Annotated in this window: 117 protein-coding genes and 2 pseudogenes (1 of these 119 only partly in view); 53 read left to right on the plus strand and 66 right to left on the minus strand. The window is 63.4% G+C overall.

Going from position 1 to position 110,958, the window contains the following annotated elements; all coding sequences use genetic code 11:
* Positions 1–116: 116 nt before the first annotated feature.
* Positions 117–653: a L,D-transpeptidase family protein gene (locus NKJ76_RS25555; protein ID WP_352538701.1), complete on the minus strand. Its 537-nt coding sequence runs from the start codon at positions 651–653 to the stop codon at positions 117–119.
* A 145-nt stretch (positions 654–798) separates the two neighbouring features.
* Between NKJ76_RS25555 and NKJ76_RS25560 the strand changes: the two genes are divergently transcribed.
* Together NKJ76_RS25560 and NKJ76_RS25565 are read left to right on the plus strand one after the other, a co-directional pair.
* Complete coding sequence (locus NKJ76_RS25560) at positions 799–1,482, plus strand: response regulator transcription factor (RefSeq protein ID WP_023670493.1); 684 nt, start codon at positions 799–801, stop codon at positions 1,480–1,482.
* Between the two features lie 177 nt (positions 1,483–1,659).
* A complete protein-coding gene (locus tag NKJ76_RS25565; protein WP_023670494.1) occupies positions 1,660–2,115 on the plus strand; it encodes a cyclic nucleotide-binding domain-containing protein in 456 nt (151 codons plus the stop codon).
* Positions 2,116–2,274: 159 nt separating this feature from the next.
* Here the strand turns inward: NKJ76_RS25565 and xth are convergent, their stop codons facing one another.
* The 6 genes from xth to tesB form a co-directional block, all read right to left on the minus strand.
* The gene (gene xth, locus NKJ76_RS25570) at positions 2,275–3,081 is read right to left on the minus strand and encodes an exodeoxyribonuclease III (protein ID WP_023747366.1); all 807 of its coding nucleotides are present in this window, start codon (positions 3,079–3,081) and stop codon (positions 2,275–2,277) included.
* A 194-nt stretch (positions 3,082–3,275) separates the two neighbouring features.
* On the minus strand, positions 3,276–3,956 hold the full coding sequence (locus NKJ76_RS25575) for an outer-membrane lipoprotein carrier protein LolA (RefSeq protein WP_352538656.1): 681 nt from the start codon (positions 3,954–3,956) through the stop codon (positions 3,276–3,278).
* A 138-nt stretch (positions 3,957–4,094) separates the two neighbouring features.
* Positions 4,095–6,764 carry an FtsK/SpoIIIE family DNA translocase gene (locus NKJ76_RS25580; protein WP_352538657.1) on the minus strand — a complete coding sequence of 890 codons (2,670 nt, stop codon included), beginning with the start codon at positions 6,762–6,764 and terminating at the stop codon, positions 4,095–4,097.
* 345 nt (positions 6,765–7,109) lie between these two features.
* A complete protein-coding gene (locus NKJ76_RS25585; protein WP_023670498.1) occupies positions 7,110–8,540 on the minus strand; it encodes an ammonium transporter in 1,431 nt (476 codons plus the stop codon).
* Positions 8,541–8,571: 31 nt separating this feature from the next.
* Entirely contained in the window at positions 8,572–8,910 is a 339-nt protein-coding gene (locus tag NKJ76_RS25590; protein WP_023670499.1) for a P-II family nitrogen regulator, read from the minus strand.
* A gap of 218 nt (positions 8,911–9,128) precedes the next feature.
* A complete protein-coding gene (gene tesB / locus NKJ76_RS25595) occupies positions 9,129–10,004 on the minus strand; it encodes an acyl-CoA thioesterase II (protein ID WP_023687727.1) in 876 nt (291 codons plus the stop codon).
* 112 nt (positions 10,005–10,116) lie between these two features.
* Here tesB and NKJ76_RS25600 point away from each other — a divergent pair, with 112 nt between their 5' ends.
* Positions 10,117–11,373, plus strand: a complete 1,257-nt coding sequence (locus NKJ76_RS25600; protein WP_352538658.1) for a ubiquinone biosynthesis hydroxylase — start codon at positions 10,117–10,119, stop codon at positions 11,371–11,373.
* 22 nt (positions 11,374–11,395) lie between these two features.
* Here NKJ76_RS25600 and plsY read toward each other — a convergent pair whose 3' ends face one another.
* Positions 11,396–12,034: a glycerol-3-phosphate 1-O-acyltransferase PlsY gene (gene plsY / locus NKJ76_RS25605; protein ID WP_023670502.1), complete on the minus strand. Its 639-nt coding sequence runs from the start codon at positions 12,032–12,034 to the stop codon at positions 11,396–11,398.
* A 16-nt stretch (positions 12,035–12,050) separates the two neighbouring features.
* Entirely contained in the window at positions 12,051–12,581 is a 531-nt protein-coding gene (locus tag NKJ76_RS25610; protein ID WP_023698376.1) for a hypothetical protein, read from the minus strand.
* Positions 12,582–12,985: 404 nt separating this feature from the next.
* Here NKJ76_RS25610 and NKJ76_RS25615 point away from each other — a divergent pair, with 404 nt between their 5' ends.
* The 9 genes from NKJ76_RS25615 (at position 12,986) to NKJ76_RS25655 (ending at position 24,298) form a co-directional block, all read left to right on the plus strand.
* Positions 12,986–13,957, plus strand: a complete 972-nt coding sequence (locus tag NKJ76_RS25615; RefSeq protein WP_352538702.1) for a substrate-binding domain-containing protein — start codon at positions 12,986–12,988, stop codon at positions 13,955–13,957.
* Positions 13,958–14,025: 68 nt separating this feature from the next.
* Positions 14,026–15,552 (plus strand): sugar ABC transporter ATP-binding protein, encoded by a 1,527-nt coding sequence (locus NKJ76_RS25620; RefSeq protein ID WP_352538659.1) that lies wholly within the window; start codon positions 14,026–14,028, stop codon positions 15,550–15,552.
* A gap of 17 nt (positions 15,553–15,569) precedes the next feature.
* Positions 15,570–16,556 (plus strand): ABC transporter permease, encoded by a 987-nt coding sequence (locus tag NKJ76_RS25625; RefSeq protein ID WP_031249380.1) that lies wholly within the window; start codon positions 15,570–15,572, stop codon positions 16,554–16,556.
* 1 nt (position 16,557) lies between these two features.
* Positions 16,558–17,538 carry a sugar-binding transcriptional regulator gene (locus NKJ76_RS25630; RefSeq protein ID WP_023742132.1) on the plus strand — a complete coding sequence of 327 codons (981 nt, stop codon included), beginning with the start codon at positions 16,558–16,560 and terminating at the stop codon, positions 17,536–17,538.
* Positions 17,528–18,523 (plus strand): aldo/keto reductase, encoded by a 996-nt coding sequence (locus NKJ76_RS25635; protein ID WP_352538660.1) that lies wholly within the window; start codon positions 17,528–17,530, stop codon positions 18,521–18,523. The genes NKJ76_RS25630 and NKJ76_RS25635 overlap by 11 nt, the downstream gene beginning before the upstream one ends.
* A 77-nt stretch (positions 18,524–18,600) precedes the next feature.
* Positions 18,601–20,409, plus strand: coding sequence for a glycerol-3-phosphate dehydrogenase/oxidase (locus NKJ76_RS25640; protein ID WP_352538661.1), 1,809 nt, complete (start codon positions 18,601–18,603; stop codon positions 20,407–20,409).
* The gene (locus NKJ76_RS25645; protein ID WP_352515135.1) at positions 20,321–21,163 is read left to right on the plus strand and encodes a class I fructose-bisphosphate aldolase; all 843 of its coding nucleotides are present in this window, start codon (positions 20,321–20,323) and stop codon (positions 21,161–21,163) included. Before NKJ76_RS25640 ends, NKJ76_RS25645 begins: the two co-directional genes overlap by 89 nt.
* Positions 21,156–22,694, plus strand: coding sequence for an FGGY-family carbohydrate kinase (locus NKJ76_RS25650; RefSeq protein ID WP_352538662.1), 1,539 nt, complete (start codon positions 21,156–21,158; stop codon positions 22,692–22,694). Before NKJ76_RS25645 ends, NKJ76_RS25650 begins: the two co-directional genes overlap by 8 nt.
* Entirely contained in the window at positions 22,691–24,298 is a 1,608-nt protein-coding gene (locus tag NKJ76_RS25655; RefSeq protein WP_352538663.1) for a GMC family oxidoreductase, read from the plus strand. The genes NKJ76_RS25650 and NKJ76_RS25655 overlap by 4 nt, the downstream gene beginning before the upstream one ends.
* Positions 24,299–24,310: 12 nt before the next feature.
* Here NKJ76_RS25655 and NKJ76_RS25660 read toward each other — a convergent pair whose 3' ends face one another.
* A complete protein-coding gene (locus NKJ76_RS25660; protein ID WP_023698373.1) occupies positions 24,311–24,667 on the minus strand; it encodes a YciI family protein in 357 nt (118 codons plus the stop codon).
* The gene (locus NKJ76_RS25665; RefSeq protein ID WP_023698372.1) at positions 24,664–24,879 is read right to left on the minus strand and encodes a hypothetical protein; all 216 of its coding nucleotides are present in this window, start codon (positions 24,877–24,879) and stop codon (positions 24,664–24,666) included. The genes NKJ76_RS25660 and NKJ76_RS25665 overlap by 4 nt, the downstream gene beginning before the upstream one ends.
* Before the next feature lie 219 nt (positions 24,880–25,098).
* Between NKJ76_RS25665 and NKJ76_RS25670 the strand changes: the two genes are divergently transcribed.
* On the plus strand, positions 25,099–25,524 hold the full coding sequence (locus tag NKJ76_RS25670; protein WP_023670508.1) for an OsmC family protein: 426 nt from the start codon (positions 25,099–25,101) through the stop codon (positions 25,522–25,524).
* Positions 25,525–25,617: 93 nt separating this feature from the next.
* On the opposite strand, the gene NKJ76_RS25675 is transcribed toward NKJ76_RS25670, so the two are convergent.
* The 6 genes from NKJ76_RS25675 to NKJ76_RS25700 form a co-directional block, all read right to left on the minus strand.
* Positions 25,618–26,247, minus strand: a complete 630-nt coding sequence (locus tag NKJ76_RS25675; protein WP_352538664.1) for a YceH family protein — start codon at positions 26,245–26,247, stop codon at positions 25,618–25,620.
* Positions 26,248–26,327: 80 nt separating this feature from the next.
* Positions 26,328–27,107 carry a succinate dehydrogenase iron-sulfur subunit gene (locus NKJ76_RS25680; RefSeq protein WP_352538665.1) on the minus strand — a complete coding sequence of 260 codons (780 nt, stop codon included), beginning with the start codon at positions 27,105–27,107 and terminating at the stop codon, positions 26,328–26,330.
* A gap of 40 nt (positions 27,108–27,147) precedes the next feature.
* On the minus strand, positions 27,148–28,977 hold the full coding sequence (sdhA, locus tag NKJ76_RS25685; protein WP_352538666.1) for a succinate dehydrogenase flavoprotein subunit: 1,830 nt from the start codon (positions 28,975–28,977) through the stop codon (positions 27,148–27,150).
* 1 nt (position 28,978) lies between these two features.
* Positions 28,979–29,377 carry a succinate dehydrogenase, hydrophobic membrane anchor protein gene (gene sdhD, locus NKJ76_RS25690; RefSeq protein WP_023683885.1) on the minus strand — a complete coding sequence of 133 codons (399 nt, stop codon included), beginning with the start codon at positions 29,375–29,377 and terminating at the stop codon, positions 28,979–28,981.
* On the minus strand, positions 29,377–29,796 hold the full coding sequence (gene sdhC, locus NKJ76_RS25695) for a succinate dehydrogenase, cytochrome b556 subunit (protein WP_023683884.1): 420 nt from the start codon (positions 29,794–29,796) through the stop codon (positions 29,377–29,379). The genes sdhD and sdhC overlap by 1 nt, the downstream gene beginning before the upstream one ends.
* 240 nt (positions 29,797–30,036) lie before the next feature.
* Complete coding sequence (locus tag NKJ76_RS25700) at positions 30,037–30,507, minus strand: hypothetical protein (RefSeq protein ID WP_023709350.1); 471 nt, start codon at positions 30,505–30,507, stop codon at positions 30,037–30,039.
* A 252-nt stretch (positions 30,508–30,759) separates the two neighbouring features.
* Between NKJ76_RS25700 and NKJ76_RS25705 the strand changes: the two genes are divergently transcribed.
* Positions 30,760–31,131, plus strand: a complete 372-nt coding sequence (locus NKJ76_RS25705) for a hypothetical protein (RefSeq protein WP_023687709.1) — start codon at positions 30,760–30,762, stop codon at positions 31,129–31,131.
* A 37-nt stretch (positions 31,132–31,168) separates the two neighbouring features.
* Here NKJ76_RS25705 and NKJ76_RS25710 read toward each other — a convergent pair whose 3' ends face one another.
* Positions 31,169–32,365, minus strand: a complete 1,197-nt coding sequence (locus NKJ76_RS25710; protein WP_352538667.1) for a GGDEF domain-containing protein — start codon at positions 32,363–32,365, stop codon at positions 31,169–31,171.
* 163 nt (positions 32,366–32,528) lie between these two features.
* On the opposite strand from NKJ76_RS25710, the gene NKJ76_RS25715 reads away from it, so the two are divergent.
* Entirely contained in the window at positions 32,529–32,840 is a 312-nt protein-coding gene (locus NKJ76_RS25715) for a hypothetical protein (RefSeq protein ID WP_352538668.1), read from the plus strand.
* 105 nt (positions 32,841–32,945) lie between these two features.
* Here the strand turns inward: NKJ76_RS25715 and leuC are convergent, their stop codons facing one another.
* From leuC to rplS, 7 genes are all read right to left on the minus strand, one after another.
* Positions 32,946–34,355: a 3-isopropylmalate dehydratase large subunit gene (gene leuC, locus NKJ76_RS25720; RefSeq protein WP_352538669.1), complete on the minus strand. Its 1,410-nt coding sequence runs from the start codon at positions 34,353–34,355 to the stop codon at positions 32,946–32,948.
* Between the two features lie 277 nt (positions 34,356–34,632).
* Positions 34,633–35,268: a class I SAM-dependent DNA methyltransferase gene (locus NKJ76_RS25725; RefSeq protein WP_352538670.1), complete on the minus strand. Its 636-nt coding sequence runs from the start codon at positions 35,266–35,268 to the stop codon at positions 34,633–34,635.
* 58 nt (positions 35,269–35,326) lie between these two features.
* On the minus strand, positions 35,327–36,133 hold the full coding sequence (locus NKJ76_RS25730; protein ID WP_352538671.1) for an amino acid ABC transporter permease: 807 nt from the start codon (positions 36,131–36,133) through the stop codon (positions 35,327–35,329).
* Positions 36,134–36,387: 254 nt separating this feature from the next.
* Positions 36,388–37,188, minus strand: a complete 801-nt coding sequence (locus NKJ76_RS25735) for a transporter substrate-binding domain-containing protein (RefSeq protein ID WP_023687705.1) — start codon at positions 37,186–37,188, stop codon at positions 36,388–36,390.
* Positions 37,189–37,425: 237 nt separating this feature from the next.
* Complete coding sequence (locus tag NKJ76_RS25740; RefSeq protein ID WP_352538672.1) at positions 37,426–37,923, minus strand: MarR family winged helix-turn-helix transcriptional regulator; 498 nt, start codon at positions 37,921–37,923, stop codon at positions 37,426–37,428.
* A complete protein-coding gene (locus tag NKJ76_RS25745) occupies positions 37,920–38,348 on the minus strand; it encodes an organic hydroperoxide resistance protein (RefSeq protein ID WP_023670524.1) in 429 nt (142 codons plus the stop codon). The genes NKJ76_RS25740 and NKJ76_RS25745 overlap by 4 nt, the downstream gene beginning before the upstream one ends.
* Before the next feature lie 153 nt (positions 38,349–38,501).
* Positions 38,502–39,062, minus strand: coding sequence for a 50S ribosomal protein L19 (rplS, locus tag NKJ76_RS25750; RefSeq protein ID WP_023687704.1), 561 nt, complete (start codon positions 39,060–39,062; stop codon positions 38,502–38,504).
* Positions 39,063–39,388: 326 nt separating this feature from the next.
* On the opposite strand from rplS, the gene NKJ76_RS25755 reads away from it, so the two are divergent.
* Positions 39,389–40,141: a sulfite exporter TauE/SafE family protein gene (locus tag NKJ76_RS25755; RefSeq protein WP_023745412.1), complete on the plus strand. Its 753-nt coding sequence runs from the start codon at positions 39,389–39,391 to the stop codon at positions 40,139–40,141.
* Here the strand turns inward: NKJ76_RS25755 and trmD are convergent.
* Together trmD and rimM are read right to left on the minus strand one after the other, a co-directional pair.
* Positions 40,123–40,821, minus strand: coding sequence for a tRNA (guanosine(37)-N1)-methyltransferase TrmD (gene trmD, locus NKJ76_RS25760; RefSeq protein WP_352538673.1), 699 nt, complete (start codon positions 40,819–40,821; stop codon positions 40,123–40,125). The genes NKJ76_RS25755 and trmD overlap by 19 nt on opposite strands.
* Positions 40,818–41,417: a ribosome maturation factor RimM gene (gene rimM, locus NKJ76_RS25765; RefSeq protein WP_023715860.1), complete on the minus strand. Its 600-nt coding sequence runs from the start codon at positions 41,415–41,417 to the stop codon at positions 40,818–40,820. The genes trmD and rimM overlap by 4 nt, the downstream gene beginning before the upstream one ends.
* 96 nt (positions 41,418–41,513) lie before the next feature.
* Here rimM and NKJ76_RS25770 point away from each other — a divergent pair, with 96 nt between their 5' ends.
* Both NKJ76_RS25770 and NKJ76_RS25775 read left to right on the plus strand, forming a co-directional pair.
* Positions 41,514–42,452 (plus strand): tyrosine recombinase XerC, encoded by a 939-nt coding sequence (locus NKJ76_RS25770; RefSeq protein ID WP_352538674.1) that lies wholly within the window; start codon positions 41,514–41,516, stop codon positions 42,450–42,452.
* Between the two features lie 74 nt (positions 42,453–42,526).
* A complete protein-coding gene (locus tag NKJ76_RS25775) occupies positions 42,527–43,588 on the plus strand; it encodes a TraB/GumN family protein (protein WP_352538675.1) in 1,062 nt (353 codons plus the stop codon).
* Between the two features lie 855 nt (positions 43,589–44,443).
* Here NKJ76_RS25775 and lpdA read toward each other — a convergent pair.
* From lpdA to mdh, 13 genes are all read right to left on the minus strand, one after another.
* The gene (gene lpdA / locus NKJ76_RS25780) at positions 44,444–45,850 is read right to left on the minus strand and encodes a dihydrolipoyl dehydrogenase (RefSeq protein WP_352512796.1); all 1,407 of its coding nucleotides are present in this window, start codon (positions 45,848–45,850) and stop codon (positions 44,444–44,446) included.
* Between the two features lie 23 nt (positions 45,851–45,873).
* A complete protein-coding gene (locus NKJ76_RS25785; RefSeq protein WP_352538676.1) occupies positions 45,874–46,629 on the minus strand; it encodes an SDR family oxidoreductase in 756 nt (251 codons plus the stop codon).
* Positions 46,626–46,850, minus strand: a complete 225-nt coding sequence (locus NKJ76_RS32455) for a hypothetical protein (RefSeq protein ID WP_023826882.1) — start codon at positions 46,848–46,850, stop codon at positions 46,626–46,628. Before NKJ76_RS32455 ends, NKJ76_RS25785 begins: the two co-directional genes overlap by 4 nt.
* Positions 46,840–46,980: a hypothetical protein gene (locus NKJ76_RS32460; protein ID WP_502902344.1), complete on the minus strand. Its 141-nt coding sequence runs from the start codon at positions 46,978–46,980 to the stop codon at positions 46,840–46,842. Before NKJ76_RS32460 ends, NKJ76_RS32455 begins: the two co-directional genes overlap by 11 nt.
* Complete coding sequence (locus NKJ76_RS25795) at positions 46,977–47,714, minus strand: DUF4241 domain-containing protein (RefSeq protein ID WP_050485860.1); 738 nt, start codon at positions 47,712–47,714, stop codon at positions 46,977–46,979. Before NKJ76_RS25795 ends, NKJ76_RS32460 begins: the two co-directional genes overlap by 4 nt.
* A 16-nt stretch (positions 47,715–47,730) precedes the next feature.
* Positions 47,731–49,023 carry a 2-oxoglutarate dehydrogenase complex dihydrolipoyllysine-residue succinyltransferase gene (odhB, locus tag NKJ76_RS25800; RefSeq protein ID WP_023670535.1) on the minus strand — a complete coding sequence of 431 codons (1,293 nt, stop codon included), beginning with the start codon at positions 49,021–49,023 and terminating at the stop codon, positions 47,731–47,733.
* Between the two features lie 48 nt (positions 49,024–49,071).
* Positions 49,072–52,059 carry a 2-oxoglutarate dehydrogenase E1 component gene (locus tag NKJ76_RS25805; RefSeq protein ID WP_352538677.1) on the minus strand — a complete coding sequence of 996 codons (2,988 nt, stop codon included), beginning with the start codon at positions 52,057–52,059 and terminating at the stop codon, positions 49,072–49,074.
* A 139-nt stretch (positions 52,060–52,198) separates the two neighbouring features.
* The gene (gene sucD, locus NKJ76_RS25810; protein WP_023730253.1) at positions 52,199–53,101 is read right to left on the minus strand and encodes a succinate--CoA ligase subunit alpha; all 903 of its coding nucleotides are present in this window, start codon (positions 53,099–53,101) and stop codon (positions 52,199–52,201) included.
* A gap of 12 nt (positions 53,102–53,113) precedes the next feature.
* Positions 53,114–53,602, minus strand: coding sequence for a DUF1579 family protein (locus tag NKJ76_RS25815; RefSeq protein WP_023710227.1), 489 nt, complete (start codon positions 53,600–53,602; stop codon positions 53,114–53,116).
* A gap of 2 nt (positions 53,603–53,604) precedes the next feature.
* Positions 53,605–53,976, minus strand: coding sequence for a cupin domain-containing protein (locus NKJ76_RS25820; protein WP_023730254.1), 372 nt, complete (start codon positions 53,974–53,976; stop codon positions 53,605–53,607).
* Between the two features lie 18 nt (positions 53,977–53,994).
* Complete coding sequence (locus NKJ76_RS25825; RefSeq protein WP_155923990.1) at positions 53,995–54,378, minus strand: hypothetical protein; 384 nt, start codon at positions 54,376–54,378, stop codon at positions 53,995–53,997.
* Positions 54,379–54,397: 19 nt separating this feature from the next.
* On the minus strand, positions 54,398–55,591 hold the full coding sequence (gene sucC / locus NKJ76_RS25830) for an ADP-forming succinate--CoA ligase subunit beta (RefSeq protein WP_352538678.1): 1,194 nt from the start codon (positions 55,589–55,591) through the stop codon (positions 54,398–54,400).
* 33 nt (positions 55,592–55,624) lie between these two features.
* Positions 55,625–56,593 carry a malate dehydrogenase gene (mdh, locus tag NKJ76_RS25835; protein WP_023670541.1) on the minus strand — a complete coding sequence of 323 codons (969 nt, stop codon included), beginning with the start codon at positions 56,591–56,593 and terminating at the stop codon, positions 55,625–55,627.
* Between the two features lie 234 nt (positions 56,594–56,827).
* On the opposite strand from mdh, the gene NKJ76_RS25840 reads away from it, so the two are divergent.
* The gene (locus tag NKJ76_RS25840; protein ID WP_352538679.1) at positions 56,828–57,196 is read left to right on the plus strand and encodes a GNAT family N-acetyltransferase; all 369 of its coding nucleotides are present in this window, start codon (positions 56,828–56,830) and stop codon (positions 57,194–57,196) included.
* Positions 57,197–57,464: 268 nt separating this feature from the next.
* On the opposite strand, the gene zapE is transcribed toward NKJ76_RS25840, so the two are convergent.
* Together zapE and NKJ76_RS25850 are read right to left on the minus strand one after the other, a co-directional pair.
* On the minus strand, positions 57,465–58,649 hold the full coding sequence (zapE, locus tag NKJ76_RS25845; protein WP_352538680.1) for a cell division protein ZapE: 1,185 nt from the start codon (positions 58,647–58,649) through the stop codon (positions 57,465–57,467).
* Positions 58,650–58,679: 30 nt separating this feature from the next.
* A complete protein-coding gene (locus NKJ76_RS25850) occupies positions 58,680–59,219 on the minus strand; it encodes a protease inhibitor Inh/omp19 family protein (RefSeq protein WP_023687689.1) in 540 nt (179 codons plus the stop codon).
* 445 nt (positions 59,220–59,664) lie between these two features.
* On the opposite strand from NKJ76_RS25850, the gene NKJ76_RS25855 reads away from it, so the two are divergent.
* From NKJ76_RS25855 to NKJ76_RS25890, 8 genes are all read left to right on the plus strand, one after another.
* Complete coding sequence (locus tag NKJ76_RS25855) at positions 59,665–60,219, plus strand: hypothetical protein (protein WP_245262864.1); 555 nt, start codon at positions 59,665–59,667, stop codon at positions 60,217–60,219.
* 94 nt (positions 60,220–60,313) lie between these two features.
* Positions 60,314–60,475, plus strand: a complete 162-nt coding sequence (locus NKJ76_RS25860) for a DUF1328 family protein (protein ID WP_023683859.1) — start codon at positions 60,314–60,316, stop codon at positions 60,473–60,475.
* 73 nt (positions 60,476–60,548) lie between these two features.
* Complete coding sequence (dapF, locus tag NKJ76_RS25865; protein WP_023687687.1) at positions 60,549–61,433, plus strand: diaminopimelate epimerase; 885 nt, start codon at positions 60,549–60,551, stop codon at positions 61,431–61,433.
* The gene (gene mtaB / locus NKJ76_RS25870; protein ID WP_031204470.1) at positions 61,433–62,752 is read left to right on the plus strand and encodes a tRNA (N(6)-L-threonylcarbamoyladenosine(37)-C(2))-methylthiotransferase MtaB; all 1,320 of its coding nucleotides are present in this window, start codon (positions 61,433–61,435) and stop codon (positions 62,750–62,752) included. Before dapF ends, mtaB begins: the two co-directional genes overlap by 1 nt.
* Before the next feature lie 12 nt (positions 62,753–62,764).
* Positions 62,765–64,738: a signal recognition particle-docking protein FtsY gene (ftsY, locus tag NKJ76_RS25875; RefSeq protein ID WP_352538681.1), complete on the plus strand. Its 1,974-nt coding sequence runs from the start codon at positions 62,765–62,767 to the stop codon at positions 64,736–64,738.
* A gap of 61 nt (positions 64,739–64,799) precedes the next feature.
* A complete protein-coding gene (locus NKJ76_RS25880) occupies positions 64,800–65,471 on the plus strand; it encodes a septation protein A (protein WP_023745428.1) in 672 nt (223 codons plus the stop codon).
* A 60-nt stretch (positions 65,472–65,531) separates the two neighbouring features.
* Complete coding sequence (locus NKJ76_RS25885) at positions 65,532–66,152, plus strand: pyridoxamine 5'-phosphate oxidase family protein (protein WP_023683854.1); 621 nt, start codon at positions 65,532–65,534, stop codon at positions 66,150–66,152.
* Between the two features lie 58 nt (positions 66,153–66,210).
* Positions 66,211–66,759 (plus strand): NADPH-dependent FMN reductase, encoded by a 549-nt coding sequence (locus NKJ76_RS25890; protein ID WP_023683853.1) that lies wholly within the window; start codon positions 66,211–66,213, stop codon positions 66,757–66,759.
* An 80-nt stretch (positions 66,760–66,839) separates the two neighbouring features.
* Here the strand turns inward: NKJ76_RS25890 and NKJ76_RS25895 are convergent, their stop codons facing one another.
* Both NKJ76_RS25895 and NKJ76_RS25900 read right to left on the minus strand, forming a co-directional pair.
* Positions 66,840–67,046, minus strand: a complete 207-nt coding sequence (locus NKJ76_RS25895) for a tautomerase family protein (RefSeq protein WP_352538682.1) — start codon at positions 67,044–67,046, stop codon at positions 66,840–66,842.
* Positions 67,047–67,209: 163 nt separating this feature from the next.
* Entirely contained in the window at positions 67,210–68,130 is a 921-nt protein-coding gene (locus NKJ76_RS25900) for an SMP-30/gluconolactonase/LRE family protein (protein WP_023671738.1), read from the minus strand.
* Between the two features lie 286 nt (positions 68,131–68,416).
* On the opposite strand from NKJ76_RS25900, the gene NKJ76_RS25905 reads away from it, so the two are divergent.
* A complete protein-coding gene (locus NKJ76_RS25905; protein ID WP_023687680.1) occupies positions 68,417–68,584 on the plus strand; it encodes a hypothetical protein in 168 nt (55 codons plus the stop codon).
* 169 nt (positions 68,585–68,753) lie between these two features.
* On the opposite strand, the gene NKJ76_RS25910 is transcribed toward NKJ76_RS25905, so the two are convergent.
* From NKJ76_RS25910 to ccmA, 4 genes are all read right to left on the minus strand, one after another.
* The gene (locus NKJ76_RS25910) at positions 68,754–69,335 is read right to left on the minus strand and encodes a DsbE family thiol:disulfide interchange protein (RefSeq protein WP_023687679.1); all 582 of its coding nucleotides are present in this window, start codon (positions 69,333–69,335) and stop codon (positions 68,754–68,756) included.
* On the minus strand, positions 69,332–69,523 hold the full coding sequence (gene ccmD, locus NKJ76_RS25915; protein WP_352538683.1) for a heme exporter protein CcmD: 192 nt from the start codon (positions 69,521–69,523) through the stop codon (positions 69,332–69,334). The genes NKJ76_RS25910 and ccmD overlap by 4 nt, the downstream gene beginning before the upstream one ends.
* A 122-nt stretch (positions 69,524–69,645) precedes the next feature.
* On the minus strand, positions 69,646–70,311 hold the full coding sequence (gene ccmB / locus NKJ76_RS25920; protein ID WP_023824364.1) for a heme exporter protein CcmB: 666 nt from the start codon (positions 70,309–70,311) through the stop codon (positions 69,646–69,648).
* Between the two features lie 229 nt (positions 70,312–70,540).
* Positions 70,541–71,146, minus strand: coding sequence for a heme ABC exporter ATP-binding protein CcmA (gene ccmA / locus NKJ76_RS25925; protein ID WP_352538684.1), 606 nt, complete (start codon positions 71,144–71,146; stop codon positions 70,541–70,543).
* Positions 71,147–71,431: 285 nt separating this feature from the next.
* On the opposite strand from ccmA, the gene acnA reads away from it, so the two are divergent.
* The 3 genes from acnA (at position 71,432) to NKJ76_RS25940 (ending at position 76,261) form a co-directional block, all read left to right on the plus strand.
* On the plus strand, positions 71,432–74,122 hold the full coding sequence (acnA, locus tag NKJ76_RS25930; protein ID WP_027050492.1) for an aconitate hydratase AcnA: 2,691 nt from the start codon (positions 71,432–71,434) through the stop codon (positions 74,120–74,122).
* Positions 74,123–74,484: 362 nt separating this feature from the next.
* The gene (locus NKJ76_RS25935) at positions 74,485–75,264 is read left to right on the plus strand and encodes a DUF1223 domain-containing protein (RefSeq protein ID WP_023683845.1); all 780 of its coding nucleotides are present in this window, start codon (positions 74,485–74,487) and stop codon (positions 75,262–75,264) included.
* Between the two features lie 610 nt (positions 75,265–75,874).
* Positions 75,875–76,261 (plus strand): DUF2794 domain-containing protein, encoded by a 387-nt coding sequence (locus tag NKJ76_RS25940; RefSeq protein ID WP_352497732.1) that lies wholly within the window; start codon positions 75,875–75,877, stop codon positions 76,259–76,261.
* A 110-nt stretch (positions 76,262–76,371) separates the two neighbouring features.
* Here the strand turns inward: NKJ76_RS25940 and NKJ76_RS25945 are convergent, their stop codons facing one another.
* The 4 genes from NKJ76_RS25945 to NKJ76_RS25960 form a co-directional block, all read right to left on the minus strand.
* Positions 76,372–76,962 carry a GNAT family N-acetyltransferase gene (locus NKJ76_RS25945; RefSeq protein ID WP_352538685.1) on the minus strand — a complete coding sequence of 197 codons (591 nt, stop codon included), beginning with the start codon at positions 76,960–76,962 and terminating at the stop codon, positions 76,372–76,374.
* Between the two features lie 118 nt (positions 76,963–77,080).
* Entirely contained in the window at positions 77,081–77,821 is a 741-nt protein-coding gene (locus NKJ76_RS25950; protein WP_023671726.1) for a Bax inhibitor-1/YccA family protein, read from the minus strand.
* A 239-nt stretch (positions 77,822–78,060) separates the two neighbouring features.
* Positions 78,061–80,610, minus strand: coding sequence for an ABC transporter permease (locus NKJ76_RS25955; RefSeq protein WP_352538686.1), 2,550 nt, complete (start codon positions 80,608–80,610; stop codon positions 78,061–78,063).
* Positions 80,610–81,311, minus strand: a complete 702-nt coding sequence (locus NKJ76_RS25960; protein WP_023805925.1) for an ABC transporter ATP-binding protein — start codon at positions 81,309–81,311, stop codon at positions 80,610–80,612. The genes NKJ76_RS25955 and NKJ76_RS25960 overlap by 1 nt, the downstream gene beginning before the upstream one ends.
* Before the next feature lie 86 nt (positions 81,312–81,397).
* Here NKJ76_RS25960 and NKJ76_RS25965 point away from each other — a divergent pair, with 86 nt between their 5' ends.
* Both NKJ76_RS25965 and thpR read left to right on the plus strand, forming a co-directional pair.
* On the plus strand, positions 81,398–82,042 hold the full coding sequence (locus NKJ76_RS25965; RefSeq protein WP_352538687.1) for an arylesterase: 645 nt from the start codon (positions 81,398–81,400) through the stop codon (positions 82,040–82,042).
* Between the two features lie 273 nt (positions 82,043–82,315).
* Complete coding sequence (gene thpR / locus NKJ76_RS25970; protein WP_023671722.1) at positions 82,316–82,912, plus strand: RNA 2',3'-cyclic phosphodiesterase; 597 nt, start codon at positions 82,316–82,318, stop codon at positions 82,910–82,912.
* Here the strand turns inward: thpR and NKJ76_RS25975 are convergent.
* Positions 82,816–83,344: pseudogene (locus NKJ76_RS25975) on the minus strand (low molecular weight protein-tyrosine-phosphatase). The gene thpR and the pseudogene NKJ76_RS25975 sit on opposite strands and share 97 nt — an antisense overlap.
* 104 nt (positions 83,345–83,448) lie before the next feature.
* Between NKJ76_RS25975 and NKJ76_RS25980 the strand changes: the two are divergent.
* The 5 genes from NKJ76_RS25980 (at position 83,449) to NKJ76_RS26000 (ending at position 86,851) form a co-directional block, all read left to right on the plus strand.
* Positions 83,449–83,745 carry a 4a-hydroxytetrahydrobiopterin dehydratase gene (locus NKJ76_RS25980; protein ID WP_023671720.1) on the plus strand — a complete coding sequence of 99 codons (297 nt, stop codon included), beginning with the start codon at positions 83,449–83,451 and terminating at the stop codon, positions 83,743–83,745.
* Between the two features lie 117 nt (positions 83,746–83,862).
* Complete coding sequence (locus NKJ76_RS25985) at positions 83,863–84,225, plus strand: YkvA family protein (RefSeq protein ID WP_352538688.1); 363 nt, start codon at positions 83,863–83,865, stop codon at positions 84,223–84,225.
* Positions 84,226–84,540: 315 nt separating this feature from the next.
* Positions 84,541–85,044: an invasion associated locus B family protein gene (locus NKJ76_RS25990; RefSeq protein WP_023671718.1), complete on the plus strand. Its 504-nt coding sequence runs from the start codon at positions 84,541–84,543 to the stop codon at positions 85,042–85,044.
* A gap of 110 nt (positions 85,045–85,154) precedes the next feature.
* Positions 85,155–86,387 (plus strand): dual-specificity RNA methyltransferase RlmN, encoded by a 1,233-nt coding sequence (gene rlmN, locus NKJ76_RS25995; RefSeq protein WP_352538689.1) that lies wholly within the window; start codon positions 85,155–85,157, stop codon positions 86,385–86,387.
* Complete coding sequence (locus NKJ76_RS26000) at positions 86,384–86,851, plus strand: hypothetical protein (protein ID WP_023694539.1); 468 nt, start codon at positions 86,384–86,386, stop codon at positions 86,849–86,851. The genes rlmN and NKJ76_RS26000 overlap by 4 nt, the downstream gene beginning before the upstream one ends.
* Here NKJ76_RS26000 and NKJ76_RS26005 read toward each other — a convergent pair.
* Entirely contained in the window at positions 86,823–87,464 is a 642-nt protein-coding gene (locus NKJ76_RS26005; protein ID WP_023671715.1) for a LysE family translocator, read from the minus strand. The two genes, NKJ76_RS26000 and NKJ76_RS26005, sit on opposite strands and share 29 nt — an antisense overlap.
* 188 nt (positions 87,465–87,652) lie before the next feature.
* On the opposite strand from NKJ76_RS26005, the gene NKJ76_RS26010 reads away from it, so the two are divergent.
* Positions 87,653–88,876, plus strand: coding sequence for an argininosuccinate synthase (locus tag NKJ76_RS26010; protein ID WP_352538703.1), 1,224 nt, complete (start codon positions 87,653–87,655; stop codon positions 88,874–88,876).
* A gap of 138 nt (positions 88,877–89,014) precedes the next feature.
* Here NKJ76_RS26010 and NKJ76_RS26015 read toward each other — a convergent pair whose 3' ends face one another.
* Positions 89,015–89,812, minus strand: a complete 798-nt coding sequence (locus NKJ76_RS26015) for a lytic murein transglycosylase (RefSeq protein ID WP_023694544.1) — start codon at positions 89,810–89,812, stop codon at positions 89,015–89,017.
* A 293-nt stretch (positions 89,813–90,105) separates the two neighbouring features.
* On the opposite strand from NKJ76_RS26015, the gene NKJ76_RS26020 reads away from it, so the two are divergent.
* The 7 genes and pseudogenes from NKJ76_RS26020 (at position 90,106) to NKJ76_RS26050 (ending at position 96,700) form a co-directional block, all read left to right on the plus strand.
* A complete protein-coding gene (locus tag NKJ76_RS26020) occupies positions 90,106–91,203 on the plus strand; it encodes a zinc-binding metallopeptidase family protein (protein WP_023730269.1) in 1,098 nt (365 codons plus the stop codon).
* A 62-nt stretch (positions 91,204–91,265) separates the two neighbouring features.
* The gene (locus tag NKJ76_RS26025) at positions 91,266–91,865 is read left to right on the plus strand and encodes a DUF1236 domain-containing protein (protein ID WP_023671709.1); all 600 of its coding nucleotides are present in this window, start codon (positions 91,266–91,268) and stop codon (positions 91,863–91,865) included.
* A 147-nt stretch (positions 91,866–92,012) separates the two neighbouring features.
* Positions 92,013–92,963, plus strand: a complete 951-nt coding sequence (locus NKJ76_RS26030) for a CPBP family intramembrane glutamic endopeptidase (protein ID WP_352538690.1) — start codon at positions 92,013–92,015, stop codon at positions 92,961–92,963.
* A 383-nt stretch (positions 92,964–93,346) separates the two neighbouring features.
* On the plus strand, positions 93,347–94,933 hold the full coding sequence (gene ffh / locus NKJ76_RS26035) for a signal recognition particle protein (protein ID WP_352538691.1): 1,587 nt from the start codon (positions 93,347–93,349) through the stop codon (positions 94,931–94,933).
* 7 nt (positions 94,934–94,940) lie between these two features.
* Positions 94,941–95,267: a chorismate mutase gene (locus NKJ76_RS26040; protein ID WP_023671706.1), complete on the plus strand. Its 327-nt coding sequence runs from the start codon at positions 94,941–94,943 to the stop codon at positions 95,265–95,267.
* 105 nt (positions 95,268–95,372) lie between these two features.
* Positions 95,373–95,774, plus strand: coding sequence for a 30S ribosomal protein S16 (gene rpsP, locus NKJ76_RS26045; RefSeq protein ID WP_023671705.1), 402 nt, complete (start codon positions 95,373–95,375; stop codon positions 95,772–95,774).
* An 88-nt stretch (positions 95,775–95,862) separates the two neighbouring features.
* Positions 95,863–96,700 (plus strand): annotated as a pseudogene (locus NKJ76_RS26050) (acyl-CoA thioester hydrolase/BAAT C-terminal domain-containing protein).
* An 87-nt stretch (positions 96,701–96,787) separates the two neighbouring features.
* On the opposite strand, the gene NKJ76_RS26055 reads toward NKJ76_RS26050, so the two are convergent.
* From NKJ76_RS26055 to NKJ76_RS26065, 3 genes are all read right to left on the minus strand, one after another.
* Positions 96,788–97,051, minus strand: coding sequence for a YMGG-like glycine zipper-containing protein (locus NKJ76_RS26055; protein ID WP_023683830.1), 264 nt, complete (start codon positions 97,049–97,051; stop codon positions 96,788–96,790).
* A 152-nt stretch (positions 97,052–97,203) separates the two neighbouring features.
* Positions 97,204–97,731, minus strand: coding sequence for an SRPBCC family protein (locus NKJ76_RS26060; RefSeq protein ID WP_023732866.1), 528 nt, complete (start codon positions 97,729–97,731; stop codon positions 97,204–97,206).
* Positions 97,732–97,745: 14 nt separating this feature from the next.
* A complete protein-coding gene (locus NKJ76_RS26065) occupies positions 97,746–98,156 on the minus strand; it encodes a DoxX family protein (protein WP_023687655.1) in 411 nt (136 codons plus the stop codon).
* Between the two features lie 357 nt (positions 98,157–98,513).
* Between NKJ76_RS26065 and NKJ76_RS26070 the strand changes: the two genes are divergently transcribed.
* Entirely contained in the window at positions 98,514–98,921 is a 408-nt protein-coding gene (locus NKJ76_RS26070; RefSeq protein ID WP_023671700.1) for an ACT domain-containing protein, read from the plus strand.
* Positions 98,922–98,924: 3 nt separating this feature from the next.
* Here the strand turns inward: NKJ76_RS26070 and NKJ76_RS26075 are convergent, their stop codons facing one another.
* Both NKJ76_RS26075 and NKJ76_RS26080 read right to left on the minus strand, forming a co-directional pair.
* Positions 98,925–99,227 carry a GNAT family N-acetyltransferase gene (locus NKJ76_RS26075; RefSeq protein WP_245260740.1) on the minus strand — a complete coding sequence of 101 codons (303 nt, stop codon included), beginning with the start codon at positions 99,225–99,227 and terminating at the stop codon, positions 98,925–98,927.
* A gap of 344 nt (positions 99,228–99,571) precedes the next feature.
* A complete protein-coding gene (locus tag NKJ76_RS26080; RefSeq protein WP_023671698.1) occupies positions 99,572–100,606 on the minus strand; it encodes an aspartate-semialdehyde dehydrogenase in 1,035 nt (344 codons plus the stop codon).
* A gap of 424 nt (positions 100,607–101,030) precedes the next feature.
* Between NKJ76_RS26080 and NKJ76_RS26085 the strand changes: the two genes are divergently transcribed.
* The 4 genes from NKJ76_RS26085 (at position 101,031) to NKJ76_RS26100 (ending at position 104,986) form a co-directional block, all read left to right on the plus strand.
* Entirely contained in the window at positions 101,031–102,872 is a 1,842-nt protein-coding gene (locus NKJ76_RS26085; protein WP_352538692.1) for a DEAD/DEAH box helicase, read from the plus strand.
* Between the two features lie 323 nt (positions 102,873–103,195).
* The gene (locus NKJ76_RS26090; RefSeq protein WP_023683826.1) at positions 103,196–103,918 is read left to right on the plus strand and encodes a DUF805 domain-containing protein; all 723 of its coding nucleotides are present in this window, start codon (positions 103,196–103,198) and stop codon (positions 103,916–103,918) included.
* Between the two features lie 191 nt (positions 103,919–104,109).
* Positions 104,110–104,538 carry an SRPBCC family protein gene (locus NKJ76_RS26095; RefSeq protein ID WP_023671694.1) on the plus strand — a complete coding sequence of 143 codons (429 nt, stop codon included), beginning with the start codon at positions 104,110–104,112 and terminating at the stop codon, positions 104,536–104,538.
* A gap of 70 nt (positions 104,539–104,608) precedes the next feature.
* Positions 104,609–104,986 carry a MarR family winged helix-turn-helix transcriptional regulator gene (locus NKJ76_RS26100; protein ID WP_023671693.1) on the plus strand — a complete coding sequence of 126 codons (378 nt, stop codon included), beginning with the start codon at positions 104,609–104,611 and terminating at the stop codon, positions 104,984–104,986.
* 8 nt (positions 104,987–104,994) lie between these two features.
* Here NKJ76_RS26100 and leuB read toward each other — a convergent pair whose 3' ends face one another.
* The 5 genes from leuB to leuD form a co-directional block, all read right to left on the minus strand.
* Positions 104,995–106,098: a 3-isopropylmalate dehydrogenase gene (leuB, locus tag NKJ76_RS26105; RefSeq protein ID WP_352538693.1), complete on the minus strand. Its 1,104-nt coding sequence runs from the start codon at positions 106,096–106,098 to the stop codon at positions 104,995–104,997.
* Between the two features lie 148 nt (positions 106,099–106,246).
* A complete protein-coding gene (locus NKJ76_RS26110) occupies positions 106,247–106,597 on the minus strand; it encodes a VOC family protein (RefSeq protein WP_352538694.1) in 351 nt (116 codons plus the stop codon).
* A gap of 12 nt (positions 106,598–106,609) precedes the next feature.
* The gene (locus NKJ76_RS26115; protein ID WP_023702580.1) at positions 106,610–106,993 is read right to left on the minus strand and encodes a RidA family protein; all 384 of its coding nucleotides are present in this window, start codon (positions 106,991–106,993) and stop codon (positions 106,610–106,612) included.
* A 306-nt stretch (positions 106,994–107,299) separates the two neighbouring features.
* Complete coding sequence (locus tag NKJ76_RS26120) at positions 107,300–108,223, minus strand: Ivy family c-type lysozyme inhibitor (protein WP_352538695.1); 924 nt, start codon at positions 108,221–108,223, stop codon at positions 107,300–107,302.
* 64 nt (positions 108,224–108,287) lie between these two features.
* On the minus strand, positions 108,288–108,893 hold the full coding sequence (gene leuD / locus NKJ76_RS26125) for a 3-isopropylmalate dehydratase small subunit (RefSeq protein ID WP_023730275.1): 606 nt from the start codon (positions 108,891–108,893) through the stop codon (positions 108,288–108,290).
* 165 nt (positions 108,894–109,058) lie between these two features.
* On the opposite strand from leuD, the gene NKJ76_RS26130 reads away from it, so the two are divergent.
* Together NKJ76_RS26130 and NKJ76_RS26135 are read left to right on the plus strand one after the other, a co-directional pair.
* Entirely contained in the window at positions 109,059–109,484 is a 426-nt protein-coding gene (locus NKJ76_RS26130) for a GNAT family N-acetyltransferase (protein WP_023747403.1), read from the plus strand.
* Positions 109,485–109,629: 145 nt separating this feature from the next.
* Entirely contained in the window at positions 109,630–110,361 is a 732-nt protein-coding gene (locus NKJ76_RS26135) for a DUF72 domain-containing protein (RefSeq protein WP_352538696.1), read from the plus strand.
* Positions 110,362–110,569: 208 nt separating this feature from the next.
* Here NKJ76_RS26135 and NKJ76_RS26140 read toward each other — a convergent pair whose 3' ends face one another.
* Positions 110,570–110,958: the final stretch of an NAD(P)/FAD-dependent oxidoreductase gene (locus tag NKJ76_RS26140; protein ID WP_352538697.1), read on the minus strand. The gene runs 778 nt beyond the window's last position; 389 of the gene's 1,167 nt are visible here — the last part of the coding sequence; the start codon falls outside the window, past its right edge; it ends in the stop codon at positions 110,570–110,572.

A 110,958-nucleotide genomic window follows, 5' to 3' on the forward strand; every position in this document is an offset into this window, starting at 1 on the left:
CCGTTGAGGTTGGCCCGTAGATTTGTTTAATTGAGAGCCCTACTCCCAACTCGCTTCTCGCTAGTCCCTACTCCCTACTCCCTACTCCCTACTCCCTACTCCCTACTCCCTACTCCCTACCTCACCACCCTCACCACGGTCCGGTCCGACACCAGCGGCAACAGCCGCGCCATTGTCCGCGCTGTCACCGCCACGCAGCCTTGCGTCGGTGTGAAGCCTGGGCGGGTCAGATGAAAGAAGATGGCGCTGCCGCGGCCGCGCCGGCGCGGCGCCATGTTCCAGTCGAGCACAAGGCAGGCGTCATAGAGGCGGTCGTCGCGCCGCATTCGCTCATGGCTGGCGCCATAGGGGATTTTCACCGGCCGGTTGTAGTTGCGGTCGTCCGGCACCTCGCACCAGCCGAGATCGGCGCCGATCGGCGCCATCGCCAGCCGGGTTTTGCGGCCGGCCGCGAAATGATCGCCCCGAAAATATCCTGACAAAATCCGCATTTCGCCAAGCGGCGTCGCACCGTCGCCTTCGCGCTTATTGGCCGAGATGCCGCCGCGTCCGAGCGCACAGGCAAACACCTTGCTGCCGGCTTGCAATATCCCCTGGCTGGGGTTGCCCGGCCTCGCCCGAACCACCAGCACACCCAGCCTTTTCGGCAAAATTGCGCCGGCTGCATTGCGATCGCGTTTTTTCTTGTATGATCGTGTCACGGAACAAATCACTGTGATCGGACTGTTGCGCCGGTCAGCTTCCGCATAAATGGGGGGCGGTCAACTGAAAATTCTTTTTAAAACAATGGATTGATCCATGACATCACGTACCATTCTGATCGTTGACGACGATGACGACCTGCGCGGAACCCTCGTCGAGCAACTGGCCCTTTACGAAGAATTCGACGTCTTGCAGGAAGCGACCGCCGCCAAAGGCGTCGCCGCGGCGCGCGGCGGGCTCATCGACCTGCTCATCATGGATGTCGGGCTGCCCGACATGGATGGCCGCGAGGCGGTGAAGATCCTGCGCAAGGGCGGCTACAAGGCGCCGATCATCATGCTGACCGGCCACGATACCGATTCCGACACAATTCTGGGCCTCGAGGCCGGCGCCAACGACTATGTCACCAAGCCGTTCCGCTTCGCCGTGCTGCTCGCCCGCATACGCGCACAACTGCGCCAGCACGAGCAGAGCGAGGACGCCACCTTTTCGGTCGGGCCCTACACGTTCAAGCCCAGCCAGAAGCTTCTGATCGACCAGCGCGGCGGCAAGGTGCGGCTGACCGAGAAGGAAGCCTCGATCATCAAATATCTCTATCGAGCCGACCAGAAGGTGGTGACGCGCGACGTCCTGCTCGAGGAAGTGTGGGGCTACAATTCCGGCGTCACCACGCACACGCTGGAAACTCACGTCTACCGGCTGCGCCAGAAGATCGAGCGCGATCCTTCCAATGCTGAAATTCTTGTGACAGAAAGCGGCGGCTACAAGCTGGTTCCTTAAACTTTTCATTGTTCAATAAGCGGTCGGGGCGGGACTGTTTCGGGGAGGATCCGGCTGGGGGAGCCTGGATCGGCCCGCTGCGCAGATTGAAGTGTTAGAGCGTCCTTTGCGCGTCCAATTGGACGCGCGGCGCTCTAAGGGAGGGATTGGACTGACCGTTCGGGGACGCAGCTAGAGATGGCGCTGGATGACGACATCCGCATCCTGTCCGCCGTGAAGCTCTTTGAGGGTTTCACGCAGGAACAACTGCGCCTGCTCGCTTTCGGCGCCGAAGCCACCCATCTGCAGGCCGACCGCAAGCTGTACCGCGAGGATGACGAAGCCGACTCAGCCTATATCGTGGTCAGTGGCCGCATCGTGCTCTACCGCGAGCATGACGGCGACCGCATCCCGATCGGCACCGCCGGCCCCGGCACGATCCTCAGCGAACTGGCGCTGATCGCCGACTCAAGACGGCTGACCAGCGCCTCGGCCGAGACCGATTCGGAAGTGATAAGGTTGAGCCGCAAGATGTTTCGCCGCATCCTGGAGGAATATCCCGAAGTGGCGGTGAAACTGCACCAGCGCATCCTCGATGATTTTCAGGCCATGATCGCCCGCATCGAGAAGTTGGCCCCAAGGTTTGGCGGGTAGGTCCCCGCGACCGCGCTGACGCTTGGGTGTGTCGAGATTCAGGTCAGGCCGAGTCGAAAATGGCTGATACCGAGAACCGGAGCGGGGCGTACTCAAAGTACGCACCGGAAGCGCAGGTATCGGCCATTGCAGGCCGGCCTCACCTGAATATCGGCACGCCTAATCCAGGTCGAACCGCGCAATCACCGGCACATGGTCCGAGGGCCGCTCCCAGCCACGCGCCTCTCGCAGGATCTCATAGCGGGCAAAGCTCGGCACCAGGTTCGGTGACGACCAGACATGGTCGAGCCGGCGGCCGCGGTTCGAGGCTTCCCAGTCCCGCGCGCGATAGCTCCACCAGGTGTAGAGCTTCTGCTCTGGCGGCACGTCGAGCCGCATCAGGTCGACCCAGTCGCCGGCGATCCGCATCGCGTCGAAATTTTGCGTCTCGACCGGCGTGTGGCTGACGACGTTGAGCAATTGCTTGTGCGACCAGACATCGTGCTCCTGCGGCGCGATGTTGAGGTCGCCGACCAGGATCGAAGCCGACACCTCGTCATGCGCGGCGTGGATGGCGTTCATCTCGGCAACGAAATCGAGCTTGTGGCGGAACTTGCGGTTGATCTCCGGATCGGGCTCGTCGCCGCCGGCCGGCACGTAGAAATTGTGGACCAGGATTGCCTTGCCGCCGGCCTGCACCTTGACCGACAGATGCCGGCTGTCATCGATCTCGCAGAAGCGCCGTTTCTCGACAATCTCGATCGGCCGCCGCGCCACCGTCGCAACGCCGTGATAGCCCTTCTGGCCATGGAATGCGATGTGCTCGTAGCCGGCCTTGCGGAACGCCTTTTCCGGAAACAGCTCGTCGGGAACCTTCGTCTCCTGCAGGCAAAGCACATCGGGCGCCTGCTCCGTCAGCAGCCGCTCGACGATCGGCATGCGCAGGCGCACGGAATTGATGTTCCAGGTGGCGATGGAGAAGGGCATGCGGCGATCCGAACAAGGTCGCCGATCTACTGCCAGCCGAGCGCCACAAACACAAGCCAGCCTTTGCGGGCGGCGGCCCTGATTCAGGTCAGGCCGAGTCGAAAATGGTGGTCTCCGACGGAGCGGAGCGTACTTACACCACGTGAGCGCCGGAAGCGCAGGAGATCGCCATTTGCAGGCCGGCCTGACCGGATCTAGCGGTGGTTGGTGTTCAGCTCGCGGTTCGCCGTATAGTCGATGGCGAACGTATCCGCAGGGAAGCTGACGCCTTCCTTGGTGTTGTAGATCATCACCGTGGTGTCCTTGCCCTGCGCGTCGGTGATGGTCCACTGGCGCAGATCATAGGATTTCGGATCGAACATCATGGTGATCTTCGAATTGCCGAACACCGACTTGTCGGCAAGCTGGATGGTGGTGAGGTCGCTCTCTTCCTTGATCGATTTGACGCGGCCGCCCGAGAGGTCGATCTTGGTGTCGAGCAACAGCTTCAGCGGTGTCTTCGACAACGGATAGAGATCGGACGTTTTCAGCCGCTTGTTGAGGATGACCACCGACTTGCCGTCGGAAATCACCCGGAAATTCGACTTGCCGTCATAGTTGAAGCGAATCTTGCCTGGCCGCTCAAGGAAGAACTTGCCGCCGGTCTGCTGGTTGTTGGGGCCGAACTGGACGAACTCGCCGCTCATCGATTTGACCGAGGAGAAATGGTCGGCGATCTTTTGCGCCGTCGGCGGCACCGCCGCCTGCGCCGAGGCCAAGAGCTGGAACCCCGGCACGACGTTGATGGCCGCGGCGCCGGCAAGCATCAGGCCAAGGCCGAGCAACTGGCGACGGGTTGGAGCGAAATCGCTGATCGCGGAAAGATCGTTTTTCATGCCGGTCACTCTCGTGTGGTGTGTGTCTCGTTGCAGTCCGTGGACCCCCAGTTAGACTTAAGTTTGGCGGGCCGGACAGCGCTCAGTCGCTGTAACGCGCCAAAAGGTTCAAGGTTGCCGCCGGGCCGTATCGGCTGATCAGAACTTGTCGTCCTCGGTCGGCACCAGGATTTCGCGTTTGCCGGCATGGTTGGCCGGGCCGACAATGCCTTCCTTCTCCATCTTCTCGATGATCGAGGCGGCGCGGTTGTAGCCGATGCCGAGCCGGCGCTGGATATAGCTGGTCGACGCCTTGCCGTCGCGCAGCACGACCGAGACCGCCTGGTCGTAGGGATCGTCGGAATCCTCGAAATTGCTGTTGCCGCCACCGCCAGCGCCGCCCTTGCCCGACGGCTCGTCATCGTCCTCGCCGTCATCCTCGGTGATGGCGTCGAGATATTCGGGCACGCCCTGCAGCTTCAGATGGGCGACGATCTTCTCGACCTCGTCGTCGGCGACGAACGGGCCGTGCACGCGCTGGATGCGGCCGCCGCCGGCCATGTACAGCATGTCGCCCATGCCGAGCAGCTGCTCGGCGCCCTGCTCGCCCAGAATGGTGCGGCTGTCGATCTTCGACGTCACCTGGAAGGAGATACGGGTCGGGAAATTGGCCTTGATGGTGCCGGTGATGACGTCGACCGACGGACGCTGCGTCGCCATGATGACATGGATGCCGGCCGCGCGCGCCATTTGTGCCAGGCGCTGCACGGCGCCTTCGATGTCCTTGCCGGCGACCATCATCAAATCGGCCATTTCGTCGATGATGACGACGATGTAGGGCATCGGCTCGAGATCGAGGTTCTCGGTCTCGTAGATCGCCTCGCCGGTCTGGCGGTCGAAGCCGGTCTGCACGGTGCGCGAGATTTTTTCGCCCTTCTTTTCAGCCAACTGCACGCGCGCGTTGAAGCCGTCGATGTTGCGCACGCCGACCTTGGACATCTTGCGGTAGCGGTCCTCCATCTCGCGCACGGTCCATTTCAACGCCACCACCGCCTTCTTCGGGTCGGTGACCACCGGCGTCAGCAGGTGCGGGATGCCGTCATAGACGGAGAGTTCGAGCATCTTCGGGTCGATCATGATCAGCCGGCAGTCCTGCGGCGTCAGCTTGTAGAGCAGCGACAGGATCATGGTGTTGATGGCGACGGACTTGCCGGAGCCGGTGGTGCCGGCGACCAGCACATGCGGCATCTTGGCGATGTCGACGATCACCGCCTCACCATTGATGGTCTTGCCCAGCGCCAGCGCCAGCTTGGACTTGGTCGTCTCGAAATCGCGGCTGGCCAGGATCTCCCGGAGATAGACGGTCTCGCGCTTGGTATTCGGCAATTCGATGCCGATGGCGTTGCGGCCGGGCACCACGGCGACGCGGCAGGCAATGGCGCTCATCGAGCGGGCGATGTCGTCGGACAGGCCGATGACGCGCGACGATTTGATGCCGGGCGCCGGCTCCAACTCATAGAGCGTGACCACCGGGCCGGGCCGTACCGCGATAATCTCGCCCTTGACGCCGAAATCCTCCAGAACGCCTTCGAGCAGGCGCGCATTCTGCTCCAGCGCGTCCTTGGACAGGCTGGCGTCGCGCACCACGTTCTTCGGCTCCGACAGGAAATGCAGCGACGGCATTTCGAATGTTTCCGAGCCGATCAGCGAGGTCTGCGCCTCGCGCTGGAAGCGCGCGCCCGGAGCGGGACGCGGCGCAGGTGCGGCGACGCGGGTCGCTGCATCGGAGCGGAAGTTCTGCACCTTGGCGTTCGTCGCGGCACGGCGCTGGACCGGCTCGTCGTCGAGTTCGACCTCCTCGTCGCCATTGTCGAAACCGGCATCGAGGACGTCGTCATCGTCCGGATCGACGGAAACGCTGCGGTCATTGACCATGGCGGCGAAGAACTCCGGCTCGACGCGGGCGCGGCCATCCGGGCTCATCCGCGCTTCGGCGAATTCCGCCGATTCGACCCGTTCGGCGGCGCGGCGCCATGCGGTGGAGCGCTGCTCCATCTCCGGCTCGAACTCGTCGCGCTCCTGCTGGCGGCGCACAGCCCGGCGATGCATCCAGGCGCGGAAAGACAGCCACCAATGGGTAATGGCGCCGAGCGCCAGTATCCCTTCGTCGCCCTCGTCGTCGTCTTCGTCGAAGAGCAGGTCGTCCTCTCGGGGATCGGGCTCCGCGGTGCGCTCCATGACGGCAAAGCCGTTCTTGCGCGCAATCAGCGCCGAGCCATAGGCAAACAGCCACAGCGCCGGCGCAATGAGCACCATGGCAATGATGCTGGCAACGATGCCAGTCGGGTAGCCGCCAATGACCAGGCCCGGAACATTGAGCACCATGTCCCCGAGCACGCCACCGAGGCCGGTCGGCAACGGCCACGTCTTGGGCGGCACCACGCAGCCGGCCATCGCCGCCGCGAGCAGCGCGAAGCCGAACCAGGCAACGCCGCGCTTCGGCAGCCTATCGACGCCGCGCGCCGAAAACAGGAGAAAGCCCCAGATCACCGCCGGCACCAGGGCGGCGACCGCGGCAAGGCCGAAGAACTGCATGGCGAGGTCGGAGAATACCGCGCCCGCATAGCCCATGGCGTTGGTGACGATGTTGTCGGTGGCGTGCGAGAAGCTGGGATCGGCGACCTTCCAGGTCGCCAGCGCCGCGACGCCAAAGGCGACCAGCGCAAACAGGCCGGCGCCGACCAGCCGCCCGACCTGGCGCCGCGCGAATGCCTGGATGCCGTGCCCCGTATCGGTCAGCGCGAGCGGTGCTGAAGCCCCTGAACGCATGCTTCGTTCCCCGTCTGTCATGGACTGGCCGGGCGCATGACGCACTCCGGCAGATTCGGATGTCAGACTATCGGGGGGAAGGTTAAGGCCGCATTAACTATACGCACCCAGAGCCACGATCTTGCTCACTCCACTGTAGGCAGTCTCACCGGTTCGGAACCAATCCGGTCGACGTCTCCCCGCCGGCGGCCATCACTAGAACGTGATTGCGCAGGGATCGAGGCCTGCCAGCACGGTTGCCAAAAAGAGAGACCCGGAATGACCCGGGCCTCAAAGCGTGAACTCCTTTCGGGAGCGTCACGACGGGATGGGAGAATGCGGGCGGCCGAGGCCGCCCCGCAAGGCTTACGAGTGGTAGGCCGCTTCGCCATGCGAAGTCAGGTCGAGGCCTTCGCGCTCGGCGTCGGCTGTCGGACGCAGACCGATGATCAAGTCGACGACCTTGTAGAGGATTGCGCTGCCGATGCCCGACCACAGCAGGGTTACCAGGACGCCTTTGCCCTGTGCCAGGAGCTGCGTGGCCGTGCCGGCATAGCCGGCGGCGAAGTCGGCCGTCGAATAGTCGACGATGCCGGCGCCGCCGAGGGCGGGATTGACCAGAATGCCAGTGCCTAGCGCACCGATGATGCCACCGACGCAGTGGACGCCGAAGACATCGAGGCTGTCATCATAGTCGAACGTGTTCTTCACCACCGAGACGAAGAAGTAGCAGACGAAGGTGGCGACGATGCCAAGCACGATAGCGCCCATCGGGCCGGCAAAACCTGCAGCCGGCGTAATCGCGACGAGGCCGGTGACGGCGCCCGAAACCGCGCCGAGCATGGAGGCTTTGCCGCGCAGCAGCGATTCAAGCACGATCCAGGCCACCGCCGCCGCCGCCGTGGCGACGAAGGTGTTGATCATGGCCAGCACCGCATAGGCGTTCGCTTCGAGGTTCGAACCGGCGTTGAAGCCGAACCAGCCGACCCACAGCAATGAAGCGCCGACCATGGTCAGCGTCATCGAGTGCGGCGCCATGATGTCCTTCTTGTAGCCGATGCGCTTGCCGATCATCAGCGCGCCGACGAGACCGGCAATGCCCGCATTGATGTGAACGACCGTGCCGCCGGCGAAGTCGATGGCGCCGAAGCTGAAGATCAGGCCGGACGGGTCGGCATAGGCGCTCGGGCCGCCCCAGAACCAGACCATGTGCGCGATCGGGAAGTAGATTAACGTCACCCATAGGATAACGAAAAGGATCAAGGCGGAGAATTTGACGCGTTCGGCGAATGCGCCGACGATCAGGGCGGGCGTGATGCAGGCGAAGGTCATCTGGAAGACGACGAACACCAGTTCAGGAATGGCGACGCCCTTGCTGAAGGTTTCCGAAAGCGTCGATACGTTGACGCCGGAGAGAAACATCTTCGAAAGGCCGCCGACGAAGGCGTTGCCCGGGGTGAAGGCGAGGCTGTAGCCGTAGAAGACCCAGATGATCATGACCACGCTGGTGATGGTGAAGACCTGCATCAGCACCGACAGCATGTTCTTGGTACGAACCAGGCCGCCGTAGAAAAGCGCAAGGCCGGGAATGGTCATCAACAGCACCAGCACGGTGGAAATCATCATCCACGTGGTGTCGCCCTTGTCGACGGTAAAAGCCGGCGCTGCTGGCGCTGCCGCCGCGACGGCGGGAGCCGCCTCCTGCGCGAAGGCAGCAACCGTGCCCAATGCTCCGAGCGCTAAGGAGCCCAGCAGCGCGGAGCGCGCCACTGACTTCAAGGTGGAAGGTATATTCATTGAACTCTCCATTGGAATACGTGTTCGCCGCTCAAAGTGCGTCGGTGTCTGTTTCGCCGGTACGGATGCGCACCGCCTGATCGATGCCGAAGACGAAGATCTTGCCGTCGCCGATCTGGCCGGTCTTGGCCGCCGCCGTGATGGCTTCGACGGCCTTGTCGACCAGGTCTGTGCTAACCGCGACTTCGATCTTGATTTTCGGCAGGAAACTGACCGCGTATTCCGCCCCGCGATAGATTTCCGTATGTCCCTTCTGACGCCCGTAGCCTTTGACTTCGGTGACGGTCAGGCCCTGGATGCCGACGGCGGTGAGCGCTTCGCGCACCTCGTCGAGCTTGAACGGCTTGATGATTGCCATCACGATTTTCATAAGGTTTCACCCTTTGCTGTTGCGGTCCCCCGCGTTTGCACACCTTCACCGATCCCAAAAAGCCCGGAGAGTGCCCAACAGGATTCAAGCTCCGTGCCAGTTGCCGAAGCAGGGTGTTAACTCATTGTAAATAAACGGATCGGTCGAGTCCCGGCGGCACGGTGCGCACTGTCAACGGACAGTCACTGATTAAAAAGTAGGCAATTTTTCGAAAATGCCTATTCGGCAGGCGGCCGCTTCAGCCGGATCAGGCCTTCCTGGGCAACCGAGGCGATCAGCGTGCCGTCGCGGGCAAACAGCGAGCCGCGGGTGAAGCCGCGCGACCCCTGCGTCGACGGGCTGTCCTGCGTGTACAGGATCCAATCATCGAGCGGATGGCTGCGATGGAACCACATCGCATGGTCGAGGCTCGCCGCCTGGATGTCGCGGTCGAAAATGGCGCGGCCGTGCGCAAAGGTCGAGGTGTCGAGCAGCGTCATGTCGGAGAGGTAGGCAAGCACCGCCGCCTGGATGCCGCGGTCGGCCGGCACCGGGCCGGTGGTGCGGATCCAGATGTTCTGCTGCGGCTCCAGCTTTTCGCGGCTGGTGTAATGCTTCAGCATCACCGGCTTCATCTCGATCGGCCGGTCACGCTCCCAGTAGCGCTTGATGCCGTCCGGCACCGCCTCGCCGAACTTGCCCAGCAATTCGCGCTGCGACAACAGGCTGTCGGGCGGCGGCACGTCGCGCGGCATCGGCAGCTGATGCTCAAGGCCAACCTCGTCCTGCTGGAACGAGGCTTCCAGCGAAAAGATCGCCTGGCCGTGCTGGATCGCCACCACGCGCCGCGTGGTGAACGAGCCGCCATCGCGGATGCGGTCGACCTCGTAGACGATCGGCACCTTGGTGTCGCCGGGCCGCATGAAATAGCCGTGCAGCGAATGGACGTGGCGCTCGGGCTCGACGGTGCGCTGCGCGGCGACCAGCGCCTGGGCGATGGTCTGGCCGCCGAAAACGCGCTGCCAGTCGAGCTTGGGGCTGCGACCACGGTACAGATTGTGTTCCAGCTGCTCGAGGTCGAGAATGCTGAGAAGCTCGTCCATGGCCGCCGTCATGCTTCGTGACCTCGCCGTAAGATGCTATGGCGGTTTCCGACAGGAATAGCGGGCAGTCAAGGCCGGAATGCCCCAGTGGGCGGGGATGGTCGAGACTTCGAAAGGAATTGACATGGCGAACCGCAACACGGACGCAAAAACCCCGCTCGACGTGCTGGTCGCTGGCGCCGGCTATGTCGGCCTCGCCGCCGCCGTGTCGCTGAAACAGGCGCGGCCGAACCTGGCTGTCGCCGTCGTCGATGCCGCGCCCCCCGGCGTCTGGCAGAAGGACGGCCGCGCCTCGGCGATCGCCGCCGCCGCCTGCCGCATGCTCGACCAGCTCGGCGTCTGGCAGGAAATCGTCGGGCAATCGCAGGCGATCACCGAGATGATCGTCACCGATTCGCGCACCGCCGATCCGGTGCGTCCGGTGTTTCTCACCTTCGATGGCGAGGTCGCGCCGGGCGAACCGTTCGCCCACATGGTCGCCAACAAGGACCTGAACGGCGCCTTGCGCCGCCGCGCGCAAAAGCTCGGCATCGACATCATCGAAGGTGTCGCGGTCGCATCGTTCGACGGCAATGGCGCCGGCATCACCGTGCATCTGGCCGACGGCGCGGCGATTAAGGCGCGGCTGCTGGTCGCCGCCGACGGCGTCAATTCCAAATTGCGCGACATGGCCGGAATCAAGACGGTGAAATGGGAATATGGCCAGTCCGGCATCGTCTGCACGGTGGCGCATGAGCGCCCGCACAATGGCCGCGCCGAAGAGCATTTTCTGCCGGCCGGCCCGTTTGCAACGCTGCCGCTCAAGCCCACCGAGGACGGCACCAACCGTTCGTCGCTGGTCTGGGTCGAACGTTCCGAGGATGCCGAAAAGCTGGTCTCGGGCGACGACCTCGTCTTCGAGCAGGAGCTTGAGTTGCGCTTCGGCCTGAAGCTCGGCGAAATCCGCGTCACCGACAAGCCGCGCGCCTGGCCGCTCGGCCTGACCATCGCGCGCGCCTTTGTCGCCCCGCGCATCGCGCTTGCCGGCGACGCCGCGCACGGCATCCACCCGATCGCCGGCCAGGGCCTCAATCTCGGCTTCAAGGATGTGGCGGCCCTTGCCGAAGTGGTGGTCGAGGCCGATCGCTTGGGACAGGATATCGGCGCGCTCGACGTGCTCGAGCGCTACCAGCAATGGCGCCGCTTCGACACGGTGCAGATGGGCGTCACCACAGATGTGCTGAACCGGCTGTTTTCCAACGACATCGGCCCGCTGCGCCAGCTCCGCGACATAGGCCTCGGCCTTGTCGAACGGATGCCCAGGCTGAAGGAGTTCTTCATCCGCCAGGCGTCGGGGTTGTCCAACGGCACACCACGGCTGCTCAAGGGTGAGGCGATTTAGGCCGGGAATGAGTGCCGCTTTGTCATAGACGCGGCTCGGCTCCTGACATCAGCCGCGCAATGTTGGCGCGGTGGCGCACGATCACGTAGATGCCGCCGGCGATGACCAGCAACCGGTAGGGCAATGGTTGTTCCATGCCGCCGACGAGGGCGATCGCGGTGAGCGCCGCCAGCATCGAACTCAGGGACACAATTCGGGAAACTGCCAACACCACGGCAAATGCCGTCGCCGCGCCTAGACCCACAGGCCAGGACATCGCCAACAAAACACCCAACCCCGTCGCAGCCGATTTGCCGCCGGTGAAATTCAGCCAGATCGAACGGCTATGCCCAAGCAAAACAGCGAGTCCGGCCAGGCATACAACCCAAGGAGCCCAAACGGGCATATCAGATATTGCCGACGGCGGCGTTGCGGAAGACCAGAAACAAAACCAACGGGCAAAGATGACCGCTGCCGCCCCTTTCAGCACGTCCACCAGAAGCACCACCAATGCTGGCCATTTCCCGAGTGTGCGCAATACATTTGTCGCACCGGTGGACTTGGAGCCGTGCTCCCGGATATCGATGCCCTTAAGCAGTTTCCCCGCCAGATAGCCGGCAGGCGTAGAGCCGATAAGGTAAGCGGCAGCCGATCCTACCACGCTCGCTATCCAGAATGACATGCGCCCGGGCTGTTTCTCAGTTGACCTCAAACCCCAGCTTCTGCCGCAGTCGCAGCATGCGTTGGTCGGCGACCTTGAAACTCTGCTCGCCGCTCTTGGCAACACGATCCAGCATCTGCAGCAGGTCTTCGCGCTCATGCGGATCGAGGCGCTCGCGCAGGAAGGGCGCCAGCTTGTCGATGACGATCGTCGTGTCGTCGATCTGCGCCGCGGCCCATTTGGCGTAGACGACGGCTTCATCGGTCTTCTTCTGGTTGTCCGCAATCTGCGAGATCACCTCGCGGATAACCGTTTCGCGCTTCGGCAGGATCGGACCATGCTCCGCCGCGATTGCCATGATCAGTGTTGCTGCCGCCACCACCGGATCGTCGATCGCCGTCAGCGGCGACAGCGCCGCCTGCTTGCGCAGCTTCTTGCGCCTTATGTTGCCCTGGACGCGGCCGACGACGTCGGCGACCTCGCGCGCGGCTTCGTTCATGGCCTTCATGCGATACCACCAGAACGCCCCGGCTCCCAGCACGCCGAGAATAGCAATCAGGAAAGGCATGTCGAATTCCCCCGAAAATTGCGGCGACGATAGGAGAACTCCGGCGTTGCTTCAACACGCAAGAATTGTATCTGATGAGAAAACAGAGCTGGCCCCCTAATCATCCAGACGCCGAGATCGGACGTCCTGGGTTCAGGTCGCTCGTCACGGGCATCTGATGGTGCAACCGCTTGGCGGATAACGCCGACTTCGCATCCACCCCACCCCATCTGCAAGATATTTCACATACTGATATTTCGTTCGTCATCATTGACATGCCACAAATCCCGCCGTATTCAATCTCGCCAGAGATTTCATCTTATGAAATTTCTTGCAAAGCTGATGCGACGAGGCTTTCATCGTCGGGGAACCCGGAGGAGAGAATGAACAGGATTGGGCTGGTGGGCGCGCTGAGCGCCGCTGTGATGACGTTGACCCTGGCGATGCCGGCGTCGGCAGAGAGCAAGTTTCAGTGCAAGCCGGATGAGACCTACGTGATGAACGTCATGGTCTCCGCGCATCCCTATTGGGTGCCGGTCTATCAGGGCTTCAAGCAGGCGGCTGCGGCGATGGGCTGCAAGACAGTGTTTTCGGGCACGCCGGACTATGACATCGCCAAGCAGATCGCTTCCTTCGAACAGGATCTGATCAAGAAGCCGGCCGGCGTGCTGCTGCACCCGATGCAGGCCGATCCGTTCATCGAGCCGATCAACCGCGCCATCGAGAACGGCACCACCGTCGTCACCTTCGCCGCCGACTCGCCAAAATCCAAGCGCGTCTCCTACATCACCTCGGACAATCTGGCGGAAGCCAAGTTTGCCGCCGAGGAGATCGTCAAGCAGGTCGGCGACGACGCCGAATATGGCGTGCTTGAGAACCCCGGCCAGAGCAACCACGATCTGCGCGTCACCGCCTTCATCGAGTATCTCGCCAAGAACTATCCGAAGATGAAGCTGGTCGGACGCCAGGCCTCCAACCAGGACGCCAATGTCGCCAACAAGGCGGTGGCTTCGATGCTGCAGGCCAACCCGAACCTCAAGGCACTGTGGATTCCTGAAGCCGGCTCGGCTGAAGGCGCGGTCGCGGCCGTTCTCGAAGCCAAGGCCAAGGTGCTGATCATGCATGCCGACATCACCCCGGCGACGCTGGAGCAGATCAAGGCCGGCAACATCCACATGGCGCTGAGCCCGAACCAGGGCATGCAGGGCTATCTCGGCTTCATCGCCACCTTCATGGCGGCGCATCCGGAGCTGATCGACCCGTTCAACGACTACAAGACGTCGGGCCACAACCCGATGAGCATCCCCTTCGCCGATAACGGCTTTGCCGTCATCACCAAGGAGAATGCCGACTCGTTCGACCTGAACAAGTACATGCAGGGCCGCGATCCCAGCTGATCCGACCATTGGGCAGCCGCGCCGCTTGGCGCGGTTGCCTCCATCTTCCTGAGCAGTCGAGAACCTCCGTGGAAAAACCGGCCCTCCTCAAAATATCCGGCCTCAGCAAATCGTTCGGCCCTGTCCGTGCGTTGCGCGATGTCGGGTTCGAGCTGCGCGCCGGCGAAATCCACGCCATTGCCGGCGAGAACGGCGCCGGCAAGTCGACGTTGATGAAGGTGATCGACGGCATACTGCCGCCCGACAGCGGCGACATCCAGATCGACGGCCGCTCCGTTTCGATCCCCTCGCCGCTGGCGGCGCAAAAGCTCGGCATCGGCTTCGTTCATCAGGAGATCGCGCTCTGCCCCGATGTCTCGGTGGCCGAAAACATCTTCATGTCGATCACCAACGCCAGCAAGGCGCTGCTGATGAATTACCGCGACCTCGAGAAACGTGCGACAGCCATCCTGGCGCGACTTGGCAACATCGATCCAACCGCAATGGTGCGGAGCCTGTCGATCTCCCAGCAGCAGCTGGTCGAGATTGCCAAGGCGCTGACGCTCGATTGCCGCGTCCTCATCTTCGACGAGCCGACGGCAGCGCTGACCGAGCGCGAGGCCAAGAAACTGTTCGAGATCATCCACCAGCTTGCCGGCGTAGGCATCGGCATCATCTACATCTCGCACCGCATGGCCGAAATCTTCGAAAACTGCGACCGCGTCACGGTGCTGCGCGACGGCCGGTACATCACCACGCTCGACATATCGGCGACGACGCCCGAACAGGTGGTGGCGTCCATGGTCGGCCGCGTCATCGACAGCCTCTATCCCGAGAAGCTGCGTGACGACGAGCGGGCTGAGGAAATCCTGCTCGAGGTTAACAAGCTCTCGGAAGCAACCACCTTCCGCGACATCAGCTTCCAGTTGCGCAAGGGCGAAATCCTCGGCATTGGCGGCCTGATCGGCGCCGGTCGCAGCGAGATCGTTCGGGGTGTCTGCCGGCTGGAGGGTCAGGTGACCGGCAATGTCAGCCTGCATGGCAAGCCGCTGTCGCTGACCCATTATGGCGACAGCATCGCCGCCGGCATCGTCTACCTCTCCGAGGACCGCAAGGGTGACGGGCTGTTCCTCGATATGTCGATCGCCGCCAACATTTCGGCGCTGGCGGTGGATCGGATCTCGAGCCGCTTCGGCCTCATCAACGATCGCCGCGAGAAGCAGCGGGCGGAGACGATCGGCAGGCAGCTGTCCTTGAAGTGCGGCCATGTCGGCCAGCCGGTTTCGACGCTGTCGGGTGGCAACCAACAGAAGGTGGCGATCGCCAAGATGCTGTCGATAGACCCGAAAGTGATCTTCCTCGACGAGCCGACGCGCGGCGTCGATGTCGGCGCCAAGGCCGAAATCCACCGGATCCTGCGCAAGCTGGCGCGCGACGGCGTCGGCATCGTGGTCATCTCGTCGGAACTGCCGGAACTGATCGGCGTCTGCGACCGGGTGCTGATCGTGCGCGAAGGGCGCATCACCGGCGAGGTCACCGGCGCGGAAATGACCGAAGAAAACATCATGGTCCTGGCATCGCTTGCCGATGACGGCCGGCAACGGAGCGCCGCATGAGCATCGTGGGGGAAAGCATGGACAGCGTGACGCCGCCGGCCCGCATCGGGTTCAGTGAAAGGCTTGGCGGCCTGATCAGGATGCGCGAGACCGGCCTGATCCTCATCATCGCCGTGCTCTTTGCGGTCATGTCGCTCGCATCGCCGTACTTCCTGACCTGGGACAACATGCGGGCGATGGCGATGGCCTTCGCGGTCGAAGGCATCGTCGTCGTCGGCATGACGATCCTTCTGATCTCAGGCGGCATCGACCTTTCGGTCGGTTCGGTCACCGCACTCGCCATGGTGATCGCCGGCCTGCTGTTCCTCGGCGGTGTCGACCCTTGGCTGGCATCGCTGGTTGCCATCGCTGCATGCGCCGGCATCGGCGGATTCATGGGCTTCTTCGTCACCCGAGTGGGACTGCACCACTTCATCGTCTCGCTGGCGGTAATGGTGATCGCGCGCGGGCTCTGCTTGCTTGGCACCGGCGGCCGGCCGCTCGGGCTCTACACACTGCCGCCCGAGTTCAAATTCATCGGCCAGGGCGCCATTGGCGGCATTCCGGTCGTCATCATCATCTTCATCGTCTTCGTCATCCTGTCCGACTTCATGCTGCGCCGCACGACGATTTTCCGCAAAGTCTTCTACACCGGCAGCAATGAGAAGGCGGCCGCCTATTCCGGCATCCGCACCAAGAAGGTCGTGTTCCTGACGACGACGCTCTGCTCGACACTGTGCGGCTTTGCCGGCGTCATCTACATGGCCCGCTTCGGCTCGGCCCAGCCGACTTTCGGCGCCGGCATGGAGCTGAACGTCATCGCCGCCGCGGTGATCGGCGGCGCCAGCCTGACCGGCGGCTCCGGCACCATTCTCGGCGCCATCCTCGGCACCATCCTGCTCTCCGTCGTTTCAAGCTCGCTCGCTCTGCTCGACGTGTCCGTCTATTGGCAGGACATCATCCGCGGGTCCATTCTGCTGACGGCGGTCACCGCCGACTACTACTTCAACAAGCGGCGGGGCTGAGATGGCGGACGGCAGGGAAGATTTCGAGGCGATCCGGCAGATCCACACCGTTCTGGTGCTGCACTTCGTCGACGGCATGAAGCAGAACGACATTGCGGCAGCGCTCAACCTCTCGGCGTCGAAGGTCAATCGGCTTATCGCGCAAGGGCGCAAGCTCGGCATGCTGCGGATCGCGGTCGAGAGCCCGTTCCAGCGCCTCGTCGACATCGAAAAGCAGCTGATCGAGGTCGCGCAACTGGCGGCCGCGATCGTGACGCCGACCGTGGCCGGCAGTCCCGACAGCACCCTGCAGCAAGTGGGACGTGCGGCGGCCAACCAGTTGCTCGAGACCTTGCGCGACGGCGACGTCATTGCCATCACCGGCGGCAAGGCGATCAGCGCGCTGGTCGAAAACCTGCAGCCCGAGCGCGCCTTCGACGTCACCGTCGTGCCGCTGACCGGCGGCGTCCAGGGCAAGCACTATACCGACGTCAACCATCTGGCGACGCGGCTGGCCGAACGCCTCGGCGGTACCAGCATGCTCTTGCACGCGCCGCTCTTTGCCGAAAGCCGCGAGCAGCGCGATCTCCTGCTGGACATGGCCTCGGTGCGCGAAATCTTCGACCTGGCCCGCAAAGCCGCGATCGCGCTGGTCGGCGTCGGGTCGATTCAGACGCCGGGGTCGAGCTACTACGACCTCCACCCCGGCCTCGATCCCGACCGCGAAAAACTCGCCGCCAGCGGCGCGGTCGGCGAGTTCCTTGCGCATCTGATCCGCGACGACGGCACGCTGGCCGACTATCCGCCCAACGACCGCCTGGTGGCGCTGGCGCCTTCGGAACTTGGCCGCTGCCGGTCGGTGATGGGGGTGGCCAGCGGCGCCGAAAAGATCTGGCCGATCCGTGCCGCGCTTCGCGGCAACTATCTCAAATCACTGGTCGTCGACGAAGAGACGGCCAATGCAGTCCTGAGCAATGCGGGGAGCATACGCAATGTCGCCTGAAATGTTGACGCGCACCATTGGCGCGTCGGGAATATCCGCCTCCGCAATCGGCCTTGGCACCTGGGCCATTGGCGGCTGGATGTGGGGCGGCACCGACGAGGCGCAATCCATCGACACCATCCGCGCCTCGATCGATGAAGGCGTTTCGCTGATCGACACCGCGCCGGCGTACGGCAAGGGGCTGTCCGAGGAAATCGTCGGCAAGGCGATCAAGGGCCGCCGCGACAAGGTCGTGCTCGCCACCAAGCTTGGGCTGATCTGGCACGCGAAAAAGGGCAACCACTTCTTCGACTATGACGGCGCGCCCGTGCATCGCTATCTCGGTGCCGACTCTGTCGTCTACGAAGTCGAGCAGAGCCTGCGCCGTCTCGGCACCGACCACATCGACCACTACATCACCCACTGGCAGGATCCGACGACGCTGGTCGCTGAAACGATGGAAGCGCTCGACCGGCTGAAAACCCAGGGCAAGATCCGCTCCATCGGCGCCAGCAATGTCAGCGTCGCCGATGTGAAGGCCTATCTCGCGGCCGGCCAGCTCGATGCGGTCCAGCAGGAATACAGCATGGTTGCGCGCGACATAGAACAAGACCTGTTGCCCTTCTGCGCCGGGAACAACGTGTCGGTGCTCAGCTATTCCTCCCTGGCGCTCGGTCTGCTCTCGGGCAAGATCGGTCCCGACCGCGTCTTTACCGGCGACGACCAGCGCAAGGACAATCCGCGCTTCTCGCTCGCCAACCGCCGCAAGGTGGCAGCGCTGATGGAAGCGATCAGGCCGAGTGCCGAGGCGCACGGCGCCAGCGAGGCGCAGGTGGTCATCGCCTGGACGCTGCAGCAGCCCGGCATCACCTTCTCACTCTGCGGCGCGCGCAGCCCGCAGCAAGCCAGGGAAAACGCGCAGGCCGGCCGCATCAAATTGTCGGGACAGGAGATCAACCAGATCAGTGAGGCCGCCAGCCGCCATCTGACCAATCTCGACGCCTGACCGCCACCAGTAACCCGAACCAAGTTGAGCTGCCGTCCACCGGACGGCAGAACGGCCCAACCTTGCCCGGCAAAGCCATGCTTGATCAGAGAACCGTCATCCTCGACACGATCCGCCGCAACGGCGCGTTCGATGTCGTCGTCATGGGCGGCGGCATAAACGGCATCGGCGTTTTCCGCGAACTGGCGCTGCAGGGTCTCCGAGTTCTGCTGGTCGAACGCAACGATTTCTGTTCGGGCTGCAGTGCGGCACCCTCGCGCATGATCCATGGCGGCCTGCGCTATCTCGAGAATGGCGAGTTCGGCCTGGTGCAGGAATCGTTGCGCGAACGCGACGCGCTGCTGGCCAATGCGCCGCATATGGTGCGGCCGCTGCCGACGACAATTCCGATCCGCTCCGTCTTCTCCGGGCTGATGAACGGCGCGGCAGGCTTTCTCGGCTTTTCGGAAACGCCTTCCAGCCGTGGCGCGCTGGCGATCAAGGCAGGCCTCGCGCTCTACGACTGGACGACGCGCAAGCGCCGGGTGCTGCCGCGCCACAGTTTCCGTGGCGCCAGGGCGACCTTCGCGCAATGGCCGGCGCTCGATCCCAACCTTCGTTTTTCCGCGACCTACTACGACGCATGGATAAGCTATCCCGAACGGCTCGGCATCGAATTGCTGCTCGATACCGCACGCCTGGCGCCCGACAGCCTCGCGCTGAACCGCGCTGAGATTGCGCGGGTAGGGTCGGCCTTCGAACTCACCGACACGGCTGGCGGAGAACGTTTCGCCGTGACCGTCAAGGCGATCGTCAATGCGACAGGCGCCTGGCTCGATTCGGCGATCGCCCGGCTCGACGCCTCCGAAAAGCCCGCGTCGCCCCTGGTCGAGGGCACCAAGGGCTCGCACCTCATCCTCGACAACGAGCCGCTCTACCGTGCGCTCGGCGGTCACATGATTTTCTTCGAGAATGCCGACGGTCGCGTCTGCATCATGTTTCCCTATCTCGGCAAGGTGCTGGTCGGCTCGACGGATATCCGCGTCAGCGAAGCCGGGCGCGTGCGCTGCGAACCGGCCGAGACCGACTACATATTGGCGGCGGCGCGGTTGGTATTCCCGTCCATTCCGGTCCGTGCCGCCGACGTCGTCTTCACCTATAGCGGCATCCGGCCGCTGCCGAAGAGCGACCATGCCTTCACCGGCAGGATATCGCGCGGCCATTCCGTGCATCGCATAGCCGGCGGCATCCCACAGTTCTGCATGATCGGCGGCAAGTGGACGACCTTCCGCGCCTTCGCCGAACAGGCGGCCGACGAAGTGCTGGCCGAGCTTGGCCGCGAGCGCATTCGCGGCACGCTGGCGCTGCCGATCGGCGGCGGCCTCGGTTTCCCCGCAGATCTGGAATCGATGGCAGCCGATCTCGCCGGTGAGTTCGCGATCGGTACCGACCGCGCCGCGTATCTCGTCGATCGCTACGGCAGCGGCGCGCGCGACATCATCCTGTTCTGCCTCGGACGTCCCGACGATATCAGGCTCGACGACAGGACCGAAACCACGACGGCCGAGATCGTCTATCTCGCCCGGCATGAGTTCGTGACCTGCCTCTCGGATGTTGTCTTGCGCCGCACGTCGCTTGCCATTGCCGGCGACATCTCGACGGTATCAATCGAGCGCATCGCCGATGTACTGGCCGCCGAACGCGGCTGGAGCGATCCGTACCGCGACGAGGAGATAAAAAGTCTCATCGCCGAACTCGACACCTATCACGGCGTCTCGCAAGAGATGCTCGACCAACGCACGATCCCAGGAGCAGAACATGAAAGTCAGCACCAAGGCCCGGATGAACCGGATGTTCACCAACGGCAATTGCCTCGACGTGGCGCTCGATCACGGCGTCTGCAATGAGCCGGGGTTTCTCGTTGGCCTGGAGGACATGCCACGTGTCATCGACACGCTGATCGCGGCAGGGCCCGACGCGTTGCAGCTGACCTATGGCCAGGCCGACCTCTTGCAGTCGCGGCAAGACAAGGACAAGCCGGCGCTGGTCATGCGCATCGACATGGGCAACCCCTACAATGCCCAGCGCCACCGCGTGATGTGGTCGATGCTGCAGAATTATGACGAGCCGATCATCGGCGCGCTGGAGATGGATGCGGCCTGCGTCGTCGTCAATTTGTTCATGCTGCCCGACGAGCCGGAGCTGTTTCGCCAATGCGTCGAAAACATCGCCAAGGTCCGCGCCGCCTGCCAGCGATACGGCATGCCGTTGATGATCGAGCCGCTGGTCATGCTGCCCAACGATATCAGGGGCGGCTACCAGGTCGACGGCGATGCGGAAAAGATCGTAACGCTGGTGCGGCTCGCCGCCGAAATGGGCGCCGACATCATCAAGGCAGACCCGACCGAGCACGCGGAAGATTTCCACCGCGTCGTCGAGGCGGCACGCGTGCCGGTGCTGGTGCGTGGCGGCGGCAAGGACGATCTCAAGACGGTGCTGGCAAAATCGTCAGCCCTGCTCAGACAAGGCGCCAAGGGGCTGGTCTATGGCCGCAACATCTATCAGCATGCCAATCCGAAGGCGGTAGTGAGTGCGTTGATGGCGATGATCCACAACGACGCCGGCGGCGAAGAGGCTTGGGACATCTACAACAATGGCTGATCAAGCCGCCTATCTGCTCGGCCTCGACGCCGGCAACACCATCATCAAGGCGGTGCTGTTCGATTATGCCGGGCGGCAGCTCGCCATGCATGCGGTCGCCGGCCGTTCGCAGACGCCGCAACCCGGCTATGTCGAGCGCGACCTCGGCGGCATGTGGGCCGATGCGCGCGACGCTATCCGCGCCTGCATCGCGCAGGCCGGCATCGATGCCCGCGGAATCGCCGCCATCGGTTGCGCCGGCCATGGCAACGGCCTTTATCTGGTCGACCGTGCCGGCGAACCGCTGATCGGCATCCAGTCGCTCGACACCCGCGCCGCCGGCATGGCGGCGGCCTTGGCGGCGCGAAATGCCGAAGCGCTGCACGCCATCTGCTTGCAAAAGCCATGGCCGGCGCAGACGCCGACCTTGCTGGCCTGGGTCAAGCAGCATGCGCCCGACCTTTATGCCGCGGCCGGCACAGCGATGCTGTGCAAGGATTTCATCACCTACCGCCTGACAGGGGAGCGGGGGAGCGACGTCTCCGACATGTCCGGTTGCGGCCTCGTCCGCATGCCCGAAGGCGTCTATGATTCCGAGCTTCTCGCGCTCTACGGCATCGAGGACGCGCAGGCCAAACTGCCTCGATTGCGCGACAGCGCCGACATCGCCGGCGCGGTCACCGCACAAGCGGCTGAAGAGACCGGACTGGCGGAAGGCACGCCGGTCATCGCCGGCTATTTCGACGTCGTCGCCAGCGCCATGGGAGCCGGCGTCGTGCGTCCCGGCGAAGCCTCTGTTATCGCCGGCACCTGGTCGGTCAATCAGGTCTTCTCCACCGCGCCGGTCGTCGACCCAGATGTTTTCATGGTGGCGCGCTTCGGTCCCGGCCGTTTCGTCAACATCGAATCCAGCGCTACATCGGCCGCCAATCTCGAATGGTATGTACGCGAACTCGTCGAGCGCGGTGCCCATTATGACGATCCGTTCGGCCACTGCAACGCGGCTGTCGGCGCGGTGACGCCAACCTGGGACGATCCGATGTTCCACCCGTTTCTCTACGGGTCGGGACAAGGGGCGGAGTTCCGCGCCGGCTTCTACGGCCTCGCCGGCTGGCATAGGGAAGGCCATATGCTGCGCGCGCTGTTCGAGGGCGTGATGTTCGAGCACCGGCGCCACATCAATGTTCTGAAGGACGCCGGTGTCAGCTTCGACAAAGCGGTCCTGTCCGGCGGCGGTTCGCGCAGCGAGCACTGGCCGCAGATCTTCGCCGACGGGCTTGGCGTGCCGATCACCGTCCCTGAAGCACGCGAGACCGGCGCACTTGGTGCGGCGATCGGCGCCGGGGTCGCGGCCGGCCTGTTCGCCGACTATGAGGCCGGCGTCGACGCCATGACCCGGTCAAGCGCCGCCTACCGTCCGAACCCGGCCATGCAGGACCATTACAACAGGCGTTATCGCGCCTATTGCGGCCTTGCCGATACGCTGCGATCGTTCTGGGCCGAACACGCCGCAGAACCGAGTAGAACACCGCCGAGTAAACCACCGCAATGACCCAACGGCTCGATGGCGACTACGACTACATCATTGTCGGCGCAGGCACAGCCGGCTGCGTGCTGGCCAATCGCCTGAGCGAAAACCCGGCGACGCGCGTGCTGCTGCTCGAGGCCGGCGGCAGCGACAATTATTACTGGGTGCATATCCCGGTCGGCTATCTCTATTGCATCGGCAATCCGCGCACCGACTGGATGATGAAGACTGCCCCCGAAGCCGGCCTGAACGGCCGCTCGCTGGTCTATCCCCGCGGCAAGGTGCTGGGCGGCTGCACCTCGGTCAACGGCATGATCTACATGCGCGGCCAGGCGGCGGACTACGATGGCTGGCGGCAGATGGGCAATGTCGGCTGGGGCTGGGACGATGTGCTGCCCTACTTCCTCAAATCCGAGGACCATCATGGCGGCAAGACCGAGCTGCATGGCTCCCGCGGCGAATGGAAAGTGGCGCGGCAACGCCTGTCGTGGCCGATCCTGAACACCGTGCAGGAGGCGGCCAAGGAATTCGGCATCATGCCGCGCGAGGATTTTAACGACGGCGACAATGAGGGGTCCGGCTTCTTCGAAGTCAACCAGAGCAAGGGCGTGCGCTGGAACACAGCCAAGGCATTCTTGCGCCCGGCGCTGCGACGGCCGAACCTCAGGCTGGTCGTCAACGCGCATGTCGAGACGGTGTTGTTCGAGGGCAAGCGTGCTATCGGCGTTTGTTATCGCGTCGGCGGCCAAACCATCGAGGCAAAGGCCAGGAGCGAGGTGCTGCTGACCGCCGGCTCGATCAACACGCCGAAACTGCTGGAGCTTTCCGGGGTCGGCGAGCCGGATCGCCTCGCCGCGCTCGGCATCGATGTGGTTCACGCCAGCCCCGATGTCGGCGAGAACCTTCAGGACCATCTGCAGATCCGCACTGTCTACAAAGTGTCGTCGGCGCTGACGCTCAACACGATAGCCAACAGCCTGAGCGGCAAGGCGAAGATCGCGCTGCAATATGCCTTTGGCCGCTCGGGACCGATGTCGATGGCGCCGAGCCAGTTCGGCATGTTCTCGAAATCCGATCCGTCGATGGCGACGCCGGACCTGGAGTACCACGTCCAGCCCTTGTCTACCGACCGGCTGGGCGACCCGCTGCACCCGTTCCCGGCAATCACCATGTCGGTCTGCAATCTGCGGCCCGAGAGCGTCGGCTCGGTGCACGCTACGACGCGCGAGCTGGCCGTGCAGCCGGAGATCCGGCTGAACTACCTCTCTACGGCGCGCGACCGCGAGATCGCGCTGCGTTCGGTGCGCCAGGCGCGCAGCATCATGACCGCCAAGGCTCTTGCCGGCTTCCATCCGGAAGAAATCCTGCCTGGTCTCGCCCACCAGTCGGACGAGGACCTGCTGCACCAGATCGGCTCGATCGCCACGACCATCTTCCACCCGGTCGGCACCTGCCGGATGGGCATCGATGACCGCGCCGTCGTCAGCCCGGACCTGCGCGTGACCGGTATCGAGGGGCTGCGGATCATCGACGCGTCGATCATGCCGCGCATCGTCTCCGGCAACACCGCCTCGCCAGTGGTGATGATCGCCGAGAAGGCGGCGGATATGATCCGCCGGCCTGCATGATGTCGCCGCCGCCTATGACCCCGGCACGTCGTAGATCGCCCTGACTTCGACGGTGCCGATTTCAGCCAGCGGAATTTTGCCGGCGATCTCCAGCGCCTTGTCGAGAGTGTCGGCTTCGATCATGACGAAACCAAGCAACTGCTCCTTGGTTTCGGCAAACGGACCGTCAGTGATCAGCCGCTTGCCTTGGCGCCGCCGCACCGTCTTCGACGTCTTCACCGATTGCAGCGCCTGCGCGATGATCAGCTTGCCTTGCTGGTCCAATGACCGGTCATAGGCCATCGAATCGGCGTCGAGCTTGGCCAGACGCTCAGGCGTCATGGCATGGAGGTCCTTTTCCTCGCCGTAGACCAGACAGACATATTTCATTTCCAGCTCCCTTGCTGTGACGAACCATAGGTGATCACGGCGCCGGCGGCATCCTTGCCGGCAGCAGCGTGGTCGAGCACGCAGACCGCAATGCCGATCACGGCGACCGCAGCAAGCAGCCGGCCGAAGCCGGAAGGTCGCGAGCACTCGATCTCGTGTAGACGCGCGCTTTTGTCGGCGTCGTTCCAATGGGCAGAAAACAGATTGTTCATCTTGGATCTCCATCCGCCACGAGAATCCGTGGACGCTCGCAGGACGGCCGGCGCCGATGCAAGCCGACATTTTTGCACGCACATTTTTTCAGAAAAATTTGCAGGGCACGCCGGCGTCGCATCCGGCCGAAACAGCGCGGTGGTCTTCCCCTGCCGCCGCGCTATAGTTGGAGGGAACGCCGCGTGGCCGGCGCTGTCGCTGTAATCAAGGAGAATTCTATGGACCGTACCGCAAACGCCGTCTGGAAAGGCAATCTGAAGGAGGGCACGGGCACGCTCGACAGCCAGAGCGGCACCTTGAAGGGCACGCCCTATTCGTTCAAGGCTCGCTTCGAGGACGAGAGCGGCAAATCCGGCACCAATCCCGAAGAGTTAATCGCGGCGGCACACGCCGGATGCTACGCCATGCAGCTGTCGCATTTCCTGGCCGAGAACGGCACGCCCGCCACCGAGCTCGACGCCAAGGCGGTGGTGACGCTGGTGCCCGGCACCGGCATCACCGGCAGCGCCATCACCCTGATCGGCAAGGTGCCGGGCATTGATGCGGCGAAGTTCAAGGAACTGGCCGAGAAGGCCAAGGCGGAGTGCCCGGTTTCGAAGGCACTCGGCGCCATCAAAGTATCGCTCGACGCGAAACTGGGGTGAAACGAAGGGATTCGAAGTGAGAAACGCCGGCTTAACGCCGGCGTTTGCATTTTCAGAGGCCAGCGATCCGTCGCGCCAACGCTCCGGTGATAGTTAAGCCCCCAGCGCATCAAGCCGGGCGCGAAGCGCTGCGACTTCCTGCTCCAGCGATTCAATCCTTGCTTCCAGGTCAGAGGCCGGCAGGACCGGCGAACTCCGTTGTGCAGAGAGGGCAGCAACGTCCACGGGGCCGGCGAGCAGATGCACAAAACGGTCCTCGCGCTGCCCCGGCCCGCGCGGTATTTCCTGGACGAGCGGCGGTCGGCGGCCGATCAGCATGTCGAGTTCAGCGCGCAGGTCTTCGATCGACGAGAACCGCGCCATGCGCTCAGCTCGCGCCAGCAACTCATGCGCCGTCTGCGGCCCGCGCAGCAAAAGCAGGCCGATCACCGCAGTCTGCGGCGTCGTCAGCGAGAAGCGCTGCGCCATCTGATGCCCATAGCGCTCGACGCGCGAGCCGAACATCTGACGCACCAGCCCCTTCTGCTCGAGCAGCTTCAGCGTCCGATGCACCTCTGTCGGCTCGAGCGCCATCACAGGCTCGCGCGCCGTCTTCTGGTTGGCGGCTGCAAGTGCTGCATTCAGCGTCAGCGGATAGACATCCGGCGTCAGCTCCTTCTTCTCGATCAGGCAGCCGAGCACGCGGGCTTCGACCGAAGTGAGAATGGGAAGCTCGTCGCTCATTGGGTTGGCTATCCTTTTTGAGGTGGAGGGACAGCACGGATCGCTTCAGACGACAATTTCGTCGACAACCAAGCCGGCAACTAAACCCGCCGCTCCACCATCATCTTCTTGATCTCGGCAATCGCCTTGGCCGGGTTGAGCCCCTTCGGGCAGGTCTGCGCGCAGTTCATGATGGTGTGGCAGCGGTAGAGCCGGAATGGGTCTTCGAGATCGTCGAGCCGTTCGCCCGTGGCTTCGTCGCGGCTGTCGATCAGCCAGCGATAGGCCTGCAGCAGCGTCGCCGGGCCGAGATAGCGGTCGCCGTTCCACCAATAGCTCGGGCACGAGGTCGAGCAGCAGGCGCATAGGATGCACTCGTAGAGCCCATCGAGCTTCTCGCGGTCTTCATGGCTCTGCAGCCATTCCTTGGCCGGCTCCGGCGACACTGTCTTCAGCCATGGCTGGATCGAGGCGTGCTGGGCGTAGAAATTGGTGAGGTCGGGCACCAGGTCCTTGACCACCTGCATATGCGGCAGCGGGTAGACTTTTACCGCGCCGGAAACGTCGTCGCAGCCCTTGGTGCAGGCCAGCGTGTTGGAGCCATCGATGTTCATGGCGCAGGAGCCGCAAATGCCTTCGCGGCAGGAGCGGCGCAACGCCAGCGTCGGGTCGATCTTGTTCTTGATCCAGAGCAGCGCATCGAGCACCATCGGCCCACAATCGTCCATGTCGACGAAATAGGTGTCGATGCGCGGGTTCTCGTCATCGTCGGGCGACCAGCGGTAGATGCGGTATTCCCGCAGGTTGGTGGCGCCCTCCGGCTTCGGCCAGGTCTTGCCCGGCTGCACCTTGGAGTTCTTGGGAAGCGTGAGTTCGACCATTACCTCAGGTCCTTTCGGATGACGAGCTTCGGCACCATGGTCAGTACACCCTGGCCTTGGGCGCGATCTTGGCGAGGCTGATGCCGCCGTCCTTTTCCGCCACCAACGGTTCGGTGTGCACCGGACGATAGCTGAGGCTCACTTGGCCGTCCTCGCTTAGCCGGGCCAGCGTATGCTTGCGCCAGATAGTGTCGTCGCGGGCCGAGAAATCTTCGCGCGCATGCGCGCCGCGGCTCTCCTTGCGCGCCTCGGCGCCGTAGACCGTGGTGATGGCGTTGGCCATCAGATTTTCCAGCTCCAGCGTCTCGACCAGATCGGAATTCCAGATCATCGAACGGTCGGAGACTTTCAGGTCCTTGAGCTCGGTCCATATCTGCGAAATGCGCTTGCAGCCGTTTTCGAGCGACTCCTGTGTGCGGAACACGGCCGCGTCTTCCTGCATCGCCTTCTGCATTTTCTCACGCAGAACGGCGGTTGGCGTCGACCCATTGGCGTGGCGCAGCCGGTCGAAGCGATCCATGATCTTTTCGACCGAGGCTTCGTTGGGCGAAGGGATCGCCGAATTACGGTCGATGACCAGGCCGGCACGGATTGCGGCGGCGCGGCCGAACACCACCAGATCGATCAACGAGTTCGAGCCCAGCCGGTTGGCGCCGTGCACGGAGGCACAGCCGGCCTCGCCGACCGCCATCAGCCCGGGTGACACCCGGTCAGGATTCTCGACGGTCGGGTTCAGCACCTCGCCCCAGTAATTGGTCGGCACGCCGCCCATATTGTAGTGCACCGTCGGCAGCACCGGGATCGGCTCCTTGGTCAGGTCGACGCCGGCGAAAATCCTGGCCGATTCCGAAATGCCCGGCAGCCGCTCATGCAGCACGGCCGGATCGAGATGATCGAGATGCAGGAAAATATGGTCCTTGTTCTTGCCGACCCCGCGGCCTTCGCGGATCTCCAGCGTCATGCAACGCGAGACGACGTCGCGCGAGGCCAGGTCCTTGGCCGACGGCGCGTAGCGTTCCATGAAGCGCTCGCCCTCGGAATTGACGAGATAGCCACCCTCGCCGCGCGCGCCTTCGGTGATCAGGCAGCCGGCGCCATAGATGCCGGTCGGATGAAACTGCACGAACTCCATATCCTGCAGCGGGAAGCCGGCCCGTGCCGCCATGCCGCCGCCGTCGCCTGTACAGGTGTGCGCCGACGTCGCCGAGAAATAGGCGCGGCCATATCCGCCGGTCGCCAGCACCACCATCTTGGCGGAGAAGCGATGGATGGTGCCGTCGTCGAGGTTCCAGGCGACGACGCCGGTGCAGGTGCCGTCCGGTTCCATGATCAGGTCGAGCGCAAAATACTCGATGAAGAACTGTGCATTGTTCTTCAGCGACTGGCCGTAGAGCGTGTGCAGGATGGCGTGACCGGTGCGGTCGGCGGCAGCACAGGTGCGCTGCACCGGCGGGCCGTCGCCATAATTCATCATGTGTCCGCCGAACGGCCGCTGGTAGATCTTGCCCTCTTCGGTGCGCGAGAACGGCACGCCGTAATGCTCGAGCTCGTAGACCGCCGCCGGTGCCTCGCGCACCAGATATTCCATGGCGTCGACGTCGCCCAGCCAGTCCGAACCCTTGACGGTGTCGTACATGTGCCACTGCCAGGAGTCCGGACCCATGTTGGACAGCGACGCCGCAATGCCGCCTTGTGCCGCCACCGTGTGCGAGCGGGTCGGGAACACTTTGGTGATGCAGGCCGTGCGCAGGCCCTGCTCGGCCATGCCGAGCGTGGCGCGCAGGCCGGCGCCGCCGGCGCCGACGACCACCACGTCGAACTTGTGGTCGACAAAGGTATAGCCGGTGGCCGATTTCGCGTCCTTGGCCAAATCAGCCTCCGAATGCCAGTTTGAGCAGGGCGAAGATCGAGGCGACGCCGACCGCTATGGTGAAAAACGTGCTGAGTGCGATCAGCGCCAGCTTCATGCCTTCGGCATGCACGTAATCCTCGATAATGACCTGCATGCCGACACGCATATGGGTGAGACCGGAAACGAGCACCAGCGCCAACACCAGCGCCACGAACGGACTGGCGAGCGCCGCCCGCACCTCTGCGAAGCCGGCGCCATTGAGCGCGATCAGGAACCCGACGAAGAACAGTATCAGCGGGATGTTGGCAATGGCCGTCAGCCGCTGTCGCCAGAAATGCCCGGTGCCTTCGCGGGCCGAGCCCAGACCGCGGACCTTGGCCAGCGGCGTGCGCATATCGTTGTTGTTCGTGCCGCTCATCACAAGGTTCCCCGCGCCATGTAGCCGGCGACCCAGATCAGCAGCGTGAGCAGGATGGAACCGGCGAGCGTCGCCCAGGCGATCTTCGATGCCGTGTGTTTCTCCAGCCCGGCGCCGGTGTCCCAGACGAGATGGCGCACGCCGCCCAGCATGTGGTGCATCAGCGCCCAGGTGTAGCCGAACAGGATGAGCCGGCCGAGCCAGGTGCCGAAGGCCCAGTTGATCCAATCGAAAGCGCCTTGCGAACTCGCCGCCGCCATCAGCCACGCGGCGACCAGCAGCGTGCCGAAATACAGCGCCCCGCCAGTGATGCGGTGAATGATCGACATCGTCATGGTGATCGGTGGGCGGTAAATCGTCAGGTGCGGCGAGAGCGGCCGTTCACGTCTGGCGGTTCGGGTGGCTGGTGATTTGCTCATGGCTGCCCCAGTTCGATGTCCGGAGCCGCGGTGGAAAGCGGCACTTACCGCCTCGATATATGACTTCAGACAGCCGGTTTCTAATGCTCTTTTTGCACCGCGTCAAAGCCGGAAAATCGTTTTGAAAACGTCATTTAGTCTGACAAAAGGCTGCTGTTTCGCTTCAATCGATTTGGCCACCGTCGAAAGCCGGCGCACCGTTCGCTGCAGTGCGGCATTTCCTTTGCAATCGACGCCAGGCTATCGTTTGCAGGTCTGTGGTGTCGAGCCCCTCTTCATCACCAGCGCCTCGCGCGCGTCGATCACGATTGCGTCATGCGACGCGGCTTCCTGGTAGCGGCTGGACTGGTTGGCGGGTGATGCGGCAAACTCCTCGGTCGTGCCATCGGGCCTGACAACGCGCAACGCCGTGCCGAGGTTCTGGATGGTGATCATGCCGCCATTGCCGCATCTGTAAGTTGCCGTGCCGACAGCAGACCGCGGCGCGGTAAGGTCGGTGACGATCTTGGCTGAAGGTGCGGCAGGCGCTGTCGGAGCCGTTGCGGAAGCCGGGGGCGCCACAGGTGCGGCGGACTGCTGAGCCGGCACGGGCGCGACAGTGGGTGGTACGGTATTCACCGCCGTCGGCGCGCCGTTCTGCGGCACGCAGGCTGCGGCAGTCAGCAAGGGGATCGACAACAGCGTCACCCGAAACGTCCGGCGTAACGCCATATGCTGTCCTCCTGCGCGGCTAACTAGCCGCGATGTTCCACCAAGATCAAGCTCACCCGACGTCAGCGTAGTTGTGTGCGTCGCGGCCGATGGTGCGGGCAAGCATGGCCGAATGATGGCGCCCGGGTTTCCATCCCGTCGGATATTAACCATGTTTGGCGAGAGATCGCCGCGGGATGCGCCTGCCCTCTTAACAAAGGTTAAGAAAAGGTTAATTTCCGATTCGATCGGGTCCACAGCAGAGAGGACACCATGCTTTCGAATTCAGGAAGAGCGCGCCTTGCGGCGCTTGTGCTGGCGACAGCCAGTCTCGGCTTCGCCGCCCCGGCAATGGCCTGGTCGCGCCATCATGACCGCGTCTATGCCGATTCCCTAGGCAATCTCGTCATCGACAGCGCCGCCGGCTACAAGCGCATCATTGTCGGCCAAGGCAGGCTGGCCAAAAAATTGTCCGACTACACCAGCGCCGGGCAGCCGGAAGCGGAACCGGAAGTCCTTTATGAAGACGAGGCGGATCACATCTCCAGGCGTGGCTGCTACCAGCCGCCGGTGTTCGTGAAGGGCCGCTCCTATATGTACGGCCTCTCCGATGGCGAAATGCCCAACCTCAGCCCTTGCCGCTGATGATCCGGCACGGCCGAGAGGCCGTTTAAGCGAGACGCTAACCGACGCTGCCTGTATCCGGGATGAACACCGTTTCCGCCCGCTCATAGGACAATCGCACGCTGTCGCGGCCGTTCTTCTTGGCCTTGTAGAGCGCTTCGTCGGCGCGCCGCATCAGCGGCTCCAGCCCTTCGTCGCCGGTGCGCGCCGCGACGCCGAAGCTCGCGGTCACCCTGGTGCCCGGCGGCAACCCGTCGACACTGCCGGCCGAATAGTGCGTGCGCACGGCTTCGGCAAACAGCCGCGCCGTGGCAAGATCGCTCAGCGACAGAAGCACGGCGAACTCCTCGCCGCCGATGCGGCCGGCAACCGCACGCGTGCCGGCGGCCGCGCGAAGCTTAGCGGCGAAGTCGGCGATCACCTGGTCGCCCGCGGCATGTCCATATTTGTCGTTGAGCGCCTTGAAGTGATCGAGATCGGCCAGCACCAGCGCGACCGGCACCTTGGCGGCGGCGCAGTGTTGCAGCACCAGCAAGGCGCGCTCCTCGAAACCCCTGCGGTTGAGCAGGCCAGACAGCGGGTCGGTGTGCGTCTCGGTCTTCAGCGCCTTCATCACGTCGAGCGCAGCTGCCGAGAACAGGCAGAGCGCGATCAGCAACGACAGCAGCGCGTGCGTCAAAAGCGCCGTCGTCCAGTAGGACGAGCCATAAAACCCATCATAGCTGGTGAACGGCCCGTGCCAGATGACGACGAGCAGCGTGCGGCCGATGAAGTTCAGCCCGGACAGCAGCGACAGTACGAACAGGATTTTTTCCGTCGGGCCGTTCTTGCGCACGGCGCGCAGTTCGGCGGAGACCAGCAGGCTGAGGCCGCCAAAGCCGAAATTGATCGACAGGATGCGCCAAGTCAAGTCCGGCTGGACGAACAGGAACCAGCAGAATGCGACCATCCCGCCACCCGCCAGAATGCCGATCGCGATATAGGGCACGCGCCTGCCGTAGCGCGAGATGATCGCACCGACGAGGCAGCAGGCGGCGAGCGTGAAGCAGAGGTTGGAGACCAGCTTGGTCAGCACCATGCCGCCGGGCAGCGTGAAATACTGCAGCAGGAAGCCCGGCGCGGACACGCAATAGCTCGTGCCGAGCACAGCCAGATAGGGCCGGTGGCGCTGGTAGAACCACAGCACGAGGAACGCCGCGCCGAGCGCCAGCGCGATCGTCGGATTGAGCAGCGCTATGAACAGGCCGGTGTCCAAAGGACGGTGACTTCCCCGCTTGACGTCAGGGAAGACCTTAGAGCGCAAGCCCCAACAAGCGGTTAAGCCGGGACGAATATGCAAGTCGCCACTCATGAATCTGCTGCACGGAACCGGGACCTGAGGCAGGCGTTTCGTGACAGCAATCAAGGAGAAGTTATTCATGGCCGACACGATCACGCTGACCGATCACGAAGCAATTCGCTCATGGGCCGCAGGGCGCGCCGGATTTCCGGCGATCGTCGATGTATCGCCCGAAACCGGAACGCAGCCGTTGCTGAGGCTCGTCTTCGGCCAGCACGCCTATCAGGACCAGGATAAGCCTGAACGCCCGGTCAACGCAGGCGGCTACGAGTTGGTCGAATGGGACGAGTGGTTCAAGATCTTCGACGAGCGCGAACTGGCGCTGGTGGTCGCGGCCGACGAACCCGGCAGCCGGGAGGAATTTCATGAAATCATCCGGCGTGCCGGCTAGGGCATATACCCAAGGGTCTTAGAGCGGCGCGCATTAAACAAAACCCCGAACGGTTTTGCCGTTCGGGGTTTGCATAAGCTCAGATCAGGCTTGAAACAGTCTGCGCTATTTCCAGTCGCGGATGTCGACGAAATGGCCGGCGATCGCCGCCGCTGCCGCCATCGCCGGCGACACCAGATGGGTGCGGCCCTTGAAGCCTTGCCGGCCCTCGAAATTGCGGTTCGAGGTCGAGGCGCAGCGCTCATGCGGCTTCAGCCGGTCGTCGTTCATGGCCAGGCACATCGAGCAGCCCGGCTCGCGCCAGTCGAAACCGGCGGCGATGAAGATCTTGTCGAGACCTTCGGCTTCCGCCTGTTCCTTGACCAGACCGGAGCCCGGCACGATCATCGCATCGACATGCGCACTCACCGTCTTGCCTTCGACCACCTTGGCCACCGCACGCAGATCCTCGATGCGGCCATTTGTGCAGGAGCCGATGAAGACGCGGTCGAGCGTGATGTCGGTGATCTTCGTGCCCGGCGTCAGGCCCATATAGTCGAGCGCGCGGATCTTTGACGTCCGCTTGTTCTCGTCCGTGATCTCTTCCGGATTGGGAACGACGCCCTGCACCGAAACGACGTCCTCGGGCGAGGAACCCCAGGAGACGATCGGCGGCAGCTTGGCCGCGTCGAGCACGATCACCTTGTCGAAATGCGCGCCCTCGTCGGACTGCAGCGTCTTCCAGTATTCGAGCGCGGCGTCCCACGACGCGCCCTTCGGCGCGCGCGGCTTGTCCTTGACATAGGCGAAGGTGGTTTCGTCGGCCGCGATCAGGCCGGCGCGCGCGCCGCCCTCGATCGACATGTTGCAGATCGTCATGCGGCCTTCCATTGACAGCGCGCGGATCGCCTCGCCGGCATATTCGATGACATAGCCGGTGCCGCCGGCGGTGCCGATCTCGCCGATGATGGCCAGGATGATGTCCTTGGCGGTGACGCCTTCAGGCAGCACGCCGTCGACGCGCACCAGCATGTTCTTGGCCTTGCGCTGGATCAGCGTCTGGGTCGCCAGCACATGCTCGACCTCGGAGGTGCCGATGCCATGTGCCAATGCGCCGAAGGCGCCATGCGTCGAGGTGTGGCTGTCGCCGCAGACGATGGTCATGCCAGGCAGCGTGAAGCCCTGCTCCGGCCCGATGATATGGACGATGCCCTGGCGGATATCGTTTTCGGAGTAATATTCGACGCCGAAATCCCTAGCGTTCTTGGCCAAGGCCTCGACCTGAATGCGGCTTTCCTCGTTCTTGATGCCGAACTTGCGCTCCGGCGAGGTCGAGACATTGTGATCGACCACGGCCAGCGTCTTTTCCGGATGCCGGACTTTTCTGCCGGTCATGCGCAGGCCTTCGAAAGCCTGCGGGCTGGTCACTTCATGAATGAGATGGCGATCGATGTAGAGCAGGCAGGTGCCATCGTCCTGGCGGTCGACGACGTGGTCGTCGAATATCTTGTCATAAAGGGTGCGCGGTGCGCTCATGTGCGTAAATCCGTCGATTTGCAAAAAAGGGAAGGGCAGACGCGCCGAAGCCTTCGGCCCGGCGAAAGCGGCTTAGCTACGTCGGCTGGTGAGCGCGCCGGAAATGCGCGAAGAGAAACGCGACGGCAGGCGTTTTCTGTCCTGCAGCACGAAACTCTTATAGGCCGGATCGCCAAAAAGCTCTTCCATGGCGTGGCTCATACCAATGTTTTGGGTTTTCGGCAATTGCGGCGTGTTTTCCCTTCTCCCTAGTGGGAGAAGGCGAAGAGGGCGGCGCTCAAACCACCTCGAATACGAAAGTCTTCACCAGCGCGTCCGGCTCGGCGATCGCATAGCAGCGGAACCATGGGCTTTGCTCGACCGGCCGCCATTTCCCGGCCCGTTCCAACTCATCGAACACGTCCTGGAAGCCGCCGCTTTCGAAAACCTGGTCGCGCACGGTGAAGATGGCGTGGCCGCCTTTCCTGGTGATGCGGACAAGCTCGTGCAGGCCGGACGCCGGCGCATGGCTGATGGTGAACACGCCAGTCGAGAAGAAGGCGCGGAAATGCCCGTCCGGCCAGGGTAGCGGCCCGCCGAGCATGGCCTGCTTCAGATCGCCATAGGCATTGCGGCTGCCGGCGATCTTCAGCATGTCGTCGGAGAGGTCGAGGCCGGCAATGTCGTGATAACCCAGCGCCTTCAATGACGGGCCTGACAGGCCGGTGCCGCAGCCGGCGTCGAGCAGCGGGCCTTCACCCACCTTCACATGGCGCGCCACCCAGGCGGTGATCAGGAACGGCAGCAGATAGCCGAGCGAAGCGGTCTCGCCGTCATAGGTCGCGGCCCAGTCTGCATAGGCCTTGGCCAGCCCTTCCGGCGTGTCGGCCGAATAGACGGTACCCAGCGCCGCATTGGCCTTGTCGATCGTCATCGCCTGCATCCTCCGGAATCCTGTCCTCCGCGATCGTAGCCGTGCCCGCGTCGGACTTCTATTCCTGCTGCGCCCGCCGCAGTCGTTGCTCCAGCCCCCGCAGCGCCAGCGACAGGCTGACGGTGAGGATGAGATAGATATAGGCGACGATCGAATAGGTCTCGAAGAAGCGGAACGAGCCGGCGGCGTAGATCTTGCCCATCTGCGTGATGTCGGCGACGCCGAGCACCGAGACCAGCGAGGAATCCTTGACCATGGCGACGAAGTCATTGCCGAGCGGCGGCAGGATGGTGCGGATCGCCTGTGGGAACACGATCAGCCGGAAGCGCTGCGTGCGCGTCAGCCCGAGCGCCTTGGCAGCCTCGATCTGGCCTTTCTCGACCGACTGGATGCCGGCGCGGAAGACCTCGGAGATGAAGGCGGAATAACCGATGGTCAGCGCCATGATTGCACGCCACAACAGCGACACGTCGCGCACCAAAAGCTCGCCGAGATAGCCGGCGTTTTGCAGCGGCGCGGTCAGCGCATTCCACGCAGCCACGAAGGCCGGCGCGCCGGCGAAGGCGATCCAGAACAACAGCACCAGGATCGGCACGCCGCGGATGATCTCGACATAGAAACGAGCGATCTGCCTGAGCCAACGCGACCCCGACAACGCCATCAGCGCAATGCCGAGACCGACGGCGGAAGCCAGCGCGAAGGCGACCACGGTGACAAGAATGGTGATGCCGATGCCTTTGGCGACGGTGGCAAAAACCTGGGCGTATAGATCGCTGGCGGCAATGCAGAGCGCAGCCACGATGGCGAGCGCGATCGCAGCGGCAAGCCACCAGGGAAAATCGGATTTTGGGGTTGAGGCGAGCATCAATGCCCAACGCTGGTGAACAGCTGCGCTCGCAAGATCTGCCGATCTCCCCCCTTGCGGGGGAGATGTCCGGCAGGACAGAGGGGGGTGCTGTCCCTCCAACCTGCCAAACGGTTACAGTCACAACCTTTGGCCTCTTTGGAAAAGCTTAAAACAAAAGGGAGGCGATCCTTCACACCCCCCTCTGCCCTGCCGGGCATCTCCCCCGCAAGGGGGGAGATCGGCAGCTTCAGCGGCCGTCGCACCAAGACGGCCTACTGCCCCATCTTGTAGTCGAGAAACCACTTCTTGTTCAGCGCCTCGATCGTGCCGTCGGCCTTCAGCGCCGCGATCGCCGCGTTGACCGGCTTCACCAGGTCCGAGCCCTTCGGGAAGATGAAGCCAAAATCCTCGGTGCCGAGCGGGCCGCCGATCAGCTTGAGCTTGCCGCCGGAGGCATCGACATAGCCTTTGCCGGCGGTGCCGTCGGTCAGGACGACATCGACGTCGCCGGATTTCAGTGCCTGCACCGAAGCGCCGAAGGTCTCGAACTGCTTGATGCGCGGGTTCTGCTCATTGCCGTCGAGCACGCTGTAGACGGCGGTGTAGAACGGCGTCGTTCCGGCCTGCGCGCCGATCAACCCGTCCTTGAAGGCGGCGAAGGTCTTGGCGTCGGTGAAGCGGCTTTCATCGGCGCGCACCAGCATGAACTGCTCCGAACGCATATAGGGGTCGGAGAAATCGACCTTCTCCTTTCGGTCGTCCTTGATGGTGATGCCGGTCATGCCAATGTTGTACTGGTTGTCGGAAACCGCCTGGATCATCGCGTCCCAGGAGGTGTTCTGGTACTCCACCTTGAAGTTCAGCCGCTTGGCGATTTCGTCCATCGCGTCATACTCCCAGCCGATCTGCTTGCCGGTCTTGGCGTCGATGAACTGCAGCGGCGGATAGGCGTTTTCCGTCACCACCACGACCTTCTTGCCGCCGAGATCGGGCAGCGCATCGGCCGCCCATGCAGCGACGGGCGCGAGGAAACAGGCCGCGAGGGCGGCCAGCAGCAGCTTCGATTTGGTCATGACACGCTCCAGGATGAGAAGCCCGCTTGCAGCCGGGCTCGCATGAAAATCCAGGCGCGACTTTAGCCGTCCGCAGACGGCTTGCAAGCTGGTCCGGTGCTCAGCGTCCGGTGAAAGCGGATTCCAATGCCTTCAACCAACGCGGTTTTAGAACGCCCCGTGGTCGGAATTTATTCCGTGATTGCGCCGCCGGCAAACCAGGCCCCTCCTGGACACGGGAACCCGTCAGATGACGGATCAGGATGGTGACGTAGCCTCACGCAGCTTGGCGACAAATCCGGTCAAGGTCTGGTGCAGCGACTTCAGCTCCTCGACTTCCAGCGGCATGGCGCAGGCAAGGCCTGCGGATACGTCCTTGATGTGGGCGCGCAGCGCCTGGCCCTTGGCAGTCGGTTCGACCAGCACGCGGCGCTCGTCGGCCGGATCGCGACGGCGGGTGACGAGACCAGCCGCTTCCATCCGCTTGAGCAGAGGCGTCAATGTCGCCGAATCCAGCCCCAGCGCCTCGCCGAGTTCGCCGACCGTGCTCGGCGCATGCTGCCACAGCGCCAGCATCGCCAAATATTGCGGATAGGTCAGGCCGAGCGGGTCAAGCAGCGGCCGATAGAGCTTGGTCATCAGCCCGCTCGCCGAATAGAGCGCGAAACAGAGCTGCTGGTCGAGGCGCGGAACGGCGATCCTCCCGGCGGTGTCCGCCGGGACTTCGCTGGCCCTGGTTTCGGTCTTCGTCGTCATGCTGCCTTTGCCGGAAGCGCCACGGTCGAAAGCGCCACCTCGACATTGCCTTTGATCGCATTGGAATAGGGGCAAATCTGATGCGCGGCCGATACAAGCGCTTCCGCCGCCGCCTGATCAAGGCCTTTGGTCTCGGCGGCCAGTGCGACACCAAGTTTGAAGCCTTCACCATTGGGAAGCAGGCTGACGGTGGCGCTCACCGCCGCATCGTCCAGCGGCAGCTTCTGCTTGCGCGCGACGAAGCGGATGGCGCTTTCGAAGCAGGCGGCATAGCCGACCGCGAACAGCTGCTCGGGATTGGTGGCGCCACCCTGTCCGCCGAGCTCCTTCGGCAAAGCGAGGTCGACCTTCAGCAGGCCGTCGCTGGTCTCGCCGTGGCCGGCGCGGCCGCCGGTGACGCGAGCCTGTGTGGTGTAGAGTGCCATGTCAGTTCTCCATTTTATTTGTAAACTATCATTTAGTGTACAAGATAATTCGGGTCAACAGCCATGGCCAAACTCTCGGCCGGCAATCGTTCACAGTCTGGTGAAACGAAAAAAGGCGGCCGAAGCCGCCTTTTCAAAATCCTTGGACCAGGTTTATTCGGCCGGGGTCGCTTCCGCCGCCTTTGCAGCCTCGTCGGCGGCCTTGGCGGCTTCGTCGACGGCCTTCTTCTCGGCAGCTTCCTTGGCGGCCGTCTCGGCGGCCAGCGCCTGGGCAGCGGCAACCTTCTCGGCTTCGATGCGGGCCTTCTCGGCGTTCAGCGCGTCGCGTTCCTCATCGTTGAGCTTGCGGGCGCGCACGCCGGTGTTTTCCGAAATACGGGCCGACTTGCCGCGACGGTCGCGCAAATAATAGAGCTTGGCGCGGCGCACCTTGCCGCGGCGCACGATCTCGACGCCTTCGACCATCGGCGAGTAGACCGGGAAAACGCGCTCGACGCCTTCGCCGTAGGAGATCTTGCGGACGGTGAAATTTTCCTGGAAGCCGGCGCCGGCGCGGGCGATGACGACGCCCTCATAGGCCTGGACGCGGGTGCGGGTGCCTTCGGTCACGCGGACCTGGACGCGCACGGTGTCGCCGGGCTGAAACTCGGGAAGCTTGCGCTTGGCTTCGATCTTGGCGGCCTGTTCGGCCTCGAGCTGACGGATGATATCCATCTCAATAGTCCACTTCTTGTTCTTCCGACAGTCAGAGCGTCCGACACTCGCCTTGCAGTTCCATTGACCGCTCGGCTATGCCCTTTGTCCCCGAGACATCTTGTCTTCGAAACATTGGGCAGGGGCGACTACACCGTCATTGTTGACGGGTCCGGGAGATTTTTCTCGCCAGTACGGGCGGGCACATACAGCTATTTCACTGACTTGTCACGCCTTGGCCCTGTCTTTTTTGGTCGCATGCCACCACGCAATCGTCCAGTGCAGGGTTGCGCCGGCCCTTCAAGCTTCCTAATCCGGGAGCAGCACACTTGTCCGGCGGCCTCACAATGTCTGTTTTCGACGCAGTCCTGCTCTTCCTCGCGGGTTTTCTGTCAGGCGCCGTCAACGCCGTTGCCGGCGGCGGCACCTTCATAACCTTCGGCGCCATGACGCTGGCCGGCCTGCCGCCGATCGTCGCCAACGCCACCTCCTCGGTGACGCAGTTTCCCGGTTACATCACCTCGACGCTGGCTTACTGGACCGACATCAAGCATTTCTGGCGCGGCGCGCTGCTGCTTTGCCTGATCTCGGCTTTGGGCGCGCTGGCTGGTGCGCTCATCCTGCTGGCGCTCTCAAATCCGTCGTTCCGCGCCCTCGTGCCGTGGCTGCTGCTGGCCGCAACCGCCTTGTTCGCCGCCGGGCCGTGGCTCAAACCAACGCCGAAGCCTGGGCATGAAGCCACGGTCGGCTCTCTGACCGGTTCGCTGGCGCAGTTCGCCACCGCCATCTATGGCGGCTTCTTCGGCGCCGGCATGGGCGTCATGATGCTGGCGACGCTCGGCCTGACGCAATCCGGCGACTATCACCGGCTGAACGCGCTGAAGAACATGCTGGCCGTGGTCATCGCCGCCGTTGCCATACTGGTCTTCGTTTCCGGCGGCGTTGTTGCCTGGCCGCAGGCAATCGTCATGATCCCCGGCGGCGCGCTCGGCGGCTATGCCGGCGTCTGGATCGCCAAGCGCGTGCCGCAAAACGCAGTACGCGGCTTCGTCATCGCCGTCGGCCTGTTTCTCGCCGTCTACTACTTTGCCAAGGGCTGAGCGGCGAGCAAATCCGGCCGGCGCTCCCTGGTCAGCTTCTCGGACTCGGCGCGCCGCCACGCGGCGATCTTCTTGTGATTACCGGAGACCAGCACGTCGGGGATGGGGCGGCCTTCGAACTCCTGTGGCCGCGTGTAATGCGGGTGTTCGAGCAGGCCGTTCTCGAAACTTTCTTCCTCGCCCGACACCGCATTGCCCATGACGCCGGGCAACAGCCGCACAACGGCGTCGAGCAGTACGAGCGCCGCCGGCTCGCCGCCCGACAGGATGAAATCGCCGATGGAGACCTCTTCCAGTCCACGCGCCTCGATCAGCCGCTGGTCGACGCCCTCGAACCGGCCGCAAACGATGAGGGCGCCTGGCCCGCCAGCCAGTTCGCGCACGTGCGCCTGCGTCAGCGGCTTTCCACGCGGGCTCATCAGCAAACGCGGCCGCGGATCGCCCGCCGGCGACGTGTGGTCGATCGCCTTGGCCAGCACATCGGCGCGCATCACCATGCCGGCGCCACCGCCGGCCGGCGTGTCGTCGACGGTGTGATGGCGATCGCTGGCGAAGTCGCGGATCTGGATAGCTTCCAGCGACCATGTCCCGACTTCGAGCGCCCGTCCGGCCAGCGACAGGCCTAGCCCGCCCGGAAACATCTCGGGATAGAGCGTCAGCACCGACGCCTTGAACGTCACCGGTTGCCTCCGGCTTCGCGCGGCCCGCGCGGTCGGCCCTTCGCGTCGAAATCTTCTTCGCGCGGCGCGTCGCCATCCTCATCCTCGACAAGGCCGGCGGCTGCCGGGTCGACGCGGAGAAAACCTTCGGCGATCGAAACCTGAGGCACGGCGGCCTGGGTGAACGGGATCAGCACGCCTTTGCGCCCGCCGAGGGTAACGTCGAGAATGTCGCCGCCGCCGAAATTATGCACCGCCACCACCTTGCCGATGACCGCGCCCTTATCGTCGCGGACTTCAAGTCCGACGAGATCGGCGTGGTAGAATTCGTCCTCCTCGCCATCGTCGGGCAGCATCGAGCGGTCGACGAACAGCTCGGTTCCGGCCAGCGCCTCGGCGGCGTTGCGGTCGGCAATGCCCTTGAAGCGCACCACCACGACGGTGTTGGCGGGCCTGATGTCGATGATCTGGAAGGCGCGGCCGTCCTTGGCATAGAGCGGCCCATAATCGGCCAGCGCCATCGGCTCGCCAGTGAAAGTCTTCACCCGCAATTCGCCCTTGATGCCGTGGGCGGCGCCGATCACGGCCATTTGCACGGGGTTCTGGGGCTTCGACATGGCTGATATCCTTTGCCCTGCTCTAACGCCCTACCGGCGTCATTTCAATGACAGGTTCTTCACCGCTTCCTAACCCGGCTGCCTGACAATGGCGGCATGCAGGAATTTCTCATCCCGGCAAAACCCGACCTCCAGGCAGCGCGCGAAAGCTGGCTGAAGATGCTGGCGCGCGAGCGCCGGCTGTCGCCGGCGACCGTCGAAGCCTATGAGCGCGACACGCGCCAGTTCCTGCATTTCCTCACAGGGCATTGCGGCGGCTCGCCTGGTCTTTCCGACATCGCCACTCTGCGCCCGGCCGATCTGCGCGGCTTTCTTGCCGCGCGGCGCAACGCCGGCGCCGGCGCCCGCACGCTCGGACGCGGCCTCGCCGGCATCCGCTCGCTGCTGCGGTTTCTCGAGCGGCGGGGTCTCGCCAATGCCGCCGGTGCCGCGGCGTTGCGCGCGCCGCGCCAGCCGAAATCGCTGCCCAAGCCGCTGACCGCCAGCGATGCCAAACATGTCGTGTCGGTGGACTGCCGGCTGGCTGAAGAGCCTTGGATCGCTGCCCGCAACGCCGCCGTGCTGACGCTGCTTTATGGATCGGGCCTGCGCATTTCCGAAGCGCTGGGCCTCAGCGCCGCCGACCTGGCATCGGAAGCCGACACCGTGCTGCGCGTCACCGGCAAGGGTGGCAAGACACGGCTGGTGCCAGTGCTGCCGGTGGCGCTCAGGGCAATCGCCGAATACCGAAAACTTTGCCCCTATCATCTCGACCCCAAGGGCCTGCTGTTTCGCGGCGCCCGCGGCGGGCCGCTCAACCCGGCCATCGTCCAGCGCGACATGGCCAGGCTGCGCTCGGCGCTGAACCTGCCCGACACCGCGACGCCGCACGCGTTGCGCCATTCCTTCGCCACCCATCTGCTCGGGCGCGGCGGCGACCTGCGCACCATCCAGGAACTGCTCGGCCACGCCAGCCTGTCGACGACGCAGGTCTATACCGGCGTCGAAACGGCAAGGCTGCTCGAGATTTACGAATCCGCGCATCCCCGCGCGTGACCACTGTATAAGTCCAGGACAATTTCCCCACGCCGGTTAACCGTTTCGCCGCTTTTCAGTCCTAGAACCGCACCATGAAACGCGCCCTTGCCATTGCCGATCGCGCGGCCCTTGTGTCGCTGAAGCTGCTCGTCGCGCTCAACGCCGTGTTTTGCCTGTCTTTTCTCGTCGCACTGCTGCTTGCCATGGGCAGGTCGCACGCCGAAGCCCCGGCCTGCGCCGGCGCCGATCTGCTATCGGCCCTGCAGAAGGAAGACCCCGCCGCCTATGCCAGGATCGAGACGGAAGCAGCAGCAACGCTGAACGGCAAGGGCCTGTTGTGGAAGTTGGAGAAATCAGGCGAAAAGCCGTCCTTCCTGTTCGGCACCATGCACATGACCGACCCGCGCGTGACCACTCTGCCGCCGGCAGCCAGGAAAGCCTATGACGCTGCCGGCACCATCATCATCGAGACCACCGACGTGCTCGACAAGCAGAAGATGATGGAGGCCATGCTCAAGGAACCCGAGCTGATGATGTTCACCGACAACACGACGTTGTCGTCGCTGTTGTCGCCGGAGGATGCGGCGGTGGTGAACAAAGGGCTCGATGCGCGCGGCATTCCGCCGGCGAGCGTCTCCAAGATGAAGCCGTGGCTGCTGTCGGCCATGGTCGCGCTGCCGGTCTGTGAGGTCGCCCGTCAGGCAGGCGGCGCACCGGTTCTCGACGTCAAGCTGGCGCAGGACGCCAAGGCTAATGGCAAGCCGGTGGAAGGGTTGGAGACCGCAGCCAGCCAGCTGCGCGCCATGGCCTCGCTGCCGCTTGCGTTCCACATCAAGGGGCTGGTCGAGACCCTGAAGCTCGGCGACAAGATAAACGACATCAACGAAACCATGATCGTGCTTTACCAGCGCGGCGACACCGGCACCTTCTGGCCGCTGTTGCGTTCGATCTCGCCCGACGAAGACGACGCAGGTTACGCCGAATTCGACCGGACGATGATCACCGGCCGCAACAAGGTCATGGCCGACCATGCCACACCGATCCTGGCCAAGGGCAATGCCTTCATGGCCGTCGGTGCCATGCATCTTCCCGGCCCCGAAGGCCTGGTCGAGGATTTTCGCAAGGCCGGCTATACCGTCACCGCCGTCGACTGAGCAGCGCCCGTCTTGAATACCGAATCACGTAAGCCCGGCTCTGTGCGGTGCGCAACTGATTCGCAAAGCGGAGGCGGTTGGCCCTATTTTTGGCGGAAAAGGCCAGCTAAGCTCGTTCTACCTCGTTCGTGATTGATTTTGCGGGGGAAATACAGGCCAACAAGCGGTTGCGAATCAGAATTTTCCTGCGTTCGTCAATTTGAAGGCCTAGTATGAACCCGTTCAACGGTTGCGCGTTGAGGGGTGTTGATTGATGCTTTTCATCCACGGAGGACACTTTTATGGCGAACCCTAACGATCCAGCGCCCAGGTCGGGTGGTGGCAGCGGCTGGCTGATTGCGCTGGTCGTCGTCATCCTTGCGATTGTCGCGTACTATGTTTTCGGCAGAAGCGGCGAACATCCTGCGCCCGCAGAGCCGCCGGCAGCCAGCACACCGGCGCCCGCACCTGCACCGGCTGAGCCGATGAAGCCCGCCGAACCGGCTCCCGCACCAGCCCCTGCGCCCGCACCGGCTCCTGCGCCAGCTCCGGCACCCGCGCCTGCTCCGGCGCCGAGCCCGTAATCTGGCCAACTGATCTGGCATCTTGTTCCAGCCAAGAACGGCCTGCTGAAAGGCGGGCCGTTTTGTTTGGGGCACCTATCGGCGAGCGTCGCGATTCTTCACCGCCCCCTCTGTCCTGCCGGACATCTCCCCCTCGAGAGGGGAGATCGGCAGTTCACGAACAGTGCCAGGTTAGAAACGTGAGAAACTTGAAAGCTCGCGACGCGGCGGTGAAGTCCAATCTCCCCCCTTGCTTGAGGGGGAGATTGCCGGCAGGCCAGAGGGGGGGGGGTGCTGTCCCTCCAGCGTTTCCTTAAATATGGATCGGCTTGAAGAACGTCGCCAGCGCTGCTTCCTTCACCGCTTCCGACATTGTCGGATGCGCGTGGCAGGTGCGGGCGAGGTCTTCGGAAGAGCCGCCGAACTCCATCAGCACCGCCGCCTCATGGATCATCTCGCCGGCGCCGAAGCCGACAATGTGGACGCCGAGCACGCGGTCGCTGGCTTTGTCGGCGAGGATCTTCACGAAGCCGTCTGTGTGCAGCATGGCGCGCGCGCGGCCGTTGGCGGTGAACGGGAATTTGCCCATCTTGTAGTCGATGCCGGCCTTCCTCAGCTCTTCCTCTGTCTTGCCGACCGAAGCGATTTCCGGGCTGGTGTAGACGACGCTCGGAATGACGTCGTAATTCACGTGGCCGGCCTGGCCGGCAATGGTCTCGGCCACCGCCACGCCTTCATCCTCGGCCTTGTGCGCCAGCATCGGCCCGGCGATGACGTCGCCAATGGCGTAGATGCCGGCCACGTTGGTCCTGAGATGCCCGTCGGTCTTGACCCGGCCGCGCTCGTCGACCTCGACGCCGGCTTCTTTCAACCCGAGGCTGTCGGAATAGGCCCGGCGTCCGGTCGAGATCAGCACCGCGTCGGCCTCGATGGTCTCGGCCGCACCACCCTTGACCGGCTCGAAGGTAACGGCGGCGCCCTTTTTGGCCTTGGTCACCCCTGTCACCTTGGCGCCGAGCTTGAACTCGAAACCCTGCTTGGAAAGCAGGCGCTGGAACTGCTTGGAGACCTCGCCGTCCATGCCGCCCAGGATGGCGTCGAGGAATTCGACCACGGTGACCTTGGCGCCGAGCCGTGCCCATACCGAGCCGAGCTCCAGACCGATGACCCCACCGCCGACAACCACCAGATGTCCCGGCACCTTCTCCAGCGACAGCGCGCCGGTCGACGACACGATCACCTTCTCGTCTATGTCGACCTTGACGCCGGGAATGCCGGCGACATCGGAGCCCGTGGCAATAACGATATTTTTCGTCTCGATCTCCTCGACCTTGCCGTCCTCGGCCGTCACCGACACCTTGCCGGCCGCAACCACCTTCCCGGTGCCACGGAAACTATCGATCTTGTTTTTCTTGAACAGGAAGGCGACGCCATTGACGTTGGCCGAAACGGTCGCGTCCTTGTGCGCCATCATCTTCTTCAGATTGAGTTTCGGCGCCGGTATCTCGACGCCCAGCGCATCGAAGGAATGGCCGGCCTCGGCGAACATCTCCGAGGCATAAAGCAGCGCCTTGGATGGGATGCAGCCGATGTTCAGGCAGGTGCCACCGAAAGTGGCGTTCTTCTCGACCACCGCGACCTTGAGCCCGAGCTGTGCCGCCTTGATGGCGCAGACATAGCCGCCCGGTCCCGACCCGATGATAACGACATCATAAGCCATGTTCGTTTCCCTTAGCTTGGGGCTCAGCGGCCGCCGCTTACATTCAGGATTGCGCCCGTCGTGTAGGACGCTTCATCCGACAAAAGATAGAGAACGGCATACGCGACTTCATCGGCCGTGCCGGCTCGTTTCATTGGCAGCATGTCGCGGAACCGCTCGACCCGGTCCGGCTGGCCGCCCGAAGCATGGATCTCGGTGTCGATAATGCCCGGCCGTATCGCATTGACCCGCACGCCTTCGGTCGCGACTTCGCGCGCCAGGCCGAGCGTGAACGTGTCGATCGCCGCCTTGGACGCGGCATAGTCGACATATTCGCCGGCCGAGCCGTGTAGCGACGCCGCCGACGAGATGTTGACGATGGCGCCGCCCTGGCCGCCATGCTTGCTCGACATGCGTTTGACCGCTTCGCGCGCGCACAGGAACGAGCCTATGACGTTGATGCGCATCATGCGCTCCAGCCGCGCCAGGCTCATCTCGTCGACGCGCGCCTTGACGTCGACGATTCCGGCATTGTTGACCAGGGCGTCGAGCCGGCCATAGGCGCTATCGACGGCTTCGAACACGGCGACGATGTCAGCCTCGACGCCGACATCGCCCTTGACCGCTATCGCTTCACCGCCACCGGCCTCGATCTCGGCGACCAGCGCCTGGGCCGCGGCCTCGTTTGCGGCATAGTTGACCGCGACGCGGTAGCCGGCCTTCGCCGCAAGCCGGCAAGTGGCCGCACCAATGCCGCGGCCGCCGCCGGTGACCAGAAGAACTTTCTTCGCCGCGCTCATTCCTGGCAACCTTTCAGCAAAAACACATCCCACGGCAGTTTCGAAAAACCGATGGAGCCAAAGGCGGACGACATCTGCAACGATGGACCCAGATCGGGGAAGATCAGGCTCTGCGGCGCGTCCGTGCCTTCCGCCGCCAGGAGCGCGATGTTGCCCTTATCGTCGGCGCTGTAGACGACACCCTGCCACACCGTGCAGCCGGCAAGCTCGTCACCGGTCAATGCCGGCCTCGCTTTCGGCATCGCCATAGACAGCAAGCGCCAGCGGGCAGGCGGCATGCGCCTCGTAACCCGCTGCGAGAACAGCCAGCCCGGCCATAAATCCGATCATTGGCGAAGCGATGTTTGTCATGAATTGCTCGGGCTGCTCTCGCGGCCGTCGGCGTTTTCGAGCACCTCGAAATCGGTCATCAAGACCAGCGGCTCGCCGGCCGCATCCAGTCCCCAGAAGGAATAATAGTTCCCATCACCGAAGCCAGTGTCGAACATGGCTATATTAAGCGGATTTCCATCAACCGGATTATCCATGCGGAACTTGTCGAACGAGCATGCAACGTCAGCAAGATAGCTGTCGAGTTCCTCCTGCTCGGACATCAGCGTCAGAACCGACTTGTCCATGAACGAAGCAACATTATCATCGACAATAAATCCAGACTTCCAGGACGATGTGCCGACGTCGCGGACGAAGGCAGCCAACTCCCACCGCACCGGCAAGCCAGTGCCAAACCGCAATACCGCTGCAGCAACACGGCCTTGCGCCTCAAGCAACGTGACTGGATAGCATCCCGGCCTGACCTTACGGCTAAACACAGGCCGTTCCAGCCCGGTAATCAGTGGATCGCAAGCGATGATTTCGCCGGTCGGTAGCTCAAGCTCACCGATCGCGGTGACGATGATCTTCCGCTCCGCCATTTCGGCTTCGCTGAGAGCGAAGACACCGAGATTGCTGCTCGCCGGCGCCGAATCCCATTCAGTCGATGTGGCCGGCGGAGAGATGGCGGCGGAAGCCGCCGGCCGGGAACGCCTCAATACGCTACCCGCTACTCGACCGAGCTTGAACCCAAACCGCGCCAGCCAGCCGCTCATGACGGATCAGCTCCGATCACAAATCAAGCACCAGCCGTTCGGGATCCTCCAGGCTATCCTTGACGCGGACCAGGAAGGTCACGGCTTCCTTGCCGTCGACGATACGGTGATCGTAGCTCAGCGCCAAGTACATCATCGGCCGGATCACGATCTGGCCGCCGACCACGACCGGCCGGTCCTGGATCTTGTGCATGCCCAAAATCCCGGACTGCGGCGCATTGAGGATCGGCGTCGACATCAGCGAGCCGTAGACGCCGCCGTTGGAGATCGTGAACGTGCCGCCTTGCATGTCGGCGACCGAGAGCTTGCCGTCACGCGCGGCGATGCCCAGCCGGCCGATATCCTTCTCGATCTCGGCAATCGACATTTGGTCGGCATTGCGCACCACTGGCACGACGAGACCCTTTTCGGTGCCGACGGCAACGCCGATATGGGCATAGTTCTTGAAGATGATGTCGGTGCCGTCGATCTCGGCATTGACCGAGGGGATTTCCTTCAATGCGTGCGTAACCGCCTTGGTGAAGAAGCCCATGAAGCCGAGCTTCACGCCATGCTTCTTCTCGAAGATGTCCTTGTACTTGGTCCTGAGCGCCATCACCGCCGACATGTCGACCTCGTTGAAGGTGGTCAGCATGGCGGCGGTCGACTGCGCTTCCTTCAGCCGGCGCGCAATGGTCTGGCGCAGCTTGGTCATGCGCACGCGCTCCTCGCGCGACGCATCGTCGCCCGAAGACGGCGCACGCACAGCGACCGGAGCCGGTGCGGCCTTCGGAATTTCGGCCGGCTGCGACGGCGCGCCCTTGGAAATCGCGTCGAGCACATCGCCCTTCAGCACCTGGCCGCGCTTGCCCGACCCGGAAACCTGGTCGACCGACAGATTGTTCTCGGCGATCAGCTTCGCGGCAGCTGGCGCCGGCGGCATGGTGCGCGGCTCGACCGGCCCGGCGTCGCCGGCTATCTTGGCGGTCTCAGCCGCAGCCTGCCTGGTCGTGTGCGCTGCGTCCGGGCTCGAAGCCTGCGACACCGCTTGCGGCTTGGTCTCCTGCTTGGACGCCGGGGCGGCCGTGGCGACGCCTGCCGAGATCGAACCCAGCAACGCGCCGACGCCAACGGTCTCGCCTTCCTTGGCGGTGATCTCGCCCAGCGTGCCGGCGGCGGCAGCAGGCACCTCCACCGTCACCTTGTCGGTTTCGAGCTCGACCAGCGGCTCGTCGACGGCAATGGCATCGCCGACCTTCTTGAACCACTTGCCGATGGTCGCCTCGGTGACGGATTCGCCGAGAGTGGGAACGCGGATTTCGGTAGCCATTGTGCCTGTTCCGTTTCTTCTCTGTCTGTTCTATTCGCCGGGTTTGTTCTATTCGCCGAGCGCGTCTTCGAGCAGGGCGGCGAGCTGCGCCAAATGCTTCGACATCAAGCCGGTCGCCGGCGATGCCGCCGCAGGACGTCCGGTATAGCGCACCCGCTGGTGCTTGGCGTCGATATGAGCCAGCACCCATTCCAGATACGGATCGATGAACGACCAGGCGCCCATATTCTTGGGTTCCTCCTGGCACCACACCATCTCGGCATTGCGGAAGCGCGACAGTTCGGTGATCAGCGCCTTGGCCGGGAACGGATAGAGCTGTTCGACGCGCAAGAGATAGATGTCGTTGATGCCGCGCTTCTCGCGTTCCTCGTACAGGTCGTAATAGACCTTGCCCGAGCACAGCACGACGCGGCGGATCTTGGAATCCTTGGTGAGCTTGATCGTCTGGTTCTGCAGCAGCTGGGCATCGTCCCACAAAAGCCGGTGGAACGAGCTTTCGCCCGAAATCTCCGGCAGCGTCGACACTGCCCGCTTGTGGCGCAGCAGCGATTTCGGCGTCATCAGGATCAGCGGCTTGCGGAAGTCGCGCTTCAGCTGCCGGCGCAATATGTGGAAGTAGTTGGCCGGCGTGGTGCAGTTGGCGACTTGCATATTGTCTTCGGCGCAAAGCTGCAGAAAGCGCTCGAGCCGGGCCGAAGAATGCTCCGGACCCTGGCCTTCATAGCCATGCGGCAGCAGGCATACCAGGCCTGACATTCTGAGCCACTTGCGCTCGCCCGACGAGATGAACTGGTCGAACACCACCTGGGCGCCGTTGGCGAAATCGCCGAACTGCGCTTCCCAGAGCGTCAGCGCCTTCGGCTCGGCCAGGCTGTAGCCATATTCGAAGCCAAGCACCGCCTCTTCCGACAGCATCGAGTTGATGACTTCGTAGCCGGCCTGTGCCGCCGACAGATTGTTGAGCGGGATGTAGCGGGTCTCGTCCTTCTGGTCGTAGAGCACGGAATGGCGCTGCGAGAAGGTGCCCCGTTCTGAATCCTGGCCGGAGAGCCGGATCGGATTGCCGTCGAGCAGGATGGCGCCGAAGGCCAGCGCCTCGGCCGTCGACCAGTCGATGCCTTCGCCGGAGTCGATCGCCTGGCGGCGGTTTTCGAGGAAGCGGATGATGGTCTTGTGCGCCTCGAAACCCTTCGGCACCTCGGTCAGTTTCTTGCCGATGTCCTTCAGCACCTTGACCGGCACCGCGGTTTTCCCGCGGCGCTGTTCGTCCTGGTTGTCGGCGGTGCGCAGGCCGGACCAGGCACCGTCCAGCCAGTCGGCCTTGTTAGGCTTGTAGTGCTGGCCGACTTCCCATTCGGATTCCAGATGGGCGCGCCAGTCGGCCTTCATCTTGTCGAGTTCGGCCTGGCTGATGTGGCCCTCGGCGATCAGCCGCTCGCCATAGATCTGCACCGTCGTCTTGTGGTTGCGGATGTTGGCGTACATGATCGGCTGGGTGAAGGCTGGCTCGTCGCCCTCATTGTGGCCGAAGCGGCGATAGCAGAACATGTCCACCACCACCGGCTTGTGGAACTTCATGCGAAATTCGATCGCCACCTTGGTGGCATGCACCACCGCTTCCGGGTCGTCGCCATTGACGTGGAAGATCGGCGCCTCGATCATCTTGGCGACGTCGGACGGATAGGGCGACGAGCGCGAGAAGCGCGGATTGGTGGTGAAGCCGATCTGGTTGTTGATGATGAAATGCAGCGTGCCGGCGACGCGGTGGCCGCGCAACCCCGACAGGCCGAGGATTTCGGCAATCACACCTTGGCCGGCAAAGGCGGCATCGCCATGCAGAAGCAGCGGCAGCACCTTGGCGCGCTCTTCCAGCGGCACGATCTCCTCGCGGCTGCGGCCGAACAGATAGTCCTGCTTGGCGCGCGCCTTGCCCATCACAACCGGATCGACGATTTCCAGATGCGAGGGATTGGCGGTCAGCGACAGATGCACCTTGTTGCCGTCGAATTCGCGGTCCGACGAGGCGCCGAGATGGTACTTGACGTCGCCCGAGCCCTCGACCTCGTCAGGAGCGGCCGAGCCGCCCTTGAACTCGTGGAAGATGGCGCGGTGCGGCTTGGCCATCACCTGGGACAGCACGTTCAGCCGGCCGCGATGCGCCATGCCGAGCACAATCTCCTTCATGCCGAGCTGGCCGCCGCGCTTGATGATCTGCTCCAGCGCCGGGATCAGGCCTTCGCTACCATCGAGGCCGAAGCGCTTGGTACCCTTGTACTTGACATCGATGAACTGCTCGAAGCCTTCGGCCTCGACCAGCTTCTGCAGGATCGCTTTTTTTCCCGTAGCGGTGAAGGAAATCTCCTTGTCGGCACCCTCGATGCGCGCCTGGATCCAGGCCTTCTCCTCGGGATCGGAAATGTGCATGAACTCGACACCTAGCGTCGAGCAATAGGTGCGGGTCAGGATCTCCAGCATCTGCCGGATGGTGCCGAATTCGAGGCCGAGCACATTGTCGAGGAAGATCGGCCGGTCGTAGTCGGCTGCGGTAAAACCGTAATTTTCCGGCGACAGCTCGTTATAGTCCTCAAGCGGCTTGGCGATGCCGAGCGGGTCGAGATTGGCGTGCAGATGGCCGCGCATGCGGAAGGCGCGGATCATCATGATGGCGCGCACCGAATCGCGCGTCGCCTGATGCACGTCGGCATCCGATAGCACGACGCCATTGGTGACCGCCTTGTCCTTGACCTTCTTTTCCAGATGCTTCTCGACGATGCCCCAATTGCCGTCCAGCGCCGACACCAGTTCGCCATTGGCCTGCAGCGGCCAGGACGGCTTTGCCCAGGAAGCGCCCTTGGCGTTCTTGCGCACATCGCCGGCGTCGTCGTTCAGCCCGGCGAAGAAATCCTGCCATTCGGGGTTTACTGACTCTGGATCATCCTCATAGGAGGCATACAACGCGTCGATATAGTCGGCATTGCCGCCATACAGGAAAGAGGTGAGCGAAAATTGGTCGTTGGCCTGATCTTGTCTTGCCATTTTTGTCTGCGGAGCCTGGCTCCGTCTCCTTTTCAAAAGCGAATAGTGAGTAGCGAATAGCGAATAGCGAGTAGGGATTTTTTCCGGGTCGCGCCGTTACTCTCTTTTCCCTATTCGCTATTCACTACTCGCTACTCACTTAGCCTTTGATCGCCTCGACCAGGGTCGTGCCCAGACGCGCCGGCGATGGCGATACCTTGATGCCGGCCGATTCCATCGCCGCGATCTTGTCTTCCGCGCCGCCCTTGCCGCCGGAGATGACCGCGCCCGCATGGCCCATGGTGCGACCGGCCGGCGCAGTGCGCCCGGCGATGAAGCCCGCCATCGGTTTCCTGCGGCCGCGCTTGGCCTCGTCCTTGAGGAACTGCGCGGCGTCTTCCTCGGCCGAACCGCCGATCTCGCCGATCATGATGATCGACTTGGTCTCGTCGTCGGCAAGGAACATTTCGAGCATGTCGATGAACTCGGTGCCTTTTACGGGGTCGCCGCCGATACCGACGGCGGTGGTCTGGCCGAGGCCGACATTGGTGGTCTGGAACACTGCCTCATAGGTAAGCGTTCCCGAGCGCGAAACAACGCCGACCGAGCCCTTGCGGAAGATGTTGCCGGGCATGATACCGATCTTGCATTCGTCGGGGGTGAGCACGCCGGGGCAGTTCGGGCCGATCAGCCGCGAGGTCGAGCGGTCGAGCCGCGCCTTGACCCTGACCATGTCCATCACCGGAATGCCTTCGGTGATGCAGACGATCAGCGGGATCTCGGCTTCGATGGCTTCGAGGATGGCTTCGGCGGCGCCCGCCGGCGGCACATAGACAACCGAGGCATTGGCGCCGGTCTTTTCCTTGCCCTCGGCAACGGAAGCGAAGATCGGCAGGTTTTCGCCCTTGGCGCCGGTCCAGGTCTCGCCACCCTTCTTGGGATGGATGCCGCCGACCATCTTGGTGCCGTGATAGGCCAAGGCCTGCTCGGTGTGGAACGTGCCGGTCTTGCCGGTCAGGCCCTGAACCAGCACCTTGGTGTTCTTGTCGATGAGAATGGACATCGGAGCCCTTTTCTAAAAGCCGTTGATCGGGGAAGGCGAGACGCGCCGGTAGACGCCGCTCACCATGTCTTGCCAGCTGTCGCTGCCGGCAGGTTTGAAATGCAGTCGCATCCGGTAGGCATCGGCATTGTCGAAAATATACGTCACGCGCGCTGAGCCACGCGGCGACGACCGCTCCAGAACCAGCTCATCGCCGTTCCACGTTCCTGTGGCCGGCGAGGCCGGCACAAAACCCATGGAGTCGAACTGGTGCATGGTGAAGAGCCTGTTTGGCTGATCGAAGCCGAACACGCTGTGCGAGCCGAACGAGACCGTGCCGTCGCGGCGCTGGCGATAGCGCTGGACCACGAACAGTCCGCCGAACTGTGCCTCTGCCAGCACGTCCGACGTCGCCGGTCCGCCATCGGCCCACTGCGTTTCCGCCACCTCTTCCTCGCCGCGCCACGCGCCGACCAGCGCCTGCAGGCGCTGGTGATCGGCCGAGAGCGAGAAGGCGTTCATGATCAGAGCCGCTTCAGGTCGGAGACGGTGAGGTCGCTCTTGGCGTTGCCGGTGTTGAGCGTCGTTGCCGGTTCGAACATCAGCACCACCGGCTCGGCGGTCAGCGACCGCGGCCGGTGCTCGACGCCGCGCGGCACGACGATGAAATCGCCCTCGCCGAGCTCGACCGGACCGTCGCGGAAATCGATGGCGATGCGCCCGCGCAGGACGAGGAAGGCTTCGTCCTCATGCTCATGCGCATGCCAGTCGAAGGTCTCGCCGAACTTGGCAACCTTCGCCTGGCTGTCATTGACGTCGCCGGCAATATGCGGATCGAAGACCTTGCTGATCTTCGCATCCGCCGCCTCGACGAGGTTTATCTTGCGCGGAGGCACAGGTTCATTCCTTTTTCGTCATTTGGCGTCTGCAATGTGCTGCTCATCAATCTCGTCTCTCAAGAAACGATCAGGCGGATGTCCGAGAACATTCTCTTTGCCATACATCCAGCCCCGCATTTTCATCGTAGATTTGAGCGGGCTTTTTCCTGTTCCAACAACAACGTACCACTCACGTCCAATCTCATCTGATGCCTGATAAAGCCAGAAACGCCGCCCATTCTCTATCTGCTCTGCGACGACACCCCGCACTTTGTAGTGCATCGATTTTTCGTCCAGCATCCAGTGATAGTGGCACCGCCAAAGGTACTGTTCGATTTCTTCGATGGAATACGGGCAGTGGTCAGGTAATAGATCAAGACTTTGTACCTCTTCTTCCCAGTGGAGGGGGAAGCCAGCCACCTAGCGCGCTCCTAGTTCCTCAGCCCTTCACCGCCGCCACGATCTTCTTGGCTGCGTCGTCGAGATCGTCCGCCGACACCACGTTGAGGCCGCTGTCGTTGATGATCTTCTTGCCGAGTTCGGCATTGGTGCCTTCGAGGCGCACCACCAGCGGCACTTCCAGGCCGACTTCCTTGACCGCGGCAATCACGCCCTCGGCAATGATGTCGCACTTCATGATGCCGCCGAAGATGTTGATCAAGATGCCTTTGACCGCCGGATCCCGAGTGATGATCTTGAACGCCGCCGTCACCTTCTCCTTCGACGCGCCGCCGCCGACATCGAGGAAGTTGGCGGGCTCGGCGCCGTAGAGCTTGATGATGTCCATCGTCGCCATCGCGAGGCCGGCGCCATTGACCATGCAGCCGATATTGCCGTCGAGCGCGACATAGGCGAGGTCGTATTTCGACGCCTCGATCTCCTTCTCGTCCTCTTCGGTGGTGTCGCGCAATTCCATCAGTTCGGGGTGGCGAAACAGCGCGTTGTTGTCGAACGACACCTTGGCGTCCAGCACGCGCAGGCGGCCGTTTTTCATCACGATCAGCGGGTTGACCTCGAGCAGGCTCATGTCCTTCTCGACAAAGGCCTTGTAGAGGATCGGGAACAGCGTGCCGGCATCCTTGGCGGCATCGCCGGTGAGGCCCAGCGCTTCCACCAATATGTCGACGTCGATGGTCGTCACGCCGGCCAGCGGGTCGATGGCGCGGGTGATGATCTTTTCCGGCGTGTCGTGGGCGACGCCTTCAATGTCCATGCCGCCCTCGGTCGAGACGACGAAAGCGATGCGGCCGACCGAGCGGTCGACCAGGATCGACAGATAAAGCTCGCGATCGATGTCGGCGCCGTCCTCGATATAAAGGCGGTTGACCTCCTTGCCGGCCGGGCCGGTCTGCTTGGTGACCAGCGTGTGGCCGAGCATCTCATTGGCGTTGGCGACGACGTCGGCCACCGACTTCGCCAGCCGCACGCCCCCCTTGGCGTCGGGCGACAGTTCCTTGAACTTGCCCTTGCCGCGGCCGCCGGCATGGATCTGGCTCTTCACCACATAGAGCGGACCGGGCAGCGCTTGTGCCGCGGCTTCCGCCTCGCTTGCCTTGAACACCGGCACGCCCTCGGCCACCGGCGCGCCAAAGCTCTTCAGCAGCGCCTTGCCCTGATATTCATGGATGTTCATCTGGATGGTCTCCGGATCGGCTGCTTGGGGGGATCACTTCGAGGCGAGGTGCGGGGCGATCTTGACGCAGGCCTCGGTCAGGCCCTGCACCGTCGCCACCGAGGCGTCGAACATCTTCTGCTCGGCCTTGTTGAGGTCGATCTCGATGATGCGCTCGACGCCGCCGGCGCCGATCACAACGGGAACGCCGACATAGGTGCCCTTGACGCCATACTGGCCCGAGAGATGCGCCGCGCAAGGCAGCACGCGCTTCTTGTCCTTGAGGTAGGATTCGGCCATCGAGATCGCCGAGGCGGCTGGCGCGTAGAAGGCCGAGCCGGTCTTGAGCAGACCGACGATCTCGGCGCCGCCGTCGCGGGTGCGCTGGACGATCTGGTCGAGCTTTTCCTTCGAGGTCCAGCCCATCTTGATGAGATCGGGCAACGGAATGCCTGACACAGTGGAGTAGCGGATCATCGGCACCATGGAATCGCCGTGGCCGCCGAGCACGAAGGCGGTAACGTCCTCGACCGAGACCTTGAATTCCTCGGCTAGGAAATAGCGGAAGCGCGCGCTGTCGAGCACGCCGGCCATGCCGACGACATGGGTCTTGGGCAGGCCGGAAAACTTCTGCAGCGCCCAGACCATGGCGTCGAGCGGGTTGGTGATGCAGATGACGAAGGCCTTGGGTGCATATTTCTTCAGCCCGGCGCCGACCTGTTCCATGACCTTGAGGTTGATGCCCAGCAGATCGTCGCGGCTCATGCCTGGCTTGCGCGGCACGCCCGCGGTGACGATGCAAACGTCGGCGCCCTCGATGCCGGCATAATCATTGACGCCGGTCAGCCGGGAATCAAAACCGTCGACCGGCGACGACTGCGCGATATCGAGCCCCTTGCCTTGCGGAATGCCCTCGGCAATATCGAACAGCACCACGTCGCCGAGGTCCTTGAGGCCGATCATGTGAGCGAGCGTGCCGCCGATCATGCCGGAGCCGATGAGCGCTATCTTGTTGCGTGCCATGTGAGGAAATTTTCCCTTTGTCTGTGACGGCGCCCAAAATCCCTGGCGATCTGTTGACGGCGTCGAGGAAGAGGCCGGAATGCTATGGTCTCAGCTAGATTTCGCCGCATCCAGTAGCCCCGGTGGAAAATATATTCAATCGGTTATTTTCGAGTGAATGATTTCAATCGGTTAGAAACATTGGGACTTACGTAAACGTCAAAGTTTGTAGGCCATCTTGGGAGATTTTACACAATGAGCATGGAAATCAGAAGACTATATCCAGGCGATGACGCCCTTGTGAAGCGCATCGCCGAGGACGTGTTCGACGAGCCGGTCCGGGCAGACAGGCTTGCTGCCTACCTCGCCTCATCATCAGGTCATCTCATGATCGTGGCATTGGCCAGCGGCGTCGTCGACCAATGCCCCACAATCATCCACCGCCATCCCGACAAGGTCAACGGACTCTACATCGACGAAGTCGGCGTCTCACCCGCCTACCAGCGCCAAGGCATCGCGCGAAAAATGCTCGACGCGATGTTCGCGCTCGGCCGCGAGCAAAGGTTGCGGCGAAGCCTGTGTTGGAACCGAGCCGGACAATGTTCCATCGCGCGGGCTTTATGAAAAACGCAGGGAGGAGCATGGGCAGGCGGAGGCGTTTGTAATGTATGCGTATGACCTTTAGGCGTCGGCGGGACAGCGCCCCCCTCTGCCTTGCCAGGCATCTCCCCCACGAGGGGGGAGATCGGACGTCACGCGACCTTTCGCCAATCTCCAATGGCCGCAGGAATGAGCGGAGCGCCGAAACCGCCAATCTCCCCCGTGTGGGGGAGATGTCCGGCAGGACAGAGGGGGGCGCGAAGGATCACTACATAATGACCTCTTCGAACCCTCAGACCTGCACTTCCGCCTTCGCCTTTTGCCGTTCCGCCCAGTCCTCCAGCCAATCCCGGCTCTGCATTTCGATCAGCCGCGAGGCCGTGCGCTCGAATTCGAACACCTCGTTGCCGCGCCTGGCCGTATAGAGCTCAGGGGGCGAGGCATCGGCGCTTACCACCAGCCGCGTGTGATGATCGTAGAGCGTGTCTATCAGGAGGATGAAGCGCTTGGCCTCGTTGCGCTTGCCTTCGCCCAGCACCGGCACGTGATCGATGAAGACGGTCGAGAAGCGGCCGGCAATCGCCAGGAAATCGCGCGCGCCGAGCGGCTTTTCGCAGAGATCGGCGAAGGAAAACCGCGCCGCATTGCCGAAAGCAGCCGGTATTCTCACCTGCCGCCCCTTGAGGGTCAGCGCGGTCTCGGCCGTTGCCGCCCCGTGCGTCATCGCCTGCCAGGCTTCGTCGAGCATACGATCGGCTTCGGCATCCCCCGGCGTGACATAGACAGGCGTGCGGGCGAGCTTTTCCAGCCGGTAGTCCTTGTCGGCATCGAGCGTCAGCACATGGGCGTGGCGCTCGAGAATGCTGATGAAGGGCAGGAAGAGTTGGCGGTTCAGCCCGTCGCGATAAAGGTCTTGCGGCGCGACATTCGAGGTGGCGACCAGAACCACGCCATTGGCGAACAGCGCCGAAAACAGCCGCGACAGGACCATCGCATCGGCAATGTCGGTGACCGAAAACTCATCGAAGCACAGCACCCAGGCCTGTTCGGCAAGCTGAAGCGCGACCGGCGGGATCGGGTCGTCCTCCTTGACGTCGCCGTTCTTGCGCGCCTGCCGGTGCTTCTGGATGCGGTCCTGCACATCGGCCATGAAGTCGTTGAAATGAACGCGGCGCTTGCGCCTGACCGGCAACAGCTCGAAGAACATATCCATCAGCATGGTCTTGCCGCGACCGACGCCGCCATGAATGTAGAGGCCCTTGACGACCTCGCGCGTCTCGCGCTTGCGGGCAAACAGCCAGCCGAGCGCGCTCGACTTGTGCGCCAGCCGCTTGACCGAGATCTCGTCTGTCAGCCGGTCGAGCGCGGCGGCGATGCGCTCCTGCGCCGCATCGCGCTCGATGGCGCCGGTTGCGACCAGATGGTCGTAGCGCTGCCTGACGGTCGCATGGGTCTGGAGGCCGTCACGCAGATGCATCGGTCACGTCGCTGTCTAGGGATAGGCAGCCTATCTTGTAAGCGATATCGGCAAGCCGTTGGTAGTCTGGCCGTCGAATTTCGAACCGCCCGAGGAATAGAGCCGCGCCAGCGTGCCGCCATTCTCGTCATAGAGCGTCAGCTGCTTGCCGGCGACGTTCCACGATTTGATGCCGTCGATGGGCGGCGGGCAATGCAGCGGCCCGGCGCGGAAGCCGGCGCCGAATTTGGTCTGCGGCGTCGCCACCTTGCAGCTCTGTCCGGACACGCTGGCGTTCCAAACGCCGGCAACGCTCGCAGCGGTAAGGTCGGAGGCTCCGGCCGGCGCCGATCCGTCCGGCGGCAGCGAGGCGACCTGCGCGCCTGCCGGCGCGGTCGGGAATTGCGATGGGTCGGTGGTGCCCGGCGCTGCCGGGGGCGGCAGTTGGCTTCCGCTCACCGTGCCGGCGGGCGCGGGCTGCAGCGGGGCGGGCTGCTGGTCATCCATCGATGAAAAACGCGAGGTCGAACAGCCGCTCGCAACGAGCGCTGCCAGCGATACGGCCATCAGCCCGCTTCTCGAAAAAATCATTCCAACCTCCGTCGGATCCGGCTGGGGGGAAGCCGTCCGCACAATCTCACCCCTCACCAAGATGGAGAAGGTGGCGAAATTTCAACCCGATATGGTTAAAATAGGGTTTGCACCACGAATTGTTGTAAATTTGTCGCAAAATGGCTGGCGGACAAAAGGCATGTCTTCGCTCTAGCGCGGTTCCAACCGGTACATTGGTTGCGAAAGCGGCACCGGAGCCCGCAGCAGGTCGGCGCATCGGCGGTCGAGCGCAACTGCCGGCGCAAAACTGACTGAAGCGCTTGAGGCGCAAGGCCTGGCGCGTGAGCGGTTTCGCGCCTTGCGTCCGGGCGAGGTTTGGGACGTTCCCGAGATCGAGCGCGGCTGGAGTCTGCATTTGGCCGCTTACGGCACTGCCATTTTAGCCGATGGTCTATCGCAACAGGGGGAACAGATGAAATCAATCTTGGCAGTTTTGATCGCGCTGGTAATTTCGACGCCGGCCGCTTTCGCGGGTGAAATCACCGATCGCGCCGCTGAAGCCGAAAAGGCACTGCAGGCGGGTGATGGCGCCGGCGCGCTGGACAAATTCCGCAGCGCCGAGGACGCTCTGTGGCAAGCGATGCCGCTTGGCGTGCAAAATGTGAAGCATATCTTGTCGGCCAGCGGGTTCGGCGCCTACGCCGAGCGCCCGAACCATGTCTACAAGCCGGGCGAAGAGATTGTGCTTTATATGGAGCCGGTCGGTTACGGCTACGGCTCGGATGGGCTCGGCAACAACCAGATCGCGCTTTACGTTGACCTTACCGTGCTTTCCCAGTCGGGCGAGAAGCTGGGAACCGTCGAAAAGCTTGGCCGGGTCCAGCTCGCCTCGCGCTCGCATAACCGAGAGATGTTCTTCAAATTAAACGTCTCCCTGGATGGCGTTCCCCCCGGCAAATACCGAGCGGATTTCCTCATGCATGACGAGAACTCGCAAAAGACGGCGCCTTTCACGACCGACTTCGAGATTGCCGAATAGCGCGCCCAGTCGGAGAGAGCCTCGCGGCAAGAGGGAACCAGAGCGCGGCAGATGCGTTCTTAGGCCGCTGCAGTCAATTTGCGAGGCATTGTCCATGATCAAATGGATCATCATTCTTCTCATCGTTGCTGCCGCCGCCAGCCTGCTCGGCATGCCGGCGCTGGCCGGTGCCGCCGCCACCGGCGCGCGCGTGCTGATCGGCATCGTTCTCGTCATCTTCCTGCTGATCGTGCTCGGCGTTTTCGCGGTAACCTAGACGCAGCCCACACTGGTAATTCCCGCCCGTTTCCGCCATATAGCGGCGAAACGTACAGGAATTACCTCAGATCATGGCAGGCACTGCCCCCTTCGCCAAGATGAACGGCATCGGCAACGAAATCATCGTCGCCGACATGCGTGGCCGTGCCGATAGGGTCACGGCGGCGTCGGCTGTCGCGCTGAACGCCGATGCGGCGACCAGGTTCGACCAGATCATGGCGATCCACGATTCGCGCACGCCGGGCACCGCCTTTTACATCGACATTTTGAATTCCGACGGCTCGGGCGCGCAGGCCTGCGGCAACGGCATGCGCTGTGTCGTCCAGGCGCTGGCCGCCGAAACCGGCCAGAAGACTTTCACCTTCGAGACCCGCGCCGGCATCCTCAACGCCGTCGAACATGCCGACGGCACCATCTCGGTCGACATGGGCACTCCGCGCTTTGGCTGGCAGGACATTCCGCTGGCCGAGGAATTCCGCGACACCCGCATGATCGAGTTGCAGATCGGCCCCATCGACGCGCCGGTGCTGCATTCGCCTTCGGCTCTCTCGATGGGCAACCCTCACGCTATCTTCTGGGTCGACAACGATGTCTGGTCCTACGAACTCGAGCGTTTCGGCCCGCTGCTCGAAAACCATCCGATCTTCCCCGAGCGCGCCAACATCACCATCGCCCAGGTAACGTCGCCGGAGACGATGATCATCCGCACCTGGGAGCGCGGCGCCGGCCTGACCAGGGCTTGCGGCTCGGCCGCTTGCGCTTCCGTCGTCGCCGCTGCCCGCACCCGGCGCACCGGCCGCAGCGTTACGCTGATGACGCCCGGCGGCGGCTCGCTGCATGTGGAATGGCGCGACGACGACCACGTCATCCTGACCGGCGCTGCCGAATGGGAGTTTTCCGGCAATTTCGATCCGTCGACCGGCACCTGGGCCCGCGACACCGAAAGCGCGGCCTGATGTCTGCACTTGCCGATACCAAGGGCCCCAACTCCCAAGGCATAGACGTCGTCACCTTTGGCTGCCGTCTCAACACCTATGAATCCGAAGTGATGCGCCGCGAGGCCGAAAGCGCAGGTCTCGGCGCGCTCAAAGGCGGCGCCATTATCTTCAACACCTGCGCCGTCACCGCCGAAGCGGTGCGCCAGGCCAGGCAGTCGATCAGAAAGGCCCGCCGCGAAAATCCGGCGGCGCGCATCATCGTCACCGGCTGCGCCGCGCAAACCGAACCGCAGAATTTTGCCGCCATGGACGAGGTCGACCTCGTGCTTGGCAACGAAGAGAAGCTGAAGGCCAACTCCTACCGCGCGCTGCCGGATTTCGGCGTCAACGACAGCGAGAAGGCGCGCGTCAACGACATTTTCTCGGTGCGCGAGACCGCCGGCCACATGGTCGACGCCATTGAGGGCCGGGCACGTGCTTTCGTCCAGGTGCAGAACGGCTGCGACCATCGCTGCACCTTCTGCATCATCCCCTATGGCCGCGGCAACTCACGCTCGGTGCCGATGGGCGCGGTTGTCGAGCAGGTCAAGCGTCTCGCCGGCAACGGCTACGCCGAGATCGTGCTGACCGGCGTCGACATGACCTCTTTCGGCGCCGACCTGCCGGGCGCGCCGAAGCTGGGAAAGCTGGTGAAGACCATCCTGAAGCAGGTGCCTGATGTGAGGCGGCTGCGGCTGTCCTCCATCGATTCGATCGAGGCCGACGACGATCTGCTGGACGCCATCGCCACCGAGCCCAGGCTGATGCCGCATCTGCATCTGTCGCTTCAGTCGGGCGACGACATGATCTTGAAGCGCATGAAGCGCAGGCATTTGCGTGACCAGTCGATCCGCTTCTGCGAGGATGTGCGCAAGCTGCGCCCCGAAATCGTCTTCGGCGCCGACATCATCGCCGGCTTCCCGACCGAGACCGAGGAAATGTTTCAGAATTCGATAAAGATCGTCGAGGAATGTGGGCTGACGCACCTGCATGTCTTCCCGTTTTCGCCGCGCGAAGGCACGCCCGCCGCGCGCATGCCGCAGGTCCGCCGCGAATTGGTCAAGCAGCGCGCGGCCCAGCTGCGCGCCGCTGGTGAGGCTGCGTATCGCCGCCATCTGTCGTCGCTCCCGGGAACGCGCCAAACGATCCTTATCGAGCGCGACGGCCTCGGCCGTACCGAAGGGTTCACGCTTGCCGCGCTCGGCACAGGCGCGCCGGGCGAGATCGTCGAGGCAGACATCACCGGCCATGATGGGGCGCGCCTGATAGCCTCGCCCCTCACTGCCTGCGCCGCCTGAGACGATTGAAGCATGGCCGGTTTTTTCAAGAACATATTTTCGTTCGGCAAGAAGGAAGTCGTCGAGGAGCGCATCGACGAAACCGCTCCCCTGCCGCCGATCAAGTGGGATGCGCTTGAGGCGCTGAAGCCGGCGGCCGAACAGGTCGTTCCGGAGTTCTTGAAGCGCGAGGAGCCCGAGCCGCCGACGCCCCACCCTCCCCTCGATGGGGAGGGTCGCCACGAAGTGGCGGGGAGGGGCGAGAGCGCCGACGCCGGCGCCACTCACCCCCAAGCTTCGCTTGGGGCCTCCCCCATCGAGGGGGAGGTAAAGCCTGCGCCGCAGTCGGCGCCAGAAGAACCGAAGCCCGAACCCGCGCCGACCATCCCGCCCGCGCCGGAACCGGTCGTCCCATCCGAGCCGGAACCGTTGCCGGAGCCCGCGCCGGTAGAAGAACCGCAGCCTGAGCCGGAGATACCCGAGCCGCCTGCACCGGAAGAAGTTCCTGCGCCGCCAGCCGTTCCGGAGCCGGCTCCCGAGCCGCAGCCCCAAGAAGTGCCGCCGGCGCCGGCCGAGCCGGAGATCGAACCATCGCGTCCGGAATCGCAGCTGGAGCCCGCTCCCGTCGAAGTGCCGACGCCTGCCGAGACTCCAGCAGAACCGGCCGCCCCGGTCGAAGTGCCGCAACCGTCCGCGCCTCCCGCACAGCCTACCTCAGAGGTCAGCGCCGCCCCTCCTGCCGGCACCTTCTCCCCGTATAGCCACGGGGAGAAGGACGAGGCGCCCCACCCTCCCCTCGATGGGGAGGGTCGACGCGAAGCGGCGGGGTGGGGTGATGGCGCCGACGCCAGCGCAAATCACCCCCACCCCCAGCCTTCGCTTGGGACCTCCCCCATCAAGGGGGAGGTAAAGCGCACGTCGGTTGAAGCTGTACCCGCGCCGGTCGAAGCCAAGACCATCGTTGCCGAGCTAGCGCCCGCGCCGGCCCCGCAACCTTCGCCACAGTCAAAACCAGCTCCCGGCAAAGTCACCGTCACCAAAAAGGTCGAGCAGAAAGCCGAGCCGCAAAAGGCGCCCGAACTGGCGCCGCGACGCTCCTGGTTCCAGCGCATGCGCGACGGGCTTGCCCGCTCCTCGAAAGAACTCACCGGCAACATTGCCGGCGTTTTCACCAAGCGAAAGCTCGACGAAGAGACGCTACAGGACCTCGAAGACGTGCTGATCCGCGCCGATCTCGGCATGGAAACAGCCTTGCGCGTCACCGATGCGCTCGCCGCCAGCCGCTATGGCAAGGATGTCTCCGACGCGGATGTCCGCACCATCATGGCGGCCGAGGTGGAGAAGGTGCTGGCCCATGTCGCCATGCCGCTGGAGCTCGACCTGTCGCACAAGCCGCATGTCATTCTGGTGGTCGGCGTCAACGGCACCGGCAAGACCACGACCATCGGCAAGCTCGCCGCCAAACTTACCGATGGTGGCCTGTCGGTGATGCTGGCCGCCGGCGATACCTTTCGCGCTGCAGCCATCGAGCAGCTGAAGATCTGGGGCGAGAGGACGAAGTCGCCGGTCATCGCCTCGAAGATAGGCGCGGATGCCGCCGGCCTGGCCTACAACGCTTTCGAACGCGCCAAGGAGGCCGGCTCCGACGTGCTGATCATCGACACCGCCGGCCGGCTGCAAAACAAGACCGAACTGATGGCGGAGCTGGAAAAGATCGTGCGCGTGCTGGGCAAGCTCGATCCGGAAGCGCCGCATACCGTGCTGCAGACGGTCGACGCCACCACCGGCCAGAATGCGCTCAATCAGGTCGAGATCTTCCGCAATGTCGCCGGCGTCAACGGCCTGGTGATGACCAAGCTGGACGGCACGGCGCGCGGCGGTATTCTGGTCGCGATCGCGGCAAAGCACAAACTGCCGGTCTACTTCATCGGCGTCGGCGAACAGGTCGACGACCTCGAACCATTCTCGGCCGGCGAATTCGCCAGGGCGATCGCCGGCGTAGCGTAACAGGCAATGATCCCGAAGAGCTGACGGCTTTTTGGACAAGATCATGCGTCAGAAGGAAGTCATGAACTCACCCATCCTCGAACGCGACCCGTCCGATCCGCGAAAGAAGAAAGAAAGCGTCAATCCGCTGCTCAAGCTGGTGCTGGAACTCGGGCCGCTGATGGTGTTCTTCTTCGCCAATGCACGCGGCGCCTGGCTGGTGCAGAAATTTCCTGTCCTGGCCGAATTCGGCGGGCCGATCTTCGTCGCCACCGGCCTTTTCATGGCGGCGACGGCGATCGCGCTGATCGCCTCCTGGCTGCTGCTGCGCACCTTGCCGATCATGCCGATGGTCTCGGGCGTCGTCGTCTTCATCTTCGGCGCGCTGACGCTCTATCTGCAGGACGACGTGTTCATCAAGATGAAGCCGACCATCGTCAACACCCTGTTCGGCGGCGTGCTGCTCGGCGGTCTGTATTTCGGCCGATCGCTGCTCGGCTATGTCTTCGATTCGGCCTTTCGCCTCGATGCCGAAGGCTGGCGCAAGCTGACTTTCCGCTGGGGCCTGTTCTTCCTGTTCCTGGCTCTTGCCAATGAAGTGGTGTGGCGGAATTTTTCCACCGACTTCTGGGTTACCTTCAAGGTCTGGGGCATCATGCCGATCACCCTGTTGTTCACCTTCAGCCAGATGCCGCTGATCCTGCACCATTCGATCGAGGATAAGGCCGAGAAGGTGGAAGAAGCCGGCAAGTAGAGCAATTCCAGGAAAAGTGTGAAGCCGTCCGGAATTGCGTCAGAATAAACGGAGACGGCCATGGAATTCGTCACCACGCGCGATGAACTGAGGACGATCTACAAGACGCCGCGGCCGACCGACACCTCGATGCGCAAGGAACTCAGGGCGCTCGACGGCCACTGCCGCTCTTTCATCGGCAAGAGCCCTTTCGTGCTGATCGGTTCTTCCGACGGCGCCGGCAATGCCGACGTGACGCCGAAAGGCGACAGACCGGGCTTTGCCCTTGTCCTCGACGACAGGACCATCGCCATTCCCGACCGGCCCGGCAACAACCGGCTGGACACGCTGGAAAACATCCTGCTCAACCCTTCGGTCGGGCTGCTTTTTCTCATCCCCGGCATGAACGAGACGCTGCGCATCAATGGCGACGCCCGCATAACCGTCGATGCCGGTTTGCGCGAGCGCCTCACCGTCGACGGCAAGCAACCGCAAAGCGTCGTCGTGGTGAGCGTCAAGGCCGCTTACATGCACTGCGCCAAGGCCTTCATGCGCTCCGAATTGTGGAAGCCGGACAGCTGGCATGACCGCGCGACGTTGCCGACGCTCGGTCAGATCCTGTCCGATCAGATGGCGCATGCCGAAACTGCCGACGATTTCGACCGCTCGCTGGACGAGGCCTACAGCAAGACCCTGTGGTAAATTTCGCGTACGATTCGCCATTGCAGTCCTTTGCCGGTTTCCCTAGCCCTGTTTCCCCGTGATCGAACTCCTCGCCATCTCCGGCAGCCTGCGCGCCGCCTCGACCAATTCGGCGCTGCTGGCGGCGCTGTCCGCGAACGCGCCTTCGGATTGCCGCGTAACTGTCTATGACGGGCTCGGCCTGCTGCCGATCTTCAACCCGGATGACGAAGGCGAGCGCACACCGGCCGAGGCCATGCGGCTGATCGAGGCCGTCACCAGCGCCGACGGCATCATCGTCTCCTGCCCCGAATATGCCCATGGCGTGCCCGGCGGCATGAAAAACGCGCTCGACTGGCTGGTCTCGCGCGACGCCGCCGTCGGCAAGCCCGCCATGCTGGCCCACGCCTCCGCGCGCTCGCTCTATGCCCGCGCCGCGCTGGCCGAGATCATGCGCACCATGTCGTTCGCGCTTTGTGAGAATGCGGTTCTGGAGATTGCCTTGCTCGGCAAGAAACCGCCGGAGATAGAAGCGATCCTGGGAGAGGACGAGAACCTGCGGGCCATGCGCGAAGCGGTGCAGGTTTTCGCGAGTTTTATACGCGCAAACGTTGCCTCGTCATCCTAGGGCGGAGCAAGGAGCGAAGCGACGCGGCGCAGACCCTAGGATGACGAACGAAAGGGTGCGGCGCCCAACGTGCCGCAGTGCTACCTCTTCCGCAACGTCTCGACATCGGTCACACCGACATACCAGTCGCGCGCGTTGACCTCTTCGAACACCACCCAGACGTCGTCATTGCTAAGCCCGGTGGCGTCCATGATGGCCGCCGTGACCTTTTTGGCAATGTCGGCCTTCTTGCCAGCGGGATCAGCGGCGATCACTTCCTTGACGATGCGGATGTTGACGAATGGCATGACGTCCTCCCTTGAATTGTGTCTGATACCGCCGCCGCTGGGCGGCTTCGAAATCCGCTCCGGCGAACCGCTTGGCGGCGGTTCCGGCGGCCGCCGCGCAACAGGCGCCGCGGACATGCGCAGAAACGCCATCAAGGGCGCCAGAGAAGCGTTTCCAGCAACCTCAATACGTCTTCGCCCCGTTCACCATCAGCCGCACCATGTAGAGCGACGTGGTGCCGGCGATGTAGAGGCAGTTCAGCTTGTTGCCGCCGAACACGCAATTTGCGGTCACTTCCGGCACCTTGACCTTGCCGATCAGCGTGCCGTCGGGATCGTAGCAATGGATGCCGTCGGCGGCACTGGTCCAGATGCGGCCGGCCTCGTCGAGCCGGAAGCCGTCGAATAGGCCGGCCGTGCAGTCAGCGAACACCTTCCCGCCCGAGACCTTCTTGCCGTGCTTGCCGACGTTGAAGACCCGCATATGCGCGGGGTTCTGCGCGCCATGGGTGCGGCCGGTGTCGACGACATAGAGCTGGCTTTCATCCAGTGAAAAGGCAAGCCCGTTAGGCCGGACCATGTCGGTGATGACGGCCTCGACCTCGCCCGTATCAGGATCGACCCGGTAGACATTGCAAGCGCCGATCTCGCTTTCGGCCTTGTCGCCCTCATAGTCGGTGTCGATGCCGTAGCTCGGATCGGTGAACCAGATCGAGCCGTCGGATTTCACGACCGCGTCATTGGGCGAATTCAGCCGCTTGCCTTTCCATTCGGCCGCGATGGTGGTGACGGAACCGTCATGCTCGGTGCGGCTGACGCGGCGGCCGGAATGCTCGCACGTCACCAGTCGGCCCTGGCGGTCGACGGTGTTGCCGTTGGAATTGCCGGAGGGCTGACGGAAGACGCTGACATTGCCGTCGGTCTCGTCATAGCGCAGCATGCGGTTGTTGGGGATGTCGGACCAGACGACATAGCGGCCGGCGGCGAACCAGGCCGGTCCTTCCGCCCACTGACATCCGGTAAACAGCTTTTCCACCTGGGCGTTGCCGTTGAACAGCCGCGCGAAACGTGGATCGAGAATTTCGTAATAGTCTGCGGTCGCCATGCATTTCCTCCGGGCATCACGTGACGCGCGGATCAAGCCAGCCTGCGGGCGCGATGGCAAGGTGGCGCAGGCGCAATTTGTAAGACAAAAGGTGCCCGGCCGGCATGGCCCGCCAGCCTGTCCGGCCGTTTGTGGTGCTGTAGCGCTGTATTAACCCGCTATGCGCCCTGTGCAATGGTGCATTGCAACATCTTCTTTTTGCATCGCACCATTCCTATGTCATGTTGCGAACGACCAAGGGAGGAACAAATTCACCGCTGATATGCGGCACGAAAGGACCCTTGCTATGGCTTTTGACAACCTCTTCTCCCGCGCGCGCTCCTCGATGGCCAAGCGCCGCCACTACAACCGCCTCGTCGCGGAAATCGAAAACCTGACGAGCCGCGATCTGGCCGACCTGCGCGCCGACCGCTCGGAAATGCTCTACCAGGTCCACAGGCAGATCTACGGCTGAGCATTTCAGACCTCAGCGGGGCACCGCCCCCCTCACCCGGATTGCCAAACCGAATTGCATGAGCAATTCGGGCAATCCGACCTCTCCCCCCGGGGAGAGGAGCTAGCCTGTGCCGATGCTTCCCTCTTCTCCCCCACGGGGAGGAGGATGAGGGGGCATGGCGCCAACGTCAGCCCGGTGCCGCGAGCGCCTTTTCAATCTGCGGCAACAGAACATCCCTCGCCGACTCCCCTGTCAGCGGCCCGACATGCTTGTAGGCAATCTTGCCGTCCTTGCCGATGACGAAGGTTTCCGGCACGCCGTAGACGCCCCAGTCGATGGCCGTGCGGCCGGCCTCGTCGACACCTATCGCCTGGAACGGATTGCCGAGATCACCAAGGAACCGGCGCGCGTTTTGCGCTTGGTCCTTGTAGTTTAGCGCGGCCATGACGAAGCGCTTGTCCTGCGACAGCTGCAAGAGCACCGGATGCTCTTCCCGGCACGGCGCGCACCACGATGCAAAGACGTTGACCAGCGTTACCTTGCCGGCGAAGGCTTTCGAATCCAGCCCGGGCAGGTTTGACCCTTCCAGCGCCGGCAGGTTGGTCTGCGGCGCCGGCAGGCCGATCAGCGCCGACGGCACTGCCGCCTCATCGCGTCCCGACAAAAGCTGCGACAGGAACAATCCGGCGAGGCCGAGAAAAACCAGCAGCGGCAACAGCACGATCAGGCGGCGGCGCGGCGACGCCGGCGTTTCGCTTTCCGTGCTCATGGCTTGCTGGCCCCAGTGCTGGCCCCAGTACCGGTTTTGTCCGAGCGACGCCGCACGCCGGCCGCTTCGAGGTCTGCCAGTTCGCGCTTACGGGTCCGCTGGTCGAGCAGGATCCAGCCGATCAGCCCGGCCAGCACGATCACCGTGATGCCATAGGCGGCCGCGACATAGAGTGCGTGTGCACTCATGCGCTTCGCTCCCCTTCCACCGTCACTTCGTCGTGCTCGATCATGGCCTTCCCATAGCTTTGCGGCTTTCTTAGCTTTGCGGCTGGGGCTTCGCAATTGATCGTCGCGCCGCAGCGGTCATATCAATCCGTTCCATGCCGCAGCGCCAGTGCTGCCGCCACCGGACCCAGCACGGCAAGAAACAGCGTCAGCGCGGCAAGAATGAGGAAGGGCTGCAGGAACGGATCAGGATCGGCCACCGCGCCGTAGCTCGCCGACACCCCGAAGATCAGCACCGGGATGGTCAGCGGCAACACCAGCACCGAGATCAGCAGCCCGCCGCGCGGCAGCGCCACCGCCACCGCCGCCCCGACCGCGCCGATGAAAGTGATGGCCGGCGTGCCGACCAGCAGCGTGAGCGCGGTGGCGCCGATGCTGAGCGGCTCCATGTTCATGAACAGGCCGAGCAGAGGTGCCGCAACCACCAGCGGCAGAACGCTGCCCATCCAGTGCGCCAGGCACTTCACCAGCACCGTCAGCGCCAGCATGTGGCGGTCATTGCCCAGCACCAGAAGATCGAGCGAACCGTCTTCGCGATCGGCCTGAAACAGCCGGTCGAGGCCGAGCAGGCAGGCGAGCAGAGCGCCGATCCAAAGGATCGCCGGACCGATGCGGGCGAGCAGCTTCAGGTCCGGTCCGACACCGAAGGGGATGGTGGCGATGACGGCGAGGAAGAAGATGACGCCGGTGAGCGCCCCGCCCCCGGCACGGATTGAGAGACGGACGTCGCGCAGGAAGAGGGCTAGCATTGGCGAGCCGCGCCTGCGGTTTGATCGCCATCTTGCCGAAGGTGGCGTTCCTTCACACCCCCCTCTGTCCTCCCGGACATCTCCCCCGCAAGGGGGGAGATTGGCAGTTCCGTTGCTGACGCCTCTTTTTCAATGCCGGTGATTGGCGAAAGCCGGCATGACATCTGATCTCCCCCCCTGCGGGGGAGATGCCCGGTAGGGCAGAGGGGGGTGGGCGGGAATGCCGACATCACCCTATTGCTCCCATCCTCAATTCCTTCGCCCCATCCAATCCCAGTGGCAAATGCGTCGCCGCGACAATAATCCCGCCCTCCGCGCAATGCCTCGTCATCAGCCCCGCAAACCGCGCCTCCGAGGCCTTGTCCAGCCCAGCCGTCGGCTCATCCAGCAGCCACAGCGGCTTATGACTGACCAGCAATTTCGCAATCGCCGCCCGCCGCCTTTGCCCGGTCGACAAATATCCGAAAGGCAGATGGCCGATGCCGCCGAGACCAACCGTCTCCAGCGCCTCCCACACACCCGACTGACCGTCGCCGTTGAAATCGCGCCAGAAGCGCAGATTCTCCGCCACGCTGAGCGCCGTCTTCATTGCATTGAGGTGGCCGAGATAGTGGACCGCCGAAGCGATCGTCGGAAACCTCTCGCCGCCCTCGATGCGCACATCGCCTTGCGCCTTCGGTAGCAGCCCGGCGATGACCCTGAGCAGCGTCGATTTGCCCGAGCCGTTCGGCCCGGTGACGACCAGCACCTGGCCCTTGTCGAGCGCAAAACCTATGCCGGAAAAGACCGTCTCGCCGCCGCGTTCGCCGCCCAGATTTTCGGCAATCAGCCGCATGCCTGCCCGTCCCGAAAACTTTACCGCGCGATAGCTGCCGCATCGCACAAATTTGCTCCGCAACTGTCTAGAACTATTCCAGAAAATTCTCTATATGCGGGACATCCGTGCCAGCGGTCGGCACGGGAACAGAATTTGCGCCGAACCAGCGCACGCGCCGCCTTGAACGGCTCGGGTTGGCTGGGAACGGACAGCGGAAATGGCCGTACCCGCACCTTTGCGCGTGATTGCATGCCCATCGGCGTCCGTTCCCTTTCAGGCTGAACAGACAAGGACGGACCGCACGTGTCAAAATCCCTCGACAGTTTCAATTGCCGCCGCACCCTCACCGTGGGTGGCGCGGACTATGTCTATTACAATCTGGTCGAGGCCGAGAGGAACGGCCTCACCGGCATTGCCCAGCTGCCTTATTCGATGAAGGTGCTGCTGGAAAACCTTTTGCGCAATGAAGACGGCCGCTCCGTCACCAAGGACTCTATCCAGGCTGTTGCCGGCTGGCTGACCGACAAGGGCACCGCCGGCGTCGAGATCGCCTATCGCCCCGCGCGTGTCCTGATGCAGGATTTCACCGGCGTCCCGGCGGTGGTCGACTTGGCCGCCATGCGCGACGGCCTCAAGGCGCTCGGCGGCGATCCGCAGAAGATCAATCCGCTGGTGCCGGTCGACCTCGTCATCGACCACTCCGTCATCGTCGACGAATTCGGCACGCCACTGGCCTTTGCCAGGAATGTCGAGCTCGAATATGAGCGCAACGAAGAGCGCTATAAATTCCTGAAATGGGGCCAGCAGGCGTTCCGCAATTTTCGCGTCGTGCCGCCCGGCACCGGCATCTGCCATCAGGTCAACCTCGAATATCTCGGTCAGGTCGTCTGGACCTACACGGAAGACGGCGAAACCACCGCTTATCCCGACACCTGCGTCGGCACCGATTCGCACACCACCATGATCAACGGCCTTGGCGTGCTCGGCTGGGGCGTCGGCGGCATCGAGGCCGAGGCGGCGATGCTCGGCCAGCCGGTTTCCATGCTGTTGCCCGAAGTCATCGGCTTCCGCCTCACCGGCAAACTTAGGGAAGGCATCACCGCCACTGACCTGGTGCTGACCGTCACCCAGATGCTGCGCAAGAAGGGCGTCGTCGGCAAGTTCGTCGAGTTCTTCGGCCCGGGCCTGTCCAACATGACGCTGGCCGACCGCGCCACCATCGGCAATATGGCGCCCGAGTATGGCGCCACCTGCGGCTTCTTCCCGGTCGACGGCGAGACCATCCGCTACCTCACAATGTCGGGCCGCGAGGAAAGCCGCATCGCCCTGGTCGAGGCCTATTCCAAGGCGCAAGGCATGTGGCGTGACGCCGGCTCGGCCGACCCTGTCTTCACTGACCTGCTCGAACTCGAGCTCGACAGCGTCGTGCCGTCGATGGCAGGTCCCAAGCGCCCCGAAGGCCGCGTTCCGCTCGAAGGCATTCCGGCCGGCTTCGCCAAGGCGATGGAAACCGAGTACAAGAAGGCTGCCGAAATCCACAAGCGCTATGCCGTCGAAGGCACCGACCATGATCTCGGCCATGGCGATGTCGTCATTGCCGCCATCACGTCCTGCACCAACACCTCGAATCCGAGTGTGCTGATCGGCGCCGGCCTCTTGGCGCGCAACGCCAACCGGCTCGGCCTCAAGCAGAAGCCGTGGGTGAAGACCTCGCTGGCGCCGGGCAGCCAGGTGGTCGCCGAATATCTGGAAAAGTCCGGCCTGCAGAAGGAGCTCGACCAGATCGGCTTCAACCTGGTTGGTTTCGGCTGCACCACCTGCATCGGCAATTCGGGCCCGCTGCCAGCGCCGATCTCCAAGACCATCAACGATAAGGGCCTGATCGCCGCCGCGGTGCTCTCCGGCAACCGCAATTTCGAAGGCCGCGTTTCGCCTGACGTGCAGGCGAACTATCTGGCGTCGCCGCCGCTGGTGGTAGCCCATGCTTTGGCCGGCACCGTCACCAAGGACCTGACCACCGAGCCACTCGGCGAAGGCCGCGACGGCAAGCCGGTCTATCTCAGGGATATCTGGCCGAGTTCGGCCGAGATCCAGGAGTTCATCGAGAAGAACGTCACACGTGAGCTGTTCGCCCGCAAATATGCCGACGTCTTCAAGGGCGACGAATACTGGCAGAACGTCAAGGCGCCGGAAGGCCAGACCTATGCCTGGGACGACAACTCGACCTATGTGCAGAACCCGCCCTATTTCGCCGGCATGACCTCCGGTTTCGGCAAGATCGGCGACATCAAGGGCGCGCGCGTGCTCGGCCTGTTCGGCGACAAGATCACCACCGATCACATCTCACCGGCGGGTTCGATCAAGGCCGCTTCCCCGGCCGGCAAATACCTCACCGACCATGGCGTCGGCGTTGCCGACTTCAACCAGTACGGCACAAGGCGCGGCAACCATGAGGTGATGATGCGCGGCACCTTCGCCAACATCCGCATCCGCAACCACATGCTGGGCGAGAACGGCCGCGAGGGCGGCTACACCATCCACTACCCGTCGAAGGAAGAGGAATCGATCTACGACGCGGCGATGAGATACAAAAAGGAAGGCGTGCCGCTGGTCATCTTCGCCGGCGTCGAATACGGCAACGGCTCCTCGCGCGACTGGGCAGCTAAAGGAACGAATCTCCTCGGTGTCCGTGCCGTCATCGCCCAGTCCTTCGAGCGCATCCATCGCTCCAACCTGGTCGGCATGGGCGTCATCCCCTTCGTCTTCGAGGAAGGCACCTCATGGGCCTCGCTCAACCTCAAGGGTGACGAGCTGGTCGAGATCGACGGCATAAGCACTATCAAGCCACGCCAGACGATGATCGCCAAGGTGACTTATGGCGACGGCACCGTGAAGAACGTGCCGATCATCTGCCGCATCGATACGCTGGACGAACTCGACTACTTCAAGAATGGCGGCATTTTGCAATACGTGCTGCGCGATCTGGCCGCGTAGCGCCAGGGCTTAGGCAGTAGGGATTGGGCGGTAGCGGGAACGACACTCCCTACTCCCTACTCCCTACTCCCTACTCCCTACTCCCTACTCCCAGTCTTTCCAAAGCATTGCCCGACCCGATCGAAGCCCCGCCCTGTACGACAGGAGTAAAAACCGGCTGGGCTCAGCAAGATCTGCCCCACGCTCCTGATGCCATGCTCCCGATCGAACCGGGCGGTGAAGTGCTCCCCCTGTGATGGCCATACCCATGGTTGCGGCAGCAAAAATTTCACCGCAACGTGACTTCCCGTTGACTGTCGCTTCTGCCACAAATCTGGGCAACCAGAACAAGGCCGGCGTCACCGGCGGGAATCGGAACGATCATGGCACCTCGACACCCTCTGCGGCTTGCGGCTTTTGCGCTGGCCTTCTCGGCGCTTGCCGGGACCGGGTTCGCCGAGGAATCGGGAACGACCCAGACCGACAAACCGCAGATTGACAGGCCCTTGGGCGTGGTCGAGCTGTTCACCAGCCAGGGCTGCAATTCCTGCCCGCCGGCGGACGCGTTCTTTGCCGAGCTGGCGGCCAAGGACAACGTCGTCGCGCTCGCCTACCACGTCAATTACTGGGACTATCTCGGCTGGCAGGACACGCTGAGCAGCAAGGACAATACTGACCGGCAATATGACTATATGCGCGCCTTCGGCACCCGCTCCGTCTACACGCCGCAAGCCGTCATCAATGGTCGCAGCCATGTCAACGGCGCCAGCCGCAAGGAGGTCGACGGCGCGCTTGCCCGCATGGAGAAATCCGGTGAAGGCATGCGGGTCAGCGTCAAGGTCAGCCGCACCAGCGATCGCGTCATGATCGATGCCGGCGACGCCGGTAGCGGCCCCAGCGACGCCCATGTCGTCATCGTCTATTTCGAACCACCGCAGACGGTGACCATCGCCAAGGGCGAGAACACCGGCCGCAGCATGACCTACTGGAACGCCGTCACCGGCATCCAGACCGCCGGCATGTGGCACGGCAAGGCGCAGCGCTACGAATTGCCGATGACGGAGATCGCCAAGAAAGGCGGCTGCGCCGTGCTGCTGCAGTCGGTCGGCAAGGACGGCCTGCCGGGGCCTATTCTGGGCGCGGCGTTTATTCACAAGCCTTAAGAGGCTGGTCCATACCTTTTGATATCGGCGGACAGCACCCCCCTCTGGCCTGCCGGCCATCTCCCCCGCAAGGAGGGAGATTGGCAGCTTCGCCACATCCGCCATCCTGTCCCACGTTTGAGATTGGCGAAAGCAAACGCGAATCTGATCTCCACCCTTGCGGGGAGATGTCCGGCAGGACAGAGCGGGGGGTGTGAAGGATCACGACGACAAGTGTCTGGCGCCGCCCAACAAAAAAACCGACGTCAGCTTGCTTCTGACGTCGGTCATTTAGGCTTTGGGATCGTCGCACCCGGTCTCTCCCTGAGGAAAGTCCGAGGTTGGTTCGATCCGACGCAGACCCGTGGGCGGGGGGCTTGGGGTTTACGAGCCGGTGCCGGACCGAACCGTCTCAGGCAACGCCGGTAAATTCGTCGGACATTGGGGCATGAGCGCGGATAAAAAAAGGCGGAAATGTGGCGAGGCATCACCAATTCAAACACCGCGTTTTATAAAAGTGACTGGACGTTGCGAAAACAGCGCGGTCCCGGGATGGTTAGCCGGGCCTTGCAATTCCACGGCGAACACGCCAACTTCTGCAAGCGAGATTCATTTTCAAAGGGATCGCGGGATGACCGATCGCAGCGGTGGGACGGAGGATGGGGACGCATCCGCAATATTGATCCCGCTGCACGAGGCGCGACGCGAACGCCTCGACCAGCCGGTCCGTTTCGACCGGCGTGAACTCGACGAGATCCTGAAGCTGTACGGACGCATGGTCGCCGCCAACGAATGGCGCGACTATGCCATCGATCATCTGTCTGATCGGGCTGTGTTTTCAGTCTTCCGCCGGGCCAGCGAAGTGCCGCTGTTCCAGATCGTCAAGGATCCGAAACTGGCGCGCCGGCAAGGCGCCTTCGCCGTCATCGCCGCCGGCGGCCGAATCCTCAAGCGCGGCCAGGAACTCGGTCGCGTGCTCAACGTCTTCGATGCTAAGCTGAAGATTGTCCAGGCCTAATTGAAAATTGGGGAATTGAAGAGCTGAAGAATTGAAAAAAGAGGATGTAACGGTCGAAATACCGCAGGGTTTGTTCTCAGCTATTCGGATCCTCAATTCTTCAGTTCTCTTCAGTTCTCCTCAATTCCCCTCCTCAGGCTCTCACGAAACTTCCGCTCCGGCAGCGAATGCGGATCGGGCGGAACCGTTGCGCCGCCATTCAGCGACAGCTGCATGAACACCGTGTCAAGCCAGCGCCCATGCTTGTAGCCGGAGCCTTCCAGGCGACCGGAATGGCGAAAGCCGAGCTTTTCATGCAGCCGCACCGAGGCGCTGTCTGCATGGCCGTCACCGATCACCGCGACGATCTGGCGAAAGCCCGCCATACGGCAGGCTTCAATCAGCGCCTGCATCAGCAGCAGCCCGACGCCCTGGCCCTTCGCATCAGGCGCGACATAGACGGAATCCTCTACGATGAAGCGGTAGGCCGGGCGCGGCCGGAACGCGCCGGCATAGGCGTAGCCGAGCAGCGCGCCATCTCGTTCCGCCACCAGATAGGGAAAGCCCCCCGCCGTCAGGCTGTCGAAGCGCGCACCCATCTCAGTGCGGCTGGGCGGCTCCAGCTCATAGCTCGCGGTGCCATGCGTCACGGCATCGGCGTAAATCTCGGTGATTCGGCCGAGGTCGCCTTCCATGGCCGCGCGGATGGAAATAGTGCTCATGAATTATGCAGACGATTCATGTGCCTCCATGACAGCAAAGGCCGGCACAAAAGGAAAGGGCGGCCGTTGGGCCGCCCTCTTGATATCAGCTGGTCCAGTTGCCTGATGGGAAGACCGCCTAGCGGCGATCGCCCATGAACTGCAGCAGGAACATGAACAGGTTGATGAAGTCGAGATATAGCCTCAACGCGCCCATGATCGCCTTGCGGCCGGCAACGTCGGCCTGATCGCCTTCGTAGTACATTTCCTTGATGGTCTGCGTGTCGTAGGCGGTGAGGCCGGCGAAGATCAACACGCCGATCGCCGAGATAGCGAAGCCGAGCGCCGACGACTGCAGGAAGATGTTGATCAGCATGGCGATCACAAGGCCGACGACGCCCATGACCAGGAACGAGCCGAAGGCCGAAAGGTCACGCTTTGTCGTGTAGCCGTAGAGCGACAGCGCGCCGAAGGCGGCCGCCGTGGCGAAGAAGGTCTGGGTGATCGAGGCGCCGGTGTAGACTAGGAAGATGGTCGACAGCGACAGGCCGACCAGGCCCGAATAGACCCAGAAGGTGGTTTGCGCCGCGGCCACGCTCATCGACTGGATCCTGAACGACAGGAAGAAGACGGCGGCGAGCGGAGCCAGGATGACCACCCAGCGGAAGGCGCTGGCATAGATCAGCGTGCCGAAAGCGGTCAGCTGTCCGTCGCCGGTGACGGCGAGCTGGAAAGCGCCCCAGGCGGCGACGCCGGTGATGAGGAGGCCAAGCCCCATCAAATTGTAGACCTTGAGCATGTAAGTGCGCAGGCCTTGGTCGATGTCGGCGCGCGCGCCGGGCACGGCCGAAGTCTGGTAGTTGCGAATGGGCTCAGCCATTGGAATCCTCTGTTGCTTCTGCCCCGTACGGTGTCAGGCCCTTTCGGACCTGGGCGCCGCTGGCGGGGCTCCAGCATGCCTGTGGCGAAATATGATGGTTCTTGACGTCAAGAACAAGACCGTAACGGGCTGCAACGCTTGGTGAATCTCCGGAAGCCGGTTTTCTTGGGCTTCCATGACTGCACATTACCAAGATTTAATCGGAAACGGCAGATTCGGCCAACCTTGCCGTTTTGGGCCTAGAGGTCGCGCAGCACCGGCGCCGCCTTGTGCCCGAGCACCCGCCAGGTGCCGGCAAGGCCGATGCCGACTGTGATCACCAGCGCAAACACCAAGGTCGCCACTGCCACCTCCGGCATGAAATGCGTCGGCAACGTCATGATGCGGGCAACGATGTACCAGGCGGCGATGCCGCCGGCAGCCAACGCAAACACCGCGGTGGCCAGGCCGATCAGCATGTATTCCAGCGAAAACGCCGCGATCAGCGTGCGCCTCGTGGCGCCCAACGTCTTCAGCACCACGGCATCGTGGATGCGGGCGCGATTTCCCGCGGCGAGCGCGCCGGCCAGCACCAGCACCGAAGCGATCAGCGCCACGCCGGCCGCGGCCCGGATCGCCGTGCCGAGCTGGCCGACCAGCCGGTTGACGACGTCGAGCGCGTCCTTGACCCGAACTGTCGTCACCGCCGGGAAGGCGCGGGTGACGGCGTTGAGCAGGCGGGCATCCTCTGCTGCCGTGGCATCCTTTTCGGTCAGCGTCGCCAGCCAGCCATGCGGGGCGCCGGCAAAGGTGCTGGGCGAGAACACCATGACGAAATTGATGCCCATCGTCTCCCATTGCACCTCTCGGAAATTGGCGATCCTGGCCGCTACATTGCGTCCGAGCACATTGACGGTGACGGTATCGCCGAGCTTCAGGCCTAGCGCCTTGCCTTCATCGTTGGAGAACGAGACCAGCGGTTCGCCGCTGTAGTTCTCCGGCCACCAGCTGCCCTCGGTCAATGTCGCATTGGCCGGCTGTTTGGCGTCGTAGGTCAGGCCGCGATCGCCGCGCAGCACCCATGCGCCTTCCGATGGCACATTGGCCTTGTCGACACTAACGCCGTTCAGCGCCATCACCCGGCCGCGCAGCATCGGCACCTTGACCAGCGTTCCCTTCGGCGCCTCTTTGCCGATCAGTGTCGAGAAGGCATCGACCTCGCTATTCTGGATGTCGACGAAGAAGAAATTCGGCGCCCGTTCCGGCAGACTGCCGGAGATCTGCTGCCTGAGATTGCCGTCGATCAGCGCCAGCGTCACCAAAAGCGTCAGCCCGAGGCCCAGCGACAGCACGACGGACGGCGTCAGCGCGCCGGGCCGGTGGATGTTGCCGATGGCGAGCCTGAGCGCGACCGAGCGCACACGCGGGCTTTTGCGCGCCACCCACTGCACCAGCGCACCGACCAGGCGCAACACCAGAAAGGCAAAGATCGTCGCGCCGACGAAGATCAAGGCGATGCGCCGGTCGCCGGAAAACAGGATGGCGAGCGCCGCCAAAGCGAGCGCGATGCCGACCGCCGTGGCAAGATAGGGCAGGCGTGGAAAGCCGCGGCCCTCGAAACCCATTTCGCGAAACAGCGCGGTCGCCGGCACATCGCGGGCGCGGCCGAGCGGCAACAGCGCGAAGGCAAGCGTCACCAGCAGCCCGAACAGCGCGGCAAGAGCCAGCGCACCGGGATAGAAGCCGCCTTTAGCCGGCACCGGAATGACCGACTGGAGCGCAGCGCTGGCAGCAAACGGCATGGCGGCGCCGAGGATGAGGCCAAGCGCGATGCCGAGGCCGGCGATCATCAGGATCTGCACGAGATAGACGGTGAAGACGAAGCCGCCCGAGGCGCCAAGGCTCTTGAAGGTGGCGATGACGCCGCGCTTGCCGTCGAGATAGGCGCGCACCGCATTGGCAACGCCGACGCCACCGATGACCAGCGCCGTCAGCCCGACCAGCGTCAGGAATTGCGAGAAGCGCTCGATGTTGGCCGACAGCGCCGGCGCCGCATTGGAACGCGTGCGGATCGACCAGCCGGCTTCAGGGAAATCGCTCGCCGCCCGATCCTGGATGGTCTTGAGATCGGCCTCGCTGGCGCCGGCCGGCAGCCGAACCTTGTAGGCATTCTCGACCAGGCTGCCCGGCTGGATCAGGCCGGACGCGGCAAGCCCCGCGGTCGAGACCATCAGCCGTGGCGCGAAGCCGAAACCGTCCGACACCGCATCCGGTTCGCTCACCAGCCTGGCCCGCAATTCGAATGTCGCGCTGCCGACCTTCAGCCGGTCACCGATCTTCACATTCAGCCGGTCGAACAACAGGTCGGGCGCGGCGGCGCCAAAGACGCCTGATTTCTCGTCGAACAAATCCTTTCTGCCAAGCTGCGGCGCGGTATCGAGCGCGCCATAGAGCGGATAGGCGTCGTCGACGGCCTTGGCCTCAACCAACGCCTGGTCGGAGCCGTCATCCAGCCGCGCCATCGAGCGCATATTGGCGCTGTGCGACACAGTGCCGAGGCGGTCGAGGAAGGTGCTTTCGGCTGGCGTCGCATCGCGCTGGTTGAGCTGGAAGCGCAAGTCGCCGCCAAGCAGCGTCTGGCCCTGGTCTGCAACGCCTGCGGTGATCGCCTGCGCCACCGAATTGACCCCGCCGATTGCAGCGACGCCGAGCGCAATGCAGGCAAGGAAGATCAGGAAACCCGACAACCCGCCGCGCATCTCGCGCAGCGAGAAGCGGAACGCGAGCTTCAGCGTCTGCGACAGAGGCATCAGGCCGGCACCTTGACCTGCGCTACCGGCGCATCCTCGATGCGGCCCGAGCGCATCGACACCTGGCGCGAGCAGCGCGCCGCAAGGGCCGGATCGTGCGTGACCAGCACCAAGGTCATGCCGCGCTCGGCCGCCTTGGCGAACAAAAGGTCGGCAACCTGCCGCCCCGTCGCCTGATCGAGATTGCCGGTCGGCTCGTCGGCGATGAGAATGCGCGGCGACGGCGCCAGCGCGCGGGCGATCGCCACGCGCTGCTGTTCGCCGCCGGACAGCTCGCCCGGATAGTGGGTGACGCGGTCGCTCAAGCCCACCGCTGCCAGCTCGCGCGCCGCGACACCGAACGGATCGGCATGGCCGGCCAGTTCCAGCGGCACCGCGACATTTTCGAGCGCCGTCATGTTGGGAATGAGATGGAACGACTGGAAGACGATGCCGATGTTTCGGCCCCGAAACGATGCGGTCTCGTCCTCGCTTTTGCCGTTCAGCAATTCGCCGGCGATCCGCACCGTCCCCGAATCGACCTGCTCTAGCCCGGCAAGCACCATCAGCAAGGTCGACTTGCCGGAACCCGAAGGGCCGACAATGCCGGTCGCCTCACCGCGCGTCACGTCAAGGCTGACGCCTTTCAGCACATGCACGGACGAAGCCCCTTGGCCCAGGGTCAGGGATATGTCTTTCAGCGCGATGACGGCTTCTGTCACAATTAAAGCGTCCTATATCAGGATGAAGGCTCTGCTTGCCGGAAGCCGCCGCCGGAAGAATTCCTCGGGTATATGGGGCCTGCCACATGTCTTTCAAACGCTTGAATGCAGCAGGGCTCGTCCTTTTCGTCACCCTTTGCGGCGCCATTTCGTCCGTGCGCGCCGAGACGTTCACCATCGTCGGCTTCGGCGACAGCCTGATGGCCGGTTTCGGCCTCGGGCCTGGCGATGGCTTTACCGACAAATTGCAAGCTGCGCTGCGCGCCAAAGGCCATGACGTCACCGTAGCCAACGCCGGCGTTTCAGGCGACACCTCGAGCGGCGGCTTGGCGCGGCTTGACTGGTCGGTGCCGGATGGGACAAGGCTGGTTATCCTCGAACTCGGCGCCAACGACATGCTGCGCGGCGTCTTGCCCAGCATTACGGAAAAGAACCTGGACGACATGCTGGCGAAGCTGAAAGCGCGCAAGATCGCGGTGCTTTTGGCCGGCATGCGCGCCGCTCCCAATCTCGGCGCCGACTACCAGAACGCCTTCGATGCGATCTACCCAAAGCTGGCCGCGAAATACGATGTGCCGCTCTATCCGTTTTTTCTCGATGGCGTCGCCGGGCAGTCCGGCCTGCAGTTGGAGGATGGCCTGCATCCCAATCCGAAGGGCGTCGCAGCGATGGTCGAGCGCATCATGCCCGCCGTGGAGAAGGCTGTTGCGGCAGTTCAGGGTGGCGGTTGAACGCCGGCCTGACGAGAATAACGCGGCGTTCGCCTCGCGCGAACTTTGAAACAAAAGACCGGGCTGCCGATGACCCGAGTCATTCATGCTGCGCTCGAAGAGCATATGCAGCATCTGGGTAATGCAAGCGCCGAACCGGCACGGCAATAGTGCTTATTCATCGCTTGGAGGCGCCTGTTCGTAAAAATGCCTGCAACCAACAAACCACTTGCCCCGTTTGACTATCGATGATTCGCTAGGGGCACAGTTCGATTCGAGGAAGGGAGGCTCACCATGCCGCGTCTTTTCACCGCCCTCGAAATACCCCGTGACGCCGCTCTTTCGCTGTCCCTGCTCAGGGGCGGCCTGCCCGGAGCCCGCTGGATCGATGTCGAAAACTACCATCTGACGCTGCGCTTCATCGGCGACGTCGAAGGCCATATCGCCGACGAAATCGCCAACGCGCTCGACCGGGTGCACCGCCCATCCTTCTCGCTCACCCTGTCCGGAGTTGGCGCTTTCGGCCAGAAGAAGCCGCACGCCGTCTGGGCCGGCGTCTTCGCCTCGCCCGACCTTTCGGCGCTGCAGAGCGAAATCGACCGCATCTGCCAGCGGCTCGGCCTGCCCGCCGACCCGCGCAAGTTCACCCCGCATGTTACGCTGGCACGCTTGCGCAATTCGAGCCCGCTCGACGTCGCCCAGTACCTGTCGGCGCGCGGCAATTTTGCGACGCTACCGTTTCGCGTCGGCCGCTTCGTGCTGATGTCGTCGCGCGATTCGGTCGGCGGCGGTCCCTACATTGTCGAGGAGGCGTGGCCGCTCTCCGGCGTCGACGCCCGCGCCACCAATCTCGTCGCCAGCGCCTCCGACGCTTCGCGGATCATGCGGTAGACCGAAGCGAACGCTTCGGCCCCGTCATAATAGGGATCCGGCACGTCGCGGGTTTTGCCCTGCGCAAACTCTGCCAAGAGATGAATACGTTCGCGCGCACCGGCCGGCGCCAACGCCTTGAGGTCGCGGACATTCTGCCGATCCATGCCGAGGATCAGGTCGAAGCGCGAAAAAATCCCCCGGCCTGACCTTGCGTGCCCGCTGCCCTGATATGTCGATGCCGTGGCGGGCCGCAATCGCGATCGAGCGCGGGTCGGGCGCTTCGCCGAGGTTCCAGCCGCCGGTCGCCGCAGAGTCCAGCACAATATCGTCCAGCACCATGTCGCGGCCGCGCTCCGCCAGCACGGCGCGAAACACGCCTTCGGCCAGGGGTGAACGGCAGATGTTGCCGAGGCAGACGAAGAGTATGGAATTTATCGGCTTTACGCTCATTCGATATGCGCCGTTCGTGCATTTGGAAGCCCAAAACGCAAAGGACTTTTGGGCGACTTGCATTATGGTGAGGGTCGATATCTGGGATAGCACGGGAAATCATCATGACGAGAGAGAAACTCAGCAAGGACGCCATCGCCGCCGCACTGGCCGAACTGGCCGGCTGGTCGCAGGCAGCCGATGGCGCCTCCATCAAGCGCAGCTTCGACTTCAAGAATTTCTCCGAGGCCTTCGCCTTCATGACCCGCGTTGCGCTGGCCGCCGAGAAGATGGACCATCATCCCGACTGGTCGAACGTCTACAAGACTGTCGACGTGACGCTCAACACCCATGATGCCGGCGGTGTCACCGCGCTCGACATCGCGCTGGCCAAGAAGATGAATGGGTATGCAGGCGGCTGAACGCTGGGGCGGCAACGCCAAATCGGCGCCATCCTCTTGCAGTGGACCGGGGCTTTCACCACATTTTCCATGGCAGCCGCGCAACACGCAGCGCGACGGCCGGCAAGGAGAGGATTGATGGCGCAGCAGCCCGGTTTTGATTTCTTCGGCTTCGGCAGCAAGCTCGGCGACGAAAGTGAAATGCGCGCCAAATTCTGGCGCACGGCCAAGAAGGCCGCCCGACAGATTCCGTTCATGGAAGAGGTCGTCGCCGGCTATTACTGCGCGCTCGACAGGAAGACGCCTTTGCGTGCCAAGGGCATATTGCTGGCAGCGCTTGGCTATTTCGTGCTGCCGGTCGATGTCATCCCCGATTTCGTCTTCGGCCTCGGCTTCACCGACGACATCGCCGTGCTGACCGCCGCGATCACCGCGGTAAGCGCCCATATCACCCCTGCGCACCGCAAGGCCGCCAAGGAGGCGATCGCCGACAAGAGCTGAATCGGCGGTCGCGTTAACAACTGGGTTCAGAAGAAATCCTCTGCTCAAACAGGACGATAGCGGCTTGGCTTCGGGTTCCGCTGCGGCCGTTCAAAAAGTCAAACTCTTGCCGCTTTCGTGGCCTCCAAGTCGCCGCAGGGACATTGCGAAAGCCGTTTTTTCAAGAAGCGGCGCGGAAATGGCGGTGGTTTCCATGGGTGAATGTCCTTTTCCGAGGGAAATTCACCGTTTGGTAACCCAGATTAAATCAAAATGAAGCGACGGGCAGGACGCCAAGCCGGCCTGCCCCGCACCATTTGGAATACGGGAAAAGCGATGCGCGGATTGATTGCACTAGTCTCGAGCCTGGTCCTGGTGGCTTTTGCCGCGCCGGCGCTGGCGCAGCAGGCGACCAAGATCGGCCAGCACAATGCCTGGGGCACCTACAGCTACCAGGCGCAGGGCGGCAAGGTCTGCTATGTGCTCACCGTGCCGACCGACAAGCAGCCGCCGACGCTCGATCACGGCGACATGTTCTTCTTCGTCAGCCAGCGGCCGGGCCAGCAAGTGTCCTACGAGCCGCAATTCATCGCCGGCTACACATTCCAGGAAGGCTCCAAGGCCACCGTCACCATCGACAAGAAGACGTTCTCGATGTTCACCCGCGGCAAGTCGGCCTGGGTCGAGAACGCCGCCGAAGAGCCGGTGCTGATCGCCGCCATGAAGACCGGCACCGACATGAAGGTCTCGGCGAAGTCTGGCCGCGGCAATCCGACGACCTATGTGTTTTCGCTGAAAGGCATCTCGGCCGCGCTGACGTCGATCGCCAAGTGCAAGTAGGCTAGCGCGGTTCCCGCCGCATGACTCTCGCCGCAACCTGTGCTATGCGCCGCGCTTCTTTTCGGCACGATGGATGAAATCGGCCGCAATTCGCTTATATTGGCGCTGATATGACCCTTTCCTTCGATCTCACCACTGAGGGCGCACGCGACGCGTTGCGCGCTCGCGCCACGCCCGAGAAGCCGTCGCTGATCGGCCTGACCCGGGCCGAGCTCGGTGAAGCCCTTGTCAGTGCCGGCATCGTGCCCGAGCGCCAGGCGAAAATGCGCGCCCAGCAGCTCTGGCACTGGATGTATGTGCGCGGCGTCTCCGATTTTGCCGGCATGTTCAACATCTCCAAGGATCTGCGCGCCGAACTCGACAAGCATTTTACCGTCGCCCGGCCCGAAATCGTCGAGGAGCAGATTTCCTCCGACGGCACGCGCAAGTGGCTGTTCCGCTTTCCGCCGCGCGGTGCCGGCCGTCCCGTCGAGATCGAGACCGTCTACATCCCCGAGGAAGGCCGCGGCACGCTCTGCATCTCCTCGCAGGTCGGCTGCACGCTGACCTGTTCGTTCTGCCACACCGGCACGCAGAAGCTGGTGCGCAATTTGACGGCGGAAGAGATCCTGGCGCAATTGCTCACCGCCCGCGACCGGCTCGGCGATTTCCCCGACCGCGACACACCCGACGGCGCCATCGTCCCTGCCGAGGGCAGAAAAGTCTCCAACGTCGTCGTGATGGGCATGGGCGAGCCGCTCTACAATTTCGAGGCGGTGAAGAAGGCGCTGCTGATTGCCTCCGACGGCGACGGACTGTCGCTGTCGAAGCGCCGCATTACGCTCTCGACCTCCGGCGTGGTGCCCGAGATCTTCCGCACCGGCGAGGAGATAGGGGTCATGCTGGCGATCTCGCTGCACGCCACCAATGACGATCTGCGCGACCTGCTTGTGCCGATCAACAAGAAGTATCCGCTGAAGGAACTGATCGAGGCTTGCCGCGCCTATCCCGGCCTGTCCAACGCCAAGCGCATCACCTTCGAATATGTGATGCTGAAGGACGTCAACGATTCCATCGAGGACGCCAAGGGGCTGATCAAGCTGCTCAAAGGCATTCCGGCCAAGATCAATCTGATCCCGTTCAACCCGTGGCCGGGCACCAACTATCAGTGCTCGGACTGGGAGACGATCGAGAAGTTTGCCGACTACATCAACAATGCCGGCTATGCCTCGCCGATCCGCACGCCGCGCGGCCGCGACATCCTGGCCGCCTGCGGCCAGCTCAAATCCGACTCCGAACGCATGCGCAAGGTCGACCGCCTGGCGCTGGAAGCCATGATGATTGCGGGGCATGGCGAGGCGTGAGCCGCCTCTTCGCCTATATCCTCCGTTTCGCTGTCATCCTGTTCGGCTATGTCGTCGCCTCATTGGCGGCGAGCGCCTTTCTCAACGTGCTGTTCCTGGCTTCCGTCGGTTATATGCCGGACGATGCGCACCCAGCGGCGGCCGCGGCGCTGTATTTTTCGATCCCGTTCGTGGCGCTGTTTGTCGCCTATTTCGCTTTCATACCGGCGGTGGTCGCAATCCTGATCTCCGAGGTCCTCAGCCGCCGCGACTGGCTGTTCTATGCACTCGCGGGCGGCTTGGTGGCCGCGGCCTTCCTCGGCTTCGTCCACCAGAACGTGGATTTCGACGTCACCGAACCGCGCGCCATCGCCGCGGTGATCGGCTGCGGCATGGTCGGCGGCATCTTCTACTGGCTAAGCGCCGGCCGCTGGGCCGGAAGCTGGTGGCAGGCCGCTACTTCGCCTGAGCGGTCAGGATCTTGAGCGCGAAGGCCGAAAACACACCGGCAAAGAGATAGTCGACGACCCGCGTTACGCGCGGGCTGGCCTTCATCGCCGCCGAAAACCTTTCCGCGGCAAACACCATCGGCGCCGTCACAGGGATCGACAGCACGATGAACATGAGGCCGAGGGAGAACAGTTTTCCCGGCGCGTTCGGATCGTGAGCCGAGACGAACTGCGGCAGAAACGTCATGAAGAACAGGATGATCTTCGGGTTGAGCAAATTGACGCCGAGTCCGGCGGCCCAGCTGCGGAACAGCGAAATCTGCGGGCCATTCTTCTTCTGCGGTGAAAACGCCGAGCCCTTGGTCATCGCCTGCCAGGCCAGGAACACCAGATAGACGGCGCCGAAGATTTTCAGCACCAGGAAGGCCATCGGCGAGGCGACGATCAGCGCCGAGATGCCGACCGCCACCAAAGTTGTATGGATCAGCGTTCCGAACAGAGCACCCGCCAGCGAGGCAAAGCCGGCGGCGCGGCCCTGGCTCAGTGTTCGCGAGACGAACAGCGTCATATCCGGCCCCGGCGTGATCGCCAGGATCATGGTGGCGATGGCGAACTGGATCAGTGTTGTGGTGTCGGGAATGAAGGACATCGGTGGCCCCTGGCGAATGATCGTCGGTCTATAACGCAGCCTCCCCGCTCACGCCAGCAACTGACTGGCGTCGCATCTGGTCCAGCGGCTGCGGCGGCCGGCGCCCGTTCATCCCTTGCGCTGGCCGGAAATGCCGTGATACCTCGCCCGCGAAACTCACGCGCGGAACCGCCAAAATGTCCCCAGCAATGCCCAAGACAAAAGACGTCAAGAAGGTCGTGCTCGCCTATTCCGGCGGTCTCGACACCTCCATCATCCTGAAATGGCTGCAGACCGAGCTCGGCGCCGAAGTCGTCACCTTCACCGCCGATCTCGGCCAGGGTGGCGAGCTGGAGCCGGCGCGCCAGAAGGCTGAGATGATGGGCATCAAGGATATCCGCGTCGTCGATGTGCGCGAGGAATTCGTCTCGGATTTCGTCTTCCCGATGTTTCGCGCCAACGCCGTCTATGAAGGCACCTACCTGCTCGGCACCTCGATCGCCCGCCCGTTGATTTCCAAGCACCTGGTCGAGATCGCCCAGGAGGTCGGCGCCGATGCCATTGCGCACGGCGCCACCGGCAAGGGCAACGACCAGGTGCGTTTCGAGCTGTCGGCCTATGCGCTGAATCCCGACATCAAGGTCATCGCGCCGTGGCGCGACTGGTCGTTCAAGTCGCGCACCGACCTGATCAACTTCGCCGAGCAGCACCAGATCCCGGTGGCCAAGGACAAGCGGGGGGAGGCGCCGTTCTCGGTCGACGCCAACCTTCTGCACTCCTCTTCCGAGGGCAAGGTGCTGGAAGACCCGTGGAGCGAGCCGCCGGAATTCGTCCATCAGCGCACCGTCTCGCCGATGGAGGCGCCGGACAAGGTCACCGAGATCGAGATCGAATTTTTGAAGGGCGATCCGATTGCACTGAACGGCAAGAAGCTGTCGCCGGCCGCCATGCTGACGGCGCTTAACGATCTTGGCCGCGACAATGGCATCGGCCGGCTCGATCTGGTCGAGAACCGCTTCGTCGGCATGAAATCGCGCGGCGTCTACGAGACCCCCGGCGGCACCATCCTGATCGTCGCCCACCGCGCCATCGAATCGATCACGCTCGACCGCGGCGCCGGCCACCTCAAGGACGAGTTCATGCCGCGCTACGCCGAGCTGATCTACAACGGCTTCTGGTTCTCGCCCGAGCGGCTGATGCTCCAGGCGATGATCGACAAGAGCCAGGAAGACGTCGAAGGCACGGTGCGCCTGAAACTCTACAAGGGCAATGTCATGGTCACCGGCCGGAAGTCAAAGAAGACGCTCTATTCCGACGCACTGGTCACCTTCGAGGATGACCGCGGCGCCTACGACCAGAAGGACGCCGCCGGCTTCATCCGCCTCAACGCGCTGCGGCTGAGGACGCTGGCCGCGCGCAACCGCAAGGGTTGAGCCCAACTACTATTCCAGGAAAACCCGGCGGAGACTGCCAAGGGGGGCTAACGCCGGGCTCTTGATTATTCGCATGGCCATGCACCAACAAAAAAGCCCGGCGTTGGCCGGGCTTTCATGTCGAATGAAGATTATCGTTCAGCTGCCGTCGATCGCGTCGGCGATCTGGGCGATGGCCTGCTGGTAGACGCTGGCGGAATTCCAGCCGGCGATGGCGCCCATATTCGCACTCGCGCTCGCACCCGCCCGCCAGCCATGAGCCTTGAGGAAGTTGGCCGTCGAAGCCAAGGCCGTTGCCTTGTCGCGCAGATTTCCGTTGCCGACGCCATACTTAAGGACATTGCCGGGCAGGAATTGCGTATGGCCGATCTCGCCATGCGCAGCGCCGACCGACGAGGCGCTGAGCGCACCGCGATCGACCAGCTTCAGCGCCGCAATGGCATGCGGGTAAAAGAAGCCCGGGCGACGGCAATCATAGGCAAGCGTCAGAATGGCGGAGACCGTGTTCTGGTTGCCCAGGGAGGCTCCGAAGCCGGTTTCCATGCCCCAGATGGCCAGCAACACGCCCGGCGACACCCCGTAATTGCTCTCGATCCTGTCGAACATCGCTGCATTCGACTTCTTCAGCGCACGGCCCCTGGAAATGATCGCAGCTCCGCCACGACGCTTCATGAAGGCGTCCACCGAACCGCTGAACGCCTTGTGGATGGCGCGGTCGACGGAGATTGTCTTTGTCGCGTAGCTGGCACCGGCCAGAGCAGCCAGACCCTTCCCGCCGACACCTTCGGACCTGGCCTGCGCGGCAAAGTCCTGCTTCCACGCCTCGAAGCCCGCGCCGGTCTTGCCGCAGCTGGCCGCCGCCTGCGCGCCCGTCGCCAGCGCAAGTACCGCGACCACCGCGGCAGCAATAATCTTTCCCTTGGCAAGCAATGCCATGCTTTTTCTCCTGATTGCCTGAATCACGTCCCGGTTGCGAACTTGCCAGCGAAACACGCCATTGTCACCGTACCCCCGGCGCTACCCTGGCCAATGCAGCGGAATTTGCTTACGATCAAGTGCTTATTGTGGCCGAAACGCCCGGTGCCGGGCAGGCGAATTCGCTGCTCGGGTAAAAAGAGGTGACGGGGGCATGGAACGGCGGCCCGTGGCGGGCGTTTGGGCGAGGCGCCGCTCCGCACCATATTCCTCCTCTGACGCCATACGCCAACGCCTGACGCATCGAGATCGACATGAAACTGTTCGACTGCCCGCATTGCGGCCACCGCCTCTACTTCGAGAATGCGCAGTGCCTGAATTGCGGGAGTCTCGTGCTTTACGATCCCGAGCATGCGCGCTTTGCCTTGTCTGACGTCGACGGCATCTTCCACTGCACCAATGCGGATGAATGCGCCTGCAACTGGATGGCCGAACCGGGTCATACCTACTGCCGCGCCTGCGTGCTGAACCAGCTGATCCCCGACCTCTCCGTCGACGGCAACCGCCGCCGCTGGATTCGCGTCGAGGCGGCCAAGAAGCGCGCCGTCTATTCGCTGCTCGCCTTCGGCCTTCCGGTCGCGCCCAAGCACAAGCACGGCGACGAAATCGGCCTCGCCTTCGACTTCATTGCCGATCCGATCGGCGGCGGTCCCGGCGGCGAACGCATCCTTACCGGCCACGACAACGGCCTGATCACGCTCAACGTCGCCGAGGCGGACTCGGCCGAGCGCGAGCGGCGTCGCGTCGAGATGGGCGAAAATTACCGCACGCTGCTCGGTCATTTCCGTCATGAGCTTGGCCATTACTACTGGGACCGGCTGATCCGCGACGAGCCGCAACGGCTCGATGCCTTCCGGGCGCTGTTCGGCGACGAACGCCCCGACTACGAGCAGGCGCTGAAGGCCTATTACGCCAATGGCGCTGCGCCCGACTGGCAGCAGAACCACATCTCCGCCTATGCGACGTCGCATCCATGGGAAGACTGGGCCGAGACCTGGGCGCACCATCTGCACATCACCGACACGCTGGAGATGGTGCACGCGCTGAATTTTCCACTCGGCCAGCTTGAGACGATGGAGACCAATGTGCTGCCGCAAGGCGACACCGGCGGCCGGTTGCAGGCGGCGCCCGCGGAACCTGACGCCGTGCCCGAGCCGTTCGAAAAGATTCTCGCCCGCTGGCTGGTACTCTCGGAAGCCTCCAACTCGATCAACCGCTGCATGGGCCTGCCCGACCTCTATCCCTTCGTCATTTCGGACGTGACGGCGCAGAAACTCAGCTTCGTGCATGAGCTTTTGACCGGTTTGCCGAAAGAAACCGGAACAAATCGTGAGCTGGCGTCGGTATTTTAGCCGGAACGCATGCGTTCTGTTTTCGTTTGGTGTCGCGAGGGACCATGAAAGGGAGAGAAACCATGAGACGCATATTGTTTCCGGCCGTCGCCGGGGCGCTTGTCGCGATGTCAGGTGCGGCACTCGCCGATACCGCCGTCTCGGCCGTCACCGATCTTAATGTGCGCGCCGGCCCCGGCCCGCAATATCCGGTGATCGGCGTGCTCGCCGCCGGCCAGTCGGCGACGCTCAATGGCTGCATCGAAAACAGCAAATGGTGCACCATTGCCGAAGCCGGAGGCCAGGGCTGGGTCTATTCCGACTATGTCACGGCCGATTTCGGCGGCAACCGGGTCGTTCTGACACGCCGCCCCGCCAACGCCGCCATCACCGTGGTTACACCGCCGCAGGATGATTATCCCGATACCTATACCGGTGCGATTCTGTCCGACGACGGCCCCGTCGACGCCATCGACAGGCCACCGGCGGAAGTCGGCACCTATGTCAGCACGCACCGGCTCGATCCTGTCTATCTCGAGGGCGAGGTGGTGACCGGTGCCACCTTGCCCGACACGGTCGAACTGCGCGAAATCCCCGACTACCGCTACCGCTACGTCTATGTGAATGGCCAGCAGGCGCTGGTCGACCCGCAGACACGGCGCATCATGTACGTCGTGCGCTGATTTTGCCTGGAAAGAATGACAAGTGAACTCGTGCCGCCCTCCTGCCGAGGCTGAGGGCGGCAAAAGGGTCGCTGAACAGCAGCAATTGCGCGAGAGCCGACGATCCCCTAGATCATGCGACCCGATGCGTTCGGCAGAGGAACTCGCGTGATATCAGATCCAGCCGCCTTCGAGCGCTATAGCAACACGGCCACCGAAAAGACGAACCTGCCGCGGCTGATAATTGGAACGGCAGTCGTCGTCCTGTTCTGGGTGGCGATCACCCTGGTTGTGGTGCTTGGCGGCACCTATGTCGCGATCGTCTGGCATGTATTGCCGGACGATCCGCGCGGGCCGCTTCAGGGCTTTCTGGCCTCGCCCATCGGCATACTCACCGCACTCACCTCGTTTAGCGGCATCTGGCTCGGCCTCTGGCTTGCCATGCGTTTCGTCCATGGCGAGCCGCTCTCGGCGCTTTTCGGCGCCAGTCGCCGCGTGTCCTTGTCGGGCTTCCTCAAGGGCCTGGTCGCGGTGCTGATCACATCGGCGCTTTCCGAAATCCTGCTCTACTGGCTACAGCCCGAAATCGCCCGCGGCACGATCAACCTGTCGACCTGGCTGCTGTTCCTGCTCCCGATCGTGGCGCTGACCCTGCTGCAGACCTCGTCCGAGGAGATGCTGTTTCGCGGCTATCTGCTGCGCGGCCTGGCCAGGCGCTTCGAGAGCCCTTACGTGTGGGCGCTATTGCCCGCTTTGCTGTTCACCTCCTTGCATTGGAGCCCGGGCTCGACCCCCGCCATCAACGCCTGCGTGCTGGCCTCGATCGCCGCCTTCGCCTTGCTGTTGACGCTGGTGGTTTATGTCACCGGCAATCTCGGCGCCGCCTTCGGCGCCCATCTCGGCAACAATCTCACCGGCTTCCTGCTGATCTCGCATCAGGAGAACTACAATTCCTTCGCCCTGTTCAACGCCAAGCCGCTGGAAGGTCCGGACTGGACGACGACGGATGCCGTCATCATCGCCGCCATCGGTATCGTCTGCACCTTGCTGACGATCCTGCTGCTTCTGCACCCGCGCTCGCCGCTGAAGGTTACGGCCGACCCTCGGGATGCAGGGTGAACTAAACAGGGACCGATCCAGAGACCGGGAAGCCGCCCTTGTCTTGACTCTTCGGCCGATTTCCTGTCTACAGCCCCGAAATCCGCGACGAGTATCCCTCCGAGCAAGCCGACCAGGACGCCAAAACCTTTTGAGGTGGGTGCTGTAAACAGATCCTGGAGGCCAACACCCGGCAGCGCTGAGCGCCCCCGGGTGCTTTTTGGTTTTGAGCTTTGCTTGGATGAGCGGCGCGAACGCACTACCTCTCGGGCACCATCGGGGTGCCTGAGAAAAAGGAAACGGAATGTTTGAATCGCTGCAGGAGCGCACAAGAGGCGTGGAGGGCCATCGGCCCGACAGGGATCACCATGAATCCAAGGCGCTCTCGCGCGGCGGGTTGACCAATGTTTGAATCACTTCAGGAGCGCCTTGGCTCCATCCTGAACGGCCTGACAGGCCGCGGCGCGCTGTCGGAGGCTGATGTCTCGGCGGCGTTGCGCGAGGTGCGCCGGGCGCTGCTCGAGGCCGACGTTGCGCTGGAAGTGGTGCGTTCCTTCACCGACAAGGTGCGCGAGAAGGCCGTCGGCGCCGCCGTCGTCAAGTCGATCAAGCCCGGACAGATGGTCGTCAAGATCGTCCATGACGAGCTGGTCGACATGCTCGGCGCCGAGGGCGTCGCCATCGACCTCAATGCGCCGGCGCCGGTCGTCATCATGATGGTCGGCCTGCAGGGCTCCGGCAAGACGACGACCTCCGCCAAGATCGCCAAGCGGTTGACCGAGCGCCAGAACAAGAAGGTTCTGATGGCCTCGCTCGACACGCGGCGGCCCGCGGCGCAAGAGCAGCTGCGCCAGCTCGGCGAGCAGGTCAAAGTCGCGACGTTGCCTGTCATTGCGGGCCAGAACCCGGTCGACATCGCCAGGCGCGCCGTCCAGGCAGCCAAGCTCGGCGGTCATGACGTCGTCATCCTCGACACCGCCGGCCGCACCCATATCGATGAGCCGCTGATGGTGGAGATGGCCGACATCAAGAAGATGTCGAGCCCGCACGAAATCCTGCTGGTCGCGGATTCGCTGACCGGCCAGGACGCCGTCAACCTTGCCAAAAGCTTCGACGAGCGCGTCGGCATCACCGGCCTGGTGCTGACCCGCATGGACGGCGATGGCCGTGGCGGTGCCGCGCTTTCGATGCGCGCCGTCACCGGCAAGCCGATCAAGCTGATCGGCACCGGCGAAAAGATGGACGGGCTGGAGGAATTCCACCCCAAGCGTATTGCAGACCGCATCCTCGGCATGGGCGACATCGTCTCGCTGGTCGAAAAGGCCGCCGAAAACATCGACGCCGAGCAGGCGGCGGCGATGGCCAAAAAGATGCAGTCGGGCAAGTTCGACCTGAACGACCTTGCCGGCCAGCTTCAGCAGATGTCGAAAATGGGCGGCATGGGCGGCATCATGGGCATGATGCCCGGCATGGGCAAAATGAAGGACCAGATGGCGGCCGCCGGCCTCGACGACAAGATGTTTGGCCGCCAGCTAGCCATCATCTCGTCGATGACCAAGGCCGAACGCGCCAATCCGGACATGCTGAAACATTCGCGCAAGAAGCGCATCGCCGCCGGCTCAGGCACGGATGCGGCCGAGATCAACAAGCTCTTGAAAATGCATCGCGGCATGGCCGACATGATGAAGGCGATGGGCGGCAAGGGCAAAGGCGGCGGCCTGATGCGCGGCATGATGGGCGGCCTTGCCTCCAAGATGGGCCTCGGCGGCATGATGCCGGGCGGCCCCGGCGGCATGATGGGTGGCGGCATGCCCGACCTCTCCAAGATGGATCCCAAGCAGCTCGAAGCCTTGCAGAAGCAGATGCCCGGCCTTGGCGGCATAAAGGGCCCGCCCACCCCGAGCGGCGGTGGCCTGCCCGGTCTGCCCGGCGGCATGAAGCTTCCCGGCCTTGGCGGCGGTGGTCTGCCCGGCCTCGGAAAGAAGAAGTGAGGACGCTATGAACGAAGAAAAAGACATGGCCGACGCACGCACCATCCTGGCCGGCTATCGCGCCTCGATCGACAACATCGACGCCGCCCTCATTCATATGCTGGCCGAGCGCTTCCGCTGCACCAAGGCGGTCGGCGTGCTCAAGGCCGAGCATGGCCTGCCGCCCGCCGACCCGGCGCGCGAGCAGGAGCAGATCACCCGCCTTCGCCAGCTGGCGAAGGACGCTCATCTCGACCCCGATTTCGCGGAAAAATTCCTCAACTTCGTCGTCCGCGAAGTGATCCGCCATCACGAGCAGATCGCCGCGTCCAACGGCGCAAGCAAAACCGGCTAACAAAGTGCATGTCGCCCAAAAGTGCGCAGCGGTTTTGGGACAACGACCTGCACCAGACAAAGCCATTAACCCAACACTGACATCAGAAATTTTAGGAGAAATGAAATGCCCTTGAAGATCAGACTGGCCCGTGCGGGCTCGAAGAAGCGCCCTTACTACCACGTCGTCATCGCCGACGCCCGTTCGCCGCGTGACGGCCGGTTCATCGAGTCGATCGGCTCGTGGAACCCGCTGCTGCCCAAGGACGGCGAGCGCGTCAAGGTCGACGCCGACCGCGTCAAGCATTGGCTGTCGCACGGCGCTCAGCCGACCGACCGCGTGCTGCGCTTCCTCGATGAGGCCGGCCTCCTCAAGCGCGAAGCCCGCTCCAACCCGAAGAAGGCCGAGCCCGGCAAGAAGGCGCAGGAACGCGCCTCTCTGCTGAAGAAGGCCCAGGAAGACGCCGCCGCCGCTGTTGCCGCCGCTGCTGCAGCCCCGGCCGAAGCGGAAGCCGCCACCGCCGAATAAGCATCGCGTCATCGCATCGACAAAACGGCGGGCCTGTGCCCGCCGTTTTGCTATTGTGCGGCGATGTCATATGGCGTTCGAACGAAAGATGACTGAGCGGACCGTCACGGAAGAGACCCTTTTCGGCGGCGTAGCCGGAACGCTGTTGCGATGCGCCGGCGCCACGACAGGCGTCGTCGTGCTGAGCGGATCGAGCGGCCGCATCGACGTCACCCGCGCCCGGCTCTTTGCCAAGGAAGGAGCATCCGCTCTCGCGCTGCAATGGTTTGGCGGCGAAGGTCAGGTGCCCGGCATTTGCGAGATCCCGCTCGAAACGTTTTTCGCGGCGACCGGCTATCTTGTCCAGATGGGATGCCGGCGCATCGTCTATGTCGGGACCTCGCCGAGGCCTCCCTGCTTGCGGCGGCTCATGATCCACGCATTGACGTCGTGGTTGCGATCAGCCCGACATCGGGGTCTGGGGGAATATCGGGCCGGGCCGCGACGGCGTCAGCTGGCCGGAAAGATCGTCGTGGACGCTCGAGGGGATTCCTTTGCCGTTCGTCCCAAGCAATCCCGCTTGGAACGCGGAGTATGTCGACGGTCTGGTGTCCTACCGAGGCCTCTTCCAGCGTGCCTTGCAAACCTTCAAGGACGCTGCGGCCGAGGCTGCCATTCCCGCCGAAGCTATTTCAGCCGACATTGTTCTGGTTGCGGGCGGCGACGACGCGCTATGGCCATCGCTGGATTTTGCCCAGTCGATCATTCAGCGTCGCCAGGACACCGCAATGACCACCTGCCTCGTCTCAGTGCCCGACGCCGGCCACCGCATTCTGCTGCCGGGCGAAAACACGCCGCGCTCGGGGCTGCACGCCCATGGCGGCAATGACGACGCCGACACACGCCTGGGCCGCCTGGCTTGGGAGCATATCCGGGGATTGCTGTAGCGCAGGCAGCCATGGTCCAGCTGTCTTGGGCAACAGCGAAACCGGCGATCTATAGCCGCCGGTTTCCGATGTTGGACCTGGCTGTGTTCAATAACCGTCAGGGCAGCTGGCGATATAGGTGCGCCCGTTCCGGCCGCGGTAGCGACATTGACCGCTTTCGCTGGCACGGCCGATCAGCGCGCCGGCCACGGCGCCGACGGCGCCGCCGACGACGGCGCCCTGAACCGGATCATTTGCCACAGCTGCGCCAACCGCCGCGCCGCCGAGGCCGCCGACCGCGGCACCCTTTTCGGTTTGCGAGCACGCGCCCAGCGCGGTCGCCAGTACCAGAATGATCATCGCTTTTTTCATTGTCGTTCCTCTCTCACGCGGATCGCCGTCCTCGCCGCCACGGCTCTAACTCCCAGACGGCTGATTTGATCCCGAAGACGTGAGAGATCCCGGTGCGCGCGCCTGTCACATTCGTAACGACCGCCGCCGAGCTTGTTGAAATGCAGGACGTTTTACCTTTCAGTGGCCTTCTTCAGATTGGCGAGGCCAGCCTCGAAATCCTTGCCGATCAGCGTATCGAAATTCATGAAGAGGCCCATAAGCTTGGCAATGAAGGGCCGGCTGCCACGCATCGCCCAGGTGACTGCGGTGATGTCGCCCGAGGGTTTCAGGGTGAAGTCGACGCTGTTGTTGGCCCGGAACGGCTTCTCGAAGTCGAGCTTCAGCGACACCAGCGAAAATGGCACGGAATTGACGATCTCCATGCGTCCCTTGCCGGCCTTTGCGTTGCCTTCCCAGGCGTAGGCGGCGCCCTTGCCGGCATCAGCGCCCGACAGCGTGCGCTTCATCAGCGGGTCGAGCTTTTCGTAGGGCGACCATTCCGGCCAGTGCTTGAAATTGTTGATCAGCGGAAAGATCGCTTCCGGCGCGGCCTTGATGCTGGCGGTGCGGACGGTGACGAAATCATTCGACCTCGTCGCCGCATAGATGAGCACGGCGGCGATGATGACGACCAGGATGATGAGAATGGTGCTGAGCATGTTTTTCTCCTCGCTTAACGGCTGAACGGGATCAGGGCGCGCACGCTTGGGTCGCGCAGATAGAGACCGCCCCACAGGATGATGCCGAGATAGACGCTAAACAGCGTGTGCGAAAACAACGGGCTGCCGACGCGCATGTTTGTGGCGATGGCACCGCCGAGATAGCCGGTGAGCAGGATGGCGCCGAGCACCGAGGTGCGGGGCAGCGCATAGAGCGCGGTCGAGATCAGCCCGATAATGCCGAGCGTGCGCGCGACATTGACATCGGCCGGCCAGCCGAGCGGCACCATCGTCTGGGTGACGACATCGAGCGGCGGCAGCTTGATGACGCCGTCGAAGATCATGAACAGGATGATGAGGCCGCTGAGCACGCGGCCGGTCCACAGGGCGCCCGACGAGACGGGCATGGTTTGAGAAATACTCACGGGTGTTCCCTCCTAAGCGGTTCGAGCCGTTTGCTGGCTTCGGACCAAGGACGAGCGATGGGGCGGCGATCCTACAGGGTGCGGATTCTTTTTGGGTAGCAGCAAGCAAAAGCCGCTGCGTGGCGATCCTTCACACCCCCCTCTGGCCTGCCGGCCATCTCCCCCGCAAGGGGGGAGATTACACGCTCGACCGCTTCGGCAATGTTCCATGAATGAGCGGAGCATCGAAACCGCCGATCTCCCTCCTTGCGGGGGAGATGCCCGGCAGGGCAGAGGGGGGCGCTGTCCCTCCACCTTGACGGACTATCGACATCCACCAGTCACGGCTATTGATAGGGCTGGGCGAGAGACGAGCGAATGGCCGGCGAGACTGATCTGAAAAAGCTGCTGGCGGCGATGACGCCGGAACTGCTGCCGGACGTCTACGTGTTCGCTACGCTCACACCTGGAATCAGCCGGCAGGCAGGCCTCGATCCCGTGATGGTCTTTCGCGAGCGCGAGGGTGTGACACTGATCGTGACCGAGGACGCGGCACGGGCGGCCGGGCTGACCGCTTCGTTCCGCTGCCGCATGATCACCCTGAACGTCCACTCCTCGCTGGAAGCCGTCGGCTTCCTCGCCGCCATCACCGCCCGGCTGGCCGCCGCCGGCATGGGCGTCAATCCGGTCTCTGCTTTCTATCATGACCATCTGTTCGTGCCCGCTGAGCGGGCCGAGGAAGCGATGGAGTTATTGCGCCAACTGGCCAAGGATAACGCCGGCTGAATATCAAGCTCGACGCACGTAGAGAATATCCGGCAGGCCTTCTTCGTTGGTGGTGCCCGCGCCGAACGCCTCGGGGCGAAAGCCATGGCGCTCGTAGAAGCGACGCGCGCCGGTGTTGGCCTGGAAGCAATGCAGTTTAACGATCCGTAGCGCGGCGGTCGCTTGCACCAGCAGCCGGCTGCCGATGCCTTGCCCCATCCAGGCGGGGTCGAGATAGAGCTGTTCCACCCAATCGCCGCTGAGGGCAATGAAGCCGACAATGCCGGTGCCGGCCTCGGCGACCGTCACCTGCTGCCGGGACAGCACGATCTCGCGGGATGACCGGCATCCAGGAGAACGAGCCAAGTGCGGCCCGCATGACAATGGCGATGGTCGCGGCATCCAAAGCCGTGGCGGGGCGCAGCACGATTTTGGTGGGATCGTTCAAAGGCGTTTCTCAACATCAGCGCTGCCCCTCATCCCCCTGCCGGGACCTTCTCCCCGAGGACGGGGAGAAGGAAGGCTTCGGCCGAAGGCCGAGCCCGCGACTGCGGGTCGCCGGCTTTCCGGCGCCCCCGCGGAGGGCCAGCCGCGGCAGCGGCGATACGGCCCGTGAGCGATAAACGGAATCGGCCGAAGGCCGAACCCCGTGAGCGAAAACAAACCAGCCGTCAGGCCGCCTTCTTCTTCGGCTGGATCAGGCCGCGCTCGACCAGAAGCTCGGCGATCTGCACCGCGTTGAGCGCCGCGCCCTTGCGCAGATTATCGGAGACGATCCACATCGACAGGCCGTTGTCGATGGTCGAGTCCTCGCGGATGCGCGAGATGAAGGTGGCGTCCTCGCCGGCCGATTCCAGCGGCGTGATATAGCCGCCATCCTCGCGCTTGTCCAAGACCTGGCAGCCCGGCGCCTCGCGCAGGATGTCGCGTGCCTCGTCGGCGGTGATCGGCTTTTCGAACTCGATGTTGACCGCTTCGGAATGGCCGATGAACACCGGCACGCGCACGCAGGTCGCCGTCAGCTTGATCTTGGGGTCGAGCATCTTCTTGGTCTCGGCGACCATCTTCCACTCTTCCTTGGTCGAGCCGTCGTCGAGGAAGACGTCGATATGCGGAATGACGTTGAAGGCGATGCGCTTGGTGAACTTCTTGACCTCGACGCCATCGGCGACGAACACCGCGCGGGTCTGTGTAAAGAGTTCGTCCATGCCTTCCTTGCCGGCGCCGGATACCGATTGATAGGTGGCGACGACGACGCGCTTGATGGTGGCGACATCGTGCAGCGGCTTCAGCGCCACGACCAGCTGCGCCGTCGAGCAGTTCGGATTGGCGATGATGTTCTTGCGGGTGAACAGCGAGATCGCATCCGGGTTCACTTCCGGCACGATCAGCGGCACGTCCTGGTCGTAGCGGAAGGCCGACGAGTTATCGATGACGACGCAGCCCTGCTTGCCGATCTTCGGCGACCACTCCTTCGAGACGTTGCCGCCGGCCGACATGATGCAGATGTCGGTGTCGGAAAAATCATACTGGTCGAGCGTCTTGACCTTCAGCGAACGGTCGCCGAACGACACTTCGGTGCCCTGGCTGCGCCGCGAGGCCAGCGCCACGACTTCGCTTACCGGAAAGCCGCGCTCTTCCAGTATGTTGAGCATTTCGCGACCCACATTGCCCGTGGCGCCGACTACCGCAACCTTGAAACTCATCAGAAATCTCCTGTCCCTCTCCGCTTGGTTTTTGGAGAAAACCCGCCGGCCAATGCGGGTTTCGTCCCCCGGGCCGGACCCGGGAGAGGGTGGTTAGGCCAAGGGAATCACACCGTTTTGGTGGTGGTTTTGGCCATAGTTTTGCTGGAACGGTAAGACGCGCCAACGCGCCCGGCCCCATGATTGTGGCCGGGGAAGTCGAATGCAAGAAGAGCCATCAGAAGGCCGCGCATCGAAAATGATCCCGTTCGATGCCGGCTTTTACGCGGTTTGCGTCAGGAGTCAATTGCGGCAAGGCACTCGCTTGCCCTGTACAATAGCGGCCGCAAGAAGTACGAACGCCCAAATAGTGTTTGGCTGGCGTGGCGCCAGCCCCGGCATGTGCTGCATGATGAGCCCATGCCCCGAATTCCGAAAGAGTGAGATGTCCCATTTCGAACGTATCGTTCCTGCGCTGGCAGAGGCGCTGGAACAACGCGGCTATACCGAGCTGACGCCGGTGCAGAAGGCGGTGCTGGAACTCGGCGAGGCCGACGCTCTGGTGTCGGCGCAGACCGGCTCCGGCAAGACTGTCGCCTTCGGCCTGGCTTTGGCACCGACCCTTCTTGGAAGCGCCGAGCGTTTTGACCAGGCTGGCGCACCGCTGGCGCTGGCCGTGGCGCCGACGCGCGAGCTCGCTCTGCAGGTGATGCGCGAATTGCAATGGCTCTACGCGCCGACCGGCGCCACCGTCGCGTCCTGTGTCGGCGGCATGGACATGCGTTCCGAACGGCGCGTGCTGGAGCGCGGCGCCCACATCGTCGTCGGCACGCCTGGCCGCCTGCGCGACCACATCACCCGCAACTCTCTCGACATGTCGGCGCTGAAAGCCGTGGTGCTGGACGAGGCCGACGAGATGCTCGACCTCGGCTTTCGCGAGGACCTCGAATTCATCCTCGATGCCGCACCGGCTCAGCGCCGCACGCTGATGTTTTCGGCCACCGTGCCGCGCTCGATCGCCACGCTGGCGCAAGGCTATCAGCGCGACGCCGTACGCATCTCGGCCGGCGGCGAGGAAAAGCAGCATCTCGATATCGAGTACCGGGCGCTGAATGTCGCCTATCCCGACCGCGAGAACGCCATCATCAACGTGCTGCGGTTTTACGAAGCGAAGAACGCGCTGGTGTTCTGCAACACCCGCGCCGCCGTCAATCACCTGACGGCGCGCTTCAACAACCGCAATTTTTCCGTCGTGGCGCTGTCGGGCGAGCTCAGCCAGAACGAGCGCACCCACGCGCTGCAGGCGATGCGGGACGGCCGCGCCAAGGTCTGCATCGCCACGGATGTCGCGGCGCGCGGCATCGACCTGCCCAATCTCGAACTGGTCATCCACGCCGATCTGCCGACCAATCCCGAAACGCTGCTGCATCGCAGCGGCCGCACCGGCCGCGCCGGCCGCAAGGGCGTCAGCGCGCTGATCGTGCCCAACGGCGCCCGCAAGCGCACCGAGCGCCTGCTGCAGAATGCAGGGCTGAAGGCGACATGGGCGAGCCCGCCCTCGGCCGACGACGTGATCAAGCGCGACGACGAGCGCATCCTTGCCGATCCAGCCTTCGACGAGCCGGTGGCCGAGGACGAGCGCGGCTTCATCGACGCGCTTCTGGCCAGGCATGGCGCCGAACAGATTGCGGCCGCCTTCGTGCGCCAATGCCGCGCCAGCCGCTCGGCGCCCGAGGAGCTTACGGATGTCGCACCGTTCACGCCTTCGCGTGACAAACCGGCGGGCGAAAAATTCGAGCGCCGCGATGAAGCGCCAGGCCGGCGCGACGATTTCGGCGACAGTGTCTGGTTCTCGCTGTCGATCGGGCGCAAGCAGAATGCCGAGCCGCGCTGGCTGATCCCGATGCTGTGCCGCACCGGCAACATCTCCAAGCGCGAGATCGGCTCCATCAAGATGCAGCAGGATGAGACCTACGTGCAGATCGCGGCCGACTGGGCCGATCGCTTCCTCGCCGCCCTCGGCCCCGACAAGAAGCTGCAGGGCAACATCGTGGTGAAGCGGCTGGACGGCACGCCCGACCTGTCGCGCGCCGGCTACCAGGCGCCGAAGCCCGACAAGAAGCCGCATCGCGGCAAGCGCCCGTTCGAGGCGCCGCAAAGCGCACACAAGCCGAAATTCGAGAAGCGGGAACGGCCCGCCGGCGATGCAAAGCCTTGGGCCGGGAAACCGAAATTCGACAAGGCGGGACCGCCGAAGAACAAGAAGCCGAAGAAGCGGCCGGTTTGAGGCTCTTATCGGCCAATTACAAATGCAGGCGCTGCCCCTCATTGCCCTGCCGGGCATTTCTCCCCGTATAATGACGGGAGAAAGGGCGGACCGCAGCCTTGGCGCTCTTCTTGCAGCGTTGGTGATTGGCGGAATCGTCGATAACAGCGACCCCTCTCCCCGTCACTATACGGGAGAGGATGCCGGCAGGCAGGTGAGGGGCAGCGCCAACGCACCGGAAAATAAAGCAACTCATGCCTGAACCGTTTGCCCTCCATTTCGTCCACCCCCTTGCAGTCCGCCGCAACTTTGAACAGTCTGTGCCTGCACGGGGGCGAGGCTAAATGCGCGGCGAAGTTCTTCACTATGACGAGGCCCAGGGTTTCGGCTTCATCACCGGGGCGGACGGCAACCGCTACACCTTCGCGCGCGAGGATCTGCGCCGTGATACCGTGATCGCGAACGGCGCAGTGGTCGAGTTTCTGCCGGCAAGCGGTCAGGCGCGCGACGTTTTTTCAATCCGCGCCCAGCCCGCCAGTCCCGCCACCGCTGCGCCAGCGGCAAGCGCCGCGCCGCCCAAGGCGGCTGCCGCTTCAGCCGCGCCACAGCATTTCGGCCGCCTGGCGGAAGACGGCGCGGTTCGCGATAGCGGACTGCCGGGTTATTTCTGGCGAGGCGTGACGCGCAACTACATCAACTTCGCCGAACGCGCCCGCCGCAAGGAATTCTGGGGCTACTGCCTGTTCTGGACCGTCAGCTTCATCCTGGTCGGAATTGCCGGCGCCCTCGCCGACCAGGCCGTCGGCAATTTCGATGCCGGCAACTGGCCGATTGTGATGATCGGCGTCTGGGGGCTGTTTTGGCTAGCGACGTTCCTGCCCTGGGTCGGGCTCGTCGTGCGCCGCTTGCACGACATCGGCCTGACCGGCTGGCTGGCAATACCTTACTTCGCAATCACCTTCATGTTCGCTCCGGCTACGCTGATCCTCGCGCTGATACTCGGATTGATCCCGACCCAGGCCCACGAAAACCAGTGGGGGCCGGTGCCTGGAGGAGGCGGAGCCTAGACCGCACCAGAAATGAACTGCCGGCTGTTTGCGGACAGCCGTGCTTTAACAATGGCTTAGGTCGCAGCCAGGAAGGCAGCTGCTGTTTTGACCGGACGAACAAAATATTTCTCTTGCCATTTAGTCTGCGCACAGATAATCTGTGCACTCATCAAATCGACGATCGAAAACGGATGATGGAGCCAAGACAAATGTGGACCAACGAGTACACCGCAATTTCCCCCCTTTCGGCGCAGGCCATCTGGAACGCGCTCAAGGCGCTGCACGAAGGCCGCCTCACCTACGAAGGGTCCGATACGTTCGTGCTGCACGGCCCGTTCGCCAAGGGCACCCGCCTCTCTGTAACGCCCGTCGGGCAGGACACCTTCGAATCGACGATCGTCGATCTTGTCGACACTGTGACGTATGCCGACGAGACCTCGTTCGGCGACACGAAACTGCTGTTCAGGCATACGCTGACGCCGGTCGAGGGTGGCACTCAAGTGACGCATCGCCTCGAGATTTCCGGCCCATCGGCCGCCGAGGTCGGACCAGAGCTCGGGCCGCAGATCAGCGGCGATTTCGACACTTCGATGGCCAAACTGTTCGAGCAGGCAAGGGAGTTGGCGAACGGTGGCTGATCGGGGGGATCTGCAAACGCGCTTCAGCGGACCATCCGAGAGCCCCGGCTTGTTGCTCTGGCGAACCACCATGCGCTGGCAGCGCGTCATGACGGCGGCGCTGGCCCCGCTTGACCTTACGCATGTCCAGTTCGTGCTGCTGGCTTCGGCGATGTGGCTCGGCCGCTATGGCGAGCCGCCTAACCAGGTGCAGCTCGCCGCCCAGGCCGGCACCGAGGTGAAGATGACATCGGACGTCGTCGCCCGGCTCGAGGCAAAGGGACTGATTGTGCGGGACACCAACCCGCGGGATTCCCGCGCCAAGGTGATCCGCGTCTCCACGACGGGGACGGCCGCAGTCCAGCGCGCTATCGTCGCCGTCGAAGCCGCCGACGCTGCTTTTTTCTCAGCCGTGGACGAGGCGCAACTCGTCGGCCTGCTGAAACGGCTGGCCGGCGAGATCCGCTGAGTCGGCCGCTAAGCCAGGAACTTGGCGATGATGGCATCGCCCATTGCGACAGTGCCGACTTCGGTCATGCCCTCGGACAAAATATCCTTCGTCCGCAGCCCGTCGTCGAGCACGGCGGCTATTGCGCCTTCGAGCTTGTCGGCCTCATCGACCATGCCGAAGGAATATCGCAGGCACATGGCAAACGACGCGATCATGGCGATCGGGTTGGCGATGCCCTGGCCGGCAATGTCGGGCGCCGAGCCATGCACCGGCTCGTACAGCGCCTTGCGCTTCTTGGTCTTCACATCGGGCGCGCCGAGCGAGGCCGACGGCAGCATGCCGATCGATCCGGTCAGCATGGCGGCGATGTCGGACAGCATGTCGCCGAACAAATTGTCGGTGACGATGACGTCGAACTGCTTTGGCCAGCGCACCAGCTGCATGCCGCCGGCATCGGCCAGCATGTGGTCGAGCTTGACGTCGGCATAGCGAGTCTTCTGGGTCTGGGTGACGACCTCGTTCCACAGCACGCCGGATTTCATGACGTTGCGCTTCTCCATGGATGTCACATGGTTCTTGCGGGTGCGCGCCAGCTCGAAGGCGACGCCCGAAATGCGCTCGATCTCGAACGTATCGTAGACCTGCGTGTCGATGCCGCGCTTCTGGCCGTTGCCGAGATCGATGATCTGCTTGGGCTCGCCGAAATAGACGCCGCCGGTAAGCTCGCGCACGATCAATATGTCGAGGCCTTCGACCACCTCCTGCTTCAGCGAAGAGGACGCGGCCAGCGCCGGATAGCAGATGGCGGGCCGGAGATTGGCGAACAGCTCCATATCCTTGCGCAGCCGTAGCAACCCGGCCTCGGGACGCACCTCGTAAGGCACCTTGTCCCATTTCGGCCCGCCAACGGCGCCGAACAGAACCGCATCCGCAGCCATCGCCTTTGCCATGTCGGCGTCGGAAATCGCCGCGCCATGCGCGTCGTAAGCACAGCCGCCGACCAAGCCTTCATCAGTGGCAAAACCGCTGCCGATCTTTGCGTTCATGGCCGCGATCAGCTTCTTCACCTCGGCCATCGCCTCGGGGCCGATGCCGTCGCCGGCGAGCAGGAGAAGATTTTTCGAAGCCATGGAGAACCGTCCCAATGCTGTTGGAGAAACCGCGGCCTTGCTAAACGCCAAGAGCTTGCGGCGCAAGGGGATGAAGAACGCTACGACGGCGCCCGCGTCTCAAGACCTGGGTTCCTCGCCGTGGCCAGAGGCGGGGGAGAGGAACAAATCACTTGTGCGACAAAATATTCACCAACCGGCCGAACGGATCGCGCACATAAAACCGCCGTACGCCCCAGGGTTCGTCGGCCGGACCATGCTCGGCGGCAAAGCCGGCGGCCTTCATGCCTTGCAGCGCCGCATCGACATCGTCGACCTCGATGGAGAGGTCCGGCACCGGCGTGCCGGAGCCGCCCTGGGCCATGAAGCTGATCTGCACCTGCATCCGTGCGTCGGAGCCTAAGGTGACGATCCAGCCCTGATCCATCAGCACATCGAGGCCAAGCACGTCCTGATAGAAGCGTTTCGCCGCTGCCGCGTCTGGTGTCCCGATATTGGCCACGATGCGCCGGACCGTCATGGCTTTGCCTCCTCAAGCCGTACGCCGCAGCGCCGTGACTTCGATCTCGATCTTCATTTCCGGCTTGTTGAGCTGGCACACGATCATCGTCGCCGCCGGCCTGATCTCGCCGAAAGCCTCTCCGAGGATGGGGAAGACCACGTCCACGAAGGCCTGGTCGGTGATGTAGTAATGCGCCCGCACCACATCGGCCATGTCGAAGCCGCCATCCCTCAGCGCCTCGGCGATGGTCGCCAGACAATTGCGCGTCTGCGCCTCCACCGTTTCCGGCATGGCCATCGTCGCATAGTCATAGCCGGTGGTTCCCGAGACGAAGCACCAGTCGCCCTGCACCACCGCGCGCGAATAGCCGGCGGTTTTTTCGAAGGGCGAACCGGTGGAGATGAGTGTGCGCATGGAGCCTCGCTGTGGTTTCGGACACTTTGCAGGAAAAGAGCCGGCCAGACCATGGGCCAAGTCAGGTGCAAATCTTGGTCGTCGGCGGGACAGCACCCCCTCTGGCCTGCCGGCCATCTCCCCCTCAAGGGGGGAGATTAGCAGTTCGGACGCCTTTCTCGCTTTCCACATTTGCGATTGGCGAAAGCCAGAGTGACGTCTGATCTCCCCCCTTGAGCGGGAGATGCCCGGCAGGGCAGAGGGGGGTGTGACGGATCGCGACGGAACAAGCATGAACACCGAGTGTTCGCCGCGCTGCCGCGAACCCTAGTTCCCCGACTCCTGCGCCTTGTCCATTGCTTCCTTCACATCCGCAGGCCAGGTCTTCACGTCAGGCCACGCCTGCGGCTCGCCATTGTCGCCGCGCCGGGCGAAGTAGAGCGTGTGCTTGGCCGGGTCGACCGCCATGAAACCGTCATTGCTGCCGCATGAGTGCGGCACGCAGCCGGTGGCGTAGAAGGCGCCCGACGCCGTCTTTTCGGTGCCGCCGCCGACCAGCAGGCTGGTCGCCATGTCGGGCATGGTGTCGCCGAGCAGCGTCTGCGCCGCCTTGTAGACGGCCTCATTGTGGAAGGCGTCGATGATGTTCTGGTATTTGGCCGGATCGACGTCCTTCCAGTCCGTACCCGGCTCCGGCGCGTAGGTCAGGTCGCCCGAGATCGTCAGCCCGTCGCTGGGTGACCATTGCAGCGCTTGCTTCGTATCGCCCGGCAACAGATACGGCACGAAATAGATGGCGTTGTCGGCCACCGCCGCCGGCGGCGCGCCGCATTCGTCCTGTTCGACCTTGAGGCTTTGTATCTCGCCGCCTTCCGGCTTCCAGACGATGACCTTGGCCGGGCCGCACTGGTTGCCGCCGTCGCCGACATCGACCAGCGCCACGTTGACGCCGCCGACCTTGACTGTTCTGTCGAAGAACACGTCGTAATTGCTGGCCAGCTGCTTGCCGTCATAGGCCAGCACCTTTTCGCCATCCTGCTCTGGCTCGGTAATGGTCAGCTGCCCGCCCTCGAACGGGATCGACCCCTGGCTGTCATCGTCCGCCAGGGCCGCATTGCTCGACGCGCCCGGATCGGCGGCGGACGGATCTTCTGCCGGCACGAGTATCTTGTCGGTCTGTGCTTGCGCGCCGGCCACCGGCATCAGCATCCACGCCAGCGCGCAGGCGCCGGCAAGAAGAAAACGTGTCATGACTGTCCCCTCCGTTCAGCCGCCACGAACCCGGCTTTGTGGCGGCCGGGCCATCTCGTACCACTCAGGCCCAAGGACGCTCGGCAGCGTTCTTCTTCTCGAACGAGGCGATGGCGCCGGCCTTCTCCATGGTCAGGCCGATATCATCGAGACCGTTCAGCAGGCAGTGGCGCTTGAAGTCGTCGAGGTCGAAGGTGACCACGCCGCCGTCGGGGCCGCGGATTTCCTTGGCCTCGAGGTCGACCGACACCGTCGCATTGGAGCCGCGCGAGGCGTCGTCCATCAGCTTCTCCAGGTCTTCGGCGCTGACGGTGATCGGCAGGATGCCGTTCTTGAAGCAGTTGTTGTAGAAAATGTCGGCGAACGAGGTCGAGATGACGCAGCGAATGCCGAAATCGAGCAGCGCCCACGGCGCGTGTTCGCGGCTCGAACCGCAGCCGAAATTGTCGCCGGCGACCAGGATCTGCGCCTTGCGGTAGGCTGGCTTGTTGAGCACGAAGTCGGGGTTTTCCGAGCCATCGTCCTTGTAGCGCATTTCGGCGAACAGGCCGCTGCCGAGCCCGGTGCGCTTGATCGTCTTGAGATAATCCTTGGGGATGATCATGTCGGTGTCGACATTGACGATCGGCATCGGTGCGGCGACGCCGGTGAGCTTGGTGAATTTTTCCATGGCTTTTGCCCGTTCTTGATCGATAATTCGTTGCGTCAGGGTTTGCTGCGCCCGGTTTACACAAAGCCGCCGGCAAATAAAAGGCAACTGTTGGTGCGCGGCCCGATCGAAAGATCGGCGCGGCACTGTCTTTAAAACCGGCTGCCGTTGGTGCACCTTGCGCCCATGACCGCACAATCGAAGATTATCTATGCCAGGGAGCCTGAGCTCGACGTCGCCGAGTTCCGCCGCGTGCTGGTCGAATCCACGCTCGGCGAAACACGCCCCGTCGATGACGACGCCCGGCTGCAGGCGATGCTTTCGGGCGCGAACCTAGTGCTCACGGCGCGGCTCGACATCGAAGGCAGGCCGCTGATCGGCGTTATCAGGGCCATCACCGATTTTTCCTGGGTGTGCTACGTCTCAGAGCTCGCCGTGTCGCAATCGGCGCAAGGCGTCGGCATCGGCAAGGGCCTGATGGACGAGGCCCGCCGGCAGCTTGGGCCTTCGGTCGCCATCAGCCTGATCTCGATGCCCGACGCCGTCGGCTTCTACGAGCGTATCGGCATGAAGCGCATGGCCGACGCGTTCTGGTTCTCCCGCGAGGGCTGACGCCGCATCGGGCGCAATTGCCGACCGGGTTGGGCAGTCAAGGCGGGCAAGGTTATCGGGCAATGCGGAACGGTGTTCAGGACCCTGCTGAGCAACGCCTCCTTGCCGCCCTTGACCCGCGCTTCATCCGGTCCACATCCCCAGCATGGGAAATCGCCGATCTCTCATAGGCACCGCCGGCTGGGGAATTCCGTCTCGATACAAGGCTGAGTTTCCGCAGTCCGGTTCGCATCTCGAACGTTACGGAAAACGCTTTCCGGTCGTCGAGATCGACACCTCGTTCTACAAGCCGCACCGCCGCGAGACCTATGAGCGCTGGGCTCACGCCGTGCCGGAGCACTTCCGCTTCGCGGTCAAGGCACCGAAGAGCATGACCCATGAGCATCGCCTCGCCGATTGCGAGGGGCTGACAGAGGACTTTCTCGGGCAGGTCGAAGGTCTCGGCGAAAAGCTGAGCGTGCTTCTGGTGCAGCTGCCGCCGAGCTTGCCCTTCGAGCCGGAGGTCGCCGGCGGTCTCTTCGACATGTTGGGCAAGCGTATCCGGGCAAGGCTGGCATGCGAGCCGCGCCATCCCACCTGGTTCAGTGCCGAGACGGACGCACTGCTGGCCGGTCACCAGGTCGCCCGGGTCGCCGCCGACCCGGCTTCGGTTCCGGAGGCAGCAGGGCCGGGTGGCTGGCCCGGCCTTGCCTATTTCCGCTGGCACGGCGCGCCGCGCATCTACTATTCGGGTTACGATACCGAAACGCTCGACCGGTTTGCGCGGCAAGTGGAAGCAACGGCCGCTTCCGGTGCCGAGGTCTGGGGGATTTTCGACAACACGGCCGCCGGGCATGCACTGGGGAACGCGATGGCTGTCAGTGCGATGGTTGCTTAGACGCTCGCGGGACAGCACCCCCTCTGGCCTGCCGGCCATCTCCCCCGCAAGGGGGGAGATCAGATGCCGCGACCGCTTTCGCCAATCGCCGACGTTGCAAGAATGGCGCCTTCGCCGAAGCTGCCAATCTCCCCTCTTGCGGGGGAGATGCCCGGCAGGGCAGAGGGGGTGGGCGGGAACTCGACAGAGCGATCCTATTCCGCCCGCCTCAAATCACGTTCAATTCCCGAAACGCCCGCCCTTCGACCACCCGTTCGTACCCAAACGCCGAGCAATCCACCGTCCGATACCCGCCATGCACCAACAGCTCCGCCAGCGCCTTGCCGACGGCCGGCGCCTGCTGCAGCCCATGCCCTGAAAACCCATTCGCGAAGATGAAATTGCCGACCTCTGGATGCGGGCCGACCACGGCGTTCTGGTCGAGCGTGTTGTAGTCGTAATGGCCTGCCCAGGCGCGGGTCGGCTTGATCGCCTCGAAGGCGGGGATGCGGGTTGCCAGCACGGGCCAGATCACCTCTTCGAACAGCGGCCAGTCGACGTCGAAATCCCGGGGGTCGGCGGGGCCATCGCCCTCCTCCGGCTCGGCGCCGCCGGTGA

It is taken from the genome of Mesorhizobium sp. M0029 (assembly GCF_040323735.1).
Lineage (GTDB): Bacteria > Pseudomonadota > Alphaproteobacteria > Rhizobiales > Rhizobiaceae > Mesorhizobium.

Excerpts from the sequence above, each read along its gene's own strand:
- lpdA (WP_352512796.1), bottom strand. The coding sequence starts at position 45,850 with ATGGCTTATGATGTCGTTATCATCGGGTCGGGACCGGGCGGCTATGTC.
- NKJ76_RS25815 (WP_023710227.1), bottom strand. The coding sequence starts at position 53,602 with ATGAACGCCTTCTCGCTCTCGGCCGATCACCAGCGCCTGCAGGCGCTG.
- NKJ76_RS26130 (WP_023747403.1), top strand. The coding sequence starts at position 109,059 with ATGACCGCACAATCGAAGATTATCTATGCCAGGGAGCCTGAGCTCGAC.
- NKJ76_RS25560 (WP_023670493.1), top strand. The coding sequence starts at position 799 with ATGACATCACGTACCATTCTGATCGTTGACGACGATGACGACCTGCGC.
- NKJ76_RS25840 (WP_352538679.1), top strand. The coding sequence starts at position 56,828 with ATGAGCATGGAAATCAGAAGACTATATCCAGGCGATGACGCCCTTGTG.
- NKJ76_RS25645 (WP_352515135.1), top strand. The coding sequence starts at position 20,321 with ATGAAAGTCAGCACCAAGGCCCGGATGAACCGGATGTTCACCAACGGC.
- sdhD (WP_023683885.1), bottom strand. The coding sequence starts at position 29,377 with ATGAGCGGCACGAACAACAACGATATGCGCACGCCGCTGGCCAAGGTC.
- plsY (WP_023670502.1), bottom strand. The coding sequence starts at position 12,034 with ATGTCATTCTGGATAGCGAGCGTGGTAGGATCGGCTGCCGCTTACCTT.
- NKJ76_RS25745 (WP_023670524.1), bottom strand. The coding sequence starts at position 38,348 with ATGGCACTCTACACCACACAGGCTCGCGTCACCGGCGGCCGCGCCGGC.
- NKJ76_RS25805 (WP_352538677.1), bottom strand. The coding sequence starts at position 52,059 with ATGGCAAGACAAGATCAGGCCAACGACCAATTTTCGCTCACCTCTTTC.
- NKJ76_RS26110 (WP_352538694.1), bottom strand. The coding sequence starts at position 106,597 with ATGACGGTCCGGCGCATCGTGGCCAATATCGGGACACCAGACGCGGCA.
- NKJ76_RS25565 (WP_023670494.1), top strand. The coding sequence starts at position 1,660 with ATGGCGCTGGATGACGACATCCGCATCCTGTCCGCCGTGAAGCTCTTT.
- NKJ76_RS26055 (WP_023683830.1), bottom strand. The coding sequence starts at position 97,051 with ATGAAAAAAGCGATGATCATTCTGGTACTGGCGACCGCGCTGGGCGCG.
- odhB (WP_023670535.1), bottom strand. The coding sequence starts at position 49,023 with ATGGCTACCGAAATCCGCGTTCCCACTCTCGGCGAATCCGTCACCGAG.
- NKJ76_RS25615 (WP_352538702.1), top strand. The coding sequence starts at position 12,986 with ATGACGTTGACCCTGGCGATGCCGGCGTCGGCAGAGAGCAAGTTTCAG.
- NKJ76_RS25650 (WP_352538662.1), top strand. The coding sequence starts at position 21,156 with ATGGCTGATCAAGCCGCCTATCTGCTCGGCCTCGACGCCGGCAACACC.
- tesB (WP_023687727.1), bottom strand. The coding sequence starts at position 10,004 with ATGACGGCGGCCATGGACGAGCTTCTCAGCATTCTCGACCTCGAGCAG.
- NKJ76_RS25945 (WP_352538685.1), bottom strand. The coding sequence starts at position 76,962 with ATGAGCACTATTTCCATCCGCGCGGCCATGGAAGGCGACCTCGGCCGA.
- NKJ76_RS26040 (WP_023671706.1), top strand. The coding sequence starts at position 94,941 with ATGAACGAAGAAAAAGACATGGCCGACGCACGCACCATCCTGGCCGGC.
- NKJ76_RS26085 (WP_352538692.1), top strand. The coding sequence starts at position 101,031 with ATGTCCCATTTCGAACGTATCGTTCCTGCGCTGGCAGAGGCGCTGGAA.
- NKJ76_RS25670 (WP_023670508.1), top strand. The coding sequence starts at position 25,099 with ATGGACCGTACCGCAAACGCCGTCTGGAAAGGCAATCTGAAGGAGGGC.
- NKJ76_RS25705 (WP_023687709.1), top strand. The coding sequence starts at position 30,760 with ATGCTTTCGAATTCAGGAAGAGCGCGCCTTGCGGCGCTTGTGCTGGCG.
- NKJ76_RS25635 (WP_352538660.1), top strand. The coding sequence starts at position 17,528 with ATGTCGCCTGAAATGTTGACGCGCACCATTGGCGCGTCGGGAATATCC.
- NKJ76_RS26005 (WP_023671715.1), bottom strand. The coding sequence starts at position 87,464 with ATGTCCTTCATTCCCGACACCACAACACTGATCCAGTTCGCCATCGCC.
- rimM (WP_023715860.1), bottom strand. The coding sequence starts at position 41,417 with ATGTCGAAGCCCCAGAACCCCGTGCAAATGGCCGTGATCGGCGCCGCC.
- mtaB (WP_031204470.1), top strand. The coding sequence starts at position 61,433 with ATGTCTGCACTTGCCGATACCAAGGGCCCCAACTCCCAAGGCATAGAC.
- leuB (WP_352538693.1), bottom strand. The coding sequence starts at position 106,098 with ATGGCTTCGAAAAATCTTCTCCTGCTCGCCGGCGACGGCATCGGCCCC.
- NKJ76_RS25660 (WP_023698373.1), bottom strand. The coding sequence starts at position 24,667 with ATGAAATATGTCTGTCTGGTCTACGGCGAGGAAAAGGACCTCCATGCC.
- NKJ76_RS25910 (WP_023687679.1), bottom strand. The coding sequence starts at position 69,335 with ATGAGCACGGAAAGCGAAACGCCGGCGTCGCCGCGCCGCCGCCTGATC.
- ccmA (WP_352538684.1), bottom strand. The coding sequence starts at position 71,146 with ATGCGGCTGATTGCCGAAAATCTGGGCGGCGAACGCGGCGGCGAGACG.
- NKJ76_RS25730 (WP_352538671.1), bottom strand. The coding sequence starts at position 36,133 with ATGCTCGCCTCAACCCCAAAATCCGATTTTCCCTGGTGGCTTGCCGCT.
- NKJ76_RS25680 (WP_352538665.1), bottom strand. The coding sequence starts at position 27,107 with ATGGTCGAACTCACGCTTCCCAAGAACTCCAAGGTGCAGCCGGGCAAG.
- NKJ76_RS25580 (WP_352538657.1), bottom strand. The coding sequence starts at position 6,764 with ATGCGTTCAGGGGCTTCAGCACCGCTCGCGCTGACCGATACGGGGCAC.
- ccmB (WP_023824364.1), bottom strand. The coding sequence starts at position 70,311 with ATGCTAGCCCTCTTCCTGCGCGACGTCCGTCTCTCAATCCGTGCCGGG.
- NKJ76_RS25935 (WP_023683845.1), top strand. The coding sequence starts at position 74,485 with ATGGCACCTCGACACCCTCTGCGGCTTGCGGCTTTTGCGCTGGCCTTC.
- NKJ76_RS26115 (WP_023702580.1), bottom strand. The coding sequence starts at position 106,993 with ATGCGCACACTCATCTCCACCGGTTCGCCCTTCGAAAAAACCGCCGGC.
- NKJ76_RS25850 (WP_023687689.1), bottom strand. The coding sequence starts at position 59,219 with ATGATTTTTTCGAGAAGCGGGCTGATGGCCGTATCGCTGGCAGCGCTC.
- mdh (WP_023670541.1), bottom strand. The coding sequence starts at position 56,593 with ATGGCACGCAACAAGATAGCGCTCATCGGCTCCGGCATGATCGGCGGC.
- NKJ76_RS25665 (WP_023698372.1), bottom strand. The coding sequence starts at position 24,879 with ATGAACAATCTGTTTTCTGCCCATTGGAACGACGCCGACAAAAGCGCG.
- leuC (WP_352538669.1), bottom strand. The coding sequence starts at position 34,355 with ATGAGCGCACCGCGCACCCTTTATGACAAGATATTCGACGACCACGTC.
- NKJ76_RS26025 (WP_023671709.1), top strand. The coding sequence starts at position 91,266 with ATGAGACGCATATTGTTTCCGGCCGTCGCCGGGGCGCTTGTCGCGATG.
- NKJ76_RS25590 (WP_023670499.1), bottom strand. The coding sequence starts at position 8,910 with ATGAAAATCGTGATGGCAATCATCAAGCCGTTCAAGCTCGACGAGGTG.
- NKJ76_RS26010 (WP_352538703.1), top strand. The coding sequence starts at position 87,653 with ATGCCCAAGACAAAAGACGTCAAGAAGGTCGTGCTCGCCTATTCCGGC.
- rplS (WP_023687704.1), bottom strand. The coding sequence starts at position 39,062 with ATGGATATCATCCGTCAGCTCGAGGCCGAACAGGCCGCCAAGATCGAA.
- NKJ76_RS25860 (WP_023683859.1), top strand. The coding sequence starts at position 60,314 with ATGATCAAATGGATCATCATTCTTCTCATCGTTGCTGCCGCCGCCAGC.
- NKJ76_RS26080 (WP_023671698.1), bottom strand. The coding sequence starts at position 100,606 with ATGAGTTTCAAGGTTGCGGTAGTCGGCGCCACGGGCAATGTGGGTCGC.
- NKJ76_RS26095 (WP_023671694.1), top strand. The coding sequence starts at position 104,110 with ATGTGGACCAACGAGTACACCGCAATTTCCCCCCTTTCGGCGCAGGCC.
- NKJ76_RS26015 (WP_023694544.1), bottom strand. The coding sequence starts at position 89,812 with ATGGCATTGCTTGCCAAGGGAAAGATTATTGCTGCCGCGGTGGTCGCG.
- NKJ76_RS25980 (WP_023671720.1), top strand. The coding sequence starts at position 83,449 with ATGACGAGAGAGAAACTCAGCAAGGACGCCATCGCCGCCGCACTGGCC.
- NKJ76_RS32460 (WP_502902344.1), bottom strand. The coding sequence starts at position 46,980 with ATGACAAACATCGCTTCGCCAATGATCGGATTTATGGCCGGGCTGGCT.
- NKJ76_RS25990 (WP_023671718.1), top strand. The coding sequence starts at position 84,541 with ATGCGCGGATTGATTGCACTAGTCTCGAGCCTGGTCCTGGTGGCTTTT.
- NKJ76_RS25700 (WP_023709350.1), bottom strand. The coding sequence starts at position 30,507 with ATGGCGTTACGCCGGACGTTTCGGGTGACGCTGTTGTCGATCCCCTTG.
- NKJ76_RS25895 (WP_352538682.1), bottom strand. The coding sequence starts at position 67,046 with ATGCCATTCGTCAACATCCGCATCGTCAAGGAAGTGATCGCCGCTGAT.
- NKJ76_RS26060 (WP_023732866.1), bottom strand. The coding sequence starts at position 97,731 with ATGCTCAGCACCATTCTCATCATCCTGGTCGTCATCATCGCCGCCGTG.
- NKJ76_RS25575 (WP_352538656.1), bottom strand. The coding sequence starts at position 3,956 with ATGAAAAACGATCTTTCCGCGATCAGCGATTTCGCTCCAACCCGTCGC.
- NKJ76_RS25795 (WP_050485860.1), bottom strand. The coding sequence starts at position 47,714 with ATGAGCGGCTGGCTGGCGCGGTTTGGGTTCAAGCTCGGTCGAGTAGCG.
- NKJ76_RS25965 (WP_352538687.1), top strand. The coding sequence starts at position 81,398 with ATGTCTTTCAAACGCTTGAATGCAGCAGGGCTCGTCCTTTTCGTCACC.
- rpsP (WP_023671705.1), top strand. The coding sequence starts at position 95,373 with ATGCCCTTGAAGATCAGACTGGCCCGTGCGGGCTCGAAGAAGCGCCCT.
- NKJ76_RS25755 (WP_023745412.1), top strand. The coding sequence starts at position 39,389 with ATGTCTGTTTTCGACGCAGTCCTGCTCTTCCTCGCGGGTTTTCTGTCA.
- ftsY (WP_352538681.1), top strand. The coding sequence starts at position 62,765 with ATGGCCGGTTTTTTCAAGAACATATTTTCGTTCGGCAAGAAGGAAGTC.
- NKJ76_RS26070 (WP_023671700.1), top strand. The coding sequence starts at position 98,514 with ATGGCCGGCGAGACTGATCTGAAAAAGCTGCTGGCGGCGATGACGCCG.
- NKJ76_RS25985 (WP_352538688.1), top strand. The coding sequence starts at position 83,863 with ATGGCGCAGCAGCCCGGTTTTGATTTCTTCGGCTTCGGCAGCAAGCTC.
- NKJ76_RS25725 (WP_352538670.1), bottom strand. The coding sequence starts at position 35,268 with ATGACGATCGACAAGGCCAATGCGGCGCTGGGTACCGTCTATTCGGCC.
- xth (WP_023747366.1), bottom strand. The coding sequence starts at position 3,081 with ATGCCCTTCTCCATCGCCACCTGGAACATCAATTCCGTGCGCCTGCGC.
- NKJ76_RS25955 (WP_352538686.1), bottom strand. The coding sequence starts at position 80,610 with ATGCCTCTGTCGCAGACGCTGAAGCTCGCGTTCCGCTTCTCGCTGCGC.
- sdhC (WP_023683884.1), bottom strand. The coding sequence starts at position 29,796 with ATGAGCAAATCACCAGCCACCCGAACCGCCAGACGTGAACGGCCGCTC.
- NKJ76_RS25735 (WP_023687705.1), bottom strand. The coding sequence starts at position 37,188 with ATGACCAAATCGAAGCTGCTGCTGGCCGCCCTCGCGGCCTGTTTCCTC.
- NKJ76_RS25675 (WP_352538664.1), bottom strand. The coding sequence starts at position 26,247 with ATGAGCGACGAGCTTCCCATTCTCACTTCGGTCGAAGCCCGCGTGCTC.
- NKJ76_RS26020 (WP_023730269.1), top strand. The coding sequence starts at position 90,106 with ATGAAACTGTTCGACTGCCCGCATTGCGGCCACCGCCTCTACTTCGAG.
- dapF (WP_023687687.1), top strand. The coding sequence starts at position 60,549 with ATGGCAGGCACTGCCCCCTTCGCCAAGATGAACGGCATCGGCAACGAA.
- NKJ76_RS25585 (WP_023670498.1), bottom strand. The coding sequence starts at position 8,540 with ATGAATATACCTTCCACCTTGAAGTCAGTGGCGCGCTCCGCGCTGCTG.
- NKJ76_RS25950 (WP_023671726.1), bottom strand. The coding sequence starts at position 77,821 with ATGGCTGAGCCCATTCGCAACTACCAGACTTCGGCCGTGCCCGGCGCG.
- NKJ76_RS26135 (WP_352538696.1), top strand. The coding sequence starts at position 109,630 with ATGGGAAATCGCCGATCTCTCATAGGCACCGCCGGCTGGGGAATTCCG.
- NKJ76_RS26100 (WP_023671693.1), top strand. The coding sequence starts at position 104,609 with ATGCGCTGGCAGCGCGTCATGACGGCGGCGCTGGCCCCGCTTGACCTT.
- NKJ76_RS25715 (WP_352538668.1), top strand. The coding sequence starts at position 32,529 with ATGGCCGACACGATCACGCTGACCGATCACGAAGCAATTCGCTCATGG.
- NKJ76_RS25655 (WP_352538663.1), top strand. The coding sequence starts at position 22,691 with ATGACCCAACGGCTCGATGGCGACTACGACTACATCATTGTCGGCGCA.
- NKJ76_RS26120 (WP_352538695.1), bottom strand. The coding sequence starts at position 108,223 with ATGACACGTTTTCTTCTTGCCGGCGCCTGCGCGCTGGCGTGGATGCTG.
- NKJ76_RS25600 (WP_352538658.1), top strand. The coding sequence starts at position 10,117 with ATGGCGAACCGCAACACGGACGCAAAAACCCCGCTCGACGTGCTGGTC.
- NKJ76_RS25625 (WP_031249380.1), top strand. The coding sequence starts at position 15,570 with ATGGACAGCGTGACGCCGCCGGCCCGCATCGGGTTCAGTGAAAGGCTT.
- thpR (WP_023671722.1), top strand. The coding sequence starts at position 82,316 with ATGCCGCGTCTTTTCACCGCCCTCGAAATACCCCGTGACGCCGCTCTT.
- NKJ76_RS25905 (WP_023687680.1), top strand. The coding sequence starts at position 68,417 with ATGGCTTTTGACAACCTCTTCTCCCGCGCGCGCTCCTCGATGGCCAAG.
- ccmD (WP_352538683.1), bottom strand. The coding sequence starts at position 69,523 with ATGAGTGCACACGCACTCTATGTCGCGGCCGCCTATGGCATCACGGTG.
- zapE (WP_352538680.1), bottom strand. The coding sequence starts at position 58,649 with ATGCATCTGCGTGACGGCCTCCAGACCCATGCGACCGTCAGGCAGCGC.
- NKJ76_RS25630 (WP_023742132.1), top strand. The coding sequence starts at position 16,558 with ATGGCGGACGGCAGGGAAGATTTCGAGGCGATCCGGCAGATCCACACC.
- NKJ76_RS25775 (WP_352538675.1), top strand. The coding sequence starts at position 42,527 with ATGAAACGCGCCCTTGCCATTGCCGATCGCGCGGCCCTTGTGTCGCTG.
- NKJ76_RS25900 (WP_023671738.1), bottom strand. The coding sequence starts at position 68,130 with ATGGCGACCGCAGACTATTACGAAATTCTCGATCCACGTTTCGCGCGG.
- NKJ76_RS25885 (WP_023683854.1), top strand. The coding sequence starts at position 65,532 with ATGGAATTCGTCACCACGCGCGATGAACTGAGGACGATCTACAAGACG.
- NKJ76_RS25880 (WP_023745428.1), top strand. The coding sequence starts at position 64,800 with ATGAACTCACCCATCCTCGAACGCGACCCGTCCGATCCGCGAAAGAAG.
- sucD (WP_023730253.1), bottom strand. The coding sequence starts at position 53,101 with ATGTCCATTCTCATCGACAAGAACACCAAGGTGCTGGTTCAGGGCCTG.
- rlmN (WP_352538689.1), top strand. The coding sequence starts at position 85,155 with ATGACCCTTTCCTTCGATCTCACCACTGAGGGCGCACGCGACGCGTTG.
- NKJ76_RS25640 (WP_352538661.1), top strand. The coding sequence starts at position 18,601 with ATGCTTGATCAGAGAACCGTCATCCTCGACACGATCCGCCGCAACGGC.
- NKJ76_RS25610 (WP_023698376.1), bottom strand. The coding sequence starts at position 12,581 with ATGCCTTTCCTGATTGCTATTCTCGGCGTGCTGGGAGCCGGGGCGTTC.
- NKJ76_RS25740 (WP_352538672.1), bottom strand. The coding sequence starts at position 37,923 with ATGACGACGAAGACCGAAACCAGGGCCAGCGAAGTCCCGGCGGACACC.
- NKJ76_RS25770 (WP_352538674.1), top strand. The coding sequence starts at position 41,514 with ATGCAGGAATTTCTCATCCCGGCAAAACCCGACCTCCAGGCAGCGCGC.
- NKJ76_RS26090 (WP_023683826.1), top strand. The coding sequence starts at position 103,196 with ATGCGCGGCGAAGTTCTTCACTATGACGAGGCCCAGGGTTTCGGCTTC.
- NKJ76_RS25785 (WP_352538676.1), bottom strand. The coding sequence starts at position 46,629 with ATGAGCGCGGCGAAGAAAGTTCTTCTGGTCACCGGCGGCGGCCGCGGC.
- leuD (WP_023730275.1), bottom strand. The coding sequence starts at position 108,893 with ATGGAAAAATTCACCAAGCTCACCGGCGTCGCCGCACCGATGCCGATC.
- sucC (WP_352538678.1), bottom strand. The coding sequence starts at position 55,591 with ATGAACATCCATGAATATCAGGGCAAGGCGCTGCTGAAGAGCTTTGGC.
- ffh (WP_352538691.1), top strand. The coding sequence starts at position 93,347 with ATGTTTGAATCACTTCAGGAGCGCCTTGGCTCCATCCTGAACGGCCTG.
- NKJ76_RS25940 (WP_352497732.1), top strand. The coding sequence starts at position 75,875 with ATGACCGATCGCAGCGGTGGGACGGAGGATGGGGACGCATCCGCAATA.